Annotated in this window: 94 protein-coding genes, 1 tRNA gene and 7 pseudogenes (2 of these 102 running past the window's edge); 45 read left to right on the top strand and 57 right to left on the bottom strand. The window is 34.9% G+C overall.

Going from position 1 to position 115343, the window contains the following annotated elements:
• Window positions 1-1389, top strand: partial view of a gluzincin family metallopeptidase gene (locus H5J24_RS02140; protein ID WP_068944608.1) — the 3' portion only. It extends 1434 nt beyond the left edge of the window; only the last 1389 of its 2823 coding nucleotides appear in the window; the start codon falls outside the window, past its left edge; the stop codon is at window positions 1387-1389.
• Between the two features lie 54 nt (window positions 1390-1443).
• Here the strand turns inward: H5J24_RS02140 and H5J24_RS02135 are convergent, their stop codons facing one another.
• The 3 genes from H5J24_RS02135 to H5J24_RS02125 all read right to left on the bottom strand — a co-directional run bounded on the left by H5J24_RS02135 (window position 1444) and on the right by H5J24_RS02125 (window position 4205).
• Window positions 1444-2253 carry a T9SS type A sorting domain-containing protein gene (locus H5J24_RS02135; RefSeq protein WP_068944609.1) on the bottom strand — a complete coding sequence of 270 codons (810 nt, stop codon included), beginning with the start codon at window positions 2251-2253 and terminating at the stop codon, window positions 1444-1446.
• A gap of 184 nt (window positions 2254-2437) precedes the next feature.
• Window positions 2438-3319: a lamin tail domain-containing protein gene (locus tag H5J24_RS02130; RefSeq protein WP_068944610.1), complete on the bottom strand. Its 882-nt coding sequence runs from the start codon at window positions 3317-3319 to the stop codon at window positions 2438-2440.
• Between the two features lie 91 nt (window positions 3320-3410).
• Window positions 3411-4205 (bottom strand): T9SS type A sorting domain-containing protein, encoded by a 795-nt coding sequence (locus H5J24_RS02125; protein ID WP_082811279.1) that lies wholly within the window; start codon window positions 4203-4205, stop codon window positions 3411-3413.
• A gap of 150 nt (window positions 4206-4355) precedes the next feature.
• Between H5J24_RS02125 and H5J24_RS02120 the strand changes: the two are divergent.
• Window positions 4356-7581: pseudogene (locus tag H5J24_RS02120) on the top strand (hypothetical protein).
• A 215-nt stretch (window positions 7582-7796) separates the two neighbouring features.
• Window positions 7797-8791 (top strand): annotated as a pseudogene (gene dusB / locus H5J24_RS02115) (tRNA dihydrouridine synthase DusB).
• Window positions 8792-8847: 56 nt separating this feature from the next.
• Here the strand turns inward: dusB and deoC are convergent.
• From deoC to H5J24_RS02090, 5 genes and pseudogenes are all read right to left on the bottom strand, one after another.
• Entirely contained in the window at window positions 8848-9591 is a 744-nt protein-coding gene (deoC, locus tag H5J24_RS02110; RefSeq protein WP_068944613.1) for a deoxyribose-phosphate aldolase, read from the bottom strand.
• A 4-nt stretch (window positions 9592-9595) separates the two neighbouring features.
• The gene (locus H5J24_RS02105; RefSeq protein WP_002976659.1) at window positions 9596-10066 is read right to left on the bottom strand and encodes an Lrp/AsnC ligand binding domain-containing protein; all 471 of its coding nucleotides are present in this window, start codon (window positions 10064-10066) and stop codon (window positions 9596-9598) included.
• Between the two features lie 27 nt (window positions 10067-10093).
• A complete protein-coding gene (locus H5J24_RS02100; RefSeq protein WP_068944614.1) occupies window positions 10094-11029 on the bottom strand; it encodes an endonuclease/exonuclease/phosphatase family protein in 936 nt (311 codons plus the stop codon).
• A gap of 378 nt (window positions 11030-11407) precedes the next feature.
• The gene (trmD, locus tag H5J24_RS02095) at window positions 11408-12079 is read right to left on the bottom strand and encodes a tRNA (guanosine(37)-N1)-methyltransferase TrmD (RefSeq protein ID WP_068944615.1); all 672 of its coding nucleotides are present in this window, start codon (window positions 12077-12079) and stop codon (window positions 11408-11410) included.
• Window positions 12076-13337: pseudogene (locus tag H5J24_RS02090) on the bottom strand (NAD(P)/FAD-dependent oxidoreductase). The gene trmD and the pseudogene H5J24_RS02090 overlap by 4 nt, the downstream one beginning before the upstream one ends.
• 65 nt (window positions 13338-13402) lie before the next feature.
• Here H5J24_RS02090 and H5J24_RS02085 point away from each other — a divergent pair.
• Window positions 13403-14266, top strand: a complete 864-nt coding sequence (locus H5J24_RS02085; RefSeq protein ID WP_068944617.1) for a glycoside hydrolase family 25 protein — start codon at window positions 13403-13405, stop codon at window positions 14264-14266.
• A gap of 151 nt (window positions 14267-14417) precedes the next feature.
• Here H5J24_RS02085 and H5J24_RS02080 read toward each other — a convergent pair whose 3' ends face one another.
• Window positions 14418-16073 (bottom strand): alpha/beta fold hydrolase, encoded by a 1656-nt coding sequence (locus tag H5J24_RS02080; RefSeq protein WP_082811281.1) that lies wholly within the window; start codon window positions 16071-16073, stop codon window positions 14418-14420.
• A gap of 149 nt (window positions 16074-16222) precedes the next feature.
• Window positions 16223-16735 (bottom strand): 5' nucleotidase, NT5C type, encoded by a 513-nt coding sequence (locus tag H5J24_RS02075; protein WP_068944618.1) that lies wholly within the window; start codon window positions 16733-16735, stop codon window positions 16223-16225.
• A gap of 209 nt (window positions 16736-16944) precedes the next feature.
• On the opposite strand from H5J24_RS02075, the gene H5J24_RS02070 reads away from it, so the two are divergent.
• Window positions 16945-18840 (top strand): ABC-F family ATP-binding cassette domain-containing protein, encoded by a 1896-nt coding sequence (locus tag H5J24_RS02070; RefSeq protein ID WP_068944619.1) that lies wholly within the window; start codon window positions 16945-16947, stop codon window positions 18838-18840.
• Between the two features lie 136 nt (window positions 18841-18976).
• Here H5J24_RS02070 and H5J24_RS02065 read toward each other — a convergent pair whose 3' ends face one another.
• Complete coding sequence (locus H5J24_RS02065; RefSeq protein WP_068944620.1) at window positions 18977-20032, bottom strand: Gfo/Idh/MocA family oxidoreductase; 1056 nt, start codon at window positions 20030-20032, stop codon at window positions 18977-18979.
• 184 nt (window positions 20033-20216) lie between these two features.
• Here H5J24_RS02065 and H5J24_RS02060 point away from each other — a divergent pair, with 184 nt between their 5' ends.
• The 3 genes from H5J24_RS02060 (at window position 20217) to H5J24_RS02050 (ending at window position 23983) form a co-directional block, all read left to right on the top strand.
• Window positions 20217-22496: a TonB-dependent siderophore receptor gene (locus H5J24_RS02060; protein WP_232816003.1), complete on the top strand. Its 2280-nt coding sequence runs from the start codon at window positions 20217-20219 to the stop codon at window positions 22494-22496.
• A gap of 93 nt (window positions 22497-22589) precedes the next feature.
• Window positions 22590-23105, top strand: a complete 516-nt coding sequence (locus tag H5J24_RS02055) for a hypothetical protein (RefSeq protein WP_068944622.1) — start codon at window positions 22590-22592, stop codon at window positions 23103-23105.
• A 287-nt stretch (window positions 23106-23392) separates the two neighbouring features.
• Window positions 23393-23983 (top strand): outer membrane beta-barrel protein, encoded by a 591-nt coding sequence (locus tag H5J24_RS02050; RefSeq protein ID WP_068944623.1) that lies wholly within the window; start codon window positions 23393-23395, stop codon window positions 23981-23983.
• A gap of 95 nt (window positions 23984-24078) precedes the next feature.
• On the opposite strand, the gene H5J24_RS02045 is transcribed toward H5J24_RS02050, so the two are convergent.
• On the bottom strand, window positions 24079-24717 hold the full coding sequence (locus tag H5J24_RS02045; protein WP_228407699.1) for a peroxiredoxin: 639 nt from the start codon (window positions 24715-24717) through the stop codon (window positions 24079-24081).
• Between the two features lie 93 nt (window positions 24718-24810).
• Between H5J24_RS02045 and H5J24_RS02040 the strand changes: the two genes are divergently transcribed.
• Window positions 24811-25695: a mechanosensitive ion channel family protein gene (locus H5J24_RS02040; RefSeq protein ID WP_068944625.1), complete on the top strand. Its 885-nt coding sequence runs from the start codon at window positions 24811-24813 to the stop codon at window positions 25693-25695.
• Window positions 25696-26015: 320 nt separating this feature from the next.
• Here the strand turns inward: H5J24_RS02040 and H5J24_RS02035 are convergent, their stop codons facing one another.
• From H5J24_RS02035 to H5J24_RS02010, 6 genes and pseudogenes are all read right to left on the bottom strand, one after another.
• The gene (locus tag H5J24_RS02035) at window positions 26016-26504 is read right to left on the bottom strand and encodes a hypothetical protein (protein ID WP_068944626.1); all 489 of its coding nucleotides are present in this window, start codon (window positions 26502-26504) and stop codon (window positions 26016-26018) included.
• Window positions 26505-26580: 76 nt separating this feature from the next.
• Window positions 26581-27771, bottom strand: coding sequence for an ADP-forming succinate--CoA ligase subunit beta (sucC, locus tag H5J24_RS02030; protein ID WP_034694875.1), 1191 nt, complete (start codon window positions 27769-27771; stop codon window positions 26581-26583).
• Between the two features lie 130 nt (window positions 27772-27901).
• Window positions 27902-29178: pseudogene (locus tag H5J24_RS02025) on the bottom strand (chloride channel protein).
• Between the two features lie 2 nt (window positions 29179-29180).
• Entirely contained in the window at window positions 29181-29567 is a 387-nt protein-coding gene (locus H5J24_RS02020; protein WP_068944628.1) for a DUF423 domain-containing protein, read from the bottom strand.
• Between the two features lies 1 nt (window position 29568).
• Window positions 29569-30561 (bottom strand): hypothetical protein, encoded by a 993-nt coding sequence (locus H5J24_RS02015; RefSeq protein ID WP_228407672.1) that lies wholly within the window; start codon window positions 30559-30561, stop codon window positions 29569-29571.
• Between the two features lie 241 nt (window positions 30562-30802).
• Complete coding sequence (locus H5J24_RS02010) at window positions 30803-32131, bottom strand: hydroxymethylglutaryl-CoA reductase, degradative (protein ID WP_068944630.1); 1329 nt, start codon at window positions 32129-32131, stop codon at window positions 30803-30805.
• A gap of 156 nt (window positions 32132-32287) precedes the next feature.
• Here H5J24_RS02010 and H5J24_RS02005 point away from each other — a divergent pair, with 156 nt between their 5' ends.
• Window positions 32288-33547: a putative DNA modification/repair radical SAM protein gene (locus H5J24_RS02005; protein WP_068944631.1), complete on the top strand. Its 1260-nt coding sequence runs from the start codon at window positions 32288-32290 to the stop codon at window positions 33545-33547.
• On the opposite strand, the gene H5J24_RS02000 is transcribed toward H5J24_RS02005, so the two are convergent.
• Together H5J24_RS02000 and H5J24_RS01995 are read right to left on the bottom strand one after the other, a co-directional pair.
• The gene (locus tag H5J24_RS02000; protein ID WP_228407673.1) at window positions 33544-34962 is read right to left on the bottom strand and encodes a S41 family peptidase; all 1419 of its coding nucleotides are present in this window, start codon (window positions 34960-34962) and stop codon (window positions 33544-33546) included. The genes H5J24_RS02005 and H5J24_RS02000 overlap by 4 nt on opposite strands.
• A 54-nt stretch (window positions 34963-35016) precedes the next feature.
• Window positions 35017-35853, bottom strand: coding sequence for a helix-turn-helix transcriptional regulator (locus H5J24_RS01995; RefSeq protein WP_082811282.1), 837 nt, complete (start codon window positions 35851-35853; stop codon window positions 35017-35019).
• Between the two features lie 161 nt (window positions 35854-36014).
• Here H5J24_RS01995 and H5J24_RS01990 point away from each other — a divergent pair, with 161 nt between their 5' ends.
• Window positions 36015-36773, top strand: a complete 759-nt coding sequence (locus tag H5J24_RS01990; protein WP_068944633.1) for a TIGR03915 family putative DNA repair protein — start codon at window positions 36015-36017, stop codon at window positions 36771-36773.
• Window positions 36774-37879: 1106 nt separating this feature from the next.
• On the opposite strand, the gene H5J24_RS01985 is transcribed toward H5J24_RS01990, so the two are convergent.
• Together H5J24_RS01985 and H5J24_RS01980 are read right to left on the bottom strand one after the other, a co-directional pair.
• Window positions 37880-38680, bottom strand: coding sequence for a DNA alkylation repair protein (locus tag H5J24_RS01985; protein WP_068944634.1), 801 nt, complete (start codon window positions 38678-38680; stop codon window positions 37880-37882).
• Window positions 38677-39315, bottom strand: a complete 639-nt coding sequence (locus tag H5J24_RS01980) for a peroxiredoxin-like family protein (protein WP_068944635.1) — start codon at window positions 39313-39315, stop codon at window positions 38677-38679. The genes H5J24_RS01985 and H5J24_RS01980 overlap by 4 nt, the downstream gene beginning before the upstream one ends.
• A gap of 95 nt (window positions 39316-39410) precedes the next feature.
• Here H5J24_RS01980 and H5J24_RS01975 point away from each other — a divergent pair, with 95 nt between their 5' ends.
• Complete coding sequence (locus tag H5J24_RS01975) at window positions 39411-39758, top strand: winged helix-turn-helix transcriptional regulator (protein ID WP_068944636.1); 348 nt, start codon at window positions 39411-39413, stop codon at window positions 39756-39758.
• Window positions 39759-40027: 269 nt separating this feature from the next.
• On the opposite strand, the gene H5J24_RS01970 is transcribed toward H5J24_RS01975, so the two are convergent.
• Entirely contained in the window at window positions 40028-41005 is a 978-nt protein-coding gene (locus H5J24_RS01970; protein WP_232816002.1) for an IS110 family RNA-guided transposase, read from the bottom strand.
• 500 nt (window positions 41006-41505) lie between these two features.
• Between H5J24_RS01970 and H5J24_RS01965 the strand changes: the two genes are divergently transcribed.
• From H5J24_RS01965 to gap, 3 genes are all read left to right on the top strand, one after another.
• Window positions 41506-42378 (top strand): DUF4846 domain-containing protein, encoded by an 873-nt coding sequence (locus H5J24_RS01965; protein WP_068944637.1) that lies wholly within the window; start codon window positions 41506-41508, stop codon window positions 42376-42378.
• 83 nt (window positions 42379-42461) lie between these two features.
• On the top strand, window positions 42462-43448 hold the full coding sequence (gene pfkA, locus H5J24_RS01960; RefSeq protein WP_068944638.1) for a 6-phosphofructokinase: 987 nt from the start codon (window positions 42462-42464) through the stop codon (window positions 43446-43448).
• Between the two features lie 33 nt (window positions 43449-43481).
• The gene (gene gap / locus H5J24_RS01955; RefSeq protein ID WP_068944639.1) at window positions 43482-44489 is read left to right on the top strand and encodes a type I glyceraldehyde-3-phosphate dehydrogenase; all 1008 of its coding nucleotides are present in this window, start codon (window positions 43482-43484) and stop codon (window positions 44487-44489) included.
• Between the two features lie 61 nt (window positions 44490-44550).
• Here gap and H5J24_RS01950 read toward each other — a convergent pair whose 3' ends face one another.
• Both H5J24_RS01950 and H5J24_RS01945 read right to left on the bottom strand, forming a co-directional pair.
• The gene (locus H5J24_RS01950) at window positions 44551-44829 is read right to left on the bottom strand and encodes a hypothetical protein (protein ID WP_232816001.1); all 279 of its coding nucleotides are present in this window, start codon (window positions 44827-44829) and stop codon (window positions 44551-44553) included.
• A 29-nt stretch (window positions 44830-44858) separates the two neighbouring features.
• Entirely contained in the window at window positions 44859-45689 is an 831-nt protein-coding gene (locus H5J24_RS01945; protein WP_232816000.1) for a hypothetical protein, read from the bottom strand.
• Window positions 45690-45883: 194 nt separating this feature from the next.
• On the opposite strand from H5J24_RS01945, the gene H5J24_RS01940 reads away from it, so the two are divergent.
• Together H5J24_RS01940 and H5J24_RS01935 are read left to right on the top strand one after the other, a co-directional pair.
• On the top strand, window positions 45884-46681 hold the full coding sequence (locus tag H5J24_RS01940) for a response regulator transcription factor (protein ID WP_068944641.1): 798 nt from the start codon (window positions 45884-45886) through the stop codon (window positions 46679-46681).
• An 81-nt stretch (window positions 46682-46762) separates the two neighbouring features.
• Window positions 46763-47947 (top strand): oxygenase MpaB family protein, encoded by a 1185-nt coding sequence (locus H5J24_RS01935; protein WP_068944642.1) that lies wholly within the window; start codon window positions 46763-46765, stop codon window positions 47945-47947.
• 93 nt (window positions 47948-48040) lie between these two features.
• Here H5J24_RS01935 and H5J24_RS01930 read toward each other — a convergent pair whose 3' ends face one another.
• Complete coding sequence (locus tag H5J24_RS01930; RefSeq protein ID WP_232815999.1) at window positions 48041-48952, bottom strand: hypothetical protein; 912 nt, start codon at window positions 48950-48952, stop codon at window positions 48041-48043.
• A 609-nt stretch (window positions 48953-49561) separates the two neighbouring features.
• Between H5J24_RS01930 and recA the strand changes: the two genes are divergently transcribed.
• Window positions 49562-50563 carry a recombinase RecA gene (gene recA, locus H5J24_RS01925; RefSeq protein WP_068944644.1) on the top strand — a complete coding sequence of 334 codons (1002 nt, stop codon included), beginning with the start codon at window positions 49562-49564 and terminating at the stop codon, window positions 50561-50563.
• A gap of 58 nt (window positions 50564-50621) precedes the next feature.
• On the opposite strand, the gene H5J24_RS01920 is transcribed toward recA, so the two are convergent.
• The gene (locus tag H5J24_RS01920; protein WP_068944645.1) at window positions 50622-52082 is read right to left on the bottom strand and encodes a hypothetical protein; all 1461 of its coding nucleotides are present in this window, start codon (window positions 52080-52082) and stop codon (window positions 50622-50624) included.
• 155 nt (window positions 52083-52237) lie between these two features.
• Window positions 52238-55120: a S9 family peptidase gene (locus H5J24_RS01915; RefSeq protein WP_068944646.1), complete on the bottom strand. Its 2883-nt coding sequence runs from the start codon at window positions 55118-55120 to the stop codon at window positions 52238-52240.
• A 154-nt stretch (window positions 55121-55274) separates the two neighbouring features.
• On the opposite strand from H5J24_RS01915, the gene htpG reads away from it, so the two are divergent.
• Together htpG and H5J24_RS01905 are read left to right on the top strand one after the other, a co-directional pair.
• Complete coding sequence (htpG, locus tag H5J24_RS01910) at window positions 55275-57167, top strand: molecular chaperone HtpG (protein WP_068944647.1); 1893 nt, start codon at window positions 55275-55277, stop codon at window positions 57165-57167.
• A gap of 645 nt (window positions 57168-57812) precedes the next feature.
• A complete protein-coding gene (locus H5J24_RS01905) occupies window positions 57813-58217 on the top strand; it encodes a helix-turn-helix transcriptional regulator (protein WP_068944648.1) in 405 nt (134 codons plus the stop codon).
• A gap of 187 nt (window positions 58218-58404) precedes the next feature.
• Here H5J24_RS01905 and H5J24_RS01900 read toward each other — a convergent pair whose 3' ends face one another.
• A complete protein-coding gene (locus H5J24_RS01900) occupies window positions 58405-58701 on the bottom strand; it encodes an MGMT family protein (RefSeq protein WP_068944649.1) in 297 nt (98 codons plus the stop codon).
• Between the two features lie 88 nt (window positions 58702-58789).
• On the opposite strand from H5J24_RS01900, the gene H5J24_RS01895 reads away from it, so the two are divergent.
• Entirely contained in the window at window positions 58790-58936 is a 147-nt protein-coding gene (locus H5J24_RS01895; RefSeq protein WP_167387032.1) for a hypothetical protein, read from the top strand.
• Between the two features lie 496 nt (window positions 58937-59432).
• Here the strand turns inward: H5J24_RS01895 and H5J24_RS01890 are convergent, their stop codons facing one another.
• The 5 genes from H5J24_RS01890 to H5J24_RS01870 form a co-directional block, all read right to left on the bottom strand.
• Entirely contained in the window at window positions 59433-60407 is a 975-nt protein-coding gene (locus H5J24_RS01890) for a deoxyhypusine synthase family protein (protein ID WP_045500886.1), read from the bottom strand.
• A gap of 527 nt (window positions 60408-60934) precedes the next feature.
• On the bottom strand, window positions 60935-61315 hold the full coding sequence (locus tag H5J24_RS01885) for a GreA/GreB family elongation factor (protein ID WP_068945200.1): 381 nt from the start codon (window positions 61313-61315) through the stop codon (window positions 60935-60937).
• Between the two features lie 297 nt (window positions 61316-61612).
• A complete protein-coding gene (locus H5J24_RS01880; RefSeq protein ID WP_068944651.1) occupies window positions 61613-62251 on the bottom strand; it encodes an outer membrane beta-barrel protein in 639 nt (212 codons plus the stop codon).
• Window positions 62145-62690: a peptide chain release factor-like protein gene (locus tag H5J24_RS01875; protein WP_346729943.1), complete on the bottom strand. Its 546-nt coding sequence runs from the start codon at window positions 62688-62690 to the stop codon at window positions 62145-62147. The genes H5J24_RS01880 and H5J24_RS01875 overlap by 107 nt, the downstream gene beginning before the upstream one ends.
• Window positions 62691-62725: 35 nt before the next feature.
• On the bottom strand, window positions 62726-63760 hold the full coding sequence (locus H5J24_RS01870) for an AMP-binding protein (RefSeq protein ID WP_068944653.1): 1035 nt from the start codon (window positions 63758-63760) through the stop codon (window positions 62726-62728).
• 98 nt (window positions 63761-63858) lie between these two features.
• On the opposite strand from H5J24_RS01870, the gene H5J24_RS01865 reads away from it, so the two are divergent.
• Window positions 63859-63929: transfer RNA gene (locus H5J24_RS01865), tRNA-Gln, on the top strand.
• Window positions 63930-64020: 91 nt separating this feature from the next.
• On the opposite strand, the gene H5J24_RS01860 is transcribed toward H5J24_RS01865, so the two are convergent.
• The 10 genes from H5J24_RS01860 to H5J24_RS01815 form a co-directional block, all read right to left on the bottom strand.
• Window positions 64021-64218, bottom strand: a complete 198-nt coding sequence (locus H5J24_RS01860; RefSeq protein WP_141395727.1) for a hypothetical protein — start codon at window positions 64216-64218, stop codon at window positions 64021-64023.
• Between the two features lie 165 nt (window positions 64219-64383).
• Window positions 64384-64560 carry a hypothetical protein gene (locus H5J24_RS01855; RefSeq protein WP_232815998.1) on the bottom strand — a complete coding sequence of 59 codons (177 nt, stop codon included), beginning with the start codon at window positions 64558-64560 and terminating at the stop codon, window positions 64384-64386.
• Window positions 64561-64565: 5 nt separating this feature from the next.
• Window positions 64566-64886, bottom strand: coding sequence for a hypothetical protein (locus tag H5J24_RS01850; protein WP_068944654.1), 321 nt, complete (start codon window positions 64884-64886; stop codon window positions 64566-64568).
• Between the two features lie 25 nt (window positions 64887-64911).
• Window positions 64912-65109, bottom strand: a complete 198-nt coding sequence (locus H5J24_RS01845; RefSeq protein WP_232815997.1) for an ACT domain-containing protein — start codon at window positions 65107-65109, stop codon at window positions 64912-64914.
• Between the two features lie 17 nt (window positions 65110-65126).
• Window positions 65127-65309 carry an ACT domain-containing protein gene (locus H5J24_RS01840; protein WP_232815996.1) on the bottom strand — a complete coding sequence of 61 codons (183 nt, stop codon included), beginning with the start codon at window positions 65307-65309 and terminating at the stop codon, window positions 65127-65129.
• 91 nt (window positions 65310-65400) lie between these two features.
• Complete coding sequence (locus H5J24_RS01835; RefSeq protein WP_068944656.1) at window positions 65401-65853, bottom strand: hypothetical protein; 453 nt, start codon at window positions 65851-65853, stop codon at window positions 65401-65403.
• 297 nt (window positions 65854-66150) lie between these two features.
• Window positions 66151-66783: an HdeD family acid-resistance protein gene (locus H5J24_RS01830; RefSeq protein ID WP_068944657.1), complete on the bottom strand. Its 633-nt coding sequence runs from the start codon at window positions 66781-66783 to the stop codon at window positions 66151-66153.
• A 314-nt stretch (window positions 66784-67097) separates the two neighbouring features.
• Window positions 67098-68057: a gliding motility protein GldB-related protein gene (locus tag H5J24_RS01825; protein ID WP_141395728.1), complete on the bottom strand. Its 960-nt coding sequence runs from the start codon at window positions 68055-68057 to the stop codon at window positions 67098-67100.
• Window positions 68058-68144: 87 nt separating this feature from the next.
• Complete coding sequence (locus tag H5J24_RS01820; RefSeq protein ID WP_068944659.1) at window positions 68145-69563, bottom strand: amino acid permease; 1419 nt, start codon at window positions 69561-69563, stop codon at window positions 68145-68147.
• Window positions 69564-69786: 223 nt separating this feature from the next.
• Window positions 69787-70098, bottom strand: coding sequence for a helix-turn-helix domain-containing protein (locus tag H5J24_RS01815; RefSeq protein WP_228407674.1), 312 nt, complete (start codon window positions 70096-70098; stop codon window positions 69787-69789).
• 181 nt (window positions 70099-70279) lie between these two features.
• Here H5J24_RS01815 and ccoN point away from each other — a divergent pair, with 181 nt between their 5' ends.
• The 5 genes and pseudogenes from ccoN to H5J24_RS01790 all read left to right on the top strand — a co-directional run bounded on the left by ccoN (window position 70280) and on the right by H5J24_RS01790 (window position 82053).
• Entirely contained in the window at window positions 70280-72559 is a 2280-nt protein-coding gene (ccoN, locus tag H5J24_RS01810; protein ID WP_068945202.1) for a cytochrome-c oxidase, cbb3-type subunit I, read from the top strand.
• An 18-nt stretch (window positions 72560-72577) separates the two neighbouring features.
• Window positions 72578-73464: pseudogene (locus H5J24_RS01805) on the top strand (cbb3-type cytochrome c oxidase N-terminal domain-containing protein).
• Between the two features lie 298 nt (window positions 73465-73762).
• Window positions 73763-78790, top strand: a complete 5028-nt coding sequence (locus tag H5J24_RS01800; RefSeq protein ID WP_082811283.1) for a translocation/assembly module TamB domain-containing protein — start codon at window positions 73763-73765, stop codon at window positions 78788-78790.
• A pseudogene (gene tamL / locus H5J24_RS01795) lies at window positions 78790-81116 on the top strand (translocation and assembly module lipoprotein TamL). The gene H5J24_RS01800 and the pseudogene tamL overlap by 1 nt, the downstream one beginning before the upstream one ends.
• 1 nt (window position 81117) lies before the next feature.
• Window positions 81118-82053, top strand: coding sequence for a YihY/virulence factor BrkB family protein (locus tag H5J24_RS01790; RefSeq protein WP_068944662.1), 936 nt, complete (start codon window positions 81118-81120; stop codon window positions 82051-82053).
• Window positions 82054-82115: 62 nt separating this feature from the next.
• Here H5J24_RS01790 and argS read toward each other — a convergent pair whose 3' ends face one another.
• From argS to H5J24_RS01760, 6 genes are all read right to left on the bottom strand, one after another.
• Window positions 82116-83876 (bottom strand): arginine--tRNA ligase, encoded by a 1761-nt coding sequence (gene argS, locus H5J24_RS01785; protein ID WP_068944663.1) that lies wholly within the window; start codon window positions 83874-83876, stop codon window positions 82116-82118.
• A 179-nt stretch (window positions 83877-84055) separates the two neighbouring features.
• Complete coding sequence (locus H5J24_RS01780) at window positions 84056-84205, bottom strand: hypothetical protein (RefSeq protein WP_167387034.1); 150 nt, start codon at window positions 84203-84205, stop codon at window positions 84056-84058.
• Window positions 84206-84693: 488 nt separating this feature from the next.
• Window positions 84694-84879, bottom strand: a complete 186-nt coding sequence (locus tag H5J24_RS01775) for a bacteriocin-like protein (protein ID WP_232815995.1) — start codon at window positions 84877-84879, stop codon at window positions 84694-84696.
• A 229-nt stretch (window positions 84880-85108) separates the two neighbouring features.
• Window positions 85109-86500: a SusD/RagB family nutrient-binding outer membrane lipoprotein gene (locus H5J24_RS01770; RefSeq protein ID WP_167387035.1), complete on the bottom strand. Its 1392-nt coding sequence runs from the start codon at window positions 86498-86500 to the stop codon at window positions 85109-85111.
• Between the two features lie 47 nt (window positions 86501-86547).
• A complete protein-coding gene (locus tag H5J24_RS01765) occupies window positions 86548-89142 on the bottom strand; it encodes a SusC/RagA family TonB-linked outer membrane protein (RefSeq protein WP_232815994.1) in 2595 nt (864 codons plus the stop codon).
• Window positions 89099-89629 carry a TonB-dependent receptor plug domain-containing protein gene (locus H5J24_RS01760; protein WP_232815993.1) on the bottom strand — a complete coding sequence of 177 codons (531 nt, stop codon included), beginning with the start codon at window positions 89627-89629 and terminating at the stop codon, window positions 89099-89101. The genes H5J24_RS01765 and H5J24_RS01760 overlap by 44 nt, the downstream gene beginning before the upstream one ends.
• A 623-nt stretch (window positions 89630-90252) precedes the next feature.
• Between H5J24_RS01760 and rnhB the strand changes: the two genes are divergently transcribed.
• Window positions 90253-90837 carry a ribonuclease HII gene (rnhB, locus tag H5J24_RS01755; protein ID WP_068944666.1) on the top strand — a complete coding sequence of 195 codons (585 nt, stop codon included), beginning with the start codon at window positions 90253-90255 and terminating at the stop codon, window positions 90835-90837.
• An 85-nt stretch (window positions 90838-90922) separates the two neighbouring features.
• Here rnhB and yidC read toward each other — a convergent pair whose 3' ends face one another.
• Both yidC and pyrG read right to left on the bottom strand, forming a co-directional pair.
• Window positions 90923-92716 carry a membrane protein insertase YidC gene (gene yidC, locus H5J24_RS01750; protein WP_068944667.1) on the bottom strand — a complete coding sequence of 598 codons (1794 nt, stop codon included), beginning with the start codon at window positions 92714-92716 and terminating at the stop codon, window positions 90923-90925.
• A 256-nt stretch (window positions 92717-92972) separates the two neighbouring features.
• A complete protein-coding gene (gene pyrG / locus H5J24_RS01745; RefSeq protein WP_068944668.1) occupies window positions 92973-94583 on the bottom strand; it encodes a CTP synthase in 1611 nt (536 codons plus the stop codon).
• A gap of 389 nt (window positions 94584-94972) precedes the next feature.
• On the opposite strand from pyrG, the gene radA reads away from it, so the two are divergent.
• The 5 genes from radA (at window position 94973) to H5J24_RS01720 (ending at window position 99491) form a co-directional block, all read left to right on the top strand.
• Complete coding sequence (gene radA, locus H5J24_RS01740; RefSeq protein WP_065395177.1) at window positions 94973-96322, top strand: DNA repair protein RadA; 1350 nt, start codon at window positions 94973-94975, stop codon at window positions 96320-96322.
• Between the two features lie 13 nt (window positions 96323-96335).
• Entirely contained in the window at window positions 96336-97466 is a 1131-nt protein-coding gene (locus H5J24_RS01735) for an AraC family transcriptional regulator (RefSeq protein ID WP_068944669.1), read from the top strand.
• Between the two features lie 62 nt (window positions 97467-97528).
• Window positions 97529-98197: a class I SAM-dependent DNA methyltransferase gene (locus H5J24_RS01730; protein WP_228407675.1), complete on the top strand. Its 669-nt coding sequence runs from the start codon at window positions 97529-97531 to the stop codon at window positions 98195-98197.
• On the top strand, window positions 98194-98901 hold the full coding sequence (locus tag H5J24_RS01725) for a VanW family protein (RefSeq protein ID WP_068944671.1): 708 nt from the start codon (window positions 98194-98196) through the stop codon (window positions 98899-98901). Before H5J24_RS01730 ends, H5J24_RS01725 begins: the two co-directional genes overlap by 4 nt.
• A complete protein-coding gene (locus H5J24_RS01720; protein WP_068944672.1) occupies window positions 98898-99491 on the top strand; it encodes an acyl carrier protein phosphodiesterase in 594 nt (197 codons plus the stop codon). Before H5J24_RS01725 ends, H5J24_RS01720 begins: the two co-directional genes overlap by 4 nt.
• Here H5J24_RS01720 and H5J24_RS01715 read toward each other — a convergent pair.
• From H5J24_RS01715 to H5J24_RS01705, 3 genes are all read right to left on the bottom strand, one after another.
• Complete coding sequence (locus H5J24_RS01715; RefSeq protein WP_068944673.1) at window positions 99488-100006, bottom strand: DUF6702 family protein; 519 nt, start codon at window positions 100004-100006, stop codon at window positions 99488-99490. The genes H5J24_RS01720 and H5J24_RS01715 overlap by 4 nt on opposite strands.
• An 82-nt stretch (window positions 100007-100088) precedes the next feature.
• Complete coding sequence (locus tag H5J24_RS01710) at window positions 100089-102149, bottom strand: S8/S53 family peptidase (protein WP_232815992.1); 2061 nt, start codon at window positions 102147-102149, stop codon at window positions 100089-100091.
• A 43-nt stretch (window positions 102150-102192) separates the two neighbouring features.
• A complete protein-coding gene (locus H5J24_RS01705) occupies window positions 102193-103323 on the bottom strand; it encodes a S8 family serine peptidase (RefSeq protein WP_232815991.1) in 1131 nt (376 codons plus the stop codon).
• 151 nt (window positions 103324-103474) lie between these two features.
• On the opposite strand from H5J24_RS01705, the gene H5J24_RS01700 reads away from it, so the two are divergent.
• The gene (locus H5J24_RS01700; RefSeq protein ID WP_068944675.1) at window positions 103475-104053 is read left to right on the top strand and encodes a HupE/UreJ family protein; all 579 of its coding nucleotides are present in this window, start codon (window positions 103475-103477) and stop codon (window positions 104051-104053) included.
• 67 nt (window positions 104054-104120) lie between these two features.
• Window positions 104121-106504: pseudogene (locus tag H5J24_RS01695) on the top strand (M1 family metallopeptidase).
• Window positions 106505-106603: 99 nt separating this feature from the next.
• Here H5J24_RS01695 and H5J24_RS01690 read toward each other — a convergent pair.
• On the bottom strand, window positions 106604-107302 hold the full coding sequence (locus H5J24_RS01690) for a LytR/AlgR family response regulator transcription factor (RefSeq protein ID WP_068944677.1): 699 nt from the start codon (window positions 107300-107302) through the stop codon (window positions 106604-106606).
• Window positions 107302-108330: a sensor histidine kinase gene (locus H5J24_RS01685; RefSeq protein WP_068945204.1), complete on the bottom strand. Its 1029-nt coding sequence runs from the start codon at window positions 108328-108330 to the stop codon at window positions 107302-107304. The genes H5J24_RS01690 and H5J24_RS01685 overlap by 1 nt, the downstream gene beginning before the upstream one ends.
• Window positions 108331-108559: 229 nt before the next feature.
• Between H5J24_RS01685 and H5J24_RS01680 the strand changes: the two genes are divergently transcribed.
• The 10 genes from H5J24_RS01680 to groL form a co-directional block, all read left to right on the top strand.
• Entirely contained in the window at window positions 108560-108886 is a 327-nt protein-coding gene (locus H5J24_RS01680) for a porin family protein (RefSeq protein WP_232815990.1), read from the top strand.
• On the top strand, window positions 108883-109251 hold the full coding sequence (locus H5J24_RS01675) for a DUF2490 domain-containing protein (protein WP_232815989.1): 369 nt from the start codon (window positions 108883-108885) through the stop codon (window positions 109249-109251). The genes H5J24_RS01680 and H5J24_RS01675 overlap by 4 nt, the downstream gene beginning before the upstream one ends.
• 18 nt (window positions 109252-109269) lie before the next feature.
• On the top strand, window positions 109270-110556 hold the full coding sequence (locus H5J24_RS01670) for a CitMHS family transporter (protein WP_068944679.1): 1287 nt from the start codon (window positions 109270-109272) through the stop codon (window positions 110554-110556).
• 91 nt (window positions 110557-110647) lie between these two features.
• Window positions 110648-111868 (top strand): dicarboxylate/amino acid:cation symporter, encoded by a 1221-nt coding sequence (locus tag H5J24_RS01665; protein WP_068944680.1) that lies wholly within the window; start codon window positions 110648-110650, stop codon window positions 111866-111868.
• Between the two features lie 81 nt (window positions 111869-111949).
• Entirely contained in the window at window positions 111950-112396 is a 447-nt protein-coding gene (locus H5J24_RS01660; protein ID WP_232815988.1) for a DUF3108 domain-containing protein, read from the top strand.
• A complete protein-coding gene (locus H5J24_RS01655; protein ID WP_232815987.1) occupies window positions 112351-112671 on the top strand; it encodes a DUF3108 domain-containing protein in 321 nt (106 codons plus the stop codon). The genes H5J24_RS01660 and H5J24_RS01655 overlap by 46 nt, the downstream gene beginning before the upstream one ends.
• 793 nt (window positions 112672-113464) lie before the next feature.
• Window positions 113465-113599 carry a hypothetical protein gene (locus H5J24_RS25450; protein ID WP_262483571.1) on the top strand — a complete coding sequence of 45 codons (135 nt, stop codon included), beginning with the start codon at window positions 113465-113467 and terminating at the stop codon, window positions 113597-113599.
• Between the two features lie 179 nt (window positions 113600-113778).
• Window positions 113779-114057 carry a co-chaperone GroES gene (locus H5J24_RS01650; protein ID WP_045500963.1) on the top strand — a complete coding sequence of 93 codons (279 nt, stop codon included), beginning with the start codon at window positions 113779-113781 and terminating at the stop codon, window positions 114055-114057.
• 54 nt (window positions 114058-114111) lie between these two features.
• Complete coding sequence (locus H5J24_RS01645; RefSeq protein ID WP_068944682.1) at window positions 114112-114468, top strand: four helix bundle protein; 357 nt, start codon at window positions 114112-114114, stop codon at window positions 114466-114468.
• 68 nt (window positions 114469-114536) lie between these two features.
• Window positions 114537-115343 carry the 5' portion of a chaperonin GroEL gene (gene groL / locus H5J24_RS01640; protein ID WP_068944683.1) on the top strand. It continues 819 nt past the right edge of the window, so 807 of the gene's 1626 nt are visible here — the first part of the coding sequence; the start codon lies at window positions 114537-114539; the stop codon falls past the right edge of the window.

The following is a 115343-nucleotide window of genomic DNA, read 5'->3' as shown; positions in this document are numbered from 1 at the left end:
GCCTATTATCTTGAAAATTTTTTCAAACAGAAAAACAGGATTAATTTTAAGCTGAAACATATTAGTAAAGAAAACGATTCTTTACAGATTAAAATTGCAAAAAATACGGATACTTCTATTCCAGTCAAGCTTGAAACAGAAACCAGAAATGGCGAAAGAAAATCTTATTGGATAGAAACATTAGAAAATGAAAGAATAAAAGAGATTTCTTTTCCTGCCTCAGATAATATTTATAAAATAACTTTAAATAATGATTATATTTTCCCGGAAGCCAGCTATAGGGATAATTTTTTGTATGCAAAAGGGATATTTTCAAATACTAAAAAAATCAAATTTAAACTCATAAAGGATATTCCAAATCCTGAATACAATGAAATTTATGTAAGTCCCAGGGTACGATTCAACAATACTTATGATAAATTTTTGTTAGGAGCTAATTTTAAAAATCAGTCATTCTTTGATCAGAAATTTCTGTATTCCTTTACCCCTACATACAGTACCGGAACAGGAAAACTAACCGGTTCAGGAGCTGTATCTTACTCTTTCCTGCCTGCTGAAAGCATGTTCAGAAGTATTACATTTGGAGTTTCAGGATCTTATTTCCACTATGATTATAACTTAGCTTACAGAAAAGGTTCTGTATTTTCCACTCTAAACTTTAGAAAAAACCCAAGAAGTACAGTAAGCAGAAGTTTAGGGGTTTCATACAACTACTTTGAGCGGGATCTAAGCCCTGCTATGATCGCCAATGATGATTACAAAAAATACAATCTTTGGGGATTGGGATATAGCTATAGTGACAGTCAGATGATTCATGAGAAAAGCTTAAGCCTGAGTGCACAGGGTATGGAAGATTTTAACAAAATTACTGCTGAAGGATTTTACAGATGGGAATTTGCCCCAAGACAAAAGCTAAGTGTTCGTTTATTTGCAGGATATTTTCTCAGAAATGATACCCGAAATGATTTATTCAACTATGGAATTTCAAGGGTATCCAACTATACATTTTCTTATAGCCTTTTAGGAGAGAGTGCCAGCAGTGGTCTTCTTTCGCAGCAGTTTATTTTAGCAGACGGCGGATTTAAATCATTCCTTCCCGGCACAGTTAATCAATGGATTACTTCTGTGAATGTAGATTCCAGTATATGGAAGATATTTCATGTGTATGCTGATGCAGGAATCTATAAAAATAAAGATCATGCTGCAAAATTTATATGGGATAGCGGGGTTAAAGTGAGAATCATTCCGGATTTTCTGGAAGTTTATTTTCCGATACAATCTTCTTTAGGATTTGAGCCAGGATTTAAAGATTATGCAAAGCGTATCCGATATACTTTGATCCTTAATCTTGGATCTGTCATCAATGCAGCAAGAAGAGGCTGGTATTAAAACAAAGAAACAGCTCATCTCTAAGCTGCTTCTTATCAAAAAATATTTGAAAAACTAATCTTTTATAATCTTTTGTGAAACCGGAGCGTTATTAACCGTTCCTGTTACAAAATAGGTTCCTTTGGGTAATTCTGTGATATCTATATTCTGAGCGAACTTTGTGGGAGATTTTTTCACAACCTGTCTGTAGGTATCATACACTTTTACATCTTTGATCTCCATTGCGAAAAGCACCTTACCATCTTTAATAAAAGGATTCTGAACAAAGCCCCCTTTTGCACTGCCTTCAGCGGAAAAATCGGCCATATTATCGCTGTTATTCTCTAAAGTTCTTCTGATTGCTGTAGATGCTGTAGGAGAAGGAGCCGGGCCATCTCCTTTAAACTGATCTGCATTCGCTCCATAGCCTACAAAATCCAACACATTAGAAGAAGCTGGGCTTGTTACCTGTACAATATTTCCTGCCAGTACTACTTTTCCGGATGTACCAGAAATTCTTATCCCAACAGATTTATTGGGAGTACCATCAAAATTCGTGACCGTTGTTGCTATGAAATCAGGTGTTGGCAGCGCTTCTACTCCTCCATCCACTGCAGCTTCCTGGATCAGATAAGTTTCTTCCGGTCCTAAAGTAAAATCAGGAAGAGTATGGTATTCTGTAAAAGCTCCGATTGCAGGTGCATACTGTATACTTGCTCCTGTTAAAGAAACCAGAGTAGTTCCTATATTTTTCAGAACAATATAGTTATTTTTGAAAACAGCTCCTGAATTTCCATTCCCACCATAGATCTCATTGATCACAATCTGGGCATTGGTAAAAGCAGTCATCAAAATTAAACCAGCAATAGTAAAGATTTTTTTCATGTAAATAATTTTGAAGCAGGGTTATAATAAAAATATCAAAAACGATACCTTTTCATTGGAAATTTACAAAAAATCCTTTATACCTATATTATATTCTAACTAATAAAAATTATATAAATAAGCATAAAAAAATCCGGCCATTTCTTCGAAATGGCCGGATTCGTATTTTAATCTAAAACTTAAATTAGTCTTTTAAGATTTTTCTAGATACAGCCTCGTTATTTACTGTACCTGTTACGATATAATTTCCTCTTGTTAATTCAGCAACATTTACAGTTCCGTTTGCTTTTACAGAAGCTTCTTTAACAAGTTGTCCAAACATATTGAAAACTTTTACATCTTTAACATCAGCTCCGAAAGTAATTTCGTTGTTTTTAACGAAAGTATTCTTCACGAAGTTAGCTATAGATTTCCCTTTGATTTCTGTAACAGCTAGACTTCCTGAACCTGAATTTTCTGGAGTTGGAGTACCTGCAATAAAATCTAAATTATTATTATTGGTATCAATTCCATTAGTTCTAGAGATAGAAGTTGTATTACTAGTTGCTGGAGCAGCTCCGGCACCTTCAAATAAACTTACAGTACCACTTCCCCAACCAACAAAATCAATAACATTTGAACCGTTTGCTGCAGTAGGAGAAGTACTATCGCTAGTTAAAGCAATTTTACCACCAGTTCCAGATAAAGCTAAAGGTTGATCAGGAAAACTATTTCCACTAGGAGCAAAGTCAGGATTTAATAAGTTTTGGGATCCTCCTGTTCCAGCAGCCATCTGAATCAAATATTTCTGTCCTGGATTTAATGTAATTGAAGGTAACGCCAATTTATTATTAAGTGGATTTGTAATACTTCCACTTGCACCAAAAGCTCCATTTGTAGAAGCATATTGTATATAAGCTCCATTAAGAGTTACTGGAGAGGAGCCTCTATTAATTAATTCAACAAAATCATTTTTTAATGTTGCTCCAGAGTTTCCGCCACCTCCGTACACTTCGTTAATTACAATCTGAGCATTCATAGATGCTGCTACGGAAACGATTCCTAAAATAGTAAAGATCTTTTTCATAAAATAATTTTTTTTAAAATTTATGCGATAAAAATACAAAAAAACCGCTACTCATTTGAAGCAGCGGTAGATATTTAACAATTTATTAAAATTACTTTTTAATAATCTTCTCAGAAACGGCTTTACCATTAACATTTCCTGCTACAAAATAAATCCCACTTTGTAGATTTTCTACATTCACAACTCCATTTTCAGAAACAGATGCTGTTTTTACTAATTGTCCGTTTACATTAAAGATCTTAATATCAGATTTTGTTCCAAAATAGATTTCCTTGTCTACAGAAGTATTTTTAATAAATGGGTTTTTAGTTTTTACACTCTCCGAAGTCGCTAATGATCCGGAGATCCCCGTTACCTTTACATCATCAATTCTGTAGTTTCCTAGATTACTTGTTACAGAAGACCATCTAAGGCTTAAGTTTGCTGCATTCTCTGCTCCAACCGGCAGTTGAATAGGTACTTCACCATTTACAAGTCCCCAAGTAGTAGCTTTTTTATTATAAGTATAAATTACATCATTCCAGGTAGTTCCATTTGTACTCCATTGAAAAATAATATCTTGGTTAAAAGCAGCTGCTCCTAGCCCACCCCATATAATAGAAATATTTGTATACCCAACTGTTGATAAATTAGAATATGTCAATGTATGGGTAATTCCATTTGAACCCTGCCCTACAAATACCACATTCATCCCTCCTGAAGCTCCGGGGTATTTATTTGTAGATGCATTAGATCCATTTGATTTCCAACCATTAGTTGTATTAGTACTTGTCCAACCTGTAGGTAATGTAGCTGTAGCTCCAAAAGATTCCGACAAAAGAGTTGTCTGTCCAAATGAAATTGTGGCAAGCATTGCTGTCGCCAATAACGAATAAAGTTTTTTCATGATTATAATTTTATATTATTTATAATTTCGATGGCTAAATTACTCTTAATTTTAAGGACTCCACAATATTTGGATTAATTTTCTGTTAATAATAGTTAATCCGATGCTATTAACATTTTTTAATTATTTTTACCAATTATTTTTCAGGAGTTGCGGAATACTTTTATCCTATTCGTTGTATTTTTCTTTGGCATATTTTCAGGAAATGCGCAGGTATTTTCATGGAAAAATCCCAACATTCCTGAAGACAGTATAAAAAAGATAGTATTCTTGCTGCAAGGCTTGAACAGGACATTTTTGCAAAAGACACCTTAGATTTTATCCGAACCCACAACAGAATTGTTGTTGATGAAGCTGTATTGGCTAAAAATGATAAAAAAAGATTTTTAGGTGAACTTAACTCTAAAGGTTCCATTATCCGTGGAATTACATTCGGGAATAATCAAGGACAATCTGTACAAAGTTCTATGGATCTTCAGATTTCCGGACGGCTTTCCAAAGATGTTACCATTTTAGCCAGTATCTCCGATCATAATTTACCCATTCAGGCAGATGGATATACTCAAACTCTAGAAGAGTTTGATAAAATCTACATGCAGCTTAACATTAAAGAGAAGTCTATTCTGAGAGCAGGTCATCTTGACCTTTTAGAAAATAAAAATTATTTCGCCAAATACCAGAGACGAAGCATGGGAATCCAGTTTCAGACTGAGTTCGGAAAAGAAAATAAAACATTTGTAGATATTTCCGCTGGTGTAGCAAGAAGTGAATTTCACAGAATTCGTTTTCAAGGAGTTGAAGGGAACCAGGGGCCTTACCGTTTGACAGGAAAAAATGGTGAACAGTTCATTACCCTGATCTCAGGTTCTGAGCAGGTATTTATTGATGGTATCCTTATGAAACGTGGAGAAAATCAGGATTACGTAATCAATTATAATACAGGAGAGGTTACTTTTACCAGTTTCCGTCCTATTTTCCAGCAGAATTTCATCACCATTTCCTATAACTACGCCAACAGGAATTATTCAAGATATTTATTTACCGGAAAGCTTGAGCATCAAAGAGAAAAATTCAAGGTTGGACTGAACTGGTTCATGGAGAATGATAACAAAAACGCTCCTCTTGCGTTAAGTTTATCTAAAGAAGATGAACAAATCCTTGCTAATGCAGGAAATGACCCTAACCTGATGTATGCTCCATCCGGCGTGGTTACTGAATATGATGTTAATAAAATTTTATACCGTTTAAATCCTGCCGGAAATTTCTACGAACTTTCTACAGATCCTAACGAAACTCTTTATCAGGTATCTTTCACCTATTTTGGAGCTAATCAGGGTGATTATAAAATAGCTCAAACGACAAATAACGGACGTGTTTTTGAATATATAGGCCCTAATGCTGGAGATTACAAAGCGGTAAGAAAACTTCCGTCTCCACAGAAATCTCAGGTATTTTCCCTGAATTCTGAATATTTGCTGAACGAAGGAAAAATAGGGGCAGATATTTCCCTGAGTAATTATGATGTCAATCTATTTTCATCCAAAGATTCAGACCAGAACATAGGATATGCATACCGTGTATTTGGAAATAAAACTTTTACAAAAAATATGTGGAAGGGTACTCCAAGTTTTGAGTATCAATATATAGACAAACAATTCCATATTCTGGATCGTATCAATGATGTGGAATTCTCCAGAGATTTCAACTTAACACAAGAATTTAACAATAAGACACAGAATCGTTTTATTTTCAGCTTCTTAAACAAATGGAATAATAAGTCTACGTTAAACTACCGTATCAATTATTTAAATGAGCAGGATTCGTATAAGGGTATTAAAAACGATCTGGATTTCGGATGGATCACCGGACGTTTCTTTACGAAAGGGAATCTATCTTATCTGAATACTAATGCTACTCTTCAGGATACCAAGTTTATCCGTGGTGGACTATCAACAGAATTCACCGGAAAGAAAGGAAGTTGGGCCATAGGAGGAAGTATGGAGCATAATGAGAAGAAATACAATGATACCCAGCTAATGGATGTCACAAGTTTCAGCTGGAAAGAAATATTTGCCCAAAAGAAAATCGGTGACAGTACCCGAACAAAGTTATTGACAAAAGTATATATGCGAGCTAATGACTCGGTACGTGACAACAGACTTCAGAATATGAACAAGATCCTTGGTTTCATGGCAGAAAGTCAGATCATAAAAACAGAAAGAACCACTCTGAACGCTTTAATCCATTACAGAAAATTCTTTTATTCCGGGGCAGAAGGTGATATAACCAGAAACAATGACTTTGTGGTTGGAAATATTCTTTACAATCAACAGCTTTTCAGAAACGGAATGCGTTTACAGGCATTCTATGAACTTGGAAACGGACAGGAAGCACAAAGAGAGTTTCAATATATTAAGGTAACTGATGGGCAGGGAGTTTATAAATGGACCGACTATAATGGTGACGGTATTCAGCAGCTTGATGAATTTGAAATTGCAGAATACTCCGATTTGGCTCAATATATCAGAGTTTATACCAATTCCGTAAGATATATTCCATCCAATAAAAACAAATTACAGTTGGCTTTATTTGTAAATCCGGCGATTGTCTTTAATTCGGAAAATGCTTTCTTAAAGCGTTGGAACTTTAATATTTCATTAAACTCTCAGAATTCATTCTATAAAAAAGATAAAGTTCTGGTGTTGAATCCATTTGAAAAGAACAGTGATCAGATCCTTAAAAATCAAAATATTTTAACTTCTGTACAATTCAATCCGACAGATAAATCCGGATGGAACGGAAACTATCGATTTATTACGAATGACAACCTTATCAATGCAAATTTCAGTAATGAAGAACGCGAACAGACTTCCCATTTCCTGAATCTTGGATATTGGTTTAATAAAGAATTTAGGGTAGACTGGGAAAATTCTGTTCACGATATTAAAAACTCTTCACAGTTATTTGCAACAAGAGATTACCGTCTCAATAATTTTGAGACTAAACCCAAGGCTACTTATAAGTTTACAGATGCCATCCAGACAGAGCTTTCTGCTGCTTTCCGCCAGAAAAAAGGATTGATGGGGAAGAATTATTAAAAGCTTTTGATATCACAGGAACTGTCCAATGGGAATTCAGAAAGACTTCCATTCGCGGAAATTTCTCTTTCATTAATAACAATTTCAATGGAAATAATTTCAGTATCGTAGGAAACCAAATGCTTGATGGTCTGAAACCAGGAAAGAATCAGGTGTGGAGTGTATTCATCCAGCAGGCCATTAATTCCTTTATCCAGTTAAACCTAAATTATGAAGGAAGAAACTCCGGTGAGAGAACCATTCATATTGGAAGCATGCAGGTAAAAGCGAGCTTCTAGAGTTTAAAGGTTTTAGGTTTTAGGTTTTAGGTTTTAGGTTCCAAGTTAGTTATTTCTTACTATTTTAAGTTTTCGACGCAATACTCTAATACTCTAATACTCTAATACTCTAATACTCTAACACTCTAACACTCTCCAACCCCTTTCAAAAGCATCACTCAAAGTAATAGATAATATCATATTTTCTACTAATCAGAATTTTGTAAATTTGCACCATGATAAAAATAGGCAATATAGAACTGCCGGAATTTCCACTTTTGCTGGCTCCGATGGAAGATGTAAGTGATCCTCCATACAGACGTTTATGTAAAATGCACGGTGCAGACTTAATGTATTCGGAATTTATTTCTTCCGAAGGGTTAATTCGTGACGCTATCAAGAGCCGTAAAAAACTGGATATTTTCGATTATGAAAGACCAGTCGGAATACAGATTTTCGGTGGTGATGAAGAAGCAATGGCCATGTCTGCAAGAATTGTAGAAACAGTGAATCCAGACTTGGTAGACATTAATTTTGGTTGTCCTGTAAAAAAGTGGTTTGCAAAGGGGCTGGAGCTGGGGTTTTGAAAGATATTGACCTCATGGTTCGTCTTACAAAAGCCGTAGTAAGTTCTACCCACCTGCCTGTAACCGTAAAAACCCGTCTGGGATGGGACAGCACATGCATCAATATTGATGAAGTGGCAGAACGTTTACAGGAAACCGGAATCAAAGCTCTTACCATCCATGCAAGAACTCGTGCACAAATGTACAAAGGGGAGGCAGATTGGGAACATATTTCAAGAATCAAACAAAATCCTAATATTGAAATTCCAATTTTCGGGAACGGTGATATCGATTCTCCGGAAAAAGCACTTGAATACAAACAAAAGTATGCTTGTGACGGAATTATGATAGGACGTGCAGCGATTGGTTATCCTTGGATATTCAATGAAATTAAGCATTTCTTTAAAACAGGGGAACACTTACCTGCTCCTACTATTTCAGACCGTTTATTAGCAGTTCGTCAACATGCAGAATGGAGTGCAGAATGGAAAGGAGAAAGGTTAGGATTGGTAGAAATGAGACAACATTACGGCAACTATTTCCGTGGAGTTCCTCACTTTAAGGATTTTAGAAAAAAATTCCTGGAAGTTTTCACATTAGAAGAAATGGATGCTTTAATTAAAGAGACCCAACAATTCTACGAAGAATATCAGGCTCAGGTATAACAATAAAAAACCATCAAATTAAATTGATGGTTTTTTATTGTTCTTGAATATCAAATTTAATATCCTTCTGATGAAGATTCATTTTTAATGAGTGCCAATGCCGAGGAAGTTCCGATTCTCTTCACTCCCATATTGATCATTTTCTCAGCGTCTTCAGGAGTTCTTACCCCTCCTGCCGCTTTTACAGGAAGTTTTCCAGCGTTATCTAACATGATCTTTATCCCTTCAAATGTTGCTCCATTTGGCTTTCCATCTTTAGTTTCATAAAAACCTGTTGACGATTTAACGAAAATATGAGGTAAATCGTTCACTGAGAAGTTCTCTTCTGCCCAGTTCGAAATATTTTTGGTAAGATCTGCAATCTGGTCATCAGTCAAAGCTGCAATTTCAATAATCCATTTTGCAATTTTATGGTGTTCTAAAGCCAGCTTTGTACATTGTACAAATTCATCTTTTACCAACTCTATATTTCCCTGAAGATAGGCATTGTAATTCATTACAAAATCAAGTTCATCTGCTCCGTCTTCAATAGCTTTTGATGCTTCTGCAAGCTTCTCTCCTATAGAATACGTTCCTTCATGGAATCCTATTACAGTTCCCACTGCAACATTTGAATTTCTTTCCTGAATATATTTTTTAATTTCTGCTACATAATCCGGGCGGATCATTACGGCAAAAATACCATTATCAATAGCTACCTGAGCAAGTTCTTTATCAATCTGAAGGGTTCCTTCATGTGAAATACCTGATTGTTCTGGTGTCTTCAAGTAAGTTGAATCCAAATATTGGGCTATGTTCATATCGTTATACTTTCAATTGTCTATAAATACCTTGTTCCAAAGATATGAAAGTTTCTGTTCTTGTTACTCCTTTCAATTTTTGGAGTTTGCTAAGGATTTGCATCAAATGGTCGTTATCTTTACAAAGAACCTTAAGGAATATTGTATAATTTCCTGTTGTATAGTGGGCTTCTACGACTTCATTGATATCATGTAAAGATTTTACCACTTCAGGGTAATGACTTGGCTGATCCAAAAACACGCCGATATAAGAAATCACCTTATACCCGATTTTTTTAGGATTAAGGAATGAAATTGAGTTTTCAATAACTCCTGCATGTTCCAGCTTTTTAATTCTTTGATGTACTGCTGTTGTAGAGATCCCAACGTTCTTTGAGATGTGTGCTAAAGAAGTTTTAGCATTATCCATCAGCATGTAGATAATTTCCTTGTCAATGGAATCTAAATGGTAACTTGTGTTGCTCGAATTTTTCATTTTCTACTTTTTTATTATTTATGTTTTTTATGATAAGCTTTTAAACTTTACAAAAACCGGGAAATGATCGCTGTATCCGCCTAAATACCGGGTACCGGCATAAGTTCGGAAAGGTCGTCCTTCAAAATTTCTCGTCCTGCTGCTGATTTTCTCAGAATTGAACACACGGGCTTCCTGAAAAGCCAGCGTTGTGTTGTCAAGAAGGGATCTCGACATTATAATCTGATCGTACAGCAATCCAGACTTATAATGAAAAGTAGAATAATTTCTTGTAGTAAACAACTCCTGAAAAGGGTTAATCAACACCTTCTCATGATCGTTGTCATAGAGAATTTGCACTAAATTTTCATCATCCGGGTTTTCATTAAAATCACCACACAATATGACATGCTCTTTATCAGCATCAACAATTTTCATGATTCGTTGCCGAACTTCATTCAATATAAAGGCTCTTTTGGGTTTATTGATATCCTTTTCGCGCTTAGAGGGAAGATGGGCGATAAAGACATTAATAACTTCTCCCTTATATTTAATTTTTGAAAAAAGTACGTCTCTGGTTGTGTCGTAATTTCCTGTGTTTTTATAAGTTATTTCAAAAAAGAAAGTAATGGTTTCAGAATCTATAACCTCTACTTTGCTTTTATCATATAACATGGCTACATCTACCTTTCTTTCATCCATAGAATTGTAATGTACAATCCCATATTCAGAATTAAAGGGTTCCATTTCTACAAGATCTTCTAAAACTTTCCTTCCGGAAACTTCGGATAATCCGAGAATAAATGGCAATACTCCATTTTCCTCCTTCATCAATTGAAATACATGAGAGATCTTAAAAAGTTTATTTTTATATCTTCTCTCATCCCAATTTCTTAAACCTGACTTTGTAGGATCTAATTTATGAACAGGTTTAGGATCGGGTAAAAATAAATTTTCAACATTATAAAAAGAGAACAGTTCCATCAACACAAATTTCTATACTTTTAAATTAATATGTTCTTTTTTTCTAATTGTAAATTTATTATTTTTTTCAAATCATATTGATTTGCCCACAATATTAACAAATCAATTTATAATAAGAAATGTTTCAAATGTAACAAAAAAAATCAATAAAACTACTTACAGTGAATTAAATTTTCAATTAATTTGTATTTTCATTCAATATATCAAAATTAAAATAATGAATAAAATTTGAAATAACGAAAATAAAAATTCAATTAAAAGACCAAATCTACTAATATTTTCCTTTTTACTTACAATAATAACAAATATTATTCCATTTAATTTGTAGACAAATAGAATACATAAAAAATCAGGGTTTAAATGATCTGTACTGCTATTTTAAAGGAGATCAGGGCGTTTTTCTTTGGTAATTCTTACCGCTTCATCATGACGCCATTCTTCAATTTTCCCAAAATTTCCGCTTAATAAAACTTTAGGTACATCCAATCCTTTATAACTTTCCGGTCTTGTATAAATGGGAGGTGATAAAAGATCATCCTGAAAACTATCCGTCAAGGCACTTTGCTCATCATTTAAAACTCCCGGAAGCAGTCTTATAATAGAATCAGCCAGTACACAGGCAGCAAGTTCACCTCCTGTAAGTACATAATCACCAATCGATATTTCTTTCGTAATATGAAGGTCTCTCACTCTCTGGTCTATTCCTTTATAATGACCGCAAAGAAAAATCAGATTATCTTTGATGGAAAGAGAATTAGCTATTTTCTGGTTCAGTGTTACACCGTCCGGTGTCAGATAGATCACTTCATCATAGCTTCTCTGAGACTTCAGTTCTGAGATACATTTATCCAACGGCTCTACCATCATCACCATTCCAGCTCCTCCTCCGTAAGGTTCGTCATCAATTTGCTTGTGCTTATTGATTGCCCAGTCTCTCAGGTGATGAAAATGTACTTCTGCCAGTCCTTTGTCCATTGCTCTTTTTAAAATAGAGGTTTTGAATGGACTTTCCATCAATTCTGGAAGTACGCTTATGATATCAATTCTCATTGTAATGTTCCGTTTTTCTTAGTAGGTATAATAATTAATCTTAAGGAAGAATCCTTGTTGATATAGCTCCACATCCAATTAAAAAATATGGCAAGCTTATTTCGAACGCTCAAAATTAGCATTAAATGGAGAAACATCCAGAAATACCATGCTAAAAATCCCTGGAATTTTATAAATGGCAGATCTACAACGGCTCTGTGCTTTCCTATGGTTGCTAAAGAACCTTTGTCATCGTATTCATATTCTTTCCATTCCCCTAAGGTTTTTTTCAACAGATTTTTCCCTAAATTTTTGGCCTGATTAATGGCTACATTGGCCACCTGTGGATGTCCCTGTGGATATTTAGGGGTTTCCATATAGGCAATATCACCAATTGCGTATACATTATCATACCCTTTTATTTTGTTGTATCGGTCTACGATATATCTGTTTCTTACCAACTTTTCTTCAGGGAAGCCATCAATTACATTTCCTGTAACTCCTGCGGCCCAGATTACATTATTGGATGGTATTTCTTTTCCACTCTTCAAATGCACTTTATCGCCATCATATTCTGTAACCACCTCTCCACTCATGAAGGTTACTCCAAGGTCCTTAAGGTATTTTTCAGATTTTTCCTGAGCCTCACTGCTCATAACGGCAAGAGGTTTTTCTGTAGAACTCACGAGAATAATCTTCAGATGATCAAAATTCATATAAGGATAATCTCTTGGAAGAATATCTTTTTCATTTCAGCAAAGGCGCCTGCCAGCTCTACACCGGTTGGCCCGCTTCCAACGATAACGATATTCCAGTTTCCGTCATCACTTCGGCTTTTCTCAATAATAAGCTTTTCAAAGGTCATCAAAACGTGATTTCTGATGCTGATTGCTTCCTGAGTATTTTTCATTCCGAAAGCTTTTCCTTCAAGTTCTTTATTACCGAAAAAATTAGTTTTACAACCTGTTGCAATGATAAGTTTATCGTAAGTAAATTCTGCCTCATCAGTAATGACCTTATTATTGGCAGCATCAATTTCCTTGACGTCCGTCATTCGGAACTGAGTGTTTCTGGATTGCTGAAAAATCTTTCTGAAAGGGAAAGAAATGTTGGAAGGTTCAATCCTTCCTGAGGCTACCTGATAAAAAAGCGGCTGAAACATATGGTGATTCATCCGATCCAGAACAATAACCTTTTTGTTCTTATTGTTCAATGTTTTTGCAAGCTGCAGCCCCGCAAATCCTCCTCCTATAATGATGATTTTTTCGCGTGTTTCCATAATACACAAATTTACTGATTTTATTTAGCATTTAGTAGTGAAAAAAGTTAGTTTTGCAAAACTTTATGACACCAAAGAAGTACACCAAAAAAACTGCCAAACAGATCCATAAGAACAGACGGAACAGCTATTTTTTCCGTCGCAGGGTGATATTAGCCATTTTAATTGTAGCTTTAATCGGAACCGGATTTTATCTCAAACAATCTGTAAGCTATTACTATGCTTTGTACTTTAATAAGTTTACCCATAAAAAACTTCACAATAGTGAAAAAGAAAGTTCAAGAATCCAAAGAATATTAGCTAATAATCTTGACAAAACCTATGGATTTGATGTTTCTCATTACCAAAATAAGGAAGATATTAAATGGGACAGTCTCAGTATTGGCAATAAAACCATTCCGCTGGAGTTTGTTGTGATGCGTGCAACCATGGGCAATAAAAGTGCCGATAAACATTTTGATGAATTCTGGGAAATGGCTAAAAAACATAACCTGATCCGTGGTGCTTATCATTTCTACCGGGCTGATGAAGATCCGGTAATCCAGGCTAATAATTTTTTAGCGAATGTCAAATTGGAAAGTGGCGACCTCCCTCCTATTCTGGATATTGAAAAAATCCCAAAGCGGAAAACCAATAAAAAATTAGTGGAAGACCTGAAGATATGGTGTAAAATTATAGAAGAAACATATGGTGAAAAACCTATTCTTTATACTTACTACCATTATTATAAGGATTTTCTGAAGGGTGAATTTGAAGGTTATCCTTTATGGCTGGCCAATTACAATGATGTCCCTACTCCATCTCCTGATGACCAATGGGATTTCTGGCAATTTACCGAAAATGGGATTGTTCATGGGATCAATACTAAAGTAGACCTTGATATTTACAACGGTAATTCATGGTCTTTGAAAAGACTGACATTAGATTAATGAGTAAGGAAGATGGATGCTGGGAGATGGAAGTTTCTCGAGCTTTAAGTATCAATTTTAAGTTTATTTTCTAATGACTCAAAAAGGTCCTTTTCATTTCAATATTGAAATAAAAAGGACCTTTTTAGATTTCCTGCCGCTATCTTCCTGCTTACTTCTTTCCAAGAAAGCTTACAATATCTTCATTCAGCTGATCTGGTTTTTCAAAAGGAACCATATGGGTAGTATCATTATAAATTTTCTTTTCAGCGTTTGGAATTTGCTTGGAAATAAATTCGGTATGATCTGGTTTGATTACATCTCTGTCTCCGGCAATCACCAGAACCGGGCTTTTTATTTTATTTAAATCATCTTTACTGATATTAGGCTGTGTAAGCATGATTTTTAAAAGCCTTTTTTCTCCAAATGTTTCTTCAGGAGCCAGATCATTCAGTTGTTTCATCTGATTGGTAAACCGTTCGATAAGTTTATCTTCTACTCCTTCAGGAAAGGCATTAGCTCCGATAGTTACCAGTTTCTTAAGGCTTTCTGGATATTTCAGGGCAAATTCAAGTCCTGTATTTCCACCATCACTCCAACCCACAATATTTATTTTATCAAGCTTTAGTTCATCAGTCAGTGCTTTTACATCATCAGCAAACAATTTATAAGTAAAATCTTTTTTGGAGGTATCTTTACTTTTTCCCTGCCCTCTTGTATCTACTGCAATTACTTTATATTGTTTAGACAGAACAGGAATTTGCTGATAGAAATCTTTGATACTTCCTGAATTTCCATGAAGCAATACCACAGGTTCACCTTCTCCATAAACTTCATAATAAAGATCTGTATCTTTTAATTTCAGGTATTTTCCTGCAGAATCATTTTTACCATATATGGATTTATCCGCTTCCTCTATATTTTTTGAAGTATCAGTCATCCACCCCTGGGAGACATCATCATCTGCATAGCCACCATCATCATCCTTGGTATCTTTCCCGTTTTTATCCATTTTCACATCAATATTTATGGCTGGTGCTGCAATAGTCATTTTTTTCCAGTCTTCATAGAACTCTCTTATGAATCCTGTTTTGAATAAAGCAGCGCTGATTTTAATGTATCCGTTAAATTCTTTTAAAAAATTGATCCCTACAAAGAACTTTCCTTGCACCCAGATATTATGGTCATTTACATCAAGGGTAAAAGTTCCGTCTTTAATCAGATCTTCGGTAAGTTCTACTGTAATTTCTTCATCTAAAAGATTTTTATCGGGGAAGCCATCTTTTTCACCATAGATACTATAACGCATCAGAACTGGTTCTGTGGAAGAATATTTAGCAATATTCAAATTAATATTTTTGATTTTAGATCTTTTCTTTGCATTAAACTCTAAAGCAGTTTCACCCAAGAAACCAGCTTTCTTACTTGCTGGATTAACAAAATATAAAATACTTTTGGTTTTCGTTTTTACCCCCCAGTTTTTATCTACAAGTTTTTTAGGCTTAATGGCTATCTCCTTAATTGTTTTCGTTTTTTCATTTAAAAATATTTTCTGGAGATCATGTGTTTTAAAATTCTGTACCGTTTCTTCATACAGTTCAAACCCAGGCACTTCTATTTTCACCTTTTGCTGTGAATCCAAGCCTGTAAGGTCTATTGAAAAATTTCCTTTCCCGTCAGAAATTGTTCCGGTAGTTTTCTTTTCTACTCCAATTTTTACGTAAGGAACTGGCTGATTTTCATTTTTAGAAATAACGGTTCCGGAAATCACCTGTGCATTAAAGGCTGAAACCATAAGAATAAAGGATAAAACGCTAAGTTTTTTCATGGTAAAAGTTTGATGCAAACATATCTATTTTATAGTCTTCAACATTCATAAGATATTATTAAATTTAAACTCCTTTTAGTTAAATTTATTCTAAAAACATTACGCTTTAGCCTATAAATTCTAAAAAAACTTTAAACATTACCATTCTTCTACAAAATCTGCATAATTTCCTCCCATGAATTCACTCTTTTGTAGGTCTCGTTTTCTATCAGTTCATTATGGGGCTGTGTAAAGATCAGTCTCTGTCCTGAAAAATGATCCAGATTCTTTGGATAGTCATCAATCATCACATCTCCCGACACGACTTTTTTACTCCCACAAAGGACGATCTGTTCCCAGGTAATGAATGGAAAATGCTCTGCCAGCCAATCATATTTTTCTCTTAAACTGTTGGGAAATTCCATTCCTGCGGAAACAATATATAATTCATATTTATTATTCAGATACTCTATTGCTTCCTGACTTCCTTTCATGACAGGCAATGTTCTGAAAAATCCTATCTCATTTACATGCTGTTTTCCATTGGGAAAAATTTCCAACTCTGGTTTTCCTGCTATCGCATCAAGCTCAACTTCTCTTCCGGTATCTCTTTTTTCAAATTGAATCAGCTGATGGTATACATCTGCCATCACTCCATCCATATCAACAATCACTTTTTTCATCTAATATTCATTATTTTTATAATTGGTTTACATTTAAACTGTATCAACAGTTATCAAATTTACCCATTCATTTTCTTAAACAATGAACACAGTTTATTAAAAAATTATAAATATTCATTTTTATAGAAGCCGTTCCGGAAAGTTTTATGCTGACATTTTCGTATTTTTTGCGGCTCAGTTCAAAATTAAAATCAAACTATTAATTTCCAATGAATTACGTTTCTGCAGAAAATCTTACCAAATCTTACGGCATCAAAGTTTTGTTCGAAAATATTTCCTTTCACATTAATGAGGGAGACAAAATTGCCATTGTTGCCAAAAATGGAAGTGGAAAATCTACCCTTCTGAAAATTTTAATGGGTAAAGAAATTGCAGACAGCGGTACTGCGATCATTAATAAAGATATCCAGGTTGTTTTGTTCGATCAGGAAATTGATTTTGATTCCAATTTAAGCATTGAAGAATTCATGATGACATTGGATTCTGAACCTATTCTTGCATTGAAGAACTATCACAAGTCTCTTCATTCTACAGATCACGACTTTATAGAAAAAGCATTGGCTGATATGGAAGCCCACAAAGCTTGGGATCTTGAAAATGAAATGAAACAAATCCTTTCCCAGCTTAAGATTACAGATCTTGATGCTAGGATGGGGACTCTTTCCGGAGGACAAATCAAACGTGTTGCTTTGGCTAAACTATTGACAGAAACCAGAGCTGAACATAAACATACACTTCTGATCATGGACGAGCCTACCAACCACCTGGATGTGGATATGGTAGAATGGCTTGAAAATTATCTGAATAAAGCAAAAATCACTTTATTACTTGTTACCCACGACAGATATTTCCTTGATAGTGTCTGTGATATTATCTGGGAAATGGAGGATAGAAACCTTTATGTTCATAATGGTTCGTACGCAACATATCTGGAAAATAAAATGATTCGTGAGGATAATCTTAATGCGACCATTGATAAGGCTAACAATCTTTACAGAAAGGAATTGGAGTGGATGCGAAGACAACCTAAGGCCAGAACTACAAAATCTAAAAGCAGAATTGATTCTTTCTACGAAACGGAAAAAGTTGCTAAGACTGACACCAGAAAACAAGGATTGGAACTAGACTTTGAAATGAAGCGTTTAGGAAATAAAATTCTTGAACTTAAACATATTGATAAGAGCTTTGGAAGTAAACTTTTATTAAAAGATTTCAGCTACTCATTTCAACGTGGTGAAAAGGTAGGAATCATCGGAAAAAACGGAGCCGGAAAGTCTACTTTATTAAATATTATTCAAGGATTTGAAAAAGCGGACAAGGGTGAAATTGAAACGGGAGAGACTATTTCTTTCGGGTATTTTGCTCAGAAAGGTCTTACTTATAAAGAGGATGAACGTGTGATTGACTTCATCAAGGAAATTGCAGAACATTATCCTTTAGCCAATGGAAAAAGTCTTTCTGCATCACAGTTTCTTAGATTGTTCTTATTTGACGATCAAACGCAATACTCCCCTATTTCAAAATTATCAGGAGGTGAAAAGAGAAGATTACACCTGATGTATATTTTATATCAGAATCCTAACTTCTTAATCTTTGATGAGCCTACTAATGATCTTGACCTTCCTACTCTAACGGTTCTTGAAAATTTCCTGCAGCAGTTTCAGGGATCTTTAATCATCGTTTCTCACGACAGATATTTCATGGACAGAATTGTAGATCACGTTCTTGCTTTTGAAGGAGATGGAAAAATCAGAGATTTTGTAGGAAACTTCTCAGAATATCGTGAAGCAAGAAGCCGTGAGGAAGCTTTAGAAAAAAACGCGGCTGTAAAATCTGAACCTGTAAAAGAAACAGTTGCCGTTACTGAAGACACTTTATCTTCCAATCCTCAGAAAAGAAAGTTAACTTTCAAAGAGCAAAGGGAATTGGAAACTATTGAAAAAGAAATGCCAGAACTGGAAGGACAGCGTGCAAAAATCTTAGAACAACTTAACAACGAAGCTGATTATGAAAAAATCGCTAAACTTTCCTCTGAACTGGAGACAATATCTGAAAAACTAGAAAACCATGAGATGAGATGGCTTGAACTTCAGGAAATCATGTAAAAATATAAGTTATGAATGAGTTCAAAAAAGTTTGAGAGTAAGAGGGTCTTAGGGTGAAAGAGCAGGAAAATTCTACTTCAGATGACCAGTAACCTTGAACCTTAAACTTTGAACTCATTCATAACTCTTTTATCAATTATAAGAAGATTACCTTTCCTTCTTTTGCACTCTCCAATGAAGCGTCTATAATCTTCATATTCTGAATCACTTCTTTTCCTGGTGATGGCAGAGGATATCCGAAAACGATATGTTCATAGATTTGCTGATAATAATCCATATAATTTCCAGCTTCACTTGAAGTAAGTATTCTTTCTGTTTCTGAATTTTCGTTCAGGTAATTTAAAATTCCGTCTGCTTCTTTCAAAGGCTTCATCCACTCTTTTCCGTAAACAGGGATAGCTCCGGCAACTAGTTCGGTTTCCTGGTTATCTGTTCTCTCCTGGAGGAAGGATCCTTTATCTCCATGAATCTTATAAGCATGATGATCTTCTTTGGTAAAGACCGAAGATTTTAATCTTACTCTTAGGTTATCCTTATAGAATAACAGGATCTCAAAATAATCATTGGCAAATTCTGGTCCCTTCATAGAAAACACATCAGCAAAAAGCTTTTCAGGGTATCCGAAATATTGTACTGCCTGATCCACAAGATGTGCTCCAAGATCATGCAGTGACCCTGAGCCTATCTGATCTGGATTTTCTTTGTGCTGCTTTCCGCTTGGTGTGGTACGGAATCTATCAAAACGAATTTCTGCTTCTTTGATATTTCCTAGTTTACCCTCATTTACAATATTTTTCACCTGCTGAAAATCACGGTCAAATCTTCTGTTCTGATATACACTTAAAAATAATCCTTTTTCTTCCGCAAGCTTTACCAATTCTTCTGCTTCTTCTACGTTTACTGTAAAAGGTTTCTCAACAATGATATTCTTTCCTGCTTCCAATGCTTTTCTGGCATATTCATAATGTGTCTGAACCGGTGTATTGATAATGATCAATTCCACATCTGCATTCTGAAGCATTTCTTCTACGGAACGATAAATGACAGCTTCAGGATATTTTTCTTTAGATTCTTCTTTACTTCTTTCCACTACTGCAGAAATAAAGAACCCAGGATGTTCTTTCAAAAAAGGAGCATGAAATACTTTCCCACTCATTCCAAAGGCACAAAGCCCAGCTTTTACCAGTTGCATATTTAAATTTTTTCAACAAATATATTCATAAAAAACGCTGGATTATCTATCTACAATAAGGATAGAAACAATCCATATATTTCACCTTTAAAAGACATGATAAAAATCACATATTTATTTTTATTCATTCTAAACAAATACTTACATTTGCGCCTTATTTAAAACTGTTCTACATAAAAATAAAATGAAAAGACAACTACTTACTTTAGGTCTTCTATTTATCGCTGTTTCAGCAAGTTCACAGCTGAAAAATGCTGAAGCAGATACTATTAGAACCCAAACTATTGAGGATATTAATCTTCACAAAACAGGAAATCCAAACCAGGCAAGGCCACTTTCTACAAAGTCGAACCTGACGATAATGGAGACCCCTCAGCCAATTGCTATCGTGACTCACGAAATCATTGAACAGCAACAGGCAAAACAATTGAATGATGTTCTTCAGAATATAAACGGGATGTATATCACTTCATCCAGAGGAAACTCTCAGGATAGCTTTGGCGGACGTGGTTTTATTTTAGGAAATGATAATATTTTCAAAAATGGGTCAAGAATAAATAGCGGCGTTTTTCCTGAAGTAAGCGGTCTGGAAAGAGTAGAAGTTTTAAAAGGGGCCAACGCAATGCTTTATGGAAATACGGCTGCCGGAGGTATTATCAACATGATTACAAAAAAACCAAAATTCAATTTTGGAGGAAGCGTAGGAATGAATGCAGGAAGCTGGAATTCTTACAAACCAACAGTTGATGTTTACGGGCCATTATCTAAAAATATTGCTTTCAGAGTAAACGGAACTTATGAATATGCTGAAAGTTTCAGAGATGTTGTACAATCTGAAAAATATTACTTCAATCCTTCATTTTTATTTAATTTAAGTGAAAAGTCTCAATTAATTGTTGAGGCAGATTATCTTAAAAATAATTTCACTCCGGATTTCGGACTTGGATCTATTACTGAAAAAGATCAAAGCTATAGATTAAATGATGGTATTTCCAGAAACATTTTCTTCGGAACTGACTGGCAGTATCAAAATGTACAGCAAGCTTCTGCGAATGTAACTTTTAATCATCAATTTAACGAAAGATGGTCTTTAAATGCTACCGCTTCTTACCAAAACTACACGAAAGATTATTTTTCTTCTGAAAGAGTACAATGGGGTTATAGCTCACCTACCGCAACAAGACTTTCATGGAACAGACCTTTTGGTAAAACATACAACGAACAAAACTATACTTCTGCACAAGTAAACATTAATGGTGAATTCAATACCGGGAAAATCAACCATAAGGTATTAATTGGTTCAGATGCAGATTATAGCCAGGCGGATGCGTATGCTTATAATGTTACAGATCCAAAAAACACCCTATATTTAGATGATCCATCAACATGGGGAAATATTGCCATGCCAAATTCTACTCTTAATACAAGAAACAGAATCAATACAAGAAGAGTTGGGATCTATGCTCAGGATTTTATCAGCTTAACAAAACAACTAAAAGTAATTGCCGGATTAAGATGGTCTTATGTAGAGAATATGCCTACGCTGACTACTCGTTTTATATTAAATGAAAAATTCGAAGTAGCCAATTCCTCAACGTCTGACAATGCATTTTCTCCTAAAGTAGGATTGGTTTATGCTCCCAATGAAAACCTTTCGGTATTTGCAACTTATACGAATTCGTTTGCTTCCAATGCCGGATATACTTCGGATCAATTTGGAACAGTAAACACCAATCAGTCTATTCCGCAAATTCAAAATCAATTAGCGACTTTATCAAGACAAAGCATAAAACCATCAACCGTTGATCAATATGAAATTGGTGTTAAAAAGAATTTCTGGAATAATGCTTTAGCGGTTAACCTAACCGCTTACCAGATCATGTACAACAATTATTATCAAACATACTGGTTCATTCCTACAACTACTCCCAATGCAGTACCAGTAAATTCAACAGATACCAATCTTAAAGAATTTGCAGGAAATATGAGAAGTCGTGGTGTGGAATTAGATATTACCGGAAATCCTACTGAAAACTTATCTATTATCGGTGGTTTTTCTTATAACAATTCCGTTTACCTAGACACCCCTGAAAAAGGATATGTTGAAAAACAAAGATTGGTAAGAACCCCAGCTACGACAGCGAATGCTTCCGTTTTCTATAAATTCACAAACTATGTAAAAGGTTTAAAAGTTGGCGCTGGAATCTACTATATTGGAGACAGAATCGCTGGGTGGAATGATTCAAAATCTACAAATACAAGTAGAAACAACGTAAGTAGAATGTTTGATCTAAAGGACTACACGACGGTTTCTGTATCAGTGGGCTATGAATGGCAAAAATTCTCAATCCAAGGAAGAGTGGGTAACCTGTTTGATGTTGTAAACTACAATGTTCATGAGAACTATTCAGTAAACCCTATTACTCCAAGAAATTATTATTTTACGCTAACATATAAGCTGTAGAGTTAAACATATAATTACTTCTTTATTAAAAGTGGAAATTGCATTTTTGCAGCTTCCACTTTTGAAATTTAAAAAACAAAACAAAAAAACGATATGGATAAGATTAAAGACACTAGAAGTTTCATGAGAATTACGCACCGATATCTGGGGTATTTCCTTGCCGGTATTATGGCCGTGTATGCTGTTAGTGGAATTATTTTGGTCTACAGAGACACCGATTTTCTAAAGAGTGAAAAAAAGTATGAAAAGACTTTATCTGCCAACCTATCTGAAAAAGAACTGAAAAAAGAACTGAAGATGAAAGGCCTTGAAGTAGAAAAAACAGAAGGTACCGTTCTTCATTTTAAGAAAGGAACTTATGATTCTGCAACAGGAGTAGCCAAATATTCAAAGATGGAATTACCTTTTGTACTTGATAAAATGGTTTCGCTTCACAAATCACAGTCTAAAGATGCTATTGCTCCTCTAAGTGTATTTTTCGGAGTAGCGCTTTTTTTCTTTGTGGTTTCGAGTTTCTGGATGTTTAATCCTAAAACCAAGGCTTTTAAACGCGGGATCAAGTTTACCATTGCGGGACTTGTTATCTCTATTCTTCTTTTACTTATTTAACTAAGATAGTAGCATTTCAGGGCTTTTCTAATGATTATAACAGCGTTATTTTTATCAGAAAATAAAAATAATTCTTCTTTCCGATTTTAGGAACTTGGCTTTTCAAGATTTTTTTTCTTTAATATGATTGTGAAATATTCAATGATAAAGTTAAAAATGCATATTCTATCTTGTTGATATTATTAACATTAATTTAGAGAAATTGTCTAAAATTAAGAGTCTGGCACATTTATTGTTTTTTCTATAATTCGTGAATAATAAACATTTAATTATTAAAATAATAAATTATGAAAAAACTTATTTTAACAGGAGTATTAGCCGTAGCAGGATTAACAGCAACTGCAAACGCTCAGATTCAAAAAGGTAATTGGATGGTAGGGGGTAACCTTGCAGGAGCCAACTTCGGATTAAACAAAGGAGGTGGTTATGACTTTAATATTCAACCGAAAGGAGCTTATTTCATTGAAGATAATATTGCATTAGGGGGATATGTGGATTTAGGTTTCAAAGGAGCTAAAGATGCACCAACTACTTTTACATATAATGTTGGAGCATTAGGACGTTATTATCTTAACCCGGGAGAGCAGGGAGTAAACAATTTACTACACCATGGAAGATGGTTCTTGGAAGGTAATTTAGGTGTAGGAGGAACATCTATCTCTAAAGGAGGTTCTTCTTCTAATGGTCTTAACTTTGGATTTGGTCCTGGTTATTCATACTTCATTACACCAAACATTGGTTTAGAAGGTTTAGTTAAATATGATGCGAATGCTGGATTCGGAAGCGGTGGATACACAAACAAAATTACTTTTGGTTTAGGATTCCAGATTTACCTTCCAACTTCAAAAGGTAAGCAAATCATCAACGACGTTAAGTAATTACTGAAATACTTATAAAAAATGAAAGCGGCCCGAAATTAATTTCGGGCCGCTTTTCGTACAAATTAAAACTAAACTATAAAAAATCAAATAAATCATGTATTGGGTTGAGGTGTATATCTTAAATACGGCTTTATCTCAGTAACTCCTTTAGGGAATTTCCTGATGGCATCTTTTGTAGATACTGTAGGTGGAACGATCACGTCTTCTCCATATTTCCAGTTTACAGGTGTGGCCACCTGATAATTATCTACAAGCTGTAAAGAATCCAATACCCTCAGTATTTCATTAAAATTCCTTCCTGTAGAGGCAGGATACGTAATAATAAGTCTTACCTTTTTAGCAGGATCAATAATCAATAAAGAGCGTACGGTTGCCGTAGCGGAGGCATTGGGATGAATAAAATCATAGAGTTCGGAAATTCTTCTATCCTTATCTGCTATAATTGGAAACAGTACTTCTGTATTTTGGGTTTCGTTAATATCTTTTACCCAATTCTGATGATCCTCTACCCCATCCACACTTAAAGCAATCACTTTGGTATTTCTTTGAGCAAATTCAGTGTGCAATTTAGAAGTATACCCCAGCTCTGTAGTGCATACCGGAGTATAATCCGCCGGATGTGAGAATAAAATTCCCCAGGAATCTCCCAGATAATTATAAAAATGAATATCACCTACAGATGATTCTGCCTGAAAGTTGGGTGCTGTATCTCCTAATTTGATTGACATAATATTTTGCATTTGTTAGTCTACAAATTTAGTAGACTTTTTGATACTGGCAAAATTTTTGTTTAAAATTTATATATTTAATGTAAAATTTTATTCATGGAGAAAACCGGACTCACCTACATAGACATGGTGTATAGGGTATTGCAAAATTGGTATGTAACGTTCGCAGAACTTACTCCTAAACTGATTGTCGGCATTTTAGTATTTACATTCTTCCTTATTACAAGTAAATACCTGAGCCAGATTGCCGTAAAATTATTTCATAAGTTCTTTCCCAAAAGCCAGAAAGAAAGTTCACTGGTTACTTTAATCAGTGTATTCAGATTTCTGATTATGCTGATGGGTACCTTTATTTCTCTGGAAATTATGGGCTTTAGTGGTTTTCTGTGGAAGTTTATCGGAAGTTTGGGAGTAGCCGGGGTGATTGCCGGGGTGGCTTTGAAAGATCTTGTTTCAAGTATCTTTTCAGGAATGCTTATTGGTATTGATAAAGCTTTTAAAGTTGGCGATTATATCACTATCGGAGCCCATTCAGGCACTGTACAGGAGATTGGATTTTTAACGACCAAAATCCTTACAGACGATGGAAAGAAGGCCTATATTCCCAATCAGGTTGTTTTTAATGCTCCGTTTTATAATATTACAGCTTCCCCTCAACGAAGAATTATTTTAAATTTTGAAATTCCTGCTGATGAAGATATCAGTAAGGCTCAAAAAAGCATTCTTGAAGTCGTTAAAAATCTTGATAATGTAGATAAATTAGATACTGCGGAAGTTATTTTTACCGACCTGAAGCAGGGCTCATTCAATCTTCAGGTTAAGTTTTGGATCAAAATAGGTGCAAACCTGGCACAAGTGAGAAGCAAGGCTTATTTAAATATTAAGGAACGATTTGATATTGATCAAATTCAGTTGGTGACTCCTACAAGTATAAGTATTACCAGTGGAGAAAACAATTTACCGGAAAGCCAGGATAAATAATTCCTTTACATCACACAGGTTTCGCCAATTCTGCAGATAATTGTGCATAAATTAGAATCATAAAAAGTCGTTTCAATTTTTGGAGCGACTTTTTGTTGGTAAACGCAATGGCATAAAGATCAGGATATCATGAATATGAAAAGGCGCAAGATTATCTCCGATAAAATTGTAAACTGCTGAATGTTTGTCACGGATACACGAATAATTTTTATGGGACATAAAGCCGATGTGGCTATGTTGTTTTAAAAATTTCGAACCACATAGGTTTCACATAGAATGTATCTTAAAAAAGACTTTGTGTTCTTCTAATATCCGGTAAGCTATTTTTCATTATGCTTTTTAGAAACGATAGCACTGTCCTTTTGAGGAACTTTAGCAACAGAATCATTGTCAACAATAATAGCTTCTCCTATAGTAATACCATCATTACTCAGACTGTCTTCATTTAGCTCCACAGCCACCTCACCTGTTCTGAGAGGTCTATCTTTTGAGCATCCGGTCAGAAAGAGGATTAAAGAAAGTACAGCAAGTGTAACTCTACTGTTTTGAAAAATATTAGGGATCAATCTGAAGAATTGATTTTTTACTTTTTGTGATTTTTCTTCTTCAATATTTAACTGATGATTATAAAATGTTCCACAAACTTTTTCATTTTCTATTTCAGTGAGAATTTGCAGAATTTCTTCAGGCTGCTTTTGGGTAAAATCAATTACGCATTTGTTGCAGACAGCACAAAATCTGCCTTTTCCCTGTGGAGACATAGCTTCCCAGTTTTCGGAACAAGGTTTTGGAACGTATAAGTTTTTCATGAATACTTGTTTCTTATACGCATTAAAAAACCGTTCCAAAAATGGAACGGTTTCTTATTTATATGAAAATTTTAGATTATGCTAAAACTTCTTTTACTTTGTTTGCAGCTTCTTCTAAAGTAATTGCAGAGTGAACCGGAAGACCAGACTCATCAATTAATTTTTTAGCTTCTACAGCGTTAGTTCCTTGTAATCTTACGATCAATGGAACCGGAAGGCTTCCCATAGCTTTGTAAGCATCTACAACTCCTTGAGCTACTCTGTCACATCTTACGATACCTCCGAAGATGTTGATTAAGATTGCTTTTACGTTTGGATCTCTTAAGATGATTCCGAAAGCAGTCTGTACTCTCTGAGCATCAGCAGTACCTCCTACGTCAAGGAAGTTAGCCGGGTTACCACCTGATAATTTGATGATATCCATAGTTGCCATTGCAAGACCAGCACCGTTTACCATACAAGCAACGTTACCATCCAATTTTACGAAGTTAAGACCAGCTTCACCAGCTTCTACATCCATTGGATCTTCTTCTCTTGTATCTCTAAGTTCAGCTAAGTCCTTATGACGGAACAATGAGTTATCATCTAAAGTTACTTTAGCATCTACAGCGATAATTTTGTTATCAGAAGTTTTCAACACTGGGTTGATTTCGAAAAGAGAAGCATCAATACCTGTATAAGCATTGTAAAGAGAAGAAATAAATTTCACAAATTCTTTGAATGCATTTCCTTCAAGACCTAGGTTGAAAGCAATTTTTCTAGCCTGGAATCCTTGAAGACCGATAGCTGGATCAATAAGTTCGTTGTGGATTAAGTGAGGAGTTACTTCTGCAACATGCTCAATATCCATACCACCTTCAGTAGAATATACGATTGTATTTTTCCCTTCAGCTCTATCTAAAAGAATAGAAACATAAAATTCTTTAGTTTCAGATTCTCCAGGATAATAAACATCTTCTGCAACCAAAACAGAGTGTACTTTTTTACCTTCAGCAGAAGTTTGTGGAGTTACCAACTGCATTCCGATGATATTCTGAGCGTTTTCTTTAAGCTTATCCATGTTTGGAGAAAACTTAACACCCCCACCTTTACCACGACCACCTGCGTGAATCTGTGCTTTTACAACCCAAGCCTGAGCTCCGGTTTCAGCAGTCAATTTTTCAGCAGCTGCTACAGCTTCATCTACGTTGTTTGCAACGAAACCACGTTGGATAGCTACTCCATACTTTGATAAAATCTCTTTTGATTGATACTCGTGAAGATTCATATTATTTTTATTATTTTATTTTAATATTTAAAGGTTGACAAATTTACTAAAAAGACATGGAAGTTCAAGATTCTTCATTCAAAAATTAAAGATTAGTTCCTTGATTTTTGACATGTTTATACATTTTTCCTTATTCTTCCGCTAATTTTTCAGACTGTGATCCAATAAATGGAATCTTTGGAGCAAGAAAATATCCGGTAAGACTCGCAAATAATATTGGCACAAAATAAGTAAACCCCGTTAGTGTTCCCAAAATAATCGTGGTACTCATCGGTGTTCTCGTTACACAGGCATTAATCGCTGCCATACAGCTTACAATAGCTAAGGTTGTATCTACAGCAGGAAATAAATTATGAATAATCAGTCCTAAAGTAGTTCCTACAAAGAAGAGCGGAATGATAAAACCACCTCTCCAACCCGAAGTTACCGTAATCGCAATGGCTAGTATTTTAAAGACCAAAACCAGAATCAGGAAATTCAATCCGAAGCTTCCTCCGATTAACTGATTGATCTCGTTGTGACCGAAATATCTTGTAATTGGAAAATTGTAAGCGATAACTCCTAAAATAATTCCACCTACTAATGTTTTGATATAGATCGGAAATTTTCTGTATTCAAAAATCTTTTTAAAAAACTTCACTACGAAGATGAAAATCCAACCGAAAAGAGTTCCTACAATTCCAAATAAGGTAGCATATAGAAAATCATAGACTCCGGTGTAATGATAAGCTTTCAGATCCCATGTTGCCCCAATTCCCAAATGGATAATTAATGCAAACATCAAGTAGCTGAAACAGCTTGCTACCAAGGCCGGAATAATGGCTTTATAATACTCAACCGCATGTTTGTGGTGTAAAATTTCCAGGGAAAAAGACTTCCTCCAAGTGGTGCTCCGAAAAGAGCTGTAAAACCTGAGGCCATTCCGGCAATACTTAATGAACGCAGTTCTTCGCCTTTCAATCTGAAAATTTTTCCAAGCCAGGTTCCTGTAGATCCCGTTACCTGTACTAAAGGAGCTTCCGGTCCCAAACTTCCTCCTGATGCCACACAAAAAAGTGAAGAAAGAATCATGGACGGATTGTTTTTAGGCTCCAGTTTTCCTTTATTGAACCTGATGTTATTTACAATCAAATGGATTTCTCCGGGATCTCCTATAAAATGAATCACCAGCCCAGCCAGCAATCCACAAATAGCCATGGTTGGAATCACCTGCCAGCCTTGAAAGTGAGCTAAAAACTCAGTAAAATGTTCCAGTACAATCCAATATCCGCCGGCAATAATACCACCAACTAAGCCTGTAAAGGCCCACATGAAAAAAGTACGGCTGAATACGAACGGATTGAACCTCATCGGTTGATCCAAAAGGTTAAACGTTCTTATAATCCGTCTTCTTCTGTTGATTTTCATCCTTAAATTTTATTTTTAGCAAAATAAAGAATCAGCATTCCCCAGCTTAAGATCATCATCAGCCCTCCAAGCGGAGTAATAGGCCCTAAGAATTTAAGATTCATTCCCAGATAATCCTGCATGCTCAGGAAGTAAATACTTACTGAGAATAAAAGTGTACCTGCAATCATTAAAATGGACGTCCATCTTTCAGCAGAAGTTTCAAATTTTAAAATATATCCGATGATCAGCAGGAAAAAAGCTGCATACATCTGGTACCTTACTCCTGTTTCAAAACTTTCAAGCCTTTCCACCGATAATATTTTCTTTAAAGCATGGGCTCCGAATGCACCAAGGATTACAGATACCATTCCGTAAACCGCTCCAAAAACTAAAGTAATTGTTTTCATTTTATAACTCTTCTAATTCTAGGGTTAAATATTTTTTTGTTTTATTGTCCTGCCAGGTTCCGATGATTTTATTTCCTTTTAAATCGGCTTCCACTAAGGCTCTTGGGATCCATTGTTTCAATTCTTCACTATGGTAACCGTCTTCTGTGATAGAAAAATGGTCATGAACAAATTCTCCTCTCCAATTGATAGGACTTTTATTCTTATCATACCAATAGGTAGCCGAAAAGGAATCATCCTCATTAATATCGTTGAACAAAACCGTCACCGGATATTTTCCATCAATTTTTCCTTTGTATAACTTATTTCCAGGACCTGTTCTATCGATTTTTTCAGAACCGGAAATCAGATTTTGGGCATAAGGACTCCAATATTTCTCCAGTTCTTTATAGGTAAATTCGAGCTTATGACTTCCCAAATCATCCAATGCCCGCATTGCATGGTTAGAGCATCTGCCTGCTACAAAAGTCAACTTATCCTTGCCAAAGAAATATCTGATGCCATTCAATGTATAATCTGTAAAACATCCTTCATATAAACCAATTTGCTCCTGAACATCTTCTGAAGCATTTTTCTCAGATTTCAGCTTCACGAGAAAGGTATTGATTCTTTTTTTAATTTTCTTCTGAATCAAACCATTGACTGTATTAATAGCACCTGTCTGAAATAAGTCTTCAGCATTGATGTAATTTCCGGTCCTGATATCAAAATTTTTCCAGTCTGAAAATTCTTCTGGGTAAGCTCCCGAAGCTTCACCATCAATACTGATACTTAGAATATTTTTTGGAGTTTCCAGCTTTTTCCAATCATAGAAATACACATAGTTTGCGTATGAAGCAGCTCCTGCATTCACCTTTTTAGAGGGATTTCCTTCTGATCCGGGAATGTATTCCAATTCACTTACCTGGAGAAAAAGATTGATCTTGTTTTCTACTCTGGAATGATCGGAATAGGAAACCACAGGAAAAACAAAATCTTTTGTTTTTGGCTGCAAGTCACTTATTTTTAAATTTTTCTGCGAAAAACTTAATCCGGAAATAAACAGAAAAAACAAGACACTTTTCTTCACTATTTTGAATTTAAATACATTAAAATAAACTTGGCTACCAACGTTGAAATCCCTAGTATGATAAACATATTAGCAAATTTCTTGGAGCCTCTGAAACCAGGTGATTTTGTTTTCTTTAAAAAGAATCCAAAGGCCAGAAACAGGATGGGGAGAATGATCTGTACCATTAGTTTCCTCTCATACGGTTAAACTCATTAATTACCTCATGATGACTCACCGTCTTATCTTTGAAGTACGCTACAAAATGTTGTTTTTCTTCTTCTGTAGCTCCCAGTTGGTTCAGAATGTTCAGTAAGTGCATTTTCATATGGCCTTTTTGAATACCTGTGGTTACCAAAGAACGCAATGCTCCAAAGTTTTGAGCTAGTCCTGAAACAGCCAAAATACTCATCAATTCCTGAGCAGATGGTTTTCCAAGTAATGCTAAAGAGAATTTTACCAGAGGATGAAGGTTCGTTAAACCTCCTACTACTCCTACGGAAATCGGAAGATCTATCCAGAATCTGAAAACTCCATTATCTGTTGTACAGTGGGTCAAAGATCTGTATTGTCCATCCCTTGCAGCGTAGGCATGAGCACAAGCCTCTGTTGCTCTGAAGTCATTTCCTGTGGCAATTACTACAGCATCTACTCCATTCATTACTCCTTTATTATGAGTTGTAGCGCGGTAAGGTTCAATTTCAGCAATAGTAACGGCCTGTTTAAATTTAGCAGCAAATTCTTCAGGAGAAATTCCGCTGTCATCTTTTAAATCTTCCATTTTACATGAAACCTCAGCTCTTACAACACAATCAGGCGTAAAATTGGAAAGAATATTCATCACGATCTGTAATGAATTCTTTTCTTCCTGGGTGAAATCTTCACTGGTTGCTACTTCCTGTCTCAATGTTCTTCCAAACTGCTCAAGACATGAATTAATAAAATTGGCTCCCATTGAATCTACTGTATCAAAGCTCGCCTTTAACTGGTAATAATTTGGCATTTCTGCAGTTTTATCCACTAGACTGATGTTCAGAATACCACCTCCACGTCTTCTCATGTTGGCAGTGATCTCTTCTGTAGATTCAAGTAATTTTTTCTTTAAACTGAAATTAAAGAAGTGTAATAATTTATGGGGTTCTACATTAAATATAAAGTGAGTATGTCCCAATTTCTCTGTATTGATGATGGTTGTTTTAAAACCTCCTTTATCAATCCAGAATTTTGCTGCCTTGGAAGCTGCTGCTACTACTGAACTTTCTTCAACAGCCATTGGTAATGCCAATAGTTTTCCGTCAATTAAAAAGTTCGGAGCAATTCCGTACGGCATATAGAAATTTGAAATTGTATTTTCAGAAAATTCTTCGTGAAGTTTCTGAAGATCCGGATCTTCATTCCAGTATTGTTTTAATATATTTTGATATTCCTGGTTACCTTCAAGATATTCGTTTACAAGCCAGTCGATTTTCCCTTGCTTTGGAAGCTTGGAAAACCCTTCGATCGGTTTATGATTCATAATATAAACTTTAATGAGGCGTAAATATAATGATTTTGAGACTCTTTTTTGTGGATAACTTCTATGAAAAAAGGTTGACATTTATCAATTTTGGAATTAAATTTGAACACACTTTACAACAATAATTGATACAAACAATATCAAACCATTTAGCGTATGAATTTTGACCGTCTTAAAGAAAAACTTGAAATCCTTGCTGATGCTGCAAAGTATGATGTTTCATGCTCATCCAGCGGAGGAACAAGAAAGAATAAAAAAGGGGCTTTGGGGGACAGTTCTGTAAGCGGAATTTGTCATACCTATACGGAAGATGGCAGATGTGTCTCTTTACTCAAAATTTTATTGACCAATCATTGTATTTATGATTGTGCTTATTGTGTTTCCAGAAGTTCCAATGATATAAAAAGGGCTGCCTTTACAGTAGAGGAAGTTGTAGACGTAACAATTAATTTTTACCGTAGGAATTATATTGAAGGATTATTTCTAAGCTCCGGAATTTTCAAAAATGCAGATACAACCATGGAAAGACTTGTTCGGGTTGCCAAAAAACTGCGTCTGGAAGAGAATTTCAACGGATATATTCATTTAAAATCTATCCCAGGAGCTAGTGATGAACTCATGCAGGAAGCCGCATTATATGCAGACAGACTTTCCATAAATCTGGAAATCCCAACTGAAAGCGGCTTAAAACTATTAGCCCCAGAAAAGAATCGTGAGGATATGATTAATCCTATGAGATATATTCAAAAAGGGATTATCCAATATCAGGACGAGAAAAAGATTTTAAAGAAAGTTCCCAAGTTTGCCCCTGCAGGGCAATCCACTCAAATGATTGTAGGAGCCACTAACGAAAATGACCTGCAAATTATCAAAGTTGCAGATCATTTTTATAAAAATTTCAACCTGAAAAGGGTGTATTATTCAGGCTATGTTCCGGTTTTAGAAGACAACAGACTTCCTTCTCTTACGACTGAAGTTCCGATGCTTCGTGAAAACAGATTGTATCAGTCGGATTGGCTGATGCGATTTTATGGCTTTAAAGCTGAAGAGATTTTAGATCCCAATATTCCTTTCCTTGATTTAGAAATGGATCCAAAACTAAGCTGGGCATTAAGGCATCTGGATCAGTTTCCTGTAAATATTCAGACTGCCGATTACCGGATGATTTTAAGAATTCCCGGAATTGGAGTCAAATCTGCTCAAAAGATCATCAGCGCAAGACGTTTTCAGATGTTAACACTGGATCATTTGAAGCAATTGGGAGCAGCTGTGAACAGAGCTAAATATTTTATTGACTTCAATGCCGGTAATGCCTATCTGAAATATTTAACGGATAAAAACTTCAGACAACTATTGATTGGTGGAAGTTCTTCTAAATTTCATCATCAATTTTCACAGCAGCTGAGTTTATTTTAATTTTCCAAATAGTCTACCGCAAACTGAACCCAGTCTTTAACACTTTCATCAAGATAAATATCTGGCTGAACTCCGATGTTATCAATAGGATAATCCGGTAATCTGAAAGATCGGTAAGTAGGCATCAGTAATTTGTAATTATTGCATCCATAGTCGAAAAACATAGCATTAGCATAGTCCAGTACTCCTGAAGAAGGCCTTCCCATAATTTTAACTTTTTTGCTTTGTTTCGCACTTAAAAGAAAATTTTCAGCAGCACTTCCGGTATGGTTATCTGCTAAAATCACAATTTGAGCAGGACTTTTAACGGCTAAGGAGATTGAATCAACAGCCACTTTACTCTGGTTATAATTCACATACTCTCCCGGACTATTTTTTAACTGGGCAATTCTTGTCTTTAAATTGATTATTTCTTCTTTATTTTTAATAGAATCTTTAGTTATTCCTTTTAAATAATTTTCCGAAGTCTGGATTAATGTAGGTGAAGCTAAATATTCAACGCCAAGTTTTCTTATAGAATTGGTCATAATATAAGGTAAAATAGCTCTGTAAGCATTATCTGTTCCACCTCCATTCCCTCTTACATCAATAATCCAAAACTCTGCTTCCTCCAAAATTTTCTTATTGTCTTTCAGTAGTTTTTCTATACTATCCACAAATGAATAACTAAAATATTGAAGCCTGATCATCACTGTTTTTGAGCTTACTTTTTTGATATAAGTTCCATTGATTTCGCTTACTTTATTTTCAATTTCTGTAGCACTCAATGCTGGATGAGGGAGTTGTTTTACAAAAATGGTTTTGATCTCATTAAATGATAAAAGTGTGTTATCATACATCGTATATTTCCCTTTTTGTATAGAATGATCCTGGCTATAATATTCATAACTTCCATCTGAGAATAATCTGAATTTAATTTCGTTAGGCTTCCAGTATTTTGGGTCTGCTTTTATAATAAATCCTACATATTCTTTATCATTTATTTTTTTGACGCCAATTTCATAACCCTCATTTTTCCAAATTCCTTCAAATTTATCTTTTTGTTTTTGAATATCTTTTTTGAATTTTTTAAGATTTATATCTAATAGCTTAGTATTAATCTCCAGTTTTGGGACGTGCTGGCTGACCTGATTGGGTAAAACCCAGATATGTCTGTCTTTGAAAAAATCTGTATAGCTTTTCAACACATCCAAACAAGCTTCATCATTCTTCACATTATCAGAAGAAGTGAGTGTATTTTTCTTCAAAGTTTCATACAGAAACTTATCTTTTGTTTTGGTATCAAATCCGGGATATTCGCTTTCAATCTTCAAAATTATCTTCTGTAACGCCTCATTACAATTACATGAGGTCTGCGCATTCCAAAGATTACAAGAAAACACAACAGCAATCCACACAAAAAGTTTAATTTTCATTAACAATATTTTCAGACAAAAAACAACAATTAAAGATTATAAAAATTGTAAAAATCATTCATTTTTTATTTTTTGATAAATCCATGTTAAATCTTTTTGGGTCACTGATATTTTTCCTGCTATTTTATTGGGCGCAAATCCTGTAAGGTTCTTAAAATCTTTAATAAAATGAGACTGATCATAATATTGATTTTGATATGCAATTCCTGTAAGAGAATTTTTTGGTTTCAGAATATCATTTAATACGTTCCTGAACCGAAGTGTTTTTAGGTAAGATTTAGGATTCTGCCCTACATTATTTTTAAATAAACGAAATAATGTAGGTTCACTCATTTTTAGATTTTTAGAAAGTTCATCAATACTTAGAAATTCATTATTATTAACAATGAGTAATGCTTCTTTTATTTTGCAGGGGATATTATCTTTTAAATTTTCACAAAGCAAAATTTCCAGCGCATCAGCTCTTTTTGCAAAATCAGCCATATCAAAGATTTTATCAAGGAAATTTCTTTCAAAAGAGAATATATCATCAAAAACAGTATCGGAAAGCATGAGGTTTTCATAAGACTCATCAGTAAAAGCCCTTAGAGCCGAAGGTTGAAAAACAATGCATATCTGATCCAGGGCACAATGGATATTAACATTAAAAGGAGCTTTATGAAATCCATATAACCGGCTTATAAAAGTATTACCATCGGTAATTTCACAAAGGTTAGTTTCGCCTTCATTCGTATAGGAAACCTGATTGTGTTTATAAATTGCAAGACAGAGATTAGTATTGGGAAAAGTAGTATAATTTAAAAGTTCCTGATCCGTTTTTTTAAAGAACAGGAAATACTGAATATATTTTTTCAGAATCTCATTTTTAGGTTTTATGATCATTGAGTTCATCTTAGTAGTTTATTTTTAGAGTATCTTCGGTACTGAATTTAAAGACGGATTCCGAAAAATAAATTTAATAAACTTTCTTGGGTTAGAAAGCTTTTAAAGATGATTAAATAATCTAACCGTTTTCAAAAAATTATTTATAGAATTTAGATTTATTACATCAGATGAACACAATACTTTACGACGGCAGTTTTGATGGTCTTTTCACAGCGATATTTGAAGTATTTGAATACCGTTTTAAAGATGTTGAAATTGTTAACAGAGAAAGATTTCATCAGGAAAATATTTTTGCTGAGATCCATGAGGTTATTACCCAAACGGATAAATCTGAGCGGGTTTTCAAAAAATTAGAACAAAATCTTGGTAAGCAGGGTATTCATAAACTTTTAAAAGTTTTCTTATCTGAAGATCCCGAATTGGAGAAGGTAATATTATCAGCAGTAAGGCAATCTATAAAGAATCCTGAAAAAAATATTCTGGAAAACTACGCAGATACTGACGTTATGAAAATCTCCAAAATCTGTAAATCGGTTGACAGAGAAAGCCATCGCATGACAGCATTTGTACGTTTCGAGAAGATGCAGGATGGGATTTTCTTTTCAAAAATAGATCCTGATTTCAATGTTCTTCCTTTAATCAGGAAACATTTTAGTGACCGCTATCAGGATCAGAAATGGATGATCTATGACTTGAGAAGAAATTATGGAATTGTTTATGACCTGGAAACCGCTGATTTCTTTTATCCTGATGAAAAACTGGATATCAAGAATTATCAGGAGAAGTTTCATGATGAAGAAAAGAACTATCAAACACTTTGGCAACGGTATTTTACTAAGACTAATATTGTTGAAAGGAAAAACCTGAAACTCCATGTACAACATGTTCCTAAAAGGTATTGGAAGTATCTGACCGAAAAATGGTGATTTTAAATAGTGTAATTCAAATTCAAATTTCCATATTGTGGATAACTTTTCTATACTATAAATTAGACTTATGCTCGAAAAACCTTTTCCACAGGCTTATTTTATAACCAATTAAATTTGTGACAGATATGATACTATTTATTATATAATCTTATATTGTGGATAACTTTTTCAACCACGGATTACACCAATTTACACAGGTGATTCTTTTTTTAATGATATTTTGAACTGAAGAAATTTGAGATGATTTTTAATCCATATTCTGATATTGTGGATAACTTTTTCATCTTACTGATTAGAGTTATTCCTGAAAAACCTTTTCACCAAGCATATTTCATAAACTACTATACTTGTGATAGATATAGTATATATCAATCGACAATCTCATATTGTGGATAACTTTTTTAACCACGGATTACACCAATTTACACAGATGATTCTTTTTTTAATGATATTTTGAGCTGAAGAAATATTGATAGGATTTTTAATTCATATTCTGATATTGTGGATAACTTTTCTATACTATAAATTAGACTTATTTTCGAAAAACCTTTTCCACAGGCTTATTTTATAACCAGCTACATTTGTGACAGATATAATACTATTTATTATACAATCTCATATTGTGGATAACTTTTTTAACCACGAATTGTACAGATTTACCTAGATGATTCTTTTTTAATGATATGTTGAGTTGAAGAAATTTAAAATGATTTTTTAATTCATATTTTGATATTGTGGATAACTTTTCCATACTATAAATTAGACTTATTTTCGAAAAACCTTTTCCACAGGCTTATTTTATAACCAACTACATTTGTGACAGATATGATACTATTTATTATACAATCTCATATTGTGGATAACTTTTTCAACCACGGATTACACAAATTTTCATAGATGATTACTTTTTGAGCTGACGTTTTCTCCTAAAAAGATCTGAGAAGATTGTTTATTCAAGTTTTTGCATTGTGGATAACTTTTATAAATCGATTGTTTTCATTTGTATTCAAGAATTATTTTCGAGAACAAAACAAACACAACTATCTAATTAAAAGACACATACATTTAAAAGCCAATTTACACTAGCTTATTATGGATAACTTTTATTTACGGATAGTACGCAAGGCTTTTTTGACAATATATTGAGTTTCTTTGGTATTACTCTCCCTAAGCCATTCATCACAAATTTCTACTACAAATTCTGGTTGGGATTTACTGGCATCATTCAGCCAATTGCCTACACTATCCTGTACATATCTTGATGGATCTGATTTTAATGGTTCTAAAATTTCTAGTCCCAATCCTGGATTTTGTTTTAATGCATCAATATGCTCACACCACACCCCTCTTGGCCTTGTGGATTCGCTGGCAAAGCGTCTGATATTTTCATTTTCATGTTTTGTCCATACTGATAAAATAGATAATGATTGTTTAAGGTTTTTGGAAATATCCGGACGTACTGTCATCCAGCATATTTCTCGTACCCCAAAATGCGTGTCTGCAGCAAAATCCTGAATCTTTTTTAATTTTTCTTCTGTTCTAAAAGCATTATTCCGCCCAATGGTATAAGCAGCCCAGCAACGAACCAGATCTGCGGGATGTGTGGATAACTTTGAAAGAAAATCTTCATCCTTATTTTTAAGCGTAAGATCAAGAATACCCAGACCAATTACTTCATTGACCGTATTGACAGTTTGTTTTTTCAATTGGTCTACTCTATTCAGAATGGGTTGCAAATATTCTAACCGATTGTTCTGTTTTAACAGGTTTTCCAGCAACAACCTTTGATTAACAGCCAGCCATTCCGTAAGATTTACTGTTTCAATTTCTCCATTATTCAATTGGATTAAAATATCCGCAGGAATATCTTTTATAGAACGGGCCCCTTTTCTTTTTTCTGTCATAATGCTTGTATTAATTCTTCCATATCAACTCGATTCATGTAATTTACATCTAAAAATTTATACGTCACCATTCTATTTTCATCCACAATAAAAACAGCCGGAACCGGTAAAACATTATCATTGTTTTTATTGAAATCAAAAAGATTAATTCCAAGACTTTTATAGTAAGGAATTACGAAGTCCTGTAACTGAAAAGTGATCCCTAATTTTTTAGCCAAATTATTATCAGCATCTGTCAACACTTCAAACTCAATATTATTTTTTTCTGCCATGCTCAGGGAATGATCCGGACTTTGTGGAGAAACAGCAACTAAAGCGGCTCCTTTATTTTTTATTCTGGAAAGATGGTCTTGCAAAAATTTTAACTCCAGATTACAGTAAGGACACCAGCTTCCTCTGTAAAAGGCTAAAATCATTTTCCCATCTTTTAGAATGTCTTCAGAATTGATAATTTTTCCCAAAGCATTGGGTAATGAAAACTCCGGCATTTGATTTCCTATCTGAATGCTATTTTCTTCAAGTTTTCTGGTCTTCAAGTCCTCAATAGACTTTCCAAAAGTTTCTAATATTTCCTGTGGAAGCTGAGAAGATAATTCCTGATTCAAATGTTCAATCTGTTTAGCCAGTGTATTCATTTTTAAAATTTTATTATTTTTACAAAGGTCGAAAAGGCTTTACACATAAGCAATAACGCATATTTTTCACCCATAGGGATAAAAAAGTCAATTTTATGGAAATAAAGGGAAGAGCTGAAGAAAATAAAATTTGTCCATTAGAAGTTGCCGTCAATACGATCAGTGGAAAATGGAAAATTCCTATCGTTTGGCAAATCAATGAAGGAAAGAAACGTCCCAGTGAATTTTTACGGGGAATTGCAAAAGTAGACCGCAGGGTTCTTAATCAGCAGCTCACGGAAATGGTAGAGGATGGTATTCTGACGAAGCAATCTTTTAATGAGCTTCCTCCCAGGGTTGAATATACATTAACTGAGCTTGGGGAAAAGTTGGTTGCTATTTTATGGCAGTTGAATGATTGGGGAAAGCTCTTGATTCCTGAAATGGAGAATACGGAAGTTTAAAATTGATTGTTAGTCTCGCAGATTTAGCTGATTAGGCAGATCTTGTTATACTGTTTCGTATCAATTTGAATTATTGAAAAACGCAAAGACGCAAATTATTATCATGCATCATGTTTTAAGGCGCAAGATTCTGTGTTAATCTGCAAATAATATTTATATTTTTTTGTAAATTTGTTTTTTAAGTCGGCCTAGAGCTAGACTCTGTAGCGTGCTATACTATCTCAGTTTTCACGCTATTTTTTGATTTATATTTACCGTCATAAACGGTTTCATTTTTTAAAAAGAATATAGATCAATTCTAATATTTTTCTTTGGATTGCTACTAAAGCCTTCATTTTTATTCCATGTTTTGAAGTGAGTCTTATATAAACTTCTTTGAAGTTATCATCCCACTTCACAATTGTTAAAGCCGGCAAAAACAAACATTTCCTTAACATTCTATTTCCTTTTTTTGATATCCGTGATTTACCTTTTACCGACGTTCCAGATTGTTTTTCTCTAACATCTAACCCTGCATAACTTGATAATTGAGACTTGTTTCTAATCAGTTCAAAGCCATTGGTCTCTCCCAAAACAGTAACCGCAGTTAAAACACCAACTCCCGGTATTGTTGTAAGTCGTTCTATCAATTGTTTTATCACAGGATTAGTATTGATAATAGTATCGATATCTTTCTTTATTGCTTTTTCTTGAGCATTGAGCAAATTCATACGAGCTTGCATTCTTTCTATACTTTTTAAATGAGGAGAAGCTTGAATAGTTTCTGCATGAAGCTGATTTTTTATCACATTCCGCTCCTGAACAATTTGATCGCGCTCTCTGGTAAGCTGTTGCAGCTCATTATAAGTCTGATCAGGTTTTTTCCAATGATTTAATTTTCTTTCAAGACCGAACTGAGTAATAGCCTGAGAACAACTTTTATCAGTTATCGTTTTTATATCAAGAGTTCTTAGGTAGCTACTTATTTTATTGGGCAAAACGATATAGACCTTTTTATTATTCTCAGCAAGATAATAAGCGAACTTCTGATGATAAACCCCTGTGGCTTCCATAACATAGTGAATTTCCTGATCTTCAACACTTTGTTTTTCAATCCAATTAATCAATAATGGGATTCCAACATCTGTGTTTTTAAATACCTTATAAGCTAGAAATTTTATAGTTTGATCTTCATATAGACAACCTAAAGTAACTACTAATTCTTTTTGAGACACATCTATACCGGCTACTTGTTTTAATACTTTCATCTTTTATTACTTTTTAAGTGAGATATCTTCCTTCGTCTTTTCTCCTGATTGGATATTCTGGATATTAAATGAGGTTTTTAATTCCTTACATTCTGCTCTGACTCTAAAAGATAAAAAAGAATGAGGTCGTTTCTTGCGCCGAATATGTTTCTTTGAACTATTGGATTTTTATTCAACTCTCATTCTTATTCACTTTATGGCTAAGATAATATTTGAGATAAAGCAAATTATAACTTATACAAACATAGGAGATTTTATCTGCGATAAAATTGGATACTGCTAAATCATAGCCACTAATGCACTAATAATTTTATTTTATGAATATTATATATATCAAATTGAATACGTAAGGCTTAAAAGCAGAAATCTATTTTATTCTAGCAGCAGTAAAAAAGAAATTCATCCATTCATGTCAAAAAAAACGGTGGAGAATAATAGCTTAGATTCTATATTTCAACATATCACAAAAAATCCCATATTTGTAACCGAATCAAATGAATATGAAAAAAATTATTTCAGGACTGGTAATGACCATTATTTTATTGGGATGTACTCAAGATAAGACTTCATCAAACCGAAATTCTGATGAACCTGAAATTCTAGCTTCTGAAACTTCAGTGCAAATCAATAAGGATAAAAATACAGCCAGAGAAAGATTTTCTCCGCCCAAAGATTATCAATGGCAGGAAGAAAAACCTGATTCTTTTGGCTATTTCATAGAAAACTTTAAACTGAAACCTTATGGAAGCAAGATTGTAAGATATGATGGATCTCCTATTTCCACCCAGCATCTTCATGAAGCTGTTTTTGATATTGATACCGGAAATAAGGATCTTCAGCAATGTGCCGATGCAGTGATCCGACTGAGAGCTGAATATTTATACAAAATAAAAAAGACAGATGATATTAAGTTTCATTTTACCAGTGGGCATCTTCTCACTTGGAATGATTATAAAAACGGAACAAGAGCTTTTGTGAATGGTAATTCGGTAAGTTTTAGAAAAGCAGCTGATTTTGATGATTCCTATCAGGGTTTCAGAAATTATCTGGACCTCATCTTTAATTATGCAGGAACGATTTCGCTTAATAAGGAAACTCGACCAGTGACAAAAAGCTCAGATTTAAAAACAGGAGACATTCTGATCACCCCGGGAAGCCCGGGACATGTGGTTTTTATTGCTGGAATCTGTAAAAATAAGGAAGGAAAAAAATTATTTTTGTTAGGTGAAGGATTCACTCCTGCTCAATCTATACACCTATTATCCAACCCTTTTCAAAAAAATCTTTCGCCATGGTATGACCTTGATATTAATGCTCCTGAGACCAAAACCGCACGGTATATTTTTAAACCTACAAACTTCAGAAGCTTTTAATTCTATATATTCAAAACTATTGAAAAGTTACTACGATTATCTGAACTTGTTTTTGTAAATTTGTGTTCGAAATTTTTTACTAGATGAAAGAGAGTGCTGTAAAAAAGATTGCAGTTCTTACTTCAGGAGGAGACTCTCCAGGTATGAATGCAGCATTAAGAGCGGTAGTAAGAACCGCCAATTACTATAATATTGAATGCTACGGAGTAAGGGAAGGCTACAACGGCCTTATCAGCAATGATTTCCTGAAAATGGGAGCCCGTTCCGTAAAAAATATAATCAACCAAGGTGGAACGATTCTAAAGTCTGCCAGATCTACTGAATTCAGAACCAAAGAAGGCCGTCAAAAGGCTTATGATAACTGTGTAAAGCTGGGTATCGACGGATTGGTATGTATTGGTGGAGATGGAACTTTTACCGGTGCCAAGATCTTCAGTGAAGAATTTGGAATCAGAGTAATCGGTATTCCTGGAACTATCGATAATGATATTTTTGGGACGGATAATACAATCGGTTATGATACGGCCTTGAATACTGCCATGGAAGCAATTGATAAGATCCGAGATACAGCAACTTCCCACAACAGGGTTTTCTTTGTGGAAGTAATGGGTCGTGATGCTGGATTTATTGCTTTAAACAGCGGTTTAGCAACAGGTGCTTTGGATATCCTGATTCCTGAGAAAAAAGACAGCACGGATGATCTTTTTGAAAAATTCAGAAAAGCCGAAAAAACAGGAAAAGCATCAAGCATTGTTGTAGTGGCAGAAGGAGAAAAACTAGCCAATGTTTATGACCTTGCAGAAAAAACAAAACAAATATTCCCTGATTATGATATCCGTGTAGCGGTATTGGGACATATGCAAAGAGGAGGCTCTCCTAGCTGTGCAGACAGAGTGCTTGCCAGCAGATTGGGATATGGTGCAGTAGTAGGATTAATGGATGGACAAACCAATGTAATGGCAGGAATGCGTTCTAACGATGTGGTGTATACACCTATTGAAGAAGCCATTAAAAAACATAACGAAATCAATAAAGATTTAATGTTGATTTCAGAAATTTTAGCAATCTAATTATTTTTATAAATCTAATAAAAACAAACTATTATGTCAACAATCAAAGTAGGTATCAACGGTTTTGGTAGAATTGGACGTCTTGTTTTCAGAGCAATGACTGAAAGAGACAACATTGAAGTTGTAGGAATCAATGACCTAATCAATGCAGAATACATGGCTTACATGTTAAAATATGACTCTGTACACGGTATTTTCCCAGGTGAAGTTTCTGTAGAAGGAAATGATCTTGTAGTAAACGGGAAAAAAATCAGAGTAACTGCTGAAAAAGATCCAAGCAACCTAAAGTGGGATGAAATTGGTGCAGATTACGTAGTAGAATCTACTGGTCTATTCCTAGATAAAGAAAGCGCTGCAAAACACATTACTGCTGGTGCTAAGAAAGTAATCCTTTCTGCTCCTTCTAAAGATGATACTCCAATGTTCGTAATGGGTGTAAACCACAAGGAACTTACTGATGATATCAAGATTTTATCAAATGCTTCTTGTACTACAAACTGTTTAGCTCCTTTAGCTAAAGTAATCCACGATAACTTTGGAATCGTAGAAGGTTTAATGACAACTGTACACGCTACAACAGCTACTCAGAAAACTGTTGACGGTCCTTCAATGAAAGACTGGAGAGGTGGTAGAGCTGCTCTAAACAACATTATCCCTTCTTCTACAGGTGCTGCTAAAGCAGTAGGAAAAGTAATTCCTTCATTAAACGGAAAATTAACAGGTATGTCTTTCAGAGTACCAACTGTTGACGTTTCTGTAGTAGATTTAACAGTAAGAATTGAAAAAGCTGCTTCTTATGAAGAAATCTGTGCAGTAATCAAAGCTGCTTCTGAAGGTGAATTGAAAGGTATCCTAGGATATACTGAAGAGGCTGTAGTATCTCAGGACTTCGTAGGAGATAAGAGAACTTCTATCTTCGACAAAGATGCGGGTATCATGCTTTCTCCTAACTTCGTAAAACTTGTTTCTTGGTATGACAACGAAATGGGTTACTCTAACAAGTTAGTTGATATGCTTGTACACGCTGCTTCTTTATCATAAGTAATGAGTGATAAGCAATGAGTAATATAGAGCCTTCCCGATGGGAAGGCTTTTTGTTTTATTAGGGTGTTAAATACATTTTATTAACATTCAACAAGTATTGTTTGGGTAAATATGCTATCTCAAAATCACTTTTCATATCCTCAAGATCTTTTTTAATTGAAGTAATATTGTTTTTAAGTATTTCATCGTTCTTATAACTATCTAAGATTTTAATATATCCATCCATTTCTTCTTTTATTTTTAAAAGCAGCGAAGCAAAATCTGTGTTGAAAGATTGTGTTACATATAGATGTTTATTAATATGTGATTTCCAATTTTTTGAATCTTTTTTCTTCAAATCTTCAATAAATGATTTGGTCTTTTGTTCTATACTTTTAAGATACTGGACTTCCCCCCTGGATCACCACTTCTATTGGCAAGAAAATCATCTTTATTTTCACCAATTAATGTTAACTGAGATAATAAAATTTCGTTATATAATGTTTTTAACTCCATAAATCTATTATCAGATAAAAGTTCATTATTATTTATATTTCCATAGCTAAATTTCTCCAATTTTAATATAAAAGCTAACATCTTTTGTCCTTTTTGAATATCATTTGTGTTTTCATCTGCTAAAGTATTAATATATGAAGCAACTCCTTCGGTCAGAGAATTTAGAAAAGGTACGCTACTTCCTATCAATCCTCCAATAGAATTTTCCTTAAATATTAGATCTAATAGGTATAGATTGGCTTCTTTTTTCTTTTTTTTCTCAATATATTTTTTGAAGTCTATCAACCAAGTATTAAATTCTGGATACCTCATTGGATTTTCCACGTCTTTTAACTTACTATAAAATTTTTTAGTTGAATTAACTAGCTTTAGCTTATCAATGTCCTGATTAATTTTATGCAAAGAGAACAAAGATGCAAAAAAATTGCTTTGATATATTTCAATTTCTCTTTCTTGCATTTTCATCTGAGATTGCTCAATCAAGTCTAATTTTTCCTTTATACCAGATATTTTTTGATTAATATTAACAGTAGCATTTTCTAATAATTTATTTAAGGTTTTTATTTTTTCATTAATTGAATCTATTTCCTTTCCTTTTTTAATAATATTAGCTTCCGCTTCTTTTAATATTTCATCTTTCTGAATTTGAGCAAATGATACTCCCGTCCAGAAAAGAAACAGTAATAAAATTTTTGTTTTCATGATTATTTGTTTTTCAGGTTAAAGTTTTTTTGATTGGAAATAAAAAAGAATAGAAAGCACAAAATAGTTTAGAAATCGAGCTTCCATGGTCATTAATTTTATATAAAGTTATAATACTTTCCTACTACATAAAATACCACAAAAGGGTGATTTTATTTAACATAATTTTATTAATTTTAATAAAACCTTAACCAATGAAGAAAAAACATTTGACTCACGCAAAAAAACCGCATCCCCTCATTAAAGTCTGGAATGATTACCCTGAAATTCTCCAGAATAATAACAGAATATTACCTATTCCCTCTATTGAACACCTTATTGGAGAAGTCTTTGCTCCGGGTAAATTCTATTATTATGTCATTAATTTTGCAGACAGTACCATTTGTAATCATCATGAAGATATTTTGAAAATACATGGGCTTAATAAATATCCTGCCCACCTGAAAGAAATCATAGACCTCATCCATCCTGATGACTTAGAATTTGTCATGGAAGCCGAAAGAATGTCCATAGAAAAAATGAAAGAGATTGACGGTTTTGATTACCAGCAGGAACTAAAAACCAGTTATTGTTTCAGAATGAGAACTTCAAAAGGCAACTATGAACTTTTTCACCATCAGGCTTTACATACCTACAAAGATGAAAATGGCAGACTTCTTCAGGCTGTAAATATCCATACCAATATTGAGCATATTACCCATCAGAATTCTTACATGGTCTTAGTCACAGGAATTAACGGACGTGAAGATTTCTATCAGATGCAATGGCAAAAATATCACCCGATCCCTGAACCTCTGTCTGTTATCTTTACCAAAAGAGAAGTTGAGATCATCACCTATATTGCAAAGGGATATTCTGCTTTAAAAATTTCCAATACGCTCAATATTTCAGAAGAAACAGTTCGCACCCATCGAAAAAACATTATCAGAAAATCTGATTGCAGAAACAGTTCGGAACTCGTCAAAAAAGCTATTGAATGGGGATATCTATAACATCTAAATAGAAATCCTGACAAATCTCACTACAAAACTTCAGCATAAAACTTGTACTTTTATCTATCTAAGGAATGAACAATGATACAGCCCCGATTTAAAGATGCTCCGCATTTCAGAAACTTTTGGGAAAACGGTAACGGAAAACAATTAATTGAGTTTTCTGGTGCTGAAGTGAGCTTTAAAGATTTTGAACAATACGCTCCTTTCTTTTATCATGTGGATGAAACCGGAGATAATGTTGTAAAAGATGTTTATTTTACTAAGAAATTCCATGAAGCATCAAGAGAAATTGAAGGGTATATCAGAAACGGAGTGTCTGAACATGAGAATGTTCCAGAAAGTGTAAAAAAGCTTTTCGCCCAAACACAAAAAATTCCGGAGTGGCTGGATTATAATTTGTTGAAAAGTGGAGCTGAGCTTTGCATGCGAAGCAACCTAGATTCTTTAATTTCCTTAAGAGATTATTGCCTGATTGGAGGTTATGATTATGCTTACCTCAACAAACCCCTCATTGCTACAGAAGCTTTAAAAAAAGGAGCTGTGAAGCGCCTTTCGGAAACATTGGATTTTTGGGTAAACGCTACCCGATATGATGCATTGGAGATTCATGCTAAAGGTTATGAATTTGCCATAAAAACCCGTCTGATCCATTCATATGCAAGACTTTCCATTAAAAAACATTATCAAGAATGGGATACTGAAAACTGGGGTGAACCTATCAATTCCTGGGATATGATGGCCACCTATATTGGTTTCAGTTTAGTTTTTCTCCATAGCCTTCAGAAATTAGGAAATACTTTTTCCATTGAAGAAGAACAGGGCATTTTTCACCTGTGGAAATATGTAGGATATCTGCTGGGAATTCCTGAACAGCTTCTTCCCAATGACAAAAAGCAAGCTACGGAGTATTTTTACTTATGGACTTCCATTCAGCCGCCATCAGATAAAGATTCTGTTCTACTGGCTCATTCATTATTGGATGAATCATTAGAAAATCCTATTTTAAAATTTGAATTTCAAAGGAAAAATCTAAGATATCTTCACATCTGCTGTACCTGGTTTCTGCTGGATGATGAAGTTTGCAAAAGACTACAGATTCCTGAAGTTTCTAATAAGCTGTTATTTCCAAAATCAAAAATACTTTTCAATAGAATTTATGATCGTCTTGTAAGCCGGGATTCAAGGATAAAGAGAGGAAATAAAGACCAGATGAAAGTATTGAAAGACTATCTGAATATCACTAAAAATTCAAATTTTCATTAAAACTCCATTTTTCAAGGAAATACGAAACTGACAGTTATTTTTATCTGAAAACTGACACGCTCAATATAGTTGAAAAAAGATGTAATGTTCTCTTTATGCATTTTCTTTGACACTATCTGAAGAAAGATTTTTTCTAGTGAAATTCCAGATCAGATACAGTAAAAATAAAATAAACCAGACACCAATGACAGCACTGAAAAAAATTTCCCTGATGGAAGGATGAAGATAATTCGGTTTATAGAACAAGCGGTCAAGGGTTGCAAATTTATCCTTTAAGTCCTTTCTTTCATAAGTATTTTGTATTGCATTCAGAGGCTCCTGGTGATGATCCCGGTAATAAAATACATCTTTAGTCAGGTCTTTCGGAACGATCTGCGTTTCTATATCATATTTTTTAAAAAGGACATCCAGTTTCTGAAATGAGGTTAGCAGTGAATCCTGGCTGTATTGGTAAAGCAGATTATATCTTTTAACTGCGTTTTGATACTGCTGCTTGTGTTCAGGGATTTTACGCAATGGATAGAACAAAAATTTGTTTTCAAGAAAAATACACATCTTCTCGTCGTATTGAGGATTTACTTGTACTCCTTTAAATATAACTTCGGTACTATCCCCTATCTTTTTCTTAGAAATGATTCTTTTTTCCAGTTCCTTATCATCAAACCCAAGAATATCAAGCATCCCCTCAGCTTTGCTGCTTAATTTTTTATGATCAGTACTCAGCATTTTTAGAGTATCAATACTATAATAAGTAGATTCTGTTGAGTAATACTCCTTATTATCCGGATCGTAGTACACTGTATCTCTCTGTTCAATCACAGGGTAAGGTTTGGGATATAAAATATTTTCGGGGTTAAACAGCGACTCCGAGCTATAGGAAGTATAGTTGTATAAAAAAGGCTGTAAGACATTCAGCAGTGTTTTATCTTTATTAAGATCCTTTTCAGGCAAATCCGTTCTAAGCTTTGCATTGAATCCAAAACTATAGCTGATGAAAAAGGTCAAAGAAAAAAAAAGACACTAATAGAAGTATAGCACCCATTCTCAATTTTTGGGAAAATCCTGTTCTTTTTTTAGTATGATTTCTAAGGAGAAAAATAACAAAGAAAAACAAAAAAAGACCGGTTACGAAAACGTGAGAAATGGAGACATCATCATAAAATTTGAATCTGTAAAACTCTGTATAAATATTAATATCCCCAAGGCCTTTAAACTTCACATACCCGTAAATAAAGTAGGCCAAATGTATGAAGGCTAATACGGCAAAAGATTTAATCAGGAATAGTTTTAATTTTCTGTCCATAGAATGCTCTTTAAAAGAATGTTTTAAGATAAGCTTTTTTTATATGGGATGAATTGTAAAGACGAAGCTCCTAGAAATCATCGGTTCAAAATAACTTCCATCTTTCCGTTTAAGGCCTCTAACAGTAACTTTCTTATGTTGAATTTATTTTTTCAGCACCCTTTATTCTTACCTCTCCCATCTATCTCGTTATGAAGAACATCAGCCATTCAATTTTATCATTTTTTAACTTTAAAAACCAGTTTCAAAGAGAAATAATATTAGTTTTTGATTGAGAAATTATGTATTTTTGAGAAATTATTTTAATAGAGATGAGTAACATTGATGATAAGAAAAAAGCACTCGCATTGGTGCTTGACAAGCTAGATAAAACATACGGAAAGGGAACAGTAATGACTTTAGGTGATGAATCTATAGACAATACAGTAGAGGTTATTCCTTCCGGATCTTTAGGATTAGATATCGCATTAGGTATAGGAGGATATCCAAAAGGAAGAATCATTGAAATATATGGTCCTGAATCTTCAGGTAAAACAACATTAACCCTTCATGCTATTGCTGAAGCTCAAAAAGCAGGTGGTATTGCGGCATTTATTGATGCTGAGCATGCTTTCGACAGAACTTATGCTGCAAAATTAGGAATCGATTTGGAAAATCTTATCATTTCTCAGCCGGACAATGGTGAGCAGGCATTAGAAATTGCTGATAACCTGATCCGTTCAGGAGCTATTGACATTGTTGTTATTGACTCTGTTGCAGCACTTACTCCAAAAGCGGAGATTGAAGGTGAAATGGGAGATTCTAAAATGGGTCTTCACGCAAGATTAATGTCTCAGGCATTAAGAAAATTAACCGCTACGATTTCAAGAACGAAGTGTACTGTAATCTTCATCAACCAATTAAGAGAAAAAATTGGTGTAATGTTCGGAAACCCTGAAACAACTACCGGTGGTAATGCTCTTAAATTTTACGCTTCTGTAAGAATTGATATCAGAAAAGCAAGTGCGCCAATTAAACAAGGTGACGAAGCGATCGGAAGCCGAGTGAAAGTGAAGATTGTGAAAAATAAAGTAGCTCCACCTTTCAAACAAGCAGAATTCGACATTATGTACGGTGAAGGAGTTTCTAAAGTTGGAGAAATCCTTGATACAGCAGTTGACATGGGAATTGTGAAAAAAAGCGGTTCTTGGTTCAGCTACGAAGAGTCTAAATTAGGCCAGGGACGTGATGCTGTAAAAGATGTTTTAAAAGACAATCCTGAACTTGCCGAGGAATTGGAAAACAAGATCAAAGAAGAGTTGAAAAACAAATAATAAATAAAAAACGGTCTGAATATAATCAGACCGTTTTTTTATTGTATCCCGATATTTATTATCCTATAATTTTTCCCTGCACCTGCATTGCACCTGCAACCTGCATTCCTACTGTAAGATTTTCAAATCTGATATTTTCTTTGTTCACAAAAGCATCAACGGTGAAGAAGTCTTCTGCTTCCGCATTGGTGATCAGTCTTAATTTCAGGATAAATCCTTTCACACTGCCATCCTCCAATACTTCAGTCTCCTGAATGTCAAGTACCTTACCAATAAAGTCGATGCATCCATAATCAGGAAGATCCTGGCTTGGCTTATAAGCTGTAAATTCCTCATCTGTTTTGGTTCCATCCGGTAAATCAAAGCTCTGATGAAGATCTAGTACGAAAATGATTCCGCTAACATTAATATTCAGTTTATTCTGCGTCAGATATTGGTTTTTGTTTTCTACATAATCTGTAGGAAAGAACCAAAGTCCAAAAGTATCTCTGGCCACCCCGCCTACAATAGCTTCATTGTTATCCACATTTTCCCATTCACGAATTTCTTTGGTCTCAAAATCAAGAGAGAAATCAGTTTTTACTTCAGGATAAATGGTATTAAAATCATCAGAAATAATGGTTCTGAATGTTACATCCTTAAATTCAGTATGCTTAGCCTTTTCCTCTGCGGGTATTTCATCTACTCTGCATAAAGCCATCGTTTCCATCAAATATTGTGAAAACTTTTGCTGAGTCTGGAAATTTTGAAAGCCAAAAATTCCGCCCCACATATTGGCAAGAGAATGAACATTTGATTTCTTCATAATGATTCCAGCCTCATTGGTAGCTTCAGGGCTTTTGATCTCCTCTCTGTTTGGAAAATAATCCTTCCCATCTACCAGCTGATTATTCATGATCTCATTATTTTCTTCATGAGAGAACTCAGCAAAACCTTTGAAAGTAACATTCTCATTCTCGAAAGTGTAAGGCAATGCAATATTTCCTTCTTCTCCATCATTAAAATGATAGGAAAGAGTAATGGCTTTTAGATCTTCCGGATTAACGGCTAATGCATGATTCCCATCATCATTAAACTGAGAATGATAAAGAATAGCATATGACTTGATTTTTCCTTCTTTCAACTCACTTTCAAACTTTTCTTTCATATTACTCAATACTACCTGAGGTGAAAGCCCATAAGTAGGATCTGTAATCATATAAGCGAATCCTTCTACTTCCCCACTCTCTTTTTCAAATGCTGAGATAGGAGCAAAGTCTCCTCTTAATTGAAGTGCAATAGAATACACGATATAATCACCATAAATCTTGATTTTTTCATATAATTCATTCACCTTTTTCTCTTCCGCAGGTTGTGGCTGTACAGGCATTTCCAATACTGTTTCCGGTATTGTTTCTACCACTTCTTCTTCCACGATCTGCTCTACTACTTTCTCCTCTGGCATCTCTTGCTGCTGAACCGGAGTACTGACATTTTCCTGTCTGTTGTCTTTCTTCTTAAAAAAATCAAAGATTCCCATATTGTTGTTAAAATTGGCGGTAAATATAATAAAAGCTCGCAATAGGCCCATCATAAAAAAAATGCCATTGTGTCAGTTTAAGATTTGCTAAGTTTTTCTGGGATACATTTAAAATAAAAAACTCGGCGGAGCCTTTGGCTCCGCCGAGTTTTTTATTAGTTAGGCTTATCATCCGTTAACTCAAATCCCCAATCTTTCCCTTTTTGGGTGGCCGGAATTCCTTTGGTCATCCAGACCGGAGCCTTAGCCCCTTTGAGATAATAATCAAAAAACTGCTGTTCGCGAATTTGAATATCTTTCCTGTTCTGGCGTTTTATCAGATTGTGATCATCACCATTATAATTCAGAAGCCATGCAGGTTTTCCGAGACGGCGCAATGCGGTAAACATTTCAATTCCCTGATACCATGGCACTGCACCATCCTGATCGTTACTCATAATGGCTACCGGAGTTTTTACTTTATCAATGGCAAAAAGCGGTGAATTTCTAATATATAGATCCGGCGCTTCCCATAAATTCTTTCCTAATCTACTTTGCGATTTTTCATACTGGAATTGTCTGTTCATACCAGATCCCCAACGAATTCCACCATAAGCGGAAGTCATATTCACAACAGGAGCACCAGTCCAGGCTGCTGCATACATATCCGTATGGGCAATCAGATACGCTACCTGATAACCGCCCCAACTTTGTCCCTGAATTCCAATTTTAGTACCATCTACCCAAGAGTTCTGCTTTAGTTTTTCAACTCCGGAATTAATATATTCCATCGCAGATTCTCCAGGGAAGCCGTCTTTATAAGAAATATCAGGAGTGAAAACCAAATATCCGTTGCTTACAAAATAAGAAATATTTAATCTTGAAGGGGTTGGAGATGGAGCTACATAACGGTTCAGATTATCTGAAAGTTTTTCATAGAAATAGACAATCATAGGGTACTTTTTATTCGGGTCAAAATTTTCTGGCTTGAATAAAACTCCTGTAGAAGTATTTCCTTTTGGTGTTGTCCAGTTGACCAATTCATCTGTCCCCCAATTATAAAGCTCTTGCTGTGGATTGGTATTGCTTAATTTTTCTTGTTTTGAGAAATCTGAGGTCGTAAAAATATTGGGTGAAGTTGTATACGACTCCTTTACAACAATATATTCTTCTGCATTTTTTGCTTTCTGAAGACTTCTATATCCCCAAACATCTTCCATTTGGATTTTTACGGGATCCGCATTCGACTGAATAGAGGTTTTAAAAATTCCGTTGGCTTTGGAAGTATTATCGAATGCTGATAAATAAATGGCTGACTTCCGGTTTAAGCTTTTAATATCTTTATCTAAATCATAAGTATCAAAGGTTATTTTATTTTTTCGTCCATATCCATTCGTAATATTTCTTGGTTTTTTCGAGCCATTCAGGAAAAATTCCCATAGATCATAACGATCTCTGATAATTACAGATTCATCCTTATCTGTCCAGGATGCAATCCCATAAGAGTACGGAAAATCCGGCATATCAAACTCTTCATCTACAAAAGAAACAGGCAATGTACTACTAAGAGGAAGTGTTTGTTTCGTTTTAACATTATAGCTCAGCCAGTGTCCTTTTTCTCTGTCAAAAATCACAACAAAGTTTCCAAGCGGAGATACGGCAACCGAACCATCCAGATTTTTAATAATTTCAGTTCTGTTTCCTGTCTTGTTATCAATCAGAAAATATGTTTTCTTTATGGAACCTTCCCATTGTGAAGGAATACGGTTATTCAAACTGGTAACTCCCAATGCAAAATCAGCATTTCCTTCGTTTACCACTCGTAAAGTATCTAAATCCTCACCATCAATATTTCTAAAGAAATCTGGTTTCTCTGTTTGCATGACTGCAGCATAAGATTTTTTCAGGTCATTTTTCAATTCTTTTAGCTGTACGGTTTGTAAATAGTCATCTCTGTAATTCCAGATATCTACCACAGCATGATCGTTTGCTATCATCGCAGTGTCTTTGGCAATAGGTTTTGGAGCTACCCCAAAATACAGTTGCTTTCCGTTTTTACTAAACAGGGGCAAACGGTTTTCAGAAACTACCCAATTCTTTTTCATTTGGGGATTTTCATTGGTTATGATTTCGTTTTTATTTCCTTTAAAATTAAAGTAATACAAATTGTACAGCTTTACCAGATCATTCTGAGCAGAAGAGGTTCCCACATAGGCCAATTGATTTCCATCTTCGTCAAAAGATAACTGTGAAAAGTCGCCTTCCATTTCAGAAATTTTAGTAACAGTTCCTTTCTGTAAATCTACTACCTGTACAGTTTCAAGCGCATATTTCTTTGGTTTAGATTTGTCTGTATCTTTTTTATCTGCAGCTTTATCTTCCGTTGAATCTTTTCCTTCTTTTTTATCCTTTTTTTCGTCCGGCTTCTTGGTTACAAAAGCAAGCTGTTTCCCATTTTTACTAAACTCATAACGGATTACATTATCATACGTTGTACTTTTTCCATCCAGAAGATTTCGTACTACCAACTGCAATGGTTTTACATTTTTATCTTCCTCCTTATTTTCGTCATTGTCATCCTTATCTGCAGATTTATCTTTGGTATCTTCCAGAAGATAAGCAACGTAAGAACCAGCTTTTTCGGGAATTTTAAACGTTTTGACATTAGGAATTTTTTCTGTTTGCCCATTTAAAACATCTACAATAGCAAGACTGTCTTTTGTAAGCTTATTTTTTTTTAGCTTTTTATCTTTTACCGCTTTTATATCTTTATACAATGGGCGGATCTGAAAAACAGCAAACCTGGAATCATTCGTAAAATCTACTTTTGTCCCCCTGGTAAACGTCTTCGATGTTTTATTTTTAACAGAATATAAAAAAAGGTTAGGGTTTCCTTCCTGAACATCTACAGAATAGGCAATCCATTTTCCATCATTTGAGATTTTTCTCGAACCTATATTTTGCCAATTGTCATAGACAGAATGGTCCAAAGGTTTCTTCTGCCCATAGAGACTGCAAGCCATGATGAACAGAATAAAAATTGTACATTTCAACTTCATTTTAAAAAATTTTTAAGGATTAAAAATAGGATATTTCTTTGACAAATCCTCATAACTTCCCGTTTATAACTATCGAAAAAATGTCATTCTGTCACTTTCTGCCCGATGGTATTTTTTTTGAGAAAGATTTGAAAATTAAAAAATCTAAAATATTATGACGAAAGGAAATATTAATGTATCGGTGGAAAATATTTTCCCACTTATTAAAAAGTTTCTTTATAGTGACCACGAAATATTCTTAAGAGAGCTGATTTCTAACGCTACGGATGCTACTTTAAAGCTAAAACATTTAACAAGTATTGGTGAAGCAAAAGTAGAATATGGAAATCCTAAGCTTGAAGTTAAAATTGATAAAGAACAAAAAACATTACACATCATCGATCAAGGGATTGGTATGACCGGTGAAGAGGTTGAAAAATATATCAACCAGGTGGCATTCTCAGGAGCTGAAGAGTTTTTAGAGAAATATAAAGATACGGCAAAGGATTCTGGAATTATCGGACACTTCGGTCTTGGATTCTACTCTGCTTTCATGGTAGCTGAAAAAGTAGAAATTCTTACAAAATCTTACAAAGATGAACCAGCTGTAAGATGGATCTGTGACGGAAGCCCTGAGTTTACTCTTGAAGAAACAACTGACAAGACAGATAGAGGAACTGAAATCATTCTTCACATTGCTGAAGATTCTGTAGAGTTTTTAGAAGAAACAAAAATTCGTGAACTGTTATTAAAGTATAACAAATTCATGCCTGTTCCTATTAAATTCGGAACAAAAACACATACGCTTCCTTTACCGGAAGATGCTCCGGAAGATGCTGTTGCTGAAACTGAAGAAGTAGACAACATTATCAACAATCCTACTCCGGCATGGACCATCGCTCCAAGTGATCTTACTAATGAAGATTATATGAAGTTCTACCACGAACTGTATCCAATGCAGTTTGAAGAACCTTTATTTCACATTCACCTGAACGTAGACTATCCTTTCAATCTTACGGGGGTTTTATTCTTCCCTAAACTAAGCAACAACTTAAATATTGATAAAGATAAGATCCAGTTATACCAAAATCAGGTATTTGTAACCGATGAGGTAAAAGGTATCGTTCCGGATTTCCTAATGCTTTTAAGAGGGGTAATTGATTCTCCGGATATCCCGTTGAATGTATCCCGTTCTTATCTTCAGGCTGATGGCGCTGTAAAGAAAATCTCTTCTTACATCACGAAAAAAGTAGCAGATAAAATGGCTTCTTTAATCAATGAAAACCGTGAAGATTACGAACAAAAATGGAATGACATTAAAGTAGTCATCGAATACGGAGTTGTTACAGAAGAGAAATTTGCTGAAAAAGCCGACAAATTCACTTTATACCCAACAACTGACGGAAAATTCTTCCTTTGGAATGAATTGGTTGATAAAATCACCGCTACACAAACGGATAAAGACAACAAGCTTGTAATTCTTTATGCAACCAATGCCGATGAGCAGCACAGCTATATTCAATCTGCAAAAGATAAAGGATATGAAGTTCTGTTATTAGATTCTCCAATCATTTCTCACGTTATCCAGAAGCTTGAAACTACAAAGGAAAATATTTCATTTGCAAGAGTAGACGCTGATCACATCAACAACCTTATCAAGAAAGATGAGCCAGTTATTTCAAAACTAAATGAAACTGAAAAAGAGTCTTTAAAAAAGAACGTAGAAGAAGCCATCCAGGATTCTAAATTCACCGTTCAGCTTGAAGACCTTGACAGCAGTGATGCTCCATTTACCATTACTCAGCCTGAGTTTATGAGGAGAATGAAAGAAATGCAGGCAACCGGCGGTGGCGGTATGTTTGGAATGGGTGGTTTCCCTGAAATGTACAACTTAGTGGTAAATTCCAACAGTGAACTGTCTAATCAGATCTTGAAAACTGAGAATACTGAGGAAAAGAAAAGCTTAATTAAACATGCTTTAGATCTTGCCAAGCTATCTCAAAATCTATTGAAAGGAAAAGACCTTACTGATTTTATACAAAGGAGCTATAAGCAACTTGAAAAATAATATACTGAAGACTGTTTCGAATGAGACAGTCTTTTTTTGTATTATAATGTTGGAAACGCTAAGGCGCAAATTCTTTTACATACATGATGTTCTTAAGGCGCAAGATTTTTATCTACGATAAAATTGTAGACCGCTGAATATTGCTACGAATGCACGAATTTTTTATTATACCTATAACCTACGTGGCGAAAGATTTAATAAAAAATTCGTGTATTCTTGGCTAAAAAGTATCAGCATAATTCTTGCTGAAGATCTTTGATCTTCTTGCGTCTTAAAATATACATAATCTTAGTAATGCCTTTGCGCCTTAGCGTCCATCCAACATTAAAATCATTATAAAAACATCCTATCATCTATTTTTTGACATAAAAGTCACAAAAGATTTTAAACACTTTAGTTTATTTTAGTGATAAGCTAGATGTTGAGAAGAGCACTTAAGTTTTAAATATCTTTGATTTTCTACTGATGTGAACTTTTAAACAATATTATTTTAAACTTTCCTGAATGAGCCAAACTGTGTAACCATAAAGCTTTTGTGCCTTTTGTGGTTCATATTCTCTGAATAGTGAAAATTCATCTGCTGTTTTTTCAGTTTTCTATTGTATACATTGTGCTTTTTTGCCATTTTTGTATAAAATGTCGGTCATGCAAAAAGAAAAATTACGTCTTATCAGAAAGCAAAAAGGATATACTCAGCAACAGGTAGCTGATTACATCGCTACGGATGTATCTAACTATAGCAGAAAAGAAAGTGGGGATGTAAGAATCATTCAGGATGAATGGGATAAACTTGCCCGTTTCTTAGAAGTACCGGTTGAAGATATTTATGAAGAAGAGACAGCTCCAGTAGTTGTGAATAATGATCATCCTGTATTTAATGATAGATCTACTTCTGCAGGACTAATTAATAACCAGAATAATTATGATAATATTCCAGGGGCTGTTATTGAAAACTTACAGGGATATATTGCATTATTAAAAGAAGAAAACGCAAGGCTTAAAGAAGAATTAAAAGGCCCTCAACCTCCTTCAACAAGAGCAAAGAAATAATAATACAGTTTTAGGCTGCAAAATATTTGTATCACTCATATCAATGGTATGGGTGATATTTTTTATTTAGAAATCTGTGAGATCTGCGTAATCTGTGGGAATTATTTTAACGCAAAGTTTTCAAAAACACTTACTTTTTTGCTACGAATGCGCGAATTTATATTTATTGAAAAAATTTCACGAATAGCTATAATTCATTCATAGGATCCCAGAACAGTTTTTTAAACCCTTTTATTCTTAAGTTTTCCACAGTAATCCCTTCAGCTTCCAATTTCTTCTGGAACTCCGGAACAGATAATGTTCCTGAACTTGAAATAACACGATGTGCAGGAACATCTTCAGGACAGCCACCCATCGCTTTTCCGACATGGCGGGAGTGATTAGGATACCCTACGGCTTTCGCTATAGCACCATATGTAGAAACTCTTCCCTTGGGGATAAGCCTCGCTACTTCATATACCTGTTGTTTGAAAATTTCATCCATATTTTCAGATCTTGAGGGGGAATATTTAATTTTTGCATCATTTTTGAACTCTTATAGTATCAATGATGTTTCATTAAAAGATAAAGATATGAAAAAATCATTTTTCCATTTACTGAATGTAATTAATAAAAAGGTTCTTCCAAAGCTCAGTAATAAGGACCCAAACAAGCTGACAAAAGTTGAAAAAGGAATTCTGGCGTATCGCTATTTTGTGCTGGTTAATTCTTTGGATTGATTTTATTTCAATCAATTTTCACAGATCTCGATTAGAATAAATCTATTGACTCGCAGATTTAGCGGATAATGCTGAGTTTATTTTATATTAATCTCAGTTTGTTGGAAATCGCTAAGACGCAAGTTTCTTTTACCTGCATAATGCTTTAAGGCGCAAGATTTTTATCTTCGATAAAATTGTATAATGTTGAATATTGCCACGAATAATGATACTTATTACCTATGTGGTTCAATTTTTTTAAACCACATAGGCACATAGAATATTACACTTCATATATTCGTGCATCCGTGGCAAAAATATCTACGTGGTCGTTGCTGACCTTAATTCTTACGCTACTGATAAAATATTTGTGTCTTACAGTTTATAACCCCATTAAAGAGAATCTGTGTCATCTGCAAAATCTGCGAGAGCTAAAAAGAGCATCAGAGGTTTAAATAAAAAAAGCGCTCCAAAAAATTGAAGCGCTCCTATGTAATCTCGTAAAAGAGTTTATTTCTTAAGCATTCTCTAAAATATAAGAGAACATTAATGGTGCACAGATTGTTGCATCACTTTCAACGATAAACTTCGGTGTAGTGATATCTAATTTACCCCAAGTGATTTTCTCATTTGGAACAGCTCCTGAATAAGAACCGTAAGAAGTAGTAGAATCAGAAATCTGGCAGAAGTAAGACCAGAATGGAATGTCATGCATTTCCATATCCTGATACAGCATTGGCACTACACAGATAGGGAAATCTCCTGCAATACCTCCACCAATCTGGAAGAATCCAACTCCTTTCCCTGCTGAGTTTTTAGTATACCAATCTGCAAGGTAAGTCATGTATTCGATACCTGATTTCATTGTAGTAGCCTTAAGCTCTCCTTTGATACAGTAAGAAGCGAAGATGTTACCCATTGTAGAATCTTCCCATCCCGGAACTACGATTGGTAAATTTGCTTCTGCAGCAGCAATCATCCAAGAGTTTTCTCTAGGAATTTCATAGTACTGCTCCAATACTCCTGAAAGGATCATTTTATACATGAATTCGTGTGGGAAATATCTTTCACCTTTAGCTTCAGCATCTTTCCAGATTTCCACGATGTGCTTCTGTAATCTTCTGAAAGCTTCTTCTTCAGGGATACAAGTATCGGTAACTCTGTTCAGACCTCTTTCCAAAAGATCCCACTCATCCTGAGCAGTTAAATCTCTGTAATGAGGAACTCTTTCATAGTGAGAGTGTGCTACAAGATTCATTAAATCTTCTTCAAGGTTTGCTCCTGTACAAGAGATAAAGTCTACTTTACCCTGACGGATCATTTCAGCAAGAATCTTCCCTAATTCAGCAGTAGACATTGCTCCTGCTAAAGTAATCATCATTTTTCCGCCATCTTTAAGATGTGCAACATATCCTTTAGAAGCATCCACCAATGCAGCTGCGTTGAAGTGCAGGTAATACTTTTCTATGAATTCAGTTATCGGTTTGCTCATTTTTTTAATTTTTGCAAAGATAAAACTTAAAAACGGAATGCAGCCCAAGCACTTGAAGAAAGTCTCATATCAAGATGTTTTTTTATCATTTGTTAAATAATCAGGCTAAAACTTATACTAGGGTATATTTTGTTGGATAAACGCGAAGGCGCAAAGGCCTTATCAGGATTATGTATATTTTAAGGCGCAAGAAGATCAAAAGATCTTCAGCAAGAATAATACTTATTTTTAGCCACGAATGCACGAATTTCTTTTATAAATGCTTTTTATATTAAATCCAACAACTCCTTATCTTCTCTAAAATCTATGTGCCTATGTGGTTTAAAATCTTTTATCAAATAGGCACATAAATGACAATGTAATTAAAATTATTCGTGTACTCGTGGAATTTTTCAATGGTATACAATTTTATCGCAGGTAAAAAACTTGCGCCTTAGCGTTTTCCAACATTTTTATCTCAAGAAACAGAAAACGCAGCCCAAAATGGACCACGTCTTCTTCGTAAATTCAACCCTATATGACAAGTGTTATCCTTCCCAGGCTTCCACTTTTACAATTTCAATTTTTCTTTCCCCTTCTCTGAAAGGCCAGTCGATGATATCACCAACTTTATACCCCACTACAGCCAAAGCTATATTTGAAAGAATGGAATGTTTATTCTTCTTAAGCTTTTCTCTGGTAGAAGGCACAAAAATATATTCATGCTCAAAATCCAGGGTGTGATCTTTTAAAGTCACTTTTCTGTTAACTGTTACAATATCTTCTGGCAGATCTCTTCTTAGCACCTGCTTGGCTTTTCTCAGTTCATCAGCCAATCTTTTCTCTTCTTCGATGCTTACTTTTTTTCTTCTGAGTGTATCTTTTATAGCATCATAAATTCCAGTGGTTACCGTAATATGATCGGACATGTTTTCAATTTTTAAGATTAGAAATGCAGTATTCCAGAACGATCCAATGTAGAATTCAGACATAAACCTGTCTCCTTCCATAGAAAACCGCAAAAAAATAATAAATAAAAATCCGGAATAATTTCCCTGTCTTGGATCCTGACAGGGCTTAATTGATAAAGTCCTTGGAACTTTTCAGAAAAGAATCAGTATGTAAATACAGTAATGACAGCAACAATCCTGTTCCTCTGCGTTGTGCCGATAAAAAGATGGTTGCTGTCATTATAATGTTGTTGTTAATTCTAACAAAGATAGAACTTAAAAATGAAATGTAGCAACTCCACTTAAAGAAACTCTGGTTAACCCTTCTTTTGCATCTCCTAACTCAACTGTTGTTTCGTTAATTTTCATTTTGGTTAATGTTCCTGCTGTCACACTTAATTTAGGTCCAATAAAAATATTTTTAGACAAAGCGTATTGATATCCAAAACCGGCATCTAATCCCAGACTAGATCCTGTTCCTTTTACATTACCCGTTTTTGTGGTATAGGAAATAATCCCTAGTGAGCCATCAACAAACAATTTATGTTTTGTTGGATCATTATAATTGGAATACATGATGGAAGTCCCAATAAAAGTAATATTATCTGTTGTACTTACAGGTACAAAGATAGTCCCCCTTTGAGAATTATTCACAGCTATCATTCCATTGCTTGATGCGTTGTAATTTGAAAACTTTAACCCAATTCCCACCTTATTGATGTGATAATAGGCCGAAAGATCAAAATGAAGTCCGCTTTTTAATCCTTTGATGTAATCTTTTTCCTGTTTTGAAAATCCTGAAGGGGTTTCAGCAACTCTCCACGCATATCCAACGGAAGGGACAAATGAAATTTTTTGGGCAAAAGAAAATAAAGAAGTCGAAATAGCTCCCAATAGCATTAGTTTTTTGATCATTTTTGAAAAATTTCCGCCAAAAATAAGGCTTTCCAGGGAGCAGACAACTAAAATTTAAATCTCCTGTTTTCTTTTTTATCAGAAAGCTTCTTTTTGCTATCCAATCTCTTTTGTTTTTGGGCTCTTGAAGGTTTCGTAGCAGTTCTTTTTTAGGAACAATCAAAGATTTATTTACGATTTCCGTTATTTTTTCGATCGCTTTATTTTTATTCATCAGCTGGGTCCTGCTTTCTGAAACTGTTAGAAATAAAAATCCATCTGCATTGATTCTGTTTTTAAGCTTTTCCTGAATCAATGTTTTTTCATCATCATTGAAAAATTCAGAAGCCATAACTTTCCAAAGTACAGTTACCGAAGTCTCGACTTTATTGACATTCTGCCCTCCCGCTCCACTGCTGCGAGAAGTTTTGAAACTGAGTTCTTTTGAAAATTCTTTCATTGTTTTTAAATTTTGAGAATTGGCACTATGCAATCCTACTTCTTATTTTTTTCACTGACAAGTTTATATAGCTCCATTCTGCTCACTTTCCCATTAGGGGTTCTTGGTATTTCATCGATAAAAATAATTTCTTTTGGTTTGTGGAAGTTCTTATCAAAATCAACTTCTGAAATTTTTTGAATAACCTCATCTGATGGACTTCCTTCAATGACCAAAATCAATTTCTGGCCCAAACTTTCATCGGGTAAACCTACAAAGATAGCCTCATTAGGAATTTCTTTTTTAACCAATTTCTCTAATGCTTCCGGAAAAATTTTTGCCCCACCGGAATTAATTACGTTATCTATTCGTCCCAGAAATTTAAATTGTTTATCATTTTTAATCTCAACTAAATCATTAGTTACCAGCAGTTCAGCATTCACATTAGGAGCAAAGATACTCAGGCAACCCCTTTCATCCAGGGAAATGGAGACATTTTCAAAAACGGTGAAATAGTCTTCCGGTTCAGGCATGAGTTGCTTCAAACCGATATGAGAAAGTGTTTCAGACATTCCATAGGTTTCAAAGATTCGGTTTGAACGGTTCAGATTCATCTGAAGAATCTTACTTTTCAAACTTTCAGAAACAGCGGCACCCCCAATAATCAAATTTCTGATTAAATGCAATTTGTCCAATGAATTCTCTACTTGAAGTGGAGTCATTGCACAAAAATCGACTTCCTGCTCCAGATTTTCAACAGGTCGTAACGACGGTTCGCTCACTATTAACCTGAGTTTTCTTTGCATAGAGCGTACCACCATCATTTTACCGGAAATATATTCTACCGGCAGGCATAATAATGCAGTATCTCCTTCTTTCAGCCCTAAAAAATTGCAGGTCATTACCGCAGAATTAATCATTTTCTGTTTTTCGATCCCAAAGATTTTAGGTACTCCTGTAGAACCGGAAGTCTGTACTTTTACAGTTTCTCCTTCAGAAGTCCATTCTTCTATAAAATTTTCAACTTTTTTTTCAAATTCCGATTTAAAGGATAATTGATTAATATTGAGATTATTGAAATCTATCAGCATGTTTTCAGTAAATAAAATCTACAGTAAATTTAAAAAAAAATTCAAAAAGTTCTTGCATCTAAAGAAAAAAGCTGTAAATTTGCACCACTAAAACAAACAGACTCATGGTGTAGCGGTAACACTACTGATTTTGGTTCAGTCATCTGGGGTTCGAATCCCTGTGAGTCTACAAACCACTCTTTTTAAGGGTGGTTTTTGTTTTTATAATGATTCATAAAAAAACAGATACTAAAATACCTGTTTTTTATCTTTCAATTTTCTTAGTTACACCCTCTACAATAACTTTTATCAACATATTCTTTATTTCCACCCGAAGATAGATAATAGCATCCGCCTTTCTCACCCGTATAAAGTGTATGACCGTTATATTTACAATATTCCGATTCCCCATCACTTCCTCCACAAGAATAAATGACAAATATTGACAGCAATACAAGCAACGCAATTAATTTTTTCATGTTTTCAGATTTTAATTTTCACAAAGCTATATCGAGATTCAAGAAAAAAAATACGGAAAACCATAAGAAATATACCCGGCTTGTTTCCTAATAGGATTTTATTATTTATTCATAAAAAATAATGATGATGATTAATATTTTTTATTTAATACAATCTATAATATTTTAAAAAGGGGTTGCCAAAGAGATCACAATTAATAAAACAGCAATAACCCATCCTCTATAATAAAGCATTTTATCATACATAGAATCATCATCTCTTTTCACGTTAAAGACATTTTCTTTAGAGCTTAGTTTAAAATAGATAAGTACTAAACCTATTAATAATGTTATAAACACCATATTATTTAAATATTACTCTGCTTCTCACTAATTATATTTTTTTTACCTAAAAATCTTAAAATTGAAGCTAGTTTATACAAGTCATAATCAATCATCTCACGTCCTCCATCTCGAACTTTTTGTAAGAATTCCCAGTCTTCTGTAATGCTTCCTATTGTGAGATTTGCAGGTTCATGGCAAGGGTTATAAAGTTCTTCATCAAGAATATTCCAATACAAATCATTTTCTAATACTGCAACATTCTTATGTTCTAATTTTTCTAATTCATCAGACAAAATATTGATAAGCTTCCTGATATGCAAAATACTTATATCCTTATTTTTCATAACCTATTTATGTTAAAGATTTATGTCATCCCATCCTTTTAAGTGCATTCAATACTTTAATAGCCTGTGTGGTATCTTTTTCATCAACAAAAATATGATCATGAAAATAGGCAGCCACTACATTGCAACTAATCCCTGCATCGCTCAAAGCCTGTGAAAATTTTGCCGTTAACCCAACTGCAGATAAAGAGGAATGAATCTCTAAAGTAATCCATGAAGCCACATAGCTAAAACTTAAATTCAGTTCTTCTGCATCTTCTTTTTTACTACAACTGTTATACTTTCGGTTTCCTTAAACAGAAACAGGACTTTAGAAAAAAGAATATCATCAATGTGATCCACCGTACAATAAACGTACTTTCCTTCATTCAATACAGGATTTAAATTTTTCAAAATATTATTTAAATTCACCTCACCTTCCATAATTAATTATTTTTTTGCCGAAAAACTTACTTGTTTTATTTTAATTGTTGATTAAACCATAACACTATTATTTTCCAAATCAGAATATGGTCTATTTACTACTTTTATAACGAAACGGAATTCTCACAATATCTACTACTTTCTCTCCTTTGTTATTCTTTCCTATTACCCATTTTATTTTCTCTGTAGATTTTGTAGCTGCCGTTTTAACTTCATTATTAAATATCTCATTTTTCCCATAAGTGGAAATATTGATTATATTACCTTCATCATCTACTTTTACAATCAATTCTGTGGTAAGAGTTCCTGACAAGGAGGCTAAAGCAGCCTTATTTAGATTTTGCTCAATCTTTTTGACAAATGCTTTATTTCCATCAGGAAACTGAGCAGGAAAAGGATTAACAGGCGGTGGAGGAACGGAGAAATCCTGTGATTGCTTTGACTCATATTTGTTGACCAGTTTGGTTTCTCCTTTATTTGAGTTTTTTTGAGAAAATACTATAGTGGATATAGTTATACAGGTTATTAGTGTTATTTTTTTCATATTTCTATGGGCATTTAGAAGTAGTTCATTCTTACTCTTATCAGAACATCAACTACGTTAGTCCAGGGCTAATTTAAACAAAAACAATTGAAAGAAAAGCCCGAGAATAAGAATTAAAAATACTTGAAAATTGTTTTGAGAATATATTTTAAGGAGAATGAAAATCTATTGGGATGAGTTTGGCAGCCTTGTCAAGGATTTGAACCTTAAAAGCTGTTTAATTCAAAATCGCATTTTGTTTAATTAAAATAAAAAAAAGACCTCCAATGGAGATCTTTATCATTATTTACTAATCAATTATTTTTTGAGATCATCTATTTCTTCCTGTATAGATCTGATTTTATCTCTAAGCTCTTGGCTTACTTTTCCGGGAATCTTTTTAACTTTTCTAAGATCTAAAGCCAACATAATAGAAGCTATTCCCATAAAAATAAAAGAAACTCCAGTTAATGTCACCAATGAAATCCCTGTAAATACGGGATTAAATATTAATAGCAGAGAAAAAATAATACCTCCTACACTTGCTAACGCTACATTTCCCCAGCTCATTATTTTCATGCTTTTCAGATCAAAAGCAAAACCTAGCAGCTGAAAAGAACGAAACAATAGGGTGAATCCTACCACAAAAGGAAGAATAGACATTGAAATTTGTGGATAAGCAATCAGATAAATTCCAATTGCCGTGGTAAGCAGCCCACTTACAAGGAACCAGCCCCAGCCCTGAAGAGATTTACTGTTTTGTATGGAAAAAAAGATTTCCGTAATCCCCGAGAATAGGAATGAAACACTAAAAAAGATAGACAATGTTACATATGTTGCTAACGGTACACTAAATACATAGAAACCGCAGATCAGAAAGAGAATTCCAAAGATCAATGGAATATACCAATGTTTAACTGTATTGGTGAGTGTTTGAAATAGATTAGCCATAGGAGTGTTTTTTTAAGTGTGCCTACTTTGTGATGCGGTGTTCGGCTTGTCCGCCGGAATTTAAAATCAGATAACAATTTTCACCTGAAATTGAATAATACCCTATTACTAATTTACGGAAAAATAATAGACTAAGCTACTTAACGTTCTGCAAATCATTGGGCAGCCTATATTATATATCAATGATAAAATCTAGTCAATAGTATTTAGTTGAAAAGTTTGAAAAAAACATGTTGAAAATTACGATATGATTAGGAAGACATAGACTCTATTCTATGAGACTATTCATACAAGTATTATAGATGTTTGATATTTTACTTTATTTCAGTTTTATATCCTGATTTATCTAAAAATTGCTCTGTTTCAGTTGTATTACTGAAATCCAGGTTTATGATAGTATTGATCGCCAATTTTTTATTTCCAGATCTTTCATAAAATCTTTTGGTGATGATATATCCCATAAAATATCCCAGATCCGCAGGTCTATCTTTGATGACAGCGGTATTGGATAACCAGTTTTGAAAATTATCACCTTTCATCTCTTTTTGGAAATCATTCCACAGAAAGTCCTGATGCTTCATTCCGTAATCTATATAAGGAGCTTCAACTTTTTTCCCGGTTAATAGCTCTGCTATAAAATCTGCAGATCCCTCTTTCAAGCAAAGGCCTAATAAATTAGTTTTTGTCCCTCTTAAATTTTGTTGAGTATGAACCAGTTCATGGGCAGTAAGAAAAATAATCCCTGAATTGATCTTCATCCTGTCCTGATAGTTTTTGGACAACTCAGAGTAGTCCACTGTTTTATCTGAAGCAGCCAGCTCAGAACCTATGATAAGATTTCCATTGATTACAGTGCCACCACCTTTAAGATTTCCCATCGTAAAATAAATCTTAGGCGGTGAAAAATCGGTATATAACTGACTAAAATTTTGATAAAGGGTTTCTATATTTTTAAAATCTTTTTGAATTTCCTCTGTTTTATTTCTGATAGATTTCCAGAATTTCGGCTTTGATTCAAAAGATTCAATCCATTGTTCAGAGGTAAAGTTCCTTGATTGAACAAAATCTTTTAACCCAGGAGTTGCTTTATACACATATAGCTTTTGAAATGTGGATATCTTTTGTTCTGTGTTACTGATCTTCTGAACCTCATCATAGGCTGTCCAAAAATTTCCGATATCGGAAGTTTCAATATAAACAGTAAAGTTCGGCTTCTGAGCAATAGCCGAAGCTGAAAACAAACATATGAGCAGAAAACAAAATAGATGTTTCATCAAGAGATACTTTTTAAAAATAAAATATGGCTTTTGTACCGCTAAAAAGTTTCCAAAAACCATATTCTTTATTGTATTTACAACCGATTAATTCGGTTTATATAATTTATACATGACAAATAAAAACCCTATCCAGACCGGTATCAGAATTACCTGAATTTCCATTCCTGTAATGCTCATCAATCCTAAAATCAGCACTAAAAATACAATACAGATGTAATTGGAAATCGGATAAAATATAGATGGAAATTTCGATTGAATTCCTTCTTTAGTAATGGATTTTTTAAATTTCAAATGGGTGTAGCAGATCATCAGCCAGTTAATAATCAATGTAGATACTACCAGAGCCATCAGATACTGAAATGCTTTTTCCGGTACCAGTTTATTAATGATAATACAGATTCCTGCAAAACATGAAGAGACAAGGATAGCATTGATAGGAACTGAATTTTTGTTCAATTTCTTCAAAAACTTAGGTGCATTCCCTTGTTGAGCCAATCCAAAAAGCATACGGCTGTTACTATAAACACTACTATTATATACTGACAGAGCAGCTGTTAAAACAATAAGATTCAGAACATTCGCAATCAAGGTATTGAATTGAATAACCTTACCGAAAAGGCTGAATTCTAATCCATTTAGGTTCTGGAATACCATTACAAACGGACTTGAACCTTCTGTAATTTCTCTCCATGGACTTAATGAGAACAAGATCACTAAAGCTCCTACATAGAAAATTAAAATTCTGTAGATCACCTGATTGGTTGCCTGTGGAATGGTTTTCTCAGGGTTTTTAGCTTCAGCAGCAGTAATTCCAATTAATTCCAACCCTCCAAAAGAGAACATAATCATGGCCATTGCAGCAAATAATCCGGAGAATCCGGTTTCACTTTTATTGAATAGCCCCTTTGGGAAGAATCCCCCGTCATTCCATAAGTTCGCAACTGTAGCTTTTTCGCCTCCAGTTCCGCTGATCAACAGATAAACACCGAAAACAATCATTGCAATAATCGCAATCACTTTGATAATAGAAAACCAAAATTCTGTTTCCCCATATACCTTTACAGAAGCAAGGTTAAGCGCAGTGATGACTACGAAAAAGAATAAGCTGGATACCCAAAGCGGTATTTCCGGCCACCAAAAATGGATATAATGGCCAATTGCCGTAAGTTCAGCCATACTTACGAGAATATAAAGAATCCAATAGTTCCACCCTGAAGCAAAACCTGGAAAATTTCCCCAATATTTATACGCGAAGTGGCTAAAACTTCCCGACACCGGCTCCTGAACGACCATTTCACCAAGCTGACGCATGATAAAGAAGGCAATAATTCCGGCTAAGGCATACCCTAAAATTACTGAGGGTCCCGCCAATACTGCTGCCGGCCCGATTCCCAGAAATAATCCTGTTCCTATGGCACCTCCAAGGGCAATTAATTGTATATGTCGATTTGTTAATCCTCTAACTAAAGTCTCGTTTTGTCCTGTATTTTTTTCGTTGCTCATTGAATGAATTATTCGGTCGCTAAATATATAAAAACTTTTCAGAGGAATTCACATTCCATGGGGTAAATTGAGAAATCAGGTAAGCTAAAATAAGAAATACAAGTATATCATCCTTTCTGTTTCAAGGAGCTCTGAGAATAATTATAAAAAAATCAGTCTCTACCATTGTGTAAAAACTGATTAATTGGTAATTATTTAAAATCCTATTGTCAGGATATTTTAATTATTTTCTATTATCGAGATATTCATCAGGAATCGGAATATTATTCTTTTTCATATACTCCAGAAGACTCTCGTATTTATCTTCATACCCATCGTCAGTTCCGCATTTATGAGAAATACTGCAAATATCAGAAGGCTTGATTTCTAAAATATCTGAGATTTTAGTCAGGATTTCCAGGTTGATCTTCACTTTAGAATTTTCAATATCTGAATATGCTTTTTGGGAAATCCCCATTTCGAAAGCCATATATTCCTGTGTAAGATCTTTACTCCTACGGATTTTCCTGATATTTTGTCCACATATTTTCATCATTTCTGTTTTAGTAGTTTTCGGTATATTTTAGAAGTTTAACTATTAGCCTCCAACAAAGTTAATAAATACCTTTGGCAAAACATTATACACGTTACATGATATTTACTTTTAACATAGAAAACGGAAAAAAATAACACCTTTTTCAGAGTAAATATCACTTCGGTAAACACTATTGGAATTTATGGAGACGCAAAAATTTAATTATGACAATAATATTGTCAGGGCATTCCTCTATGCAACAGTTGCATTTGGACTCGTCGGATTTCTGCTTGGGCTTACTGCCGCATTGATGCTTTTTTATCCTGAGTTACCTGAATTTTTATTCGGTACGGATGATACAACGATTAAAAGTTTAGCTTCGGGCAATATTCAGGGATTAATTAATACTCAGGGAGCCATGGGCTTCGGAAGAATCAGAATGCTTCACACGAGTGCCGTTATTTTTGCTTTCGTTTGTAATTCCTTCTTCTGTGGTGCTTACTATAGTATGCAGCGATTGCTGAAAACAAGAATGTATAGTGATACCCTTTCATGGATTCACTTCTGGTCATGGCAGTTTATGATTGTTACCGTAGTGATTACCTTCTTAATGGGAATCAACACTTCTAAAGAATATGCTGAACATGAATGGCCTATTGATATATTAATTGCCTTCTCATGGATCGTATTCGGTATCAATATGTTCGGAACGATCGCAAAAAGAAGAGTGAGACATTTGTATGTAGCCATCTGGTTCTATCTGGCCACATGGATTGCCGTAGCAATGCTTCACATCTTCAATAACCTTGAAGTTCCGTTATCTTTCACAAGCTGGAAATCTTATTCAGTATATGCAGGTGTAAAAGATGCATTAGTACAATGGTGGTACGGTCACAATGCGGTAGCATTCGTATTAACGACCCCTGTACTAGGTCTTATGTATTATTTTATGCCAAAAGCAGCTCAGCGACCGGTATTCTCATACAAATTATCCATTATTCACTTCTGGTCGCTGATCTTTGTATACCTTTGGGCTGGGCCTCACCACCTTCAGTATACAGCATTACCAGCATGGGCACAGGCTGTAGGAACCGGTTTCTCTATCATGCTTATTGCACCATCTTGGGGAGGAATGCTGAATGGTCTTCTTACCTTAAGAGGAGCCTGGGATAAAGTAAGAGAAAACCCAATCCTTAAATTCTTCGTGGTAGCAGTTACCTGTTATGGGATGGCCACTTTCGAAGGACCTTTATTGGCAACCAAATCTTTAAATAAAATTGGACACTATACTGACTGGGTTATCGGTCACGTACACCTGGGAGCTCTTGGATGGAATGGTTTTATGGCATTCGGTGTGGTATATTACCTGATTCCAATCATGTGGAGAACTAAACTTTGGTCTGTAAAATTAGCTAACTGGCATTTCTGGTTAGGAACATTAGGAATCATTTTCTATGCAGTACCCATGTATATTTCAGGGTTCACACAGGGATTAATGTGGAAGCAGTTCAACCCGGACGGAACTTTATTGTGGAAAAACTGGTTAGATACAGTTACTGCGATCATTCCTTACTTTAAAATGAGATTCTTAGGAGGTATCTTATATCTATCAGGAGCGATTTTAATGGTAGTGAATGTGATCAAAACCATCAAAGCCGGTTCATTCCAGAAAAATGTTCCTGCGGAAGCCCCTGCATTAGCCAATATCGGAGGAACAAGAAAAGAGGGTGAAGGCGTACACCTTTGGTTAGAAAGAACACCTACCCTGCTTTCTATCCTGGCTTTCATTACCATCGCGATAGGTGGACTTGTAGAAATTGTTCCGACGCTATCACTGAAGCAAAGTGTTCCTACGATCACCGCAGTGAAACCTTACACCCCGTTGGAGCTGGAAGGAAGAGATTTGTATATCCGTGAAGGATGTAACTCCTGCCACTCTCAGATGATCCGTCCTTTCCGTGATGAAGTAGTAAGATTTGAAGGAAAGAACGGCCAGTACTCAAAAGCTGGGGAATTCATTTATGACAGACCCTTTCTTTGGGGCTCTAAGAGAACAGGACCGGATCTTCACAGAGAAGGAGGCAGAAACCCTGATTCATGGCACTTCAAGCACATGTATAACCCAAGAATTACCTCTGCCGGTTCTATCATGCCACGTTTCCCTTGGTTAATTACCAATAAACTGGACCGTACTCAAATGGTGGATAAAATGAGGTTAATGAAAAATTCATTCGATGTTCCTTATACAAAAGCTCAGATCGATTCTGCCAACCAATGGGCAGACAACCAATCAAAGGCTATTGTACAGAGAATTTACTCTGAAGCTACTGACGTAAAAGATCAGATGGTAAAAGAAAAAACAGCAAAAGGAGCTTCTTATATACCGCTTGAACAAAGAGAAATCGTAGCAATGATCGCCTATCTGCAAAGATTAGGAACCGACATTAAGACCACACAGATCCAAACCGCAAGTGTAGAGTAATCATTAAAAATTGATGTAATGAAAACGAGAACCCCAATTTCAATATATATCGCAACAACGATAGGCTTAACGATCATGGCCTTTGAAATGTTCGCCAGTGATTCAGGATATTTTTCTTCTCCATTTTTCTGGGCATTGATATTGATTGCGATTATTCTTCTTATGATTATGAACTCCATTGGAGACATGATTGAAAACGAAAGTTTCAGCAGACTTTCTGAGGAAGAAAAAAGCAGTATCTGGAAGAAAAAAATGTTCCTTATTATCAGAAACTTTGGAACTCTGCCTTCAAGAAGCAGTCTGCTACTGAAGAAAAAGATATCCTGATTGACCACGGTTTCGATGGAATTACAGAACTTGACAATTCTCTTCCCAAATGGTGGATAGGCTTGTTTTGGTTCGGATGTATTTTCTGCGCTGTTTATCTGGTAGCCTTCTCTTTCACAGATTATGCCCACCCGGAAGCAGAATACACAAAAGAATCTAAACTAATGCTGGCATCTATTGAAGAGTATGAAAAAAGTGCTCCACAGATTAATCTGGAATCCGCAAAATACAGTGCAGATAATATTGCAGAAGGTCAGGAATTATTTAAAACCAACTGTGTAACCTGCCACGGAGACGGAGGAAAAGGCGGTATTGGTCCTAATCTTACTGATACACACTGGATCAACATTAAAGAAAAAAGTTTATTTAAAAATGTTTTCTGGATGCTTGAAAACGGTTCTCCAAATAATCCTACCATGAGACCTTTCATTAAAGAAGGAACCATTACCGGAAGAGACGCAGAAAAAATTGCAGCCTATATCTATCACATTAACCAGGAAACTGCTCCTATTACACAAGCTCAAGGTGGTGCCGCTCCACAGGGAGAGGAAGTGAAATGGGAAAACGGAAATAACTAGAAGATTTATTATCTGATTAATACAAACCATGCCAAGCCCCCTTTGCAACTACACTAACATTTGAATTTTCATTTTTGCTAACTAACCTTTTCAACATTTCAAAAAATGATTTAAAGGGGGCTTTTTAAAAAACAAAATCCGCACCTTGGCTCGTCTTACTCAACTATTCACTTGACAACTACACAACTAAAAATTCCATAATAAGGCAGCCAAGGCAGGATTTTTGCATTGATAAGGGATACCACAACAAAGACCGAATAAAATAGTATTATTATCTTTGTTAGAAACCTTCTCACTTTTGAAACTGAAAATCAACATTACCAAACTCTTAAGGCGTATTGCAATAATCTTTATTTCAATATTGGTTTTGCTTACCCTGCTGATCTTAAGCTTAAGACTTCCAGCCGTTCAAAACTTCATCAAAGACAGATTGATTGTTTACCTGGAGAAAAAAATCAACACCAAAGTAAGCCTGGAAAGAGTCTATATCGGTTTCCCCAACAGCCTTGTGATGGAAAACCTCTACCTCAAAGGACAGGATGTAGACACCCTTTTAGCTGTAAAAAAACTGGATGTTGGCTTACACATGCTAAAACTTATCAACTCTACAGCTGACATCACCTCTGTAGATATGGAAGGTGCCCGAGCCAATGTGGTAAGAAAGCCTGATGGTAAATTCAATTTTGATTATATTATTGACGCTTTTGCAACCACTGACAAGGAAGAAAGTCCTTCCAAACCCTTCATTATTTCTCTTGATAAAATTAATTTAAAAGATATCGGTGTTACCTTTAATGATCAACAGTCAAAAAATGACATTAATCTTTATTTTAAATCTTTTGACACCAGGGTAAAAAAATTCGATCTTAGTAAAAATACTTACGCGGTTAATGATATTAATCTTGATGGATTAAAATTAAAACTGAAACAAGGCATTGTAGAAGAAGTTACCAAGAAGGTTGAAAAAAAAGTAGATTCACTCAATGATAAAAAGCCGATGAATATTGGCTTAAGAGGCATCAAACTTACCAACTTTAACATTGACTATGGTGACGAAAACACCAGGACCTATGCTAAAGTTTTATTTAAAGAATTAAGTACAAAGGTCAATAAATTGGATCTTGAAAAGAATGCCTTTAATGTTTCCAATGTATTCCTTTCCGGAGCTGACATCAATGCCAACCTCTACCTTCCAGCTCAAAATGCCAATCCAAAAAATAAAAAAGAACCAGAAGTTTCAAAAGTTTCCGAACAGGATAAAGCGATGAATCTTTTGTTAGGAAAGCTGGTTTTAAATGATGTAAAAGTAGCCTATAATAATACAGCAATTGCCCCTACGAAGCAAGGAATAGACTTTAATCACCTGAATTTCTCTAAAATGAATGTTGAGGTGAGAAGTTTTAAAATGGAGAACAATACTTTCGCAGGAACAGTGAACGCTGCGGAAATTCAAGAAGCAAGAGGGCTGGATATTCAAAAATTCAATACGGATTTTGTGTACGCAGAAAAAGAAGCATACCTGAAAGATCTGTACCTGCAAACGCCAAAGACATTATTACGTGATGAGGTTATTTTAAATTATAATTCCATCGATCAGCTGACTTCAAATTTAGGAGCAGTAAAAATTTCTGCCAATATCAAAGATTCAAAAATCGGATTTGCGGATATTTTAAATCTTGTCCCTACTTTAAAAAATACTGTCCCATTCAATAAATATCCAAACGCCATCCTGAATGTTAATGCCAATGTAAAAGGAAGTGTAAATGATCTTTTAATCCAAGATCTAAAAGTTACAGGGCTGGATCAATTGAGAGTGAATGCATCCGGAAGAGTTAAAAATGCAATGAATCCCGATCAGTTGTATTACGATCTAAGGGTTGGAGAATTTTCTTCCAACGCTAAAACAATTTTCAATTTAGTTCCAAAGAATACCATTCCTTCAAATATCTCCCTTCCTTCTAACTTCAGTATTAAAGGAAATGCAAAAGGAACTACAAAAATGGTCGACACAGACCTTAACCTCTACTCTACCCTTGGAAATGCTGCCATTGTTGCCAATGTGGATATGCGTAGAAAAAACCACGAACTCTATGATGTAAAAGCCAACCTTCAGGGAATACAGGTTGGAAAAATCATCCAAAATAAAGATATAGGTCCTATCACCACACAGATTTCTGCAAAAGGAGAAAGTTTTGATTTCAAAAATGCCAAGGCCAACTTAAAAGGACATATTGCATCTGCCGTGTATAAAGGCTATCGATATCAGAATATGGACTTAACCGGTAAGATCAACAAAGGAGCTTATGATGTTATTTTAAATTCAAAAGATCCGAACGCCAGTTTACTGTTAACCGCTTCAGGGATGTATGATGAAAAAAATCCAACGGTGAAAGTCAATGGTGAAGTGATCAAACTGGCTGTCAACAAGCTTGGTTTCTATGAAAAACCGATGATTCTGGCCGGAAAGATAGATGGCGATTTTACCAGCCTCGATCCGAATAACCTGAACGGATATTTAAACCTTAAAGACTTTGCTTTTTCAGATACCAAAGAAGTGTATCCGGTACAGGAAGTCAACCTGAAAGCATCTTCCACAACAGATTCTACACAAATTATTTTCAATTCTCAAATTGCTGATGCTGAACTGAAAGGAAAATATAAACTGACGCAGATTTTTGGTGCTTTAACACAAACTATCAATCAGTATTATCAGTTCCAGAAACCGGATAAAACGCAAAAAATTGATCCGGGGCAGCATTTTGCCTTTAATGCTAAGATTAAAAATGATGATCTGATCAGAAAATTTGTTCCGGATCTGAAAAGTTTCGAAACCATTAATCTGGCAGGAAACTATGATGCCGATTCTCAAAAAATAGAAATTGACGGCCAGATTCCTCAATTGCTGTATGGTGAAAATACGATTGAAAAAGGGACTTTAAAAGTGACCAATGAAAATCAGGCGCTACAATACAATCTGAATGTTGCGGCTTTAAAAAGTTCAAGCTTTTCATTGAAAAAAATCAATATCGATGGTGATGTTGCTGATAATACAATCAACTACAATATTACCACCAAAGATGATAAAGATGTTACCCAATTCCTGATTGCCGGAAATGCAAAATCATTGAATGACATTACAGAAGTTTCCCTGAATCCAAATGGTTTAAAACTAAATTATGCGGATTGGAATGTGGCTGAAAACAATAAAATTCAGATCAGTAAAAAAGGAATTTTAGCAGATAATTTCAGATTAAGTAATGGCGGAAGCGAAATTTCCCTTCAATCGGAAAACGAAATCCCAAGTAGCCCTTTGAACATCGTTCTGAAAGATTTTAAAATTGAAACCATTACGGAACTCATCAAAAAAGATACAGTTCTGGCCAGAGGAACCATCAACGGAACAGCCCAGCTTCGGGATGTGATGAAAGATATGACTTTCACCTCTGATTTAAATGTTTCTAATCTTATTGTCTATGGAAATCCTGTAGGAAATCTTGCCGTAAAAGTAAATAATTCTTCACCGAAAATTTTAAATGCTGACATTGCCCTTTCAGGTAACAATAATGATGTAAAAATTCTGGGAGATTATAATACGGCTTCCAGTTCATTTGATCTGAATATGGCGATCAATCAGCTTCAGATGAAGAGTATTCAAGGATTCTCTATGAATGCAATTACCAATACAGAAGGATATCTTTCAGGAAATTTGAAAATCACTGGAACCACAAGTCAGCCTAATATTATTGGAAAAGTTAAATTCAATGATGCTGGATTAGAAATTGCAAAAACAGGAAGTGATTTCAGAAAACTGAATGATGAGATTAATTTTACCAGCCGTGGTATTGAATTCGATAAATTTAAAATCAAAGATAAAGATGGAAATGCTCTGGTTGTGGACGGACAGGTTCTTACCCAAACCTATAGAGATTTCGCCTTCAATCTGAACGTAAATGCCAAAGATTTCAAGGTAGTCAACTCACAAAAATCAAATGATGCAATGATGTATGGAGTTCTGGCTATTGATGCCGGTCTTCATATCCGCGGCAATCTGGATCTTCCAAAAGTAGACGGGAGATTAAGTGTTGCAGACAATACCGATTTCACTTTTGTTCTTCCTCAATCTAATCCTTCTTTACAGGAAAGAGACGGAATTGTAGAATTTGTCGATCAGGATCAGGTGGTTTTAAACAAAACCATCAAGACAGACTCTCTTAACGCCCAGAGCCGTATCAAAGGAATGGACGTAAGCGTCAATATTGAAGTAAGTAAAGAGGCGAAATTATCTATCGTTATTGATAAAGCAAACGGAGATTTCGTGCAGTTACAGGGAGAAGCAGAATTAACGGGAGGAATAGATCCTTCAGGAAAAACCACATTGGTTGGAGTGTATGAAGTGAATAAAGGAAGCTATGATCTTTCCGTAAGTTTCCTGAAGCGTAAGTTTGATATCCAGAAAGGAAGTACCATTACCTGGACCGGAGAACCAACTACAGCTATAATGGATATTACGGCAGTATATAAAACTGAAGCGGCTCCAATTGATCTTGTAGAACAGCAGATTAGTAATGAAACTGCATCTACTATGAATCAGTATAAACAAAGAATCCCTTTCAATACGCTGTTAAAAATGAAAGGTGAATTACTAAAGCCACAACTGACTTTCGATATTACTACAGAAGAGAAAAACAATGCGGTATCCTCCAATGTTAAAGATGTCATTGATCAGAAACTGGCTCAGCTTAGAACTCAAGAGTCTGAATTGAATAAGCAGGTATTTGCACTGCTTCTTCTGAATCGTTTCATTGGAGAAAACCCTTTTGAAAGCGGTGCCGGAATGTCTGCGGAAACGATGGCAAGACAAAGTGTGAGTAAAATTCTTTCTCAACAGTTAAATAACCTGGCTTCCGGACTGATCAAGGGGGTAGATCTTAATTTCGGTCTTGATTCTTCAGAAGATTATTCCACAGGACAAAAAAATACCAGAACCGATCTGAATGTAGACATCAGTAAAAAATTATTGAATGACAGGCTGAAAGTAACGGTAGGAAGTAATTTTGGGTTAGAAGGACAAGCTCGTCAGAATGAAAACATGACCAATATTGCAGGAAATGTTTCTGTGGATTACAGTCTTTCCAAAGATGGAAGATATATGCTGCGAGCTTATCGTAAAGATGAATATCAGGTAGCTCTTCAGGGGCAGATTATAGAAACAGGAGTTGGATTTATCATCACGTTAGATTACGACAAATTCCGTGAGATTTTCCAGAAATCCAAAGAGAAAAAGCCTAAAAAGAATCAAAACAATCAAGTGGTAGAATTTAAATAATGAGTAATACATTTCCAACATACTGTAAATATCTGTTGATTTCCGGATTAGCTTCGGCAGTAGTTTCCTGCAGCAATACCAGGTTTTTGAAAGAAGGCCAGATGCTGTATACCGGTGCTGAAGTAAAAATTGAGAGTGACACTATTTCTAAAAAAGATAAAAAGGATCTTCAGGCTGCTCTGGAAGCGAACCTTACCCCTAAGCCCAATTCTACATTTTTAGGAATGAGACCTAAGCTTTATTTCTACAATATCGCAAAGGAGCCTAAAAAAGATAAAGGCTTCAATTACTGGCTTAAATATAAAATGGGGGAAAAACCTGTATTATTAGGAGATGTAGACCGTGAGTTTAACAAAGATATCATTGAGAATTATTCTGAAAATAAAGGATACTTCAATGCCAGAGCTACGTATGACACTGTTTCAAAAAATAAAAAGGCAAAGGTAATTTATACTTTAAAGCCTGGAGCGAGGTATTTGATTGATGGAGTGAAATTTCAAAAAGACTCAACTCTCATTAATCAGGAAATTCAGAATACAGCTGCAAGGACACTTCTTAAAAACGGAAGACCCTTTGATCTGGATGTCATCAAAGCAGAAAGAGAAAGAATTGATAACAGGCTAAAAGAAAGAGGATTTTATTATTTTCATCCGGATAATATTATTGTACAGGCAGACAGTACAGTTCACAAAAACCATAAAGTTGAGCTGAATGTAAAGCTTAAAGATAACACTCCTGACCTGTCAACTCAACAGTTCAGCATTGATAAAGTTATTGTATTCCCGAATTACAATATTCAGGATGTAAAAGCAGGAAAATACAGTGTTCCGATGAACAGTGATTCTCTGAGCAAATATGCATTTGATGATATTTACGTCATTGATCCGCAGCATAAATTCAAACCGAAAATCTTCGACAGAGCCTTATACTTTAAAAAAGGAGACCTATACAACCGTTCTAACCACAATCTTACCCTAAACCGATTAATCAGTTTAGGAGTATTCAAGTTTGTGAAAAATGAATTTGTGACTTCGGATTCTTTGAATCATAAATTTGACACCTATTATTTATTAACTCCAAGACAAATTCAGTCATTAAGACTTGAAGCATTAGGAAGAACCAACTCTGCCAACTATGCAGGTAGCGAGCTTAACCTGAACTGGACGCATAGAAATTTCTTCAGAGGGGCAGAACAATTTAAAGCGGCCATTTTTGGAGCTTTTGATTTCCAGATGGGTGGCTCTCAGAATGCAAATAATATTTTCCGTGCCGGGGCAAATGTTCAACTTTCTATACCAAGAATTGTGGCACCGTTCCGTTTTCATTCTTCCAGTGAATTTGTTCCGAGAACAAATATTACATTAGGATATGAATTCCAGAACAGAACCCAATATTATACCCTTAACAATTTCACCGGTTCATTTGGATATGTGTGGAAGGAAAATGCCAGAAAGGAACATGACCTGAAAGTAATTGATATCACCCTTGTTTCTCCACAAAAAGTTACGGCTGAATATGAAGCGAACTCCGCCAATAATCCAGCAATGAAGCGAATTGTTGAAAAACAGCTTATTTTCGGCCCTACCTATTCATATACCTATACCAACAGTATGCTTCCGAAGAAGAATACCTTTTATTATAAAGGAACTCTTGATCTGGCAGGAAATATCACTGGCTTAGTGACAGGGGCTAATGTAAAAGAAGATAAGCAAAAAAGATTTTTGGTATTCCTTTCAGTCAATACGCCAAAATTGAAAATGATTTCAGGTTTTATCATAAACTAACCGAAAAATCATCACTGGCTACAAGGCTTATTGCAGGAATTGCTTATCCATATGGAAATTCAGAATTTGTTCCTTTTTCCAAGCAGTTTTTCTCGGGAGGAAGTAACAGCATCAGGGCTTTCCGTGCGAGAACATTAGGTCCGGGAAGTTTTGATCCAAGGACAATCCCAGAGGGAGCTTATTTTGACCAGTCCGGGGATATTAAACTGGAATTAAATGCAGAATACCGAGCTAATCTATATAAGTTTTTAAATGCAGCAGTCTTTGTAGATGCCGGAAATATCTGGTTGCTAAATACTGATCCAGACAGGCCGGGAGCTAAGTTTTCCAAAGATTTTCTGGATGAAGTTGCTGTAGGAGCCGGTGTTGGTCTAAGACTTGATTTCTCTATTCTGATCTTAAGATTAGATCTTGCTATGCCATTGAGAGTACCTTACTATGAAAAGGGGAACAGATGGGCCTTCGACAAAATCAATTTCGGAGATCCAAGCTGGAGGAAAGACAACCTTGTATTAAATATTGCCATCGGATATCCTTTTTAATATGATTAATCATGCTAAATTTTTCTGGGAAGTTTTAAAAGAAACCTTTACTGAATGGAACAGCTCTTCTGCATCCAAAGATTCAGCGAGCCTGGCTTATTATGCCATCTTTTCTATCCCTGGATTATTAATTATTATTATCTGGGTGTTAGGGAATTTCTTTGGTGAAGAGGCTATCCGTGGACAGATCAGCACTCAAATCAGTGGAATTATGGGGCCTGATGTCGCGAAAAGCATAGAAGGAATGCTTGCAGGTGCCTTAATTGACAAAAAGAATATTTTTATGAAGGCTGTAGGAGTAGGAGCTTTGGTTTTTGGTTCTACTACTCTATTTTTCCAACTTCAGCATACATTGAATTCCCTTTGGGATGTGGAATCTGCACCGAAGAAAGCGCTGCTTAAATTTTTGCTGGATAGAGCCAACTCCTTAGGAATGATCCTGATCCTTGGATTCCTTCTCATGATTACCATGATTTTATCTTCTTTGATCAGTCTTTTTAATACAATCATCACCCAATATTTTGGATTTGAAACTTACCTGCTTGTTGAGGTCGTCAATTTTTCCATCGGATTTGGGCTTGTTATGCTCTTATTTGCTCTCATGTTTAAAGTGCTTCCGGATGTACAAATTACCTGGAAATCTGTTTGGCGAGGTGCTTTTTTAACAACAACCTTATTTACGCTGGGGAAATTTTTATTGAGTCTTTATTTCAATCAGGTTAAGCCTACTTCAGCATTTGGAGCTGCCGGAACAGTAATTTTAATTATGATGTGGATCAACTATTCTTGTATGCTCATATTTTTTGGTGCCAAGTTCACTAAAGTATACACCTATAAAAAAGGTTACAAAGTCATTCTCTCTAAGCATGCAAGATGGACTCCTGCAAAACTCTATGCAGATAGTTTGAAGCAGATGCATGGTGAGAAAAGTGAATGATTATTACGCAGCTATCATTAGCATATAAATACAAAAAAGCCTCCTGAAATCAGGAGGCTTTTTTACATTCTGTTTACTGTTCCAATTCCCAGTAATTCTAACGATTTTTTGATCGTCTTTGCTGTAAGGTCTGATAAATTCAGACGGAATTGTTTCATATTTTCATCATCCTGATTCAAAATAGGATTATTCTGATAGAATGAGTTATACGATTTCACAAGGTCATACACATAGTTAGCCACTAATGCAGGGCTCAATGTTTCTGCAGACTTAGCCACTACTGTTTTAAAGTTAGCCAATTGCATAATCAATTCTTTTTCAAACTGATTCAAAGTTACATCAGCAGTTTCAGCATATGCAAACGCTGCTTTTGCCAACAATGACTGAATACGAGCATATGTATATTGAATGAAAGGCCCCGTATTTCCATTAAAGTCAATACTTTCAGCAGGGTTGAAAAGCATTTTTTTCTTAGGATCTACTTTCAGCATGAAGTATTTTAATGCTCCTAATCCTACGGTTTCATAAGAGACTTCTTTATCTTCTTCAGAAAGGCTTTCAAGCTTTCCTAGTTCCTGAGCTTTAGACTTTGCAGTTTCATACATTTCCTGCATTAGATCATCCGCATCTACTACAGTTCCTTCACGAGATTTCATTTTTCCTTCTGGTAATTCAACCATCCCGTAAGAAAGATGGAATAACTGATCGGCCCATTCATATCCTAATTTTTTAAGGATTTTGAATAAAACCTGGAAGTGATAATCTTGTTCATTTCCTACCGTATAGATAAGCTTTTGAATATTGTTTTGCTTAAAACGCTCTACTGCTGTTCCCAGATCCTGAGTCATATACACAGAAGTACCATCAGAACGTAATAATAGTTTTTGATCAAGTCCTTCATCTGTAAGATCACACCACACAGAACCATCTTCTTTTTGATACAATACTCCTTTATCCAAACCTGCCTGGATAAGATCCTTTCCTAAAATATACGTATTGCTTTCATACTGAACCTGGTCAAAATCAACGCCTAATCTTTTATACGTCTCGTTGAATCCTTTGTATACCCAGGAATTCATTTCTGCCCAAAGATTTCTTACCGTTTCATCTCCATTTTCCCAATCCAGAAGCATCTTCTGAGCTTCCTTCATTACCGGAGCATCTTTTTTAGCCTGCTCTTCTGTTGCTCCCTGAGCGACAAGTTCAGCAATTTCTTTTTTATAATTTTTGTCAAATTCTACATAGTAGTTTCCAACAAATTTATCTCCTTTTGTATTAGTTGTTTCAGGAGTCTCACCATTTCCGAATTTCTCCCAAGCCAACATCGATTTACAGATATGAATCCCTCTGTCATTGATGATCTGGGTTTTGATCACATCATAGCCAGCCTCTTTTAAAATCTGAGCCACAGAAAAACCTAACAGGTTGTTTCTGATATGCCCCAAGTGCAAAGGCTTGTTGGTGTTTGGTGAAGAATATTCCACCATTACGGTAGCATTTTTCTTCTCTATTGTTGAAAAACCAGTGTGTACAGATCTGAAATTATCTACAAACAGCTGATTTTTTACTTTAACATTAAGGAATCCCTTAACCACATTAAAGCTTTCAAAAATATCTGTCTGCTCTGTTAAAGCTTCACCCAATTCTACTCCAATACTCTCAGGATTTTTCTTCAATTGTTTTACCAATGGGAAAGTAACAATGGTAAAGTCACCTTCAAATTCCGTTTTATTTTCCTGAACTTCCAGCTTAATGTCTTTTAACTGAAATACATTTAAAATGACCTCTGAAAGTTTTTGTTCTATAATATCTTTAATATTCATGTTTCTAAGTTCTTTTCTTAATCGCTTGAAATAAAAATTTTAACAAACGTTTTACCTCAACTATTTTGAGGTACAAATATACGGAAAGAGTTCGGTAACAGTTACCGAACTCTTTTTAAAATTTATGGATGTATTTATTCTTTATCTTTAAATATCCTCCTTCAATTAGATGAATTTATCTAATAGCACTTATCTGGATTATAATCTCTACATGGACCATTCTCTCTGTATTGACATGTCCCTTCAGGGCATCTCCCACCTGGCGGCGGAACCCAGCCTCCAGAAATAATTTTTAAATCAGATTTTAATAACTTTCTTAATTTTTTCATAATTGACATTTTTAATTGATGTTAAATTCACAACTAATATATCAAATAAACCCTAAATAGCAAACTTAATTTTGTGGAAATAATATTTAAATCAATTCTTTAACAATTTAGCACCAGAGAAATAACAATAGTAAAGTCATCCTTGAATTCCGTTTATTTTCCTGAACTTCCAGCTTGATGGCTTTACCAATACATATTTAAAATAATAGACGAAGGCTTCTACACTAGAATATCTTTATAATTTATCTCAAAATTTAAAGTATGTACTTTAGTGAAATAAAAAAGATCAATCATATATATTCAATTGACAGGTTTTTAAATATTTATTCTGAAAATCAAAAAAATTCATCTTGCAAAAAAACATTCTTACCATAATAATAAAGTCTAAACATTGTCATAGGTAAAAACAAAAACCGCCAGAAGGCAGTTTTAATAAATCTTCTATTCTTTTCTAAAAAACTCACCATTCCCAGGTACTTTTTTATTGCTCAAGTATTCTGAGTGCAATGCAAGAATAAGATTTTTTTTAAAATTGTGTTAAGGGCATTCTCCCGCTGGATAACATCTTTTTTAATAGGATCCCAACATCCTCCTGGACCTACACACCATTCTGGTGCAGAACCACCTTGAATATTCTTCAATTCTTGCTTTGAAATTTTTTTCAAATTTTTCATATCATTTATTTTATTTGTGAATTTAAATATAATAATATTTTTGATCCATTAATTAACTAATCTATCTTTTAACATTCTTGAATATAAATCCATATAAACAAAAGAGGCTGTCTCAAAAGGTAAACTAACGCTCCGAGAATCTCCTAAACAACAAAAGTTGTCAGACAGGAGTTCGAGAGAGGGGGTACTTTTGAGACAGCCTCTTATATTTGTTATAGAGAAAATATTATTAAAACTTATCCCAGAAGACTTTAGCTCCCTGAGTGTCTCCATTTACAGATCCCCATTGCTTTATACATGCATTTGCTCTATTTGCACCATTCACACTTCCTTCATTAATTGGATAATAAAGTCTTGTAGGTACATCTCTGGTTTCTGGTTTTACAAACACCCTAAAGTCTAGCCTTCTTGAGAACTCCCATGCTTCGAATCCTCTGTTATGAGCTGCAATCCAAGCTTCATTTCCTATTTTTTGTTTCCATGTTCCTGGTAATGTTGTATAATTATGAGCTGCAACGTAAGCATCACGATTTGCTGGGCTAACTCCCCAGAAGTCCATTGAAGCTTTAATACCATTAGTAAAATAAGTTGCCGCTGTACCTCCAACATTAAATCCTCTTTCTGCAGCTTCAGCTAGCATAAAATTAACTTCAGCAGCATCGAAAAGATAAGCATAACTATCAGCCTTTAAAAGCTCAGGATTCACATGCGAAAAACTTCCATACACGTTCTCAGAACCATACACACCTCCCACATATTGTCCTGAAGGAGCAGTTGTAAAGTAGCTTGGACGTCTTGGATCTGATTCAGCATTCATTGCATCCAAATATACATCAGATGGTATAAAATCATTTCTACCACTAGATACCATTTCTATAAACATAGGATTAACAAATTGACCTGATGACGCAAATTTTAATCCAATATTATCAGCGTTTGTAAGAACTACACCACTAGTTACAGCACTTTCAACAGTTGATTTTGCCAAAGCATTATCTACATCAGCTAAATTTAAACCTAATCTAAGTTTTGTACTATTAATGAATGCTTTGATTTTATCTCTATCTCCTCCAAAGATTGCATCACTTGAGCCAAAACCTGAAGAAGTTGAAGTTGCTAATAAAGCAATAGCAGCATCAGCTCTTTTGATTAAATCTGCATAGATAGTCTTTCCATCATCGTAAGCAGGGTTTGGATATTGATCAACTTTAATAGACTGAGAATATGGAATATCTCCATAAGTATCTACCAATACGCTATAAATATATATTTCCAAAGCTTCGATGGTTGCAATTTTACTTGCTTTAAGAGAAGCATCTCCTATCGCATTAGTTGCAGTTCTAACTTGTTCTAATTTCAATAGTTGAGCATATAAAATATTCCAATTATTATCCGGCACACTTCTCTTTGGAAGATTGTACACTGATTCATCAGTATATTGAGTTTCAGCCCATTGTTGAGTAAAGAATCTAAAGATATTTAAATTTACACTTGGGCTGGTCATTTGAGTTAATAGTCCGACTTCCGCTGATGCGAACATAAATTCAGGGTTTACGTTTGCCGGGTTCTTAGTATCCTCATTTAGCGTGGTAATGTCCCTTTCGCATGATATTAAAGCCATGCTAGTTATAAAAAGGCTTAATATTATTTTTTTCATTTTGACTTCAATTAAAAATTAACGGTAAAATTAGCTCCGAAAGTTCTGGTTGTCGGCATGGCTCCAATAGAATATCCTCTAGATAAATTAGCACCTTGTACTCCAGTAGCCGAACCTCCTGTATACCCTGCTTCAGGATCTGCATAAGGCAAATTCTTATGAATAATCCACAAGTTTCTTCCAAATACTCCAAACTTCATACTCTTGATAAAAGTATTGGCATATAAGCTTTTTGGCACATCAAAATAGATTGCAGCCTCTCTTAATTTAATGAAGGTTGCATCATAAACGAATTCTTTTGCCGCATATTGTCCTGTACGTAATAGTGATCCAGATACGGTTTTAATCGGAACATTATTTTGAACATACTGTCCATTTTGCATTACTACCCCTGGTAATATAGCTCCAGGTTCTCTGATAGCCAATGTTTCAGGATACAATCCAGTATCAGTTCCATACAACATATCTCCCGAGAATACACTACCTCCCTGTTGCCCATCAATAAGGAAAGTGAAAGTAAATGCCTTATAACTAATATTATTCCTTACACTCCATGTGTATTGTGGCATAATGTTACCAATCACATTGGTTTTAGAAGTTGTGATCATATACTTTCCAGTATTAGGATCAATTACTCTTTGTCCATCTGGTGAGTATATATAATCTGTACCCCAAATTTGTCCGTAAGCTTCACCTACAGGCGCATTAAATGTTACATCATTTACCGCTCTTCCCAGTTGTAAGTTTTTCATTCCTTCATTAAGACTTACTACTTTATTCTGGTTGATTGCCCAGTTCCAGTTCATATCCCATCTAAAGTTTTCACTTTTTAATGGAACTAGATTTAACTGAACTTCAATTCCTTTATTTTCCAATTCACCAGCATTAAACAATTTTCTTGTATAACCAGATGCTCCAGATATTGGAACTACCAGAATTTGATCTTTTGAATTTGTTTTATACAAACTCACATCAAACCCAATCCTGTTGTTAAGAAATCTAGCTTCCATACCTACCTCTACTTCGGTAGATCTTTCAGGCTTTAAGTTAAAATTATTTTTAGTACTATTGGGGTCTACAATTGGAATTCCATTATATAGGCCTCTGATATTATAGGTATCTATTAATCTAAAGTTATCTGTAGTTTTACCGACCTGAGCCCAGTTTCCTCTCACTTTTAAGAAAGAAAGCCAATCTTGATTGATAAGATTAGATAACACTACAGATCCTGAAATTGATGGATAAAAATACACATTATTACCACTTGGTAAATTGGAAGATTTATCAACACTTCCAGTACCTTCCAAGAAATAAGTATCTTTATACCCCAAGGAAATCTGACCGTAAGCTCTAGGTAGCGTAGCAGTTGCAGTATATTCCTGAGTAGGAACCACCTGCCCCGCAGAGTTTCTAATAGCGTATAAACCAGGTACAATTAACCCTGCTCCAGACAGATCCGGTTGAGTAGAAGCGTCAGTTGTTTCAATAGAGTTTCTTCTTAAGGAAGTACCTAATAAAGCTCCTAAGCTAATATCATTGTCAAATTTTTTATTGTAATTAGCAAATAAATCAAAGTTGATTTCATTAGTATATAAATTGCCTAAGTAATAACCTGATGAAGCATTTGGTTGTGGATTTAACGTTGTTGGAACACCGGAAACAATTCCAAAAGATTCTGGGTGGCTACCTACAGCTTTTCTTACCTCTGTTTTTTGGTTTGAAAAGTCAGATGATAGTCTTCCCGTTATACTCACAGCATTGGAGATTTTATAATTCAACATCGCATATCCGAAGAAACGAGTTCTATAATCACTCTGGTAGTTTTGATAACGATCAAAATAAGGATTATTCCAGTATGCAGGTGCCTGGAAATTATCTGGATCATCATACCCGTAAGGGTTCCATGTTATGTTTTGCCCACCCGTGCCAAAATAAGCATCTCTTAACTGATAAATATCTACATTGGTTTGCCACCACTGTCTAAATCCTGTCAGAATATTATCATTATATCCTGTTGTATTTCTACCCACCGTATTCTGCATGGTTAAAGAAGAATAAACAGTTGCAGTAAGTTTATCTGTTATTTTATAATCAAATTTTGCAGAAAGCGTATTTTTCTTTTGTTCAGAATTTGGAAGAACCCCTGTAGTTAAAAAGTTATTATAGTTTAATAAAATGCTTCCATTCTCACCTCCTTTTTCAATAGTAACTGAATTGGAAGTGGTTTGTGCACTTTCAAAGAAATCTATAGGTGTATGTTTCGCTGCTACCCAAGGAGTCGCTTTATGATACCCTGCAAGTTGTGGGTATAAAGAATACCACTGATAAACCATCAGATTCGGATCAAAAGCTGCCCCTACAGAAGCATCATTACTTGTTCCTACTACCAGATCAAGAACACCATCTCCATCTACGTCTCTTTTCAAGAATGTTGAAGCAGGGCCATATCCAGCCCCATATTTATTTTGGTATTTTGCAAAGGTTGATTTATCAATTTCTCCATACTGATATTCTGTAGAAAGAGTTACCCCCCATTCATCATTCTTTCTGGATTTTCCTTTTTTAGTAGTAATTACCACAACCCCTGCGGAAGCTCTTTTCCCCATATAGAGCAGAAGCTGCAGCCCCTTTTAGGACGTTAACACTTTCAATATCATTGGGGTTTAAGTCAGAGATAGAGTTACCACCATCAAAAATTGTATAAGAAGAAGAAATAGTATTGTTGTTATTACTAATCGGAACCCCATCTACTACGAAAAGCGCCTGGTTATTCCCCCCAATAGATTTCATCCCACGTATTACAACACTTGAGGCCCCACCAAAGTTTGAACTTGTTACAACCTGAACCCCAGCCGCCTTACCAGCCATCTGGCTGGAAATGTTTCCAGTATTAGCTCCTTCTCTTAAAACATCACCCTTAATTTCCTGGGATGCATACCCAAGTGCTTTTTTCTCTCTTTTAATACCAAGAGCGGTTACTACTACGCCCTCGATTTCTTTTGTCTTAATAGTATCCTTCTTTTGTTGAGCATTTGCTACTGCAATAGAAGAAGTCAATACTAAGACAAGAAGACCTGTTGTTAGTTTCTTCATATCAAATTAATTTTGTACCCTACAAATTTGTAAAACTTTCCTAACAACACAAAGAATTTTTTTAAAAAAATATCAATTATTCAAAAATCACAAATAAAAACAACAAATAAACTATTAAATTAAGTTAAAAATACGTTTTTTAACAAAAACAAAAAAAATTAATCGATATTTTTTTTGAATACATCAATGGCATCAATTATTGATATTTTCTATATATACATTCACCGTATACCACATTAACACTTTGGTTTACAACACTGTAAATCACTTTTATTAGAATAAATTTCACATTCCTCACCCACATACAATGCGGTGCATATATTTTTTTCACTCCAAAAAAAGACCAAAAACGTCGAGCTAACAACGAAAAACAGTCTACAATTTTATAGAAAAATATGAATAAATTAATGTAACAAATACATCAATGAAATCTTTTCAAAAAAAGAGATTTATATTTTGCAATATCAGTGTTTTCTCTTACAATTACAATAAAAATTAAGGTTTCATAATTCTCCTCTGCTCACAAGATTCTTATTATTGAATGCTTTCACAAAAACGACTGAATTGTAAAGCTAATACATTCATTTTTTTTTAATTTTACAGCTCGTATATCATATATCAACATGGAATTATTACATAAATGGACAGACCATTACATCGAAGCGGGATGTGATGAAGTAGGAAGAGGGTGTTTAAGCGGTCCGGTAGTGGCAGCAGCTGTTATTTTAGATGATGACTTCAAACAAAACCTGGTTAATGATTCAAAGAAACTGACCTTTAAAACCAGAATGGACCTGGATAGCTACATTAAGGATAATGTAAAAAATTATGCTATTGCTGAACTTCCGCCTGTATTTATTGATGAGCATAATATTCTTAATGCCAGTATTCACGCTATGCACCGTGCATTAGATCAACTTACCATAATCCCAGAACTGATTTTAGTAGACGGTAATAAATTCCATCCTTATAATTATATTCCTCATCAGTGTATCATTAAAGGCGACTCAAAAGTTTTATCTATTGCAGCAGCATCTATTCTTGCTAAAAACTACCGAGACAGGCTAATGATAGAGCTTCACGAAGAATTCCCTGAATATGGCTGGAATACCAATTTCGGATATGCTACCAAAAAGCACCAGGAAGCACTCATCAAACATGGCCCTACCATACATCACAGACAATCATTTAGGTTAAAATACGATTAACTCATTAAAAATAAAAAAAGAGAATTTTATATAAATAAAAAAGAGAAGCAAATTGCTTCTCTTTTTTGATCTATTGATTAATCAATTATTTCTTTTTATTTTTTTCTTGAGTTTGCTGCTGCTGTTGAGCCTGCTCCATCATTTCTCGCATTCTCTTCTGGAATTTACCTTCTGTTTTAGGTTTTTCCTTATTAGCCTGAATCTGTGCATGGATTTTCTTCTCATCAAGAATTACATATTTAATCACAAGAATGATCAGGATGTTGATCGCATTCGATACAAAGTAATACCATGAAAGACCGGATGCTGAAGTATTCAGGAAGAATAAGAATGTAATCGGGAAGATATACATTAATACTTTCATATTTGGCATTCCTTCTTGCTGTGGTTGCTGCATGTTTCCTGAAGTCATTACTGTATAGATTAAAATAACAACTGTACAAGCCAATGCGAAGATACTCAAGTGATCTCCAAGGAATGGAACTTTGAATGGTAACTTAATCAAATCATCATAAGCTGTTAAGTCTTTTGCAAACCAGAACCCTTGTCCTCTCAAATCAATAAAGTTCGGGAAGAAACGGAATAAGGCATAGAAAATCGGAATCTGCACCAGTGCTGGTAAACATCCTGCCATCTGATTTACTCCGGCTTTTCTATAGACTTCCATTGTTGCCTGTTGTTTCTTCATAGGATCTGCATCTTTGAATTTGGCATTTACCTCATCAATTTCAGGACGAATAACCTTCATCATTGCACTCAGCTTATGTTGCTTGTACATAATTGGTGAAAGAATCAATTTTACAATGATCGTCATTACAAAGATTACCCAGCCTGCAGATAATCCCCAACCAGCGATAATGGCATATAACCACATGAAGAAATAACGGTTCATAGCTCCAATGAATGACCAACCTAACGGAAGAATCTCATCAAAGTTTTTATCATAAGATTTCAGTAATGGTAAATCCAATGGCATAAAATACCATGTAAAATCCTGATTCAATTCACTTCCGGTCATCTGAACAAAACCTTCATAGTTTAATTTCTTCAGGTATTCTCCTTCTTCTACGTTTTCCTGATTCCCTTTACTCTGTGTGAACCCATTCTTAGCTTCAATAACGGAAGTAAAGAATTGCTGTTTTACTCCAATCCAGTTAAGCGTTTCTTTTTCCTCCTCCATTGTGGTTCTCCCATCATAATCATAGTCTTTATAATTATTAAAAGCATAAGAGAATTCTGAGTGAGACTGCTCCTGAGCTCTACCCTTTTCAAGATTTCTTACACTATAATCCCAAATAAAGTCTGCTTTGTTATCAGAAGTAACTGCAGCAAGACCTTGAGTTCTTACTTTAAAATCAAGGGTATATTTTGGAAGTAATGTATAAATAAACTGGATTACAGCACCATTATAATTTGCTGTCATTGTTACAGCATTTCCATTAACATTAGGAGCAAAAACTAAATCTTTAGTATTGATAACCTTTCCTGTTTTGTCTTTAAACTGAAATCCGTAGTTTGAATTATTTTTATTAATCAGATAAAGCGGAAGGTCGGCCTGATCCGTTTTATTATTGTATGCTTTGTATTCTGAAAGCTGAACTTTAGAAACCTGTCCTCCTAAACTTGAGAATTCAATATTCAATTCTTTATTAGACAAATTAGCCGTTTGAATAGCACTAGGAGTTACATTTGGATTGATATTGGTGGCCTGAGTCTGTTTTACGGCATTTTTTACCTGTTCCGTTTTCTGCTGCTGAGCTTTTAACTCTTCTTCTTTCATCTGCTTGTTCTGGAAATAGAACATTGCACCGAAGAGAATCAGGCATAAAACCGCGAAACTAATCATCTGCTTCTTATCGATTCCGTTGTTTTGTTGCATTTTATTTTTGTTATAATTAAAATTTCCTATTTATTGACTTGCTACAACTCTATAAGAAAACTCATCAATCTGTAGCAAATTTGAGCTGACAAAAATACTGTTTTTTTATCAAAACTCTATACTATAATGCATTAGTATATAATAAACTCAGGCTGAGAAAAGTCAACCTGAGTTTATATGTAGACGTTTGTGGTAAAAAATTACCTTATTTGTTGATGTGAGATTGAATATTACGCTCTTCCCACACTAAAATATCCTACTTAGAAGTTTCACAAGCTTTGATAAAAGCTCTGAATAAAGGATGCGGCGTAGCTACCGTACTCTTATATTCCGGATGGTATTGTACCCCAACATAGAACGGGTGTCCTGGCAATTCCAACGCTTCTACCAATCCTGTTTCCGGGTTTGTTCCTGTAGCTAAGAAGCCATTCTTTTCAAAATCCTGAAGATAATCACTGTTGAATTCATAACGGTGACGGTGTCTTTCAGAAATATTTTTGCTTCCATAGATGTCATGCAGCTTAGAACCATTTTTCAAAGCACACTTCCAAGCTCCAAGACGCATTGTACCTCCTTTGTCTATTACATTTTTCTGTTCTTCCATGATTGAAATTACAGGATCCGGAGTTGCAGTATCAAATTCCATAGAGTTTGCTTTGGTATGTCCTAAAACATTTCTTGCAAATTCAATGGTCATAATCTGCATTCCTAAACAGATTCCTAACATTGGAATCTTGTTTTCTCTTGCATATTTTGCGGTAAGAACCTTTCCTTCAATTCCTCTGTCTCCGAAGCCCGGAGCAACAAGGATTCCATTTACTCCTTTCAAGGTTTCTTTAATATTCTCTTCTGTGATATCACCACTGTATACCCATCTTACTTTTACTTCAGTTTCAAGATCAGCTCCGGCATGTTTGAATGCTTCAGCAATAGAAATATAAGAATCCTGAAGGGAAACGTATTTTCCAACCAATGCAATTTCAACAGTTTTCTTAGGGTTCTGGAATTTCTTCACAAAAGTTTTCCAGTCTTTAAGATCAGCATCTTTATCACTTTTCAGATCCAGCTCTTTTAAGACAACATCATCAAAGTTTTGCTTCTGAAGGTACATTGGAACTTCATAGATCGTTTCCATATCCTTACATTCGATAACGTTTTCTAATGGAACGTTACAGAACTGAGCTAATTTTGCTCTCTGATCTTTTGGAATTTTGTGTTCTGTTCTGCAAACCAATACATCAGCCATAATTCCGCTTTCCATCAACTGACGAACGGAGTGCTGAGATGGTTTTGTCTTTAATTCTCCACTTGAAGCCAAATAAGGCAATAATGTAAGGTGAATCACCATAGAATTATTCTCTCCCAATTCCCATTTTAACTGACGAACAGTTTCAATGTATGGTAAAGATTCAATATCCCCTACTGTTCCTCCGATCTCAGTAATGATGATATCGTAGTTTTGTTTAGAAAGGATTTTAATTCTACGCTTAATTTCGTTAGTGATATGAGGAATTACCTGAACTGTTTTTCCAAGGAAGTCTCCTTTTCTTTCTTTTTCGATTACAGTTTGGTAGATTTTCCCTGTAGTAACGTTGTTGTTTTGGGATGTAGGAGCATCAAGGTAACGCTCATAGTGACCTAAATCCAGATCCGTCTCCGCACCATCTTCAGTCACATAACACTCTCCGTGTTCATAAGGATTCAAAGTTCCCGGGTCGATATTGATATAAGGATCAAGTTTTTGGATCGTTACGTTAAAACCGCGTGATTTTAGCAATAGTCCCAGAGAAGCAGAAACGATTCCTTTTCCCAAAGATGAAGTTACACCTCCTGTCACAAAGATGTATTTTGTATTCTTTTTACTCATTAGATTAGGTTTGTGCAAAGTTATGGGAAAAAGAGACACAAAGCAATCTTTTAGATTTTGAAAATACGAAAACACCTTTCAAACAACTATAAATCCTCAGTATTTTTTATTATATATTTTGAATAGATAAATTCCACCAAGTAATAATTTTCATAATTTCATCATCACTAAAGCCCAAATTCCAGAATATTATTTCTCGAAATAAAACTAAGATTACAGCTAAATAAATTTTCTTCAATTTGATCTTAATTATTATCCAGGGTTACAAAGATCACAAGTTAGTAAACAAAGTTATCCAGAAAATCACTTCTATCGTTGATCTATGAATGTTTTTCGATATTTTATTCTATTTATATCTCGGAAAAAATGCTTTTTTATAACTTCGCAGTATGGCAAAACTGAAAACAGCATATTTCTGTCAAAACTGCGGAACCCAATATTCCCAATGGATGGGACAATGTAAAAACTGTGGACAATGGAACACCTTGGTGGAAGAAGTGGTAGAAAAACCTAATAGCAAGGCGGTCCCTTTCTCCAAAACCAAACAACATGTCATCAATATCATTGAGGTAGAAACCAGTGAAGAACCGAGAATAAAGACACCTTCTGAAGAACTAAACCGTGTTCTGGGAGGTGGAATTGTCCTAGGGTCTGTTACTCTCATCGGTGGAGAACCAGGAATTGGAAAATCTACCCTGCTGCTTCAGCTTGCCTTAAAAATGAAGAAAAAAATCTTCTATGTTTCCGGGGAAGAAAGTGCTTCTCAGATTAAAATGAGAGCTGACAGGTTAACGGATATTCAAAACCCGAACTGCTTCCTGTTTACAGAAACCTCCCTGGAAAAAATTCTTCATGAAGCCAAAAAACTGGAGCCGGATTTTATGATTATCGATTCTATCCAGACACTTCAGTCCCAATTGATCGAAAGTTCTCCGGGAACTGTCTCTCAAATCAGAGAATGTTCCAACGAGATTATTAAGTATGCTAAGGAAAACAGTATTCCTGTGTTTTTGGTAGGTCATATTACCAAAGATGGCCAAATTGCCGGTCCAAAGGTATTGGAGCACATGGTAGATGTTGTTTTAAATTTTGATGGAGACCGAAATCACCTATTCAGGCTATTGAGAGCCAACAAAAACCGTTTTGGATCTACTTCTGAAATTGGGATTTATGAAATGATTTCTCAAGGATTGAAGGAAATTAAAAACCCTTCAGAAATCCTTATCACCAAGAAATTTGAAGAGCTATCCGGAAATTCTGTTGCAGTAACCTTAGAAGGAAACAGACCTATGCTTTTGGAAATCCAGGCGCTGGTAAGTACAGCGGTGTATGGTACTCCTCAAAGAAGTTCTACAGGCTTTGATTCCAAAAGATTGAATATGCTTCTGGCAGTACTGGAGAAAAGAGCAGGTTTCCAATTGGGAGCTAAGGACGTTTTCCTTAATATTACAGGAGGAATAAAAACAGATGATCCGGCTTTGGATCTGGCTGTCATAGCTTCTGTCCTCTCATCCAATGAAGATATTGCTATTTCAGAACATTACTGTTTTGCTGGAGAGATCGGGCTAAGTGGAGAAATTCGTCCGGTTGCCCAGGCAGAACAAAGAATTACCGAAGCCGAAAAGCTAGGGTACGAGAAAATTTTCATTTCCAATCTCAATAAACTTCCGAAGAAAAAATTTGGTATTAAGATTGAAGAAGTGAGCAAAATTGAAGATTTTCATGAGAGACTTTTTTAAAGATATGTAAATAATGCAACTCGAAAACATTCAGAAGTTTGTCCTGGTACTGCTTTATGGAGGCTTAACCTTGCTTTCATTTACGGTATTGATTAATCCTATGCGGGTAAACAAAAAGGCTAACTTCTTTTTCGGGATATTTATATTCCTTTGGTCCAGCTATTGGCTGCTCGATATTTTACATTTTTGTGGGATCGCAACAGATTTATGGTTTGCACTTACTTTGTATGCTGGACAAATTTTTACACCCATTTTTTTATTTTTCAGTGTTGTCTTTTTTATCAACCCTAATTATAGATTTAAAAGAAGAGATCTTATTTGCTGTATTACTCCTGTAATATATTGGATACTACTTTTCAATATGGAAAATAATCTGGTCATCCGAAGTATTGTAATGCTTATTGATGTCTCTCACAATCTTCCCTACATTGCTCTTATTTATTTTAAAATCAGGGAACACCAAAGAAGAATTGAAACTATTTCATCAAATACAGAAAATATTGATTTACAATGGTTGATTAAATTAAGTTTTCTTCTGTTTGTAACGATTGTTATTACAGTCTGCTATGAACTATTCAACACTTTTGTGTACAAAATGCATCAGCATTTGGTGATGGACCTTTTGTTTTTATGTATTGCTTACATGACTCTTTATTATGTACTCAGACAAAAGGAAATCTATCCTGTAGATAAAAATCAAAGAGAAGAACTTCTTTCTATTGAACTGGAAAGTGAAGCGGAAGAAATTTCAAGAAAAAAAATAATTCCTGATGATGAATTTGAAGCCTTACAACAACAGCTCATCACTGTAATGGAAAATAAAAAACCTTATCTGGATGGTGAGCTCAATCTATTGAAATTATCCGATCTGATCTCAATTAATGCCCATCAGCTTTCTTACCTTCTCAATACCGGCTTTCAGGAAAACTTCTTCTATTTTGTGAATAAATACAGAGTGGAGCATGCCAAAAAAATGTTTACTGACCAATCTTTTCACAAGCTTTCCATATTAGGGATTGCATTTGAGTCCGGATTCAATTCAAAAACGTCATTCAACACTATATTTAAAAAAATGACCGGAATGACACCATCTGAATTCAGGAAAAAAAATCTCATGAATCTACCTTCATCAAAAATTCAATAAACCGGAATAAAAATTGTAAGAGTCAAGAAAATTAATGATCTTAACAGGAGATTTTTCAAATGATGAAAACAAATATTCTGGAATATTACAGCAACCTTGCCGAATCCTACGACGAGAACCGGTTCGGGAACTCTTACGGTAAATATATTGACCAACAGGAAAGGGCTTTTTTAACTTCGTTTTTCAAAGATAAAAAATATACAAAAGTTCTTGATCTTGGCTGCGGAACAGGCCGATTATTGAATTTTGCGACTCATGGAACCGACTTCAGTGAAAATATGCTGAATGTCTCCCGTCAAAAACATTCTGATAAAATACTAGCTGTAGGAGAAATTTCAGCAATACCTTTTCATGAAGAATTTGATTGTATTTTCTGCTTTCATGTCATCATGCATCAAAATCAAGAAGAAACAAAAGCATTTTTAAACGAATGTTATCAGAAATTAAACAAAAATGGAACTCTTATTTTTGATTACCCTGTAAAACGCAGAAAAAAAGCTGTTTCTCCCCAGGAGGACTGGCATGCCGGCAACAGCTTTTCAGTTTCGGACATCGCAGACCTTTCAAAAGATCTGTGGAACATTAAAAATACAACCGGAGTATTATTTTTCCCAATTCACAGGTTTCCAAAATCAATAAGAAAATCTTTCCTGTCTCTGGATAATTTTCTTTGCCGTACTTTCTTGAAAAACTGGGCATCTTATCACATAACTGTTTTGGAAAAGAGATGAAACAGCAGCTGAAAAACTGGATCCCCCATTCGTGGAAGCTGCAGTTCAAACTTTTGCAGCGTTTTTTTCATGAACAAAAAAACAATTATGTTTACCCCAAAGAATATCGTTCAGAAAACATTGGTGAATATTCTGTTACGCTTCACCAAATCATTAAAAGCGGATCTTTTCATCATAACAAAATTCATAATCTAAAAGTTGTTGGAAATAAAATCAATAACCTTGTAATTCATCCCAATGAAGTCTTTTCTTTCTGGAAAATGATTGGAAAACCTAGTGAGAAAAATAATTTTAAGGAAGGGAGAAACCTCATCAACAATACTATTTCAAGTGATTTTGGTGGTGGAATCTGCCAGTTCTCTTCTATTTTATACCACTTGGCTCTTCAATCCGGATTAAAGATTCTGGAAAGATATCCACACTCTATGGATATCTATAAGGAAGAGGAACGTTTTACACCCTTGGGTTCAGACTGTACGGTTGTTTATGGTTACAAAGATCTGCAGATTCAGAATCAATTTACGTTTCCTGTACAGTTTAAATGTTTTGTGAATGAAGATGAGCTTCACCTCAGCCTGATTTCTCCTGAAGAAGTCATTTTAAATGAAATTGAGTTTAAATATCTTGAAATTGAAAAAGGAGTTTGGGTAGAAACGGTAAGCAATAGTCAAACTTTGTTTAAAAATTTTTATATTCGTTTATGAATTATCTGGCTCATTCTTATCTTACTTTCACTGACGGACAAATTGTTGGTCAGTTTCTGGAAGACTTTATCCGAAACAGGGACCGTTTTTCTTTCCCTAAAGACATTCAGGATGGAATTACTTTGCACAGAGCCATTGATACTTTCACCGACTCTCATCCCGCTATTCATGAAGCTAAAAAGGTTTTTGCCCCTTTGGTAAGACTTTATGCCGGAGCTTTTGTAGATGTCTCCATGGATTATTTTGTAGCCAATGATCTTTCTCTAAACTCTCTTGCCGAATGGAAGGCTCACTCTTTACATGTCTACAATATCTTAAATACCAATGAAGAGTGGCTGCCTGAAAATTTCAAAAAAATGCTGGCTAAAATGGAACAAGATGACTGGCTTTATAATTATCGTGAAGATTGGGGCATTAAATTCAGCATTCAAAATGTTTTGAACAAAGCCAAATATCTGGATAAAGATATTCCCGTTTTTGAAGCTTTCTTACATCATAAAGAATTTCTTCAGGAATGCTATGATCATTTTTTTCCTGATTTGCTGGCTCATGCAAAAGGAATTAATACCCTTATTCAACTGGAAAATTAAAACTGTTTATACAAATAACGGTTTGGATATGTTAATTTCTCACTCTTTCTGTCTCCGTTTACAATGATATGGACAATATTGATCTGATCATCAAAAAGATTGTACAAAAAACTCACCGCTGTTTCTACTTTTTTAGGATGAGCAACAACTTCTGATTCCATATAAACATTTACAGATTCCTGATCTTCTTCATATCCTATATAGTTTACTTTAAGAAATTTATTATCAGCCTTTAATCTAAAATATTCCTGACAATATTTGGAAAGCGCTTCATTCAGTTTCGCCTTGTCCTTCTCATCATTAAAATGAAAAGTTCCACCATATTTTTTTCCAAGGCCATTCTCCAGATCATCGAGGAAAAATCGGCCTGTTACTTCAAAAGTCTTAGATTTGGGGCTGTAATTGATCTCTACAGAGCCTACATGATAAGGGTGTACATTTTCCTTATCTACTTTTATAAAGCTTTGAAAAATGATTGTTAATGATAAAAAAAGTATAAAAAATTTATGTGGCATACGTTCTTTTCTAATGACAAATATAAAAAAAGCAGCAGTTATACAACTGCCGCTTTCTATAATGTATATTCTATAGTTATAATTATTCTTTAACCACTTTTTTAGTAACCGTAGTATCATTTAGTTTAATTGTAAACATATATACTCCTTTTACCAACGATGAAACATCCATTCTGTTTGAACTAGAGTTCATAGCCTCTGTTTTAACCAGTTTTCCTGAAGCATCATAAATAGTTAGAGTACCTTTAGAATAGCTGCCCAATGAGATATTTACAACATCCTTAGCAGGGTTTGGTGTAATATTTACTCCCGCATTCTGTTTCGTTACTTCTCCTGTTCCTAAAGTAGCATTTGTTTTAACAAAATATCCACCGAAACCTGAAGTCTGGAAGCTTACTTCCCAGTATTGATAAGTATTATTCCAAACAATATCCGCAACATTAGGGCTAATAACAGTAGGTGTACCTCCATAAGAAGCTACAGTTCCTACATTTCCAGCACTTGTTCCTGTATATTTTTCAACAACTAGGTTAAATTTATTAGCATCATCAGTAGGTGATGTAGGAAGCTTAGTACCACTTGTTAAATTATAAGCATCGAAATCAGCCTGCTTAAAGTATAATGTTACTTTTCCTGTAGCGGTAGCAGCATCCATAGCTGGATTAATTTCATATCTTCTCGCAACGTAATTAGGCTGTACATTATCAACCCATACTTTTGAGGTGATATTTCCGGTTACAGTACTTGCTGTTTCTTTTTCCACTCTTGAAATCAACTGGCAAGCATTGGTAAAATAGTTATAACCAGCAGCTACAGTACTTGCTTTTGTCTGATTAGCCGTCGCCAGGTTTTTCACCTCGGCTACATCTTCATAAACAGAAGCTCTCATTTTAAGATCAAAAGTTCTTGTAGTCCATGTTGTACCATCCGTTGATGTTTTACTACGTCCGCTTACTGCAGTAGTTTCATTTTTCATAGCTACAGTTCCTCCTATACCATTAACCACGATATAGAAATCTTTTCCTGTTACCATTTGAACATTTAAGCTGGATAGATCAACATAATTCCAGGTAAACCTCTGTATATTGGTATCCCATGATGCAATATTTTTTGTAGCAATGATATCTCCAGGATCTCCATTAGCGTTTACTTTTCTTACTTGAATATCCACTGCCTGATTGGCAGGAATCACTCCTGAACCTGTTGTAAATGAAACACCTCCTAATTTACCCGTTAATGTTGGTGTATAACGAACCGCCAATGCCGCATTGCTAAAAGTAGTATTAGCTTCCGCATTAATGGCAATATAAGGTTCATCATAGGTAACAGTCTCAAAATTAGACTCTACACATCCTACTTCTTTAGTTACCGCTTTATAAATATCTAACCTTCCATATCCCCATCTTACATTTGGAACATTTCCTGTTGCTGCATCTTTTCTTGCAGTAGATGTAAGACGTGATTTAACCTGCGCAGCAGTCAATGCTGGATTCGCCTGAAGCAATAGTCCTACTGCACCGGCAACTCCTGGAGAAGACATACTGGTCCCCTGATTCATTACATAATAATTCGTATTTTCAATAATATTCGTAGCTGCTGGTGCAGAATTACTGGATCTTGCAGAGATTACAGCCTGTCCTGAACCTGTGATATCCGGTTTCTGGAAATTATCAACTCTAGGTCCTTGTGCACTAAATGAAGAAATTGTTTCCTGTGGAGTATTACCATATCCATATCCTCCTCCCGGAGCCATCCAGCTTACTCTGCCCAAATAGGAAGCTACCGTAATAGCACTGGTTGCATTCCCAGGAGATCCTACAATATATTCATTATCTCCATTCAGAAGGGTAGTTGCTACTCCTTGACCAGCCAGCCAGCCATGTGCATTAATAGGTTGTGTTCCGTCATTTGTAATCTCCAATGTATAGACACCTTGGCAATTGGCTGTAGATCCCGTCACTCTATTTACAATCAGCTGAACATATCTTTTATTATTATCACTCCCCCAATAATTATACATAGTGGCAGTGAAACCACCATTTAATATACTATGGGTTGTATTTGTACTTATATTCTGTATATATTGCTGGCCATCAGGAGTTGTCAATTTTGCAGTAACAGGAGAGTTATCATTAGCATACATGATAAAACTAAATACTGATGGTGCTGATGTGCTGCTTCCAACGTTAAAAGTATAAGATTGCGTCCCCCCCTGCTTCTATATCTACTTTTCTATGGAGATTAGCACCATAATCATTACCTGCAGAAATAACCACTACTCTTCCAGGCCCTGATGAAGTAAAACTGTCAACAGCGACTTCATGAGGAGATGTTCCATCATGGGCGCTTCCCTGTCCACCAATACTCATATTGACTACGATTGGTTTATTTAAAGCTGTAGCTACGTTCTTGAAATAAGTTAATGCATTGATGGTATTCGTTGTTGGAAAGGATCCATTTCCTCCTTTTACAAAAACAATATCTGCTTCAGAAGAAAATCCTTTATGTCTTTTATTAGCAAAACCAGCTCCGTTTCCGGCAGCCGTTCCTGCTACGTGAGTCCCATGTCCATTGGTATCATTTTCACGAACAAAACCAGCAGGCGTTCCATCCAATTCATCTTCAATCTGTGCTCTTGTATACTCTACACCAGTTGTAAATCCTGTAGGAGAAACTTCAGCCCCTTGAGGTGTTAAAGTCTGATCCCAAATAGAAACAATTCTACTTTTAGTCTGATCATTAACTTGCCTAAAATCCGGATGCTTCCAGTCTATCCCTGTATCAAAAACCCCCACAAGAATTCCTGTTCCGTTATATGCTGTATTATTAAAAACTCCATCCTGTAAAAGGCTTGCTCCAGATTGGGCTCTACTTACATCATTATGAAGCTCATCAAATGTAGGCCCCATCACAGAGGTCACATAAGGAAGTTCCATTAATCTCTCAATATCTTCAAGACTCACCAATGCCGTTGAAAAAGTGGGCAGCTGGCTCTGTACTAAAAAGCCATCAGCTTTAAGTCTTTCAGGAGTTTTGGTATAAATAATACATGAATACATTGTTTGCGCCCCTTTAGAGGTAACAACCAAATGTTTATCCAATTTCATATCCTCACGTTCCAAATCTTTTAAAACGTTTCCTCTATTCAGACTCTCTTTATTTTTCAATAAATAATCAAACCTTGAATCAAGCTTTTGTACCTGACCATAAAATCCATATGAATACAGTCCTAAAAAAGCAACTGTAGCATTTCTCAGAAGCTTCCCTCCTCCGTACGAAATGTTTACTTTTGTAAAAAGTAGTTTTTTAATATCCATTCTCTTTTTTTAACATTACAATTATACAATTTTTATTTTTAATGATAATAATTAAAAACATTAATAATTAATACATATAAAAATTATACACATCCAAAACAATTTACTTACTTTAACACAATATCAAAAAAAACAAGCAATCAATTATCAAATGCAAGATTTTCTATTTTATTTAAACCTTGGATGGGAACATATTATCTCCCTTGATGCCTTAGACCATCAGTTATTTGTCTTAGCACTAATTGCTGTATACTCTTACAGTGACTGGAAAAAAATTCTGATCCTTGTAACGGCATTTACTATTGGACACTCCATCACATTAGCATTAAGCATTCTTGATGTTTTCAGAGTTCCTTCTGATTGGGTTGAGTTTTTAATTCCATTGACCATTGTGCTGACTTCTCTGGATAATATTATTATGAAAAACCAGAAGCAGACATTAATGCGGGCCAATTACTACCTTGCTCTGATTTTTGGACTGGTTCACGGGATGGGTTTTGCCAATACGGCAAGAGTGATGATTGCTAAGAGTCAGGGTATTGCCATACCATTGTTAGGATTTAATATAGGTCTGGAACTGGGACAAATCGTCATTGTGTCTGCTATCCTAATCCTCTTATTTATTCTTCTCACTATTTTTAAAGTGAATAAGAAGGACTGGATTCTTTTTGTCTCATCAGGAGTCTTTGCCTTATCTTTAAAAATGACATTAGAAAGAATTCCTTTCTAAATGTGAAATATTTTCATTATTTCAACCGCTTATTACTATCTTTGATCATTATTAAATCATTTCGGTTATGAAACTAAAAGTTGGTATCCTTTCACTTTCTGTATTTGCATATACAGGTTTCACCGCACAAAATATTCAGAATAACCCAGGCAGCAATCATGGAAACAAGTTTGAGCAGCTGGGAACTATTCTACCCACACCCAATATTTACAGAACAGCTTCCGGAGCACCAGGACATGCGTATTGGCAAAACAGGGCCGATTACAACATTACCGCTTATCTTGACGAGGATAAAAGAAATCTGAAAGGTTCGGAAACGGTTACTTACTATAATAATTCGCCTGATGAACTGGATTATATCTGGCTTCAATTGGATGAAAACGAACATTCTAGTATAAGAAATGCAGGTTATGAGACGTCTTCAGTACTTCGTCCATCAACAACAGATCAGCAGCTTAAATTGACTGAACTTCCTGTAAAGGATAATGGCTACGGAGTTGTACTTGAAAAAGTAACTGATGCTTCAGGTACCCCTTTAAAATATACGGTCAACAAAACGATGATGCGTATTGATCTTCCAAAAGCATTGAAAAAAGGAGAAAAATTCATTTTCAAAGTGGACTGGAATTACAATATCGGAAACAGAATCAAAATTGGCGGCCGTGGTGGCTATGAAAATTTTCCTGAAGATGGCAATGATCTATACACTATGGCACAATGGTATCCAAGGATGTGTGTATACAGTGATTTCCAGGGCTGGCAAAATCATCAGTTTACTGGAAGAGGTGAATTTGCGCTAGTGTTCGGGAATTTTAAAGTATCTATGAATGTACCGGCAGACCATGTTGTAGGAGGAACCGGGGAATGTAAAAATTATGATCAGGTATTAACTGCTGATCAACTTTCAAGATACAAAAAGCTGAAAATGCTTCTGAGCCTATAGAAATTGTAACCTTAGACGAAGCTAAAAAGTCAGAAAAGAATCATTCAAAGCAAAGAAAGACATGGGTTTTTGAAGCAAATGATGTAAGAGATTTTGCTTGGACATCCTCCAGAAAATTCGTTTGGGACGGCATGCGTGTTACCATTCCTGAAAATAACAATAAAGTAATGGCCATGAGCTTCTATCCTAAAGAATCTTATGGACTTTACAGAAAGTTTTCTACAAAAGCAGTAGCTCATACGATTAAAACCTATTCGGAATTCACGATTCCTTATCCATATCCCGTAGCTCAGTCTGTAGAAGCCGCTAACGGAATGGAGTATCCAATGATCTGCTTCAACTTCGGAAGAACAGAAAAAGATGGAACCTATTCTGAAGGAACTAAAAATGGAATGATCGGAGTCATTATTCATGAAGTAGGTCACAACTTCTTTCCAATGATCATCAATTCTGATGAAAGACAATGGGCATGGATGGATGAAGGCCTGAATACTTTCACAGAATATCTTACAGAGGAAAAATGGGATAATAAGTTTCCATCTAAAAGAGGTCCGGCATGGACAATCGTAGATTATATGAAACTTCCAAAAGATCAGCTTGAACCTATCATGAGCAATTCTGAGAATATTGTTCAGTATGGTCCAAATGCCTATTCAAAACCTGCTACCGGGTTGAATATTCTTCGTGAAACTATTATGGGAAGAGAGCTTTTCGATAAGGCATTCAAAACGTATGCAAAAAGATGGGCTTTCAAACACCCTGAACCTGCAGATCTTTTCCGTACGATGGAAGATGCCAGCGGTGAAGACCTTGACTGGTTCTGGAGAGGATGGTTCTACGGAACTGATCCGGTAGATATTGCGATTGATAAAGTAACAGTAGCCACCCCTAATCTGGAAACGAATCCCAAAGCAGCTGAAGAAATAAAATACCAGGTAGACAAACCGTTAGTGAATAGTTTTGAAGACCTGTCGAAAATCAGAAACCGAGAAGACAAAAATATCACTTTCTATGTTGATAAAGATAAAGAGGCCCAGGACTTCTACTATCGATATGATAGAGGGCAGGAAAAAGTAAATACGAAAGAATATACCTCTAAAGTAGATGCTACCATTCCTTTGGATGCTAAGGATAAAGAAAAATTCAAAAACATTACGGCTTATCAGATTGACTTTTTGAACAAGGGTGGACTGGTTATGCCAATTATCCTTGAATTTACTTTTGAAGATGGTTCAAAATTATACGATAAATCATCTGCACAGATCTGGAGACTGAATGAGCAAAAAGTTTCCAAGACGTATTATTTTGACAAAAAATTGAAATCAATTCAGTTAGATCCAATGAGAGAAACCGCTGATATTGATACAAACAATAACTTATGGACCAGCAATGGTTCCGGTGGTGAGACTTCAAAATTCCAGCTCTTCAAACAGAAACAGGAAGGAGGTTCTGTAAGAGGAAGCTCTAATGGAAAAGTAAATCCTATGCAGGCAGCAGGAAAAAGCTAAAAAGGATAATTGCAGGCAATCATAATTGAAAAGTTCACTGAATCAGTGAGCTTTTTATTTTTTTACATTAGAAACCTTTAAAAACTTATTCTCTACTTTTTATCCTAAATATTCTTTCAGATGTTTTTTATAAGTTCTTCCCAATGGGAGCTGCTCTCCTCCTTTCAGATAAATTGTATTTGAATCATATGAATTGATATGAAATGAAAGAACGATATAAGATTTATGAATTCTGATAAATCCTAAATTATGGAAATTTTCCTCAAAATTGGACATCCGTTCCAGGATCATATATTTTTTCAAATGGGTGATCAGAATAATATATTCGCCAAACCCTTGAATCCACTTTATATCCTGAAGAAGTACTTTGTTCATAATATAATTAGACTTGAACATAATGAAATCTTCCTGTTTTTTATCTTCCGCAGACTGTTTAAACTGTAAAAAATCCTTTGCTTTATAGACTGCTCTTTTAAATGTTTCAAAGTCTACAGGCTTCACCAGATAATGTACCACATCCAATTCAAATGCTTTTACGGCATACTGAGTTTCCAATGTAAGAAATATACATAATGGTTTATAGGGAAGCTTAAGTAAAAGATCAATCCCATTGATATAAGGCATATTAATATCCAGAATAACAAGATCTACCCTATTCTTCTGTAAATACTGCAATGCCTCTTCCGGGTTCTGAAATATCTCCAGCAAGTCTACATCTTCTATCTGATCACAATAGTGCCGGATAAGTTCTAACGCGGGATATTCATCATCCACTCCTACGATAGTCAGGTTAGCCATTATAGTTTTATTTTTAAAGTAGTTTCGTATGTATTATTCTCAGCCGCTTCCGATATAAAAGTAAATCTTTCAGGATAATATTTTTCCAGAATGCTGATGACTGCTTCATTTCCAAATCCATTATCATTAAAGTTATTCACTAGCTCCCGGTTCTTGGCTACAGAATTTTCAATTTCAAATAATAATTCCTGATCTTGTATTTTGTAAGACACCTTAATAAAGCTATCCTCTTCAATCCCTACTGCTGAATGTTTTAAAGCATTTTCAAATAAAGTAAGACAAACGGATGGCGGTACTTCAATAAGTTCCAGGGTTTCTTCATCTTTTATTTCAAAATTAATATCCAATAGGTTATTATACTTTAGCTGGTAAAGTCCAATCAATGATTTAATCGTTGAAAACTCCTGCATAAGCGTAATTTTCTCCTTATTGGTATCATAAATAACGTACTGCAGCAAGCGGCTTAACTGAAGGATAGATTCAGATGTTTTCTCAGATGGATTAAAACTTTTGGAATAAATATTATTAAGAGTATTCAACAAAAAATGAGGGTTTAGTTTCGATTTTAAAAGATCAAGATACAGCTGTTCTTTTTCTTCCCCTAAGTTTTTAAAGTCCTGCTCGATCAGAAACTTATCCTTCGTGATTCCCAGAAATGACGCCACCAGTATCACAATTCCCTGGGCGGTATAGACATTATAGAGGAATTTTGTATTGGAAAGGGTTTCATCAAATTTCATATGAAACACAGCAGGTTCCAGCAAAATTCTAAAAAGACTTGATACTAAAAAACAAATGAATGCATACAGAATAAATTCCGGATACTTATTGGAAAGATAAAACCTGGGCACAAGATAAAAATAGACCAGATAGTAAATCCCAACATTAAAAATAATCACAAATAATACAGACCAGATGAGCTCTGGAACATCCAAAAAGTAATTTTCAGTGAAAAAAGTGATGATAAAGAAGAAGAAAAAGAAGAAAATATGCTGAAACTTCAGCAAAAGCCCCCAATGATATTCCATCAGTCTCTTTAAAATTCCACCACTAAGTAAAATCCTAAAAATCAATAATATAAATACAATATTTATAATAAAAAACATCTAAAATATCCAATTTTCAATCTTCCAAATATAAGACCTTTTTCTCCCCGGATTGCAGTTTACTGATAAAAACTGCTATTGATTGAAAAATAAATTCACGGCTTCTTCTTATAAATATATTTGAGAACGCAGGATATTAATTCAATTTTACATGAAAGTTAAATTATCATTAATCACCTTTTTTCTACTAGGTGTCAGTCAATTTGTTATGGCTCAAAGCCGGGACAGTTATAATATGTGGTTTCAATACCTCATGTCTGCAAAACTTACAGACAAAAGTACTTTGACAGCTCTTTCCCAATACCGGTCTTTTGACCTCGCCTATGATACCAGGCTCTTTCTGGTTTCGGCTTATGTAGATTACGAAGTAGCTCCTGAAGTAAGGCCTGCTGTAGGAGCCATGTTTCTTATTCTTGACTCTTACAAATCTGATAACTCCAAAAAAGAAAGGTATGAAAAAGACCTTTCCAACAGGTGAGTCTGGGTGGTAATATCGGAAGAACCTCTATTTCTCACCGATTTCGTGTGGAAGAACGGTTTATCAGTAATCCGAATGAATTCATTGTAAGGCTGCGTTATCTTATTTCTTTAAGAATCCCGTTCAATAAAGCCGGGGAGAAAGAAAGACTTTATGGCATTCTGAAAAATGAAATCAGAATGAATGCCAGCAAAGAAGAAACATTTGACAGCAATCGTTTAACAGCCGGGATAGGAATAAAAACAGGGAAAAACTCAGCCATAGAAGTTGCCTTTATCAACCAGCTGGAAACCGGATCTACCAGTAACTATGCCTATATCGGCTATCGAAACAATTTTGACTGGAGAAAAAATAAAAATAAATAACCTCAAATACTACCACCTATGCTTACATTCCTTGGATTTTTGATGATCATCATCTTTATGGTGCTTATCATGAATAAAAAGATGACTCCCCTTACCGCATTAGTCATTATCCCCGTTGCCATCGCGTTTTTAGCTGGTTTCGGGCCTCAATTGGGAGAGATGATGAAAAATGGAGTCAAGGAAATAGCCCTTACAGGGGTTATGCTCATCTTTGCTATTCTTTATTTCAGTTTAATGATAGATACAGGGCTTTTTGAGCCCTTAGTCAACCTTATTCTAAAAGCAGTTGGAGACAATCCTGTTAAAACAACCATCGGAACCGCTATTCTTACCACATTGGTTTCTCTGGACGGTGATGGCTCTTCCACATATATTATTGTTGTTGCAGCTATGCTTCCTTTATATAAAAAACAAGGAATGAATCCATTAACGCTGACCTGCATTATTATGCTGGCGGGAGGAATTATGAATATTTTACCTTGGGGAGGCCCTACGGCAAGGGTTATGAGTTCCCTAAAACTGGGACACACCGAAATTTTTGTGCCTATGATTCCTATTATGGCTTTAGGCATCATATGGGTCATATTTGTAGCCTACATCCTGGGGAAAAAAGAAAAAAAACGCATCGCAAAATATGGGAAGTATACAAAATACGGTACCGGAGACATTGCCGGAGAATCTGATCCTCAGCTTCTTCGTCCAAAACTGATCTGGGTGAATTTAATTTTGACTCTTGTTCTGTTAACTGTGATGATATTAGATATTGTTCCATTAGGCATAGCTTTTATGATTGCTTTTTGTATTGCCTCTGTCATCAATTACCCTAAATTAAAAGATCAGCAGAAAATTATTTCAAAACATGCCGGAAACGCATTGTCTGTGGCAGGAATGATCTTTGGAGCAGGAATCTTTACCGGGATTCTTAATGGAACCGGCATCATGCAGGCTATGGGAAATAGCATGATAGATATTGTTCCCAAAAGCTGGGGCAGTTATCTGAATATTATTACAGCCATTTTCAGTGTTCCTCTTACTTTCTTTCTCACGAATGATGCCTATTATTTTGGAATACTTCCTATTATTGAGGCAACAGGACGTCAGCTGGATATTGCTCCTGAAATATTAGGAAGAGCAAGTCTTGTTGGTCAGGCATCCCATTTATTAAGCCCATTGGTTCCTTCCACGTATCTGTTGGTATCATTAGCAGGCGTAGAATATTCCGATCATCTGAAATATACTTTAAAATGGGCAATTGGATCATCAGTTATCATGCTTTTAGGAGCATTACTTCTTGGAACCATATGATAAATATTTAATGAATAATGAGTATCTTCAACTTCAGAAATAATAATACAGCTTAAAACTTGTTTTGTAAAAAAACAGCTTATTTTTCCCGATGAACCTTTTACAGCCTCAGAAAACATTTACCGGAAAATACCTTAAAAATCTTACATTGTATGTATTTACAGCAATGATAGGAGGAGTATTGGCTGGCCATTACCTTCCTGAGGAAAGTATAAAACTGGGAATGGTGAGCCGGTATTTTTTCATGATCCTGGAAACCCTGATCCTCCCTGTTATATTTATGGCAGTCGCCTATGGAATCAGCCAGCTGTCTGAGCTCAAAAACGCCCGTAATATTGTATGGCAGACTATTTTATATTTCTTAGTGATCACTTCAGCCGCGATTATAGTAGGCTTTGCATTTGGATTAATAATGCAGCCCGGTTCTGATACAGGAATTGACATTACCAGGATCAAGACATCCTTACCCAAGACATTTGAAATCAAAAATGATAGTCTACCCAATCTTATCTATATCAACAGGCATGGTATTTTTCTTTTCCTCTCCATTGTGATCGGTATTGCCATGAATCTTTCATCAAAAAAAGAAAAATTTCTTAATATATTGGATCAGGGCGTGAATATATTTTATACGGTCATTAAGTATCTTTACATCATTCTTCCCCTCATTATTTTCTGTAATATAGCCTATGGTGTTGCCGTATATGGCATCAATACCCTTCTCCCTTTGAGTAAGGTAGTTGCCACGGTATATATTGCCGATATTGTTTTCATTCTTGGAATTCTTGGGGTTGTTTCTTGGCTCTTCAAATTCAATCTTTGGAAATTTTTACTGAACATCAAAGAAGAAATTATCCTGGTGGTCAGTACCTCATCTTCTAAAACAGCCTTTCCTCTTATTTTTGAGAAAATGGAATCTGAAGGATACAGCAGGAAAATCTTAAGGTTTATTATTCCTTTAGGATATAATTTTAACCTTGCCGGAGCGTGTATCTATCTTTCTGTGACCTGCTGCTTTCTGGTTCAGTTTTATACGATCTCTTTAAGCTTCAACGATTATCTGTGGCTTTTCATCATCATATCTATTACTTCAAAAACCGCTTCCGGTGTTCCAGGCTCTGGATTTTTGGCACTTATTTTCACACTGAACAGATTCGGAAAAATTCCGTTGACAGATATTGCTCTTCTTTATAGTGTGGATCGTTTTATGAATGAAGCCAGATCCGTGACCAACTTTATAGGAATTGCCGTTTCCGGAGCTATTATTTCAAAGATCAATCAACAGCAGGAAAGCAAAAAAGTTTCTGCTTAATGGTGTTTAAAAATTATTTTTCAAAATTCACCCAATCTTGTAACTTTTTGAATTTCAGAACAACTAACTAATAAAAAGATCATGAAAACATTCTTATTCCTTTTATTAGTAAGCAGCTTGAATCTTTTTTCACAGCAGCTTCTTACCCCAGAAAATGTACAGATCAATTCTAAATGGGTCAAAGATGAAACATCAGAATCTGTATGGTATGCTGAAAATGCCGGTACAAAAATAGAAATCGGAAGTATTATTACTGAGCTAAAAAAATTAAACTCAACAGAACTTCTCATCAAAACAACAGTGAAAATGAAACAAGCTCCTGATGCTCAATGGACAGATTCTACGATTGTAAAAACCTCAAATTTCACCCCGGAATATCATTCTTCTTACAACTCTATGCGAGATATGGTTCTGAAGTCCGGTAAAGATAAAGTGACCGGATATTATCTGGATAAAAAGTCGCAGAAAAAGATAATATTGATATGCCAGCAACTCAATATTTTGACAGCAGCAGCTATGCAACGCTGATAAGATTTCTTCCATTACAAGAACACTATTCTGCCGAAATTTCTATTTTCGACTACAATCCAAAATCCGAGAAAAAAGGAATGATGAAAGCTTATATTTTAGATACCCAAAAGTCAGAATATAAAGGAAAAGCGGTCTGGGTTATGAAAACAAATGATGATATCAGCAGCAAAACCACTACCACCACCTACTATATTGATCCTGTAACAAGAAAAATTGTAAAACAGGAAATGGATATGAGTGGTAGAAAAATGTTTATAGAAACAACCTCGTAAAAAACAGACATTCGAAATATCAATAACATTTCCCAGTCTACAAACAACTTAACAACCTGTATTAAAAACATTTACCTTTGAATCAACAATAAAACACCAACTGTCAAAAAAACCTGATTGACATTAAATGTTCAGGAACCAGAAAAACAAAGGTATTATTTATGAAAAATGCAAAGTTATTAAACAGAAACACACAGAAATCCATTCATGGAGGATCATTGGCAGCCAAACTTGTTTGTTGTGATTATGATGACAATATGAAATGTATCCGCTGGATCGGGCCGGGGCAATTTTGTCCATAGAATAAAAATATTATTCTTAGTACAATAAAAAAAACTTGGAGATCGTATAAATTAAACATCATATCTATGATAAATGCAAAACTATTAAACAGAGATGTCCAAAAAGCTATTTGTGGAGGAATTGTTACAGCCAGAATCAAATGCTGCGAAAAAGACAGAAATGGCAATTGTATCTTATGGATTGGACCTGGACAATATTGTCCATAGATAAATTTTACAATAACAAATAATATAAAAGCTGGAAAAATTTCCGGCTTTTGTTTTTTTTATATTCTAAGTATCAACAAGGCTTATCATTTAGCACTATTAAAAAAATAACCAAAAGAACACCTATCAACTGATAACCAACTCATTAATTTCAAAAAAATACATTTAAAATATATCACATATTGTAGAAAAAACTTATCTTTGATCTACTTTTTAACACCAAATGTCAAAATCCTGATTGACTTTAAACGTTCAGGAAGTATACAAATTAAATATTATTAACTATGAAAAATGCAAAATTACTAAGCAGAGATGCTCAGAAATCCATCAATGGCGGTGCAGCAGGACGTTATTGCTGTGAGTACAATTACAAAGGACAATGTATTCTATGGATCGGACCCGGGCAGTACTGCCCATAAAACAGGATCTATAAAAATTAAACACCTAGAATAAAAGCCGGAAATTTCCGGCTTTCACTTTTTATTTTTCTGCCAAATTTTCACATTCCGTCATAAAAGTCTGCCATTTCAGCCATCACCGTCTCATGGCATACATTTAGAGAATTACAACACAGAAATAATTAAAAAATAAATATATTATGTCAGTAAACTTTAAACCATTGGCAGACAGAGTTCTGGTAGAGCCAATCGCAGCAGAAACTAAAACAGCTTCAGGAATCATTATCCCGGATACTGCAAAGGAAAAGCCGCAAGAAGGTACTGTAGTGGCAGTAGGTCCAGGTAAAAAAGATGAGCCTACAACTGTTCAGGTAGGTGACAAAGTTCTTTATGGAAAATATTCAGGTTCTGAATTGAAGTTAGAAGGTAAAGATTACTTAATTGTAAAAGAAGCTGACTTATTAGGAATTATAGGGTAAGCTGCTGGCTATTGGCTTCTTGCAAATGGCTTATTTCTGCATAGAAATTAATTGATGAGAGATTTTAAAAAATTTGAAGTTTGGCAATTGAGTCATCAACTGACTTTAAAAATCTACACTTCAACCAAAAACTTTCCGAAAGAAGAAATTTTTGGACTGACCTCTCAGATCAGACGATCATTTGCATCTATTGGATATAATATTTCAGAAGGAAGCGGCAGAAATTCAGATAAAGAATTTGCCAACTTCATCAATATTGCTCTGGGATCATCCAACGAAGCTGAAAACCAATTAATTCTTGCAAAAGACTTAGGATACATTCATGAAAATGATTATCAAAATCTCTTGGAAGAGTTAACAATACTCAAAAAGAAGCTTGTCACTCTATGGAACAGGCTCAACGTAAATTAAAAAATAAAATTAAACACGCGAATTGCTAAAGCCAAAAGCCAAAAGCAAGTCGCCAAAAGCTAAACAACATGGCAAAAGAAATAAAATTCGATATTGAATCAAGAGACGCTTTAAAGAGAGGTGTAGATGCATTGGCTAATGCAGTAAAAGTAACTTTAGGTCCTAAGGGAAGAAATGTGGTTATCGAAAAATCTTTCGGTGCTCCACACGTAACTAAGGACGGTGTTTCTGTAGCAAAAGAAATCGAACTTGAAGATAAGGTAGAAAACATGGGAGCTCAAATGGTAAAAGAAGTGGCTTCCAAAACTAATGATATTGCAGGAGACGGTACTACTACCGCTACTGTTTTAGCACAAGCTATCGTAAGAGAAGGTCTTAAGAACGTAGCGGCTGGTGCTAACCCAATGGATCTTAAAAGAGGGATTGACAAAGCAGTAACTGCTGTTGTTGAAAACCTTAAAGCACAGTCTCAGGCTGTTGGAGATTCTACAGATAAAGTAAAGCAAGTTGCTTCTGTATCTGCTAACAATGATGAAACTATCGGTGCTTTAATCGCTGAAGCTTTCGGAAAAGTTGGAAAAGAAGGTGTAATCACTGTAGAAGAAGCTAAAGGTATCGATACAACAGTTGACGTTGTAGAAGGTATGCAGTTCGACAGAGGTTACCAGTCACCTTACTTCGTGACTAACCCTGAGAAAATGTTAGCTGAACTAGAAAACCCATATATCCTTTTAGTAGAGAAGAAAATTTCTTCAATGAAAGAATTACTTCCAGTTCTTGAGCCTATTGCACAAGGTGGTAAGTCTCTATTAATTATCTCTGAAGAAGTTGAAGGTGAAGCTTTAGCTACTTTGGTAGTCAACAAACTAAGAGGT

This window comes from Chryseobacterium capnotolerans, assembly GCF_021278965.1.
Lineage (GTDB): Bacteria > Bacteroidota > Bacteroidia > Flavobacteriales > Weeksellaceae > Chryseobacterium > Chryseobacterium capnotolerans.
The sequence above is the reverse complement of the archived record's forward strand: the minus strand, read 5'-3'. Positions and strand labels throughout refer to the sequence as shown.

Bases quoted from the DNA above. Each gene is read 5' to 3' on its own strand.
- H5J24_RS02135 (WP_068944609.1), bottom strand. From the start codon at position 2,253: ATGAAAAAAATCTTTACTATTGCTGGTTTAATTTTGATGACTGCTTTT.
- H5J24_RS02130 (WP_068944610.1), bottom strand. From the start codon at position 3,319: ATGAAAAAGATCTTTACTATTTTAGGAATCGTTTCCGTAGCAGCATCT.
- H5J24_RS02125 (WP_082811279.1), bottom strand. From the start codon at position 4,205: ATGAAAAAACTTTATTCGTTATTGGCGACAGCAATGCTTGCCACAATT.
- deoC (WP_068944613.1), bottom strand. From the start codon at position 9,591: ATGAACATAGCCCAATATTTGGATTCAACTTACTTGAAGACACCAGAA.
- H5J24_RS02105 (WP_002976659.1), bottom strand. From the start codon at position 10,066: ATGAAAAATTCGAGCAACACAAGTTACCATTTAGATTCCATTGACAAG.
- H5J24_RS02100 (WP_068944614.1), bottom strand. From the start codon at position 11,029: ATGGAACTGTTCTCTTTTTATAATGTTGAAAATTTATTTTTACCCGAT.
- trmD (WP_068944615.1), bottom strand. From the start codon at position 12,079: ATGAGAATTGATATCATAAGCGTACTTCCAGAATTGATGGAAAGTCCA.
- H5J24_RS02085 (WP_068944617.1), top strand. From the start codon at position 13,403: ATGACACCAAAGAAGTACACCAAAAAAACTGCCAAACAGATCCATAAG.
- H5J24_RS02080 (WP_082811281.1), bottom strand. From the start codon at position 16,073: ATGAAAAAACTTAGCGTTTTATCCTTTATTCTTATGGTTTCAGCCTTT.
- H5J24_RS02075 (WP_068944618.1), bottom strand. From the start codon at position 16,735: ATGAAAAAAGTGATTGTTGATATGGATGGAGTGATGGCAGATGTATAC.
- H5J24_RS02070 (WP_068944619.1), top strand. From the start codon at position 16,945: ATGAATTACGTTTCTGCAGAAAATCTTACCAAATCTTACGGCATCAAA.
- H5J24_RS02065 (WP_068944620.1), bottom strand. From the start codon at position 20,032: ATGCAACTGGTAAAAGCTGGGCTTTGTGCCTTTGGAATGAGTGGGAAA.
- H5J24_RS02060 (WP_232816003.1), top strand. From the start codon at position 20,217: ATGAAAAGACAACTACTTACTTTAGGTCTTCTATTTATCGCTGTTTCA.
- H5J24_RS02055 (WP_068944622.1), top strand. From the start codon at position 22,590: ATGGATAAGATTAAAGACACTAGAAGTTTCATGAGAATTACGCACCGA.
- H5J24_RS02050 (WP_068944623.1), top strand. From the start codon at position 23,393: ATGAAAAAACTTATTTTAACAGGAGTATTAGCCGTAGCAGGATTAACA.
- H5J24_RS02040 (WP_068944625.1), top strand. From the start codon at position 24,811: ATGGAGAAAACCGGACTCACCTACATAGACATGGTGTATAGGGTATTG.
- H5J24_RS02035 (WP_068944626.1), bottom strand. From the start codon at position 26,504: ATGAAAAACTTATACGTTCCAAAACCTTGTTCCGAAAACTGGGAAGCT.
- sucC (WP_034694875.1), bottom strand. From the start codon at position 27,771: ATGAATCTTCACGAGTATCAATCAAAAGAGATTTTATCAAAGTATGGA.
- H5J24_RS02020 (WP_068944628.1), bottom strand. From the start codon at position 29,567: ATGAAAACAATTACTTTAGTTTTTGGAGCGGTTTACGGAATGGTATCT.
- H5J24_RS02010 (WP_068944630.1), bottom strand. From the start codon at position 32,131: ATGAATCATAAACCGATCGAAGGGTTTTCCAAGCTTCCAAAGCAAGGG.
- H5J24_RS02005 (WP_068944631.1), top strand. From the start codon at position 32,288: ATGAATTTTGACCGTCTTAAAGAAAAACTTGAAATCCTTGCTGATGCT.
- H5J24_RS02000 (WP_228407673.1), bottom strand. From the start codon at position 34,962: ATGAAAATTAAACTTTTTGTGTGGATTGCTGTTGTGTTTTCTTGTAAT.
- H5J24_RS01995 (WP_082811282.1), bottom strand. From the start codon at position 35,853: ATGAACTCAATGATCATAAAACCTAAAAATGAGATTCTGAAAAAATAT.
- H5J24_RS01990 (WP_068944633.1), top strand. From the start codon at position 36,015: ATGAACACAATACTTTACGACGGCAGTTTTGATGGTCTTTTCACAGCG.
- H5J24_RS01985 (WP_068944634.1), bottom strand. From the start codon at position 38,680: ATGACAGAAAAAAGAAAAGGGGCCCGTTCTATAAAAGATATTCCTGCG.
- H5J24_RS01980 (WP_068944635.1), bottom strand. From the start codon at position 39,315: ATGAATACACTGGCTAAACAGATTGAACATTTGAATCAGGAATTATCT.
- H5J24_RS01975 (WP_068944636.1), top strand. From the start codon at position 39,411: ATGGAAATAAAGGGAAGAGCTGAAGAAAATAAAATTTGTCCATTAGAA.
- H5J24_RS01970 (WP_232816002.1), bottom strand. From the start codon at position 41,005: ATGAAAGTATTAAAACAAGTAGCCGGTATAGATGTGTCTCAAAAAGAA.
- H5J24_RS01965 (WP_068944637.1), top strand. From the start codon at position 41,506: ATGAAAAAAATTATTTCAGGACTGGTAATGACCATTATTTTATTGGGA.
- pfkA (WP_068944638.1), top strand. From the start codon at position 42,462: ATGAAAGAGAGTGCTGTAAAAAAGATTGCAGTTCTTACTTCAGGAGGA.
- gap (WP_068944639.1), top strand. From the start codon at position 43,482: ATGTCAACAATCAAAGTAGGTATCAACGGTTTTGGTAGAATTGGACGT.
- H5J24_RS01945 (WP_232816000.1), bottom strand. From the start codon at position 45,689: ATGAAAACAAAAATTTTATTACTGTTTCTTTTCTGGACGGGAGTATCA.
- H5J24_RS01940 (WP_068944641.1), top strand. From the start codon at position 45,884: ATGAAGAAAAAACATTTGACTCACGCAAAAAAACCGCATCCCCTCATT.
- H5J24_RS01935 (WP_068944642.1), top strand. From the start codon at position 46,763: ATGATACAGCCCCGATTTAAAGATGCTCCGCATTTCAGAAACTTTTGG.
- recA (WP_068944644.1), top strand. From the start codon at position 49,562: ATGAGTAACATTGATGATAAGAAAAAAGCACTCGCATTGGTGCTTGAC.
- H5J24_RS01920 (WP_068944645.1), bottom strand. From the start codon at position 52,082: ATGGGAATCTTTGATTTTTTTAAGAAGAAAGACAACAGACAGGAAAAT.
- H5J24_RS01915 (WP_068944646.1), bottom strand. From the start codon at position 55,120: ATGAAGTTGAAATGTACAATTTTTATTCTGTTCATCATGGCTTGCAGT.
- htpG (WP_068944647.1), top strand. From the start codon at position 55,275: ATGACGAAAGGAAATATTAATGTATCGGTGGAAAATATTTTCCCACTT.
- H5J24_RS01905 (WP_068944648.1), top strand. From the start codon at position 57,813: ATGCAAAAAGAAAAATTACGTCTTATCAGAAAGCAAAAAGGATATACT.
- H5J24_RS01900 (WP_068944649.1), bottom strand. From the start codon at position 58,701: ATGGATGAAATTTTCAAACAACAGGTATATGAAGTAGCGAGGCTTATC.
- H5J24_RS01895 (WP_167387032.1), top strand. From the start codon at position 58,790: ATGAAAAAATCATTTTTCCATTTACTGAATGTAATTAATAAAAAGGTT.
- H5J24_RS01890 (WP_045500886.1), bottom strand. From the start codon at position 60,407: ATGAGCAAACCGATAACTGAATTCATAGAAAAGTATTACCTGCACTTC.
- H5J24_RS01885 (WP_068945200.1), bottom strand. From the start codon at position 61,315: ATGTCCGATCATATTACGGTAACCACTGGAATTTATGATGCTATAAAA.
- H5J24_RS01880 (WP_068944651.1), bottom strand. From the start codon at position 62,251: ATGATCAAAAAACTAATGCTATTGGGAGCTATTTCGACTTCTTTATTT.
- H5J24_RS01875 (WP_346729943.1), bottom strand. From the start codon at position 62,690: ATGAAAGAATTTTCAAAAGAACTCAGTTTCAAAACTTCTCGCAGCAGT.
- H5J24_RS01870 (WP_068944653.1), bottom strand. From the start codon at position 63,760: ATGCTGATAGATTTCAATAATCTCAATATTAATCAATTATCCTTTAAA.
- H5J24_RS01860 (WP_141395727.1), bottom strand. From the start codon at position 64,218: ATGAAAAAATTAATTGCGTTGCTTGTATTGCTGTCAATATTTGTCATT.
- H5J24_RS01855 (WP_232815998.1), bottom strand. From the start codon at position 64,560: ATGGTGTTTATAACATTATTAATAGGTTTAGTACTTATCTATTTTAAA.
- H5J24_RS01850 (WP_068944654.1), bottom strand. From the start codon at position 64,886: ATGAAAAATAAGGATATAAGTATTTTGCATATCAGGAAGCTTATCAAT.
- H5J24_RS01840 (WP_232815996.1), bottom strand. From the start codon at position 65,309: ATGGAAGGTGAGGTGAATTTAAATAATATTTTGAAAAATTTAAATCCT.
- H5J24_RS01835 (WP_068944656.1), bottom strand. From the start codon at position 65,853: ATGAAAAAAATAACACTAATAACCTGTATAACTATATCCACTATAGTA.
- H5J24_RS01830 (WP_068944657.1), bottom strand. From the start codon at position 66,783: ATGGCTAATCTATTTCAAACACTCACCAATACAGTTAAACATTGGTAT.
- H5J24_RS01825 (WP_141395728.1), bottom strand. From the start codon at position 68,057: ATGAAACATCTATTTTGTTTTCTGCTCATATGTTTGTTTTCAGCTTCG.
- H5J24_RS01820 (WP_068944659.1), bottom strand. From the start codon at position 69,563: ATGAGCAACGAAAAAAATACAGGACAAAACGAGACTTTAGTTAGAGGA.
- H5J24_RS01815 (WP_228407674.1), bottom strand. From the start codon at position 70,098: ATGATGAAAATATGTGGACAAAATATCAGGAAAATCCGTAGGAGTAAA.
- ccoN (WP_068945202.1), top strand. From the start codon at position 70,280: ATGGAGACGCAAAAATTTAATTATGACAATAATATTGTCAGGGCATTC.
- H5J24_RS01790 (WP_068944662.1), top strand. From the start codon at position 81,118: ATGATTAATCATGCTAAATTTTTCTGGGAAGTTTTAAAAGAAACCTTT.
- argS (WP_068944663.1), bottom strand. From the start codon at position 83,876: ATGAATATTAAAGATATTATAGAACAAAAACTTTCAGAGGTCATTTTA.
- H5J24_RS01780 (WP_167387034.1), bottom strand. From the start codon at position 84,205: ATGAAAAAATTAAGAAAGTTATTAAAATCTGATTTAAAAATTATTTCT.
- H5J24_RS01775 (WP_232815995.1), bottom strand. From the start codon at position 84,879: ATGAAAAATTTGAAAAAAATTTCAAAGCAAGAATTGAAGAATATTCAA.
- H5J24_RS01770 (WP_167387035.1), bottom strand. From the start codon at position 86,500: ATGGCTTTAATATCATGCGAAAGGGACATTACCACGCTAAATGAGGAT.
- H5J24_RS01765 (WP_232815994.1), bottom strand. From the start codon at position 89,142: ATGGGGAAAAGAGCTTCCGCAGGGGTTGTGGTAATTACTACTAAAAAA.
- H5J24_RS01760 (WP_232815993.1), bottom strand. From the start codon at position 89,629: ATGAAGAAACTAACAACAGGTCTTCTTGTCTTAGTATTGACTTCTTCT.
- rnhB (WP_068944666.1), top strand. From the start codon at position 90,253: ATGGAATTATTACATAAATGGACAGACCATTACATCGAAGCGGGATGT.
- yidC (WP_068944667.1), bottom strand. From the start codon at position 92,716: ATGCAACAAAACAACGGAATCGATAAGAAGCAGATGATTAGTTTCGCG.
- pyrG (WP_068944668.1), bottom strand. From the start codon at position 94,583: ATGAGTAAAAAGAATACAAAATACATCTTTGTGACAGGAGGTGTAACT.
- radA (WP_065395177.1), top strand. From the start codon at position 94,973: ATGGCAAAACTGAAAACAGCATATTTCTGTCAAAACTGCGGAACCCAA.
- H5J24_RS01735 (WP_068944669.1), top strand. From the start codon at position 96,336: ATGCAACTCGAAAACATTCAGAAGTTTGTCCTGGTACTGCTTTATGGA.
- H5J24_RS01730 (WP_228407675.1), top strand. From the start codon at position 97,529: ATGAAAACAAATATTCTGGAATATTACAGCAACCTTGCCGAATCCTAC.
- H5J24_RS01725 (WP_068944671.1), top strand. From the start codon at position 98,194: ATGAAACAGCAGCTGAAAAACTGGATCCCCCATTCGTGGAAGCTGCAG.
- H5J24_RS01720 (WP_068944672.1), top strand. From the start codon at position 98,898: ATGAATTATCTGGCTCATTCTTATCTTACTTTCACTGACGGACAAATT.
- H5J24_RS01715 (WP_068944673.1), bottom strand. From the start codon at position 100,006: ATGCCACATAAATTTTTTATACTTTTTTTATCATTAACAATCATTTTT.
- H5J24_RS01710 (WP_232815992.1), bottom strand. From the start codon at position 102,149: ATGTATGCTAATGATAACTCTCCTGTTACTGCAAAATTGACAACTCCT.
- H5J24_RS01705 (WP_232815991.1), bottom strand. From the start codon at position 103,323: ATGGATATTAAAAAACTACTTTTTACAAAAGTAAACATTTCGTACGGA.
- H5J24_RS01700 (WP_068944675.1), top strand. From the start codon at position 103,475: ATGCAAGATTTTCTATTTTATTTAAACCTTGGATGGGAACATATTATC.
- H5J24_RS01690 (WP_068944677.1), bottom strand. From the start codon at position 107,302: ATGGCTAACCTGACTATCGTAGGAGTGGATGATGAATATCCCGCGTTA.
- H5J24_RS01685 (WP_068945204.1), bottom strand. From the start codon at position 108,330: ATGGAATATCATTGGGGGCTTTTGCTGAAGTTTCAGCATATTTTCTTC.
- H5J24_RS01680 (WP_232815990.1), top strand. From the start codon at position 108,560: ATGAAAGTTAAATTATCATTAATCACCTTTTTTCTACTAGGTGTCAGT.
- H5J24_RS01670 (WP_068944679.1), top strand. From the start codon at position 109,270: ATGCTTACATTCCTTGGATTTTTGATGATCATCATCTTTATGGTGCTT.
- H5J24_RS01665 (WP_068944680.1), top strand. From the start codon at position 110,648: ATGAACCTTTTACAGCCTCAGAAAACATTTACCGGAAAATACCTTAAA.
- H5J24_RS01660 (WP_232815988.1), top strand. From the start codon at position 111,950: ATGAAAACATTCTTATTCCTTTTATTAGTAAGCAGCTTGAATCTTTTT.
- H5J24_RS01655 (WP_232815987.1), top strand. From the start codon at position 112,351: ATGCCAGCAACTCAATATTTTGACAGCAGCAGCTATGCAACGCTGATA.
- H5J24_RS25450 (WP_262483571.1), top strand. From the start codon at position 113,465: ATGAAAAATGCAAAATTACTAAGCAGAGATGCTCAGAAATCCATCAAT.
- H5J24_RS01650 (WP_045500963.1), top strand. From the start codon at position 113,779: ATGTCAGTAAACTTTAAACCATTGGCAGACAGAGTTCTGGTAGAGCCA.
- H5J24_RS01645 (WP_068944682.1), top strand. From the start codon at position 114,112: ATGAGAGATTTTAAAAAATTTGAAGTTTGGCAATTGAGTCATCAACTG.